Here is a 115,067-nt window from a genome sequence, read left to right on the forward strand (position 1 = left end):
GTCACCACCGACGCGCCGGGCACCCTGGCGATCGATGGCGGCCTGGTCGACACCACCGGCATCCAGTCGTACGGCGAACGCGCCGTGCTGGGCGCGGACACGCAGCTCACGGGAGCCACCGTCACGCTGTCAGGCGGCGCGGACTCCATCGCCGGCGCCAACCGCACCCTGCTGATCACCGGCAACGCCGTGCTGGGCAGCGCCGTCGGCGCCAACCGCGCGCTGGGCGCGCTGTCGGTCACCGGCGCCACGCGCCTGGCCGGCAACGTCACCACGACCGGCGCGCAGTCCTATACCGGCAACGCCACGCTGGGCAACAGCGTGACGCTGACGACCCTCGACAGCGACGTCACGTTCTCGGGCGCCGTGGGCGCCGACCGCCTGGCCCGCGACCTGACGGTCAATGCGGGCCTGGGCGACGTGTCCTTCGCCCAGGACATCGGCGCCAGCACGCATGGCGACGACCTGGGCACCGTGCAGGTCAACAGCGGCGGCGCCACCACGTTCGGCGGCAGCGTCTACGCGGCCTCGGTCGCCACCGATGCGCCGGGCAGGCTGGCCATCGACGGCGCCACCATCGTCACCTCGGGCAACCAGTCGTACGGCGAACGCGCCGTGCTGGGCCGCGATGTGACGCTCAAGGGCGCCACCGTCACGCTGTCCGACGGCGTCGACTCGGGCGCGGCCACGCCGGCCGCGCTGCTGATCGCCGGCAACGCCGTCATCGACGGCGACGTCGGCGCCGTGCACGAGCTCGCTACGCTGTACATCACCGGCACCGCCGCGCTGAACGGCGAACGCATCGTCACGGCCGGCGACCAGACCTACCAGGGCGCCGTCACGCTGGGCAACGCCGTCGCGATTAACACGACGGACGGCGCGGTCACCTTCCTCGACACCGTCGCCAGCAAGTCCGGCCTGCAGGCCGGCCTGGCGATCGACGCGGGCGAAGGCAACGTGCACTTCTGGAAGGACGCGGGCGACGCCACCACGGGCCGCCTGGGCGCGGTCACGGTGAACAGCGCCGGCGACACCATCCTGCAGGGCAAGGTGTACGCGGCCTCGGTCACCACCGATGCGCCGGGCACGCTGGCCATCGACGGCGGCCTGGTCGACACCACCGGCGCGCAGTCGTACGGCGAACGCGCCGTGATCGGCAACAACGCCAATCTGAAGGGCACCCTGGTCACGCTGGGCGGCGGCGCGGATGCGCGCGTGCCGGGCTCGACCACCCTGCTGATCACCGGCGCGGCCGACATCCGGGGCGCCATCGGCGCGACCGGCGCGCTGGGTTCGCTCACCATCACCGGCGATGCCGCGCTGCGCGGCGGTTCGGTCAGGACGTCGGGCGCGCAGGCCTACCAGGGCCTCGTCACGCTGGATGGCGCGCACGTGTTCAGCACCACGGCCAACGGCAACGTCACGTTCTCGGGCAAGGTGCTCGGTGCGTCCGCCGGCGCGCCGAACCTGACGGTCAATGCCGGCAGCGGCAACGTCCGCTTCGCGCAGGACATCGGCGACGACGGCCTGCAGAACGTGGGCGCGGTGGCCGTCAACAGCGGCGGCGCCACCAAGTTCGCGGGCAAGGTGTACGCGGCCTCGGTCACCACCGACGCCCCGGGCACGCTGGCCATCGACGGCGGCCTGGTCAAGACCAGCGGCGCGCAATCGTACGGCGAACGCGCCGTGCTGGGCGCCGATACGGCGCTGAGCGGCTCGGCCATCACCCTGGCCCAGGGCGTGGACGGCGCCACCGCGGGCGGCCAGGCGCTGGCCGTCACCGCAACCGCCACGCAGATCAACGGCGCGGTGGGCGCCAACCGCGCCCTCGCGTCGCTGACCATCACCGGCAACGCCCAACTGGGCGCCGGCACGATCGCCACCACGGGCGCGCAGTCGTACGACGGCATCGTCACGCTGACCAAGGCGCTGACCGTCAACTCGGGCAACGGCGCCGTGACCTTCGGCGGCGCGCTGCTCAGCAAGCTCGACGCCGGCCATGGCCTGACGGTCAACGCGGGCAGCGGCAACGTGCGCTTCGCGGACGCGGTCGGCTTCGACGACGAAGACGGCACGGCGTCCCGCCTGGGCGCGCTGGCCGTCAACAGCAGCGGCGCCACCACTTTCGGCAAGGCCGTCTACGCGGCGTCGGTCATGACCAACGCCGGCGGCACGCTGGCCATCGACGGCGGCCTGGTGGACACCACCGGCACGCAGTCGTATGGCGAACGCGCCGTGCTGGGCGGGGACACCCAGCTCAAGGGCACCACGGTGACCCTGGCCGGCGCGGACGGCAACCACGCGCTGACGATCGCCGGCAACGGCGTGATCAACGGCGCGGTGGGCGCCAACACCGCCCTGGCCTCGCTGTCGGTCACCGGCACCACGCGCCTGGCCGGCAACGTCACCACGGTCGGCACGCAGCAATACGCCGGCAACGTCACGCTGGGCAACACGGTGGCGCTGACGACCACCAATGCGGCGATCACGTTCTCCACCCCGGTCCTCAGCGTGGCCAACGGCGGCCACGGCCTGTCGGTCACCACGGGCAGCGGCGACGTCGGCTTCGCCGGCGCGCTGGGCAACTCGACCACCGGTCGCCTGGGCGCCGTGACGGTCAACAGCAGCGGCGCCACCACCTTCGGCGGCGGCGTCTACGCGGCGTCGGTCACCACCGACGCGCCGGGCACGCTGGCCATCAACGGCCTGCGCGTCGACACGACGGGCGCCCAGTCCTACGGTGAACGCGCCGTGCTGGGCGGCAACACCACGCTGGTGGGCACGCTCGTGTCCCTGGCCCAGGGCGCCGACGCCGCCGCGCCGGGCGCCGCTGCGCCGGGCGCGGCGGCGCTGACCATCACGGGCAACGCCGACATCGGCGGCGCCGTGGGCGCGACCAACGCCCTGGCCTTCCTGACGGTCAGCGGCACGACCCGCCTGGCGGACGACGTCACCACCGTCGGCCAGCAGCGCTACAACGGCAACGTCACCCTGGGTGACTCGGTCACGCTGCAGACCTCGGACGCGGCCGTCGGTTTCGGCGGCACGGTCGCCAGCGCCGCCGACGGCGGCCACGCCCTGACCGTCACGGCGGGCGGCGGCGACGTCATGTTCGAGCAAGCGGTGGGCAACGCCACCACCGGCCGCCTGGGCGCGCTGGTCATCAACAGCGGCGGCGCCACCTCGCTGGGCGGCGCGGTGTACGCCGCCTCGGTCAGCACGGACGCCCCGGGCTCGCTGAGCATCTCGGGCGGCCGGGTCGACACGACCGGCACGCAGTCGTACGGCGAGCTGGCCTACCTGGGCGCCAACACCACGCTGAAGGGCTCGTCCGTCACGCTGGCCGCCGGCGCGACCGGCATGACGGCCGGCGGGCAATCGCTGACCGTCGACGGCGACGCCATCCTCGGCGGCCGTATCGGCGCGCCCTTCCAGCTGGCCTCGTTGAATGTCACCGGCACTACCGCCCTGGACACCGACACCATCGCCACCACCGGCGGCCAGACCTACAACGGCGCGCTCACGCTGGGCCAGGACGTGGTTCTGACCACGGACGGCGGCGACGTGCGCTTCGGCGGCAAGGTCGAAGGCGCGCACACGCTGGACATCCGCGCCAAGACCGGCGACGTCGCGTTCGATGAGACCATCGGCGCCTCCGCGGCGATCGGCGAGCTGTACGTCGACACCACCGGCGCCACGACCTTTTCGAAGGCGGTGCGCGCCGGGTCGCTGACGAAGACCGGCGCGGGCAGCGTGGCCATCGACGGCGGCCGCATCGAGGCCGCCACGCAATCGTACGCAGGCCACGTCACGCTGGGCCAGGACACCGTGCTGAACGGCAGCGAGGTCTCGCTGATGGCGGGCGCGGACGGCGGGCATGCGCTGGACATTCAGGGCAGCGCATACCTGGGCGGCGCATTCGGCGCGGCGCAGAAGCTGGCCAGCCTGAACGTGTCCGGCGCCACCACGCTGTACGAAGGCAGCATCGCCACCACGGGCAACCAGTCGTATGGCGGCTCGGTCCACCTGGAGGGCGCGCAGGCGCTCACCACGCAGGGCGGCGACGTCCTGATCGACGGCGCGCTCAGCGGCCACCACGACCTGAGCATCGCCACGCAGGACGGCGACGTCACCCTCGCCTTCGGCGCGGGCGACACGCTGACGGGCCTGGGCGACCTGGTGATCGACAGCGCCGGCGCCACCGGCATCCACGGTCCGGTCTACGCGGACTCGGTCCGCACGCAAGGCCAGGGCACCGTCCTGCTGGGCGGCCCGGTCACCACCGTGGGCACGCAGCACTACGACAGCCTGGTGCAGGTGGACGGCCAGACCACCCTGCAGGGCACGCAGGTCGCCCTGCTGGGCGGAGCCGACGGCGCAGGCGCCATCGACGTCGTGGGCGATGCCGTCTTTGCCGGCGCGTTCGGCGCCAACCAGGCGCTGGCCGGCCTGTCCGTCACGGGCGCCGCCACCTTCAACGGCGGCAGCATCGCCACCACGGGTGATCAGTCGTACGGCGGCGCCGTCACGCTGGCGGCCGCGCAGGCACTGTCCAGCCAGACCGGCAACATCGGCTTCGACAGCACGGTCGACGGCACGGCGGACTTCTCGGTGCAGGCGGGCGGCGACATCGCCTTCGCCGGCGCCGTGGGCGCCGCGAACCGCCTGGGCGCGCTGGTCATCGATGCCAACGGCGCCACCCGCTTCGACGGCGCGGTGCGCGCGGCCTCGGTCATCACCAGCGAGGCCGGCAGCCTGGCCATCAACGGCGGCTTGGTCGACACTACCGGCACCCAGGTCTGGGGCGAGCGCGCCGTGCTGGGCGCCGACACGGTGCTGAGCGGCGCCACGGTGACCCTGCTGTCCGGCGTGGACGCCACCGAGGCAGGCCAGCAAGGCCTGCGCATCGCCGGCAACGCCGACATCCACGGCAACGTGGGCGCGGTGGCCGCGCTGCGCGAGCTGATCGTCGATGGCGCGACCGCCATGGACGCGGGCTCGGTCAGCACGACCGGCAACCAGGCCTACGCCGGCGCGGTCAGCCTGTCCGGCGCGCGCGACCTGGCCAGCGGCAACGGCTCCGTCGTGCTGGGCAGCACGCTGGACGGCGCGGGCAACAGCCTGTCGGTCAGCGCGGGCGGCGACATCCTGGTCAACGGCGATGCCGCCAACCTGGGCGTGCTCACCCTGCGCGCCGTGAACACCATCGTGTTCAACGGCGACGTCAGCGCCTACCGCGTGCAGCAGCTGGAAGCCCGCTCGGCCACCTACCGCGGCGCGCTGACGGCGGACGACGGCATCGACCTGGCGGGCGGCAGCATCGCCTTCGGCGGCGACGTGCAGGCCCGCAACGGGGCGATCGATATCGCCAGCAACGACCCCGCCGGCACGGTCGGCTTCAGCCAGAACGCCACGGTGCGCGCCGCCACCGGCTTCACGCAGACGGGCGGCGCCACGCTGCTGCTGCCGGCCCAGCTGCTGGTGTCGCAGGGCCCCGTCAGGCTGGGCGCCGTCGCCTACATCCAGGGCGCCAGCGCCACCATCGAAACCCGCGGCGACATCACCGCCACGGGCATCCACGGCCCGCTGGCCACGCTGAACCTGAACCCGGGCCTCACCGGCAACCTGAGCATCGGCCTGAACGACGCGGACCCGAGCCACAAGCTCGACGTCGCCGTGCTGTCGGTGCCCGTCGCCGGCTCGGCCCAGATCTACGGCACCCTGGCCACCAAGACCGGCGCCTTCGCCGCCTCGCTGGTCACCAGCCCCCTGGTCGGCTCCCCGTTCTTCCTGAACGGCGCCGTCTGGGGCCCGACCGATACGGTCAACCGCGTGGCGGCCATCACCGCGCCGCGCTGGATCGCGCCGTCCAAGCCGTCGGCCGATTCGCTGTTCCGTGGTACGGTGACGCCTGATGCCTACGGTCCGGACGTGCTGAACGCATATGCCGACCCGAAGGTCCTCACGGTGACCTTCGCCGACACCACTACGTGGCAACTGCCTTCCGGCGACGCCAACGTGCTGACCATCCCCTCGGGCGACGGTTCGGCGCGGCAGGCCCCGGCAGGCGCTTCGCAACAACCGGCCATCGACGGCACGCAATCGTCCGACGACGAAAGCAAGCAGAACGATGCCCAACGCACCCTCTGACACCCAGAAATGACTTCGACTTCGCTCCCCCTGTTCTACGTCCAACCCCGTCCGCTGGCCGCCGGCGTGCACGCCAACCTGTCGCTGGCCGGCAATACGGGCTTCGCCTACGCCGCCAAGACCAACGCGGTGCCGCTGGTGGCCACCGAGCTGCCGACGGCGTGCCGCCACTTCCCCATCGTCTTCACCGACGGCGACCAACCCACCCCGGTGGCGGTGCTGGGCGTGCGCGGCCAGGAGAACCTGTTCGTCGACGGCGACGGCCAGTGGCGCGCGGGCACGTACATCCCCGCCTACATCCGCCGCTATCCCTTCATCTTCATGGAGAACGAGGATCGCAGCCAGTTCACGCTGTGCGTGGACGAGAAGGCCGCCTCGGTGGTCGAAGGCCGCGACAACCCGTTCTTCGACGAAGCCGGCGAGCCCACGGCCCTGTCGCGCAGCGCCCTGGACTTCTGCCGCGACTACCAGAACCAGCACGCCTACACGATGGAGTTCGCCCGCGCCCTGGCCGAGGCAGACCTGCTGGTCGAGAACCGCGCCGACATCACCCTGCCCGACGGCCAGCGCCTGGCGATGTCCGGCTTCAAGGTGATCGACGAAGCCAAGTTCAACAAGCTGTCGGACGAAGAGTTCCTGCGCTGGCGCGCCAACGGCTGGCTGCCGCTGGTCTACTGCCACCTGCTGTCGATCAACACCTGGCCCGCCCTGATCAACCAGGTGCAGCCGTCGGCCCCGGCCGCCGACGGCGCCGCCGAGGCGTGATCCTTGCGGCCAGCGGGACCGGCCGCCGCGCCAGCCGGCGCGCTGGCCGCCGCACATCGCCACCCATGCCGGCCGGGCCACCGCACAGGCCCCGGCCCGGCACTGCGGCATCGCCGCAACAGCCGCCCTCGCCGCGCTCCGCCCGGAGCTGGGCTTGAGAGTAAAATCTGCGGCGCAATTTTCCAGCACCGACACCTAGAATCCGATGCGGGCGTTGCCTGGGGGAAGCCATCCGGCCGCGCGGACGCCTGTCCGCGGCCTACCCTCGATTCTGGATCGTTATGTCACGGCAGTTGCTTGCCCTGGTGCTCGGGCCCTTGCTCGGGCTGTTCATCGTTTGCATCGGCAACGGGTTCATCTCCTCGCTGACCACGCTGCGGCTGGACGCCGCCGGCGTGTCGGCCACCGTCATCGGCATGGTGTCGGCCTCGTACTTCATCGGCCTGTCGCTGGGCGCGGTCTTCAATGACCGCCTCATCGTGCGCATCGGCCACATCCGCGCCTACAGCAGCTTCGCCTCGCTGATCGCCGTCACCGTGCTGCTGCAGGGCCTGTACCTGGACGCCACGGCATGGTTCATCCTGCGCCTGGTGTGCGGCTGGGCCATCGTGGGCGTGTACCTGGTCGTGGAAAGCTGGCTGCTGCTGGCGGGCGACCAGAAGCTGCGCGGCCGCCTGCTGGCGGTCTACATGATCGTGCTGTACGGCTCGGGCATGCTGGGCCAGCTGAAACTGGGCACCATCGACGGCTGGGGCGACACCGCCCCCTTCATGGTCGCCGGCATGCTGGCCTCGCTATCGGTCATGCCCATGGTCATCATCCCGCGCGTGTCGCCGCTGGTCGAACGCGTCGAGCCCCTGTCGCCGCGCCACCTGCTGCGCACCTCGCCCACCGGCGTGGTCGGCTGCTTCGGCTCGGGCATCGCCATCGCGGCCGTGTACACGCTGCTGCCGCTGTACCTGCAGCGCATCGGCATGAGCGTCGAGCAGGTCGGCCAGATGATGGCCAGCACCATCCTGGGCGCGATGGTGCTGCAATATCCCGTGGGCCGCTGGTCCGACCACCGCGACCGCCGCACCGTGCTGATCGCGCTGGGCGCGTTCTGCCTGGCGCTGTCGGTGGCCATCCTGGCGCTGCCGCCTTCGCCCACGCTGCTGCTGGTGCTACTGTTCCTGCTGGGCGGCGGCATCTTCGCGGTCTATCCGGTGGCGGTCAGCCACGCGGCCGACCGCGCGCCGGCCGAGGAACTGGTGCGCATGATCCAGGGCCTGCTGCTGATCAACTCCATCGGTTCGGCGCTCAGCCCGCTGGCCATCTCGTGGATCATGGAGCAGGTGGGCGCAAGCGGCCTGTTCCTGTCCTTCGCCGTGCTCAACCTGGCGCTGGTGGCGTCCTTCATGCGCCAGCGCAACAAGTACGCGCCGCCCGCGCCAGTGGCGCCATTCGCCTCGGCCGCGCAGATGACGCCGGTGGGCGTCGAGCTGCGCGTCACCGAGGACATGGTGCAGAACTCGCTGGAGCAGGAGCGCGCGCAGGCGTCGGCGTAGCGGCCACGGCGGGCGCCTGCCAGGGGGGCATTTGCATCGATCAGGGCGCCACCGCCGCCAGCGGCACCGGCGGCCCGATCACCGGCGTGTTCAGCGGCGCGGCCGCGCCGATCGCGATCGTGATCGAGTTGGCGCCCGGATTGAGGTCCGGATTCGGATTCTGCTTCCAGTTATTCATCAGCCACAGGTTGCCCGAGCGGTCGATCTGGCCGCCGGTGATGCGCTCCAGGGCATCGCTGGTGTAGCCGGTGGGCGGCGAGATCGGGTCGCCCACCTTCAGGCCCGCCGGGCATTTGCTCGCGTCGGCGCCGCAGAAGCGGCTGACGCCAGTCAGCGCCGTGGTCGGCGTGGCACTCACGCCGTCCGGGCCGAAATTGAACGCCCACACCGTGTCGTTGCCATCCACCGAGATGCCCCACGGCACGGTCAGCCCGCCGCCCGTGAAGGGCGAACCGGGCCAGGGTTCGCGCGTCGCGCCGTTGAACAGCGAAACCGAAGGATTGTCCGCCGGTCCGACCGCGGAGCGGTCCGGGCACGGCGAGTCCAGCCAGTCCGAGTTGGCGACCCAGATGTTGCCCTTGCTGTCCGCCGCGTTGCCGATGGGCTTGCTGATCAGCGGGCGCAGCGGGTCGCCGTCGGCATTGCTCAGCCGCTTGACGATGGTGCCGTCCGGGGCGATCACCACCAGGCCATTGCCCTTGTTGGTCGTCACCCAGACGTTGCCGTCCAGGCCCACCACCGCACCGAAGGGCTTCAGCTTGGGCAGTTCGCCCGGCGCCAGCGGCCCCAGCGGAATGTTGACGGCCCGCGACGGATCGCCGTCGGGATACTTGGTGACGGAGTCGTTGCCGCAGTTGGCCAACCAGATGTTGCCCGAGCGGTCGGCCACCGTGCCCTGCGGCCACGACAGATTGCCGGCGGTGAACCCGATGTCCGGCGAGATCGGCGTGCCGTTCGGACGGAACGCCGACACGCTGTTGTGCCGCGCCTCCTGCGGCGTGCCGATGCACGGCGGGTCCTCGAAGCCGAAGTTGCCGGTCCAGACGTTGCCCAGCAGGTCCAGCGTGATGCCGAAGCCGGCGCCGCTCAGGCCGCCGCCGAAATAGGGCGAGCCGTCGACCACCTTGCCCGCCGGCGAGAACTTCAGCAGGCGCAGGCCCGCGCACGTCGACTGGCCCGGATACTGCGGCTCGTAGTTGTCGTTGGCCCAGGCATAGCCCTGCGCGTCGAACGCGATGTTGCCCACGCCGTTGACGAAGTCGGTGGGGCTCTGGTCGCTGAATTCGCCGCCCGTCACCTTCAGGAACAGCAGCCAGTTGGTGGGCCGCGCCGGCAGGCCGATGCCGCGTGTGGGCGATTTCTGCGACAGCTGGAACAAGGGGTCCGCCGCCGCGGACGGATAGTCGGGATACGCCGGGTTCTTCACGATGTTGGACAGCGCCTGCAGCACGTTGGCCGCGGGCGCGCCGCCCGGCGGGGTCGCCGCCGCGAACAGCGCCGCGCAGTTGGGCTGCGCGGCCGCGCACGAGGCCACCACGTTGGCCAGCGTATTGAAGGTCGCCAGCGTCGACGTGGCCGACCCATTGGGCGCCATGGCAAGCGCGCGGCCCACCTCGCCCGACACCGGGTCCGCCAGGTTGGCGGCCATCTGCGCGGCATTGCGCATGCCGACCGCATCGCCCGCGATGCCTGACGCGCCAATGAACTGCGCATACGCGTTACCCGTGGCGACGGTGGTGCGCTCGTTCACCATCACGCTGCCGTCGACCTTGCCCTCGTCGCTGCCGACGACGCTGGCCAGCATGGCCTGTCCCGAGGTCGCCTGCACGAACAGCAGCGGCTGCTGGCTGCGCTGGGCATCGGTCATCTTGTACGAGATGGAGAAATCGCCGTCGCCGCGGCTGGTGCCCGAGCCCAGCGGCACCCACGCGCCGGCGTCGCCCGAGAAGCTGCCGTACAGGCTGACGCGGTAATCCGCCTGGCCCACCGACCCGGCCTGCACGCGGCCCGACAGCTTCATGCTCGACCCGTCGTCGTCCGAACACGCCCCCAGCGCCAATGCCAGGCCTGTCGACATGGCGACGGCCCCCAGAATCCGTTCCCGACGCCCAAGCCGGCCGTGCAATTGCCTCTTCATGCTCCCGCCCCTTTTTGATCGGAAAGCCGTACCGGCTTTCTTCGAACCGATTGATCTGACGAACCTAGGCGCCCCGCTGGTCGAACGCGAACGCGAACGCGCACCGCGCGCGGCCCGGCAGCTCCTCAGCCCAGGTCCGCGCAGAACCCGGCAAAAATAGGCGAAACCCGCTAGGCGCTCCAGGTTTTTTCGACGAAAGGGCCGGAATCGTCGACGAAACTCGATGACGGGAATGCTGCTGGCCCAAGGGGCACACTCGGCCTTTTTGATTGAATTGGTGGATCGTCCTCCAGCCACGACTCACGTAGCTTGATCGGAACATGGTCAAATAATCGGTTTCGCCCCGCGCCGCGTATTCATGCGCGTGTACGCCGAACGCTCACGCGGGGTCGCACATGGACTCGAACTCCACCGACTGAATGCCCAAGACCGATACCTCCGGCCACACTCCCATGATGCAGCAGTACCTCGCCCTGAAAGCCGAGGCGGGACCCATGCTGCTGTTCTACCGCATGGGCGACTTCTACGAGATGTTCTATGAAGACGCCGAGCGCGCCGCGCGCCTGATCAACGTCACGCTGACCAAGCGCGGCGCGTCCAACGGCTCGCCCATTCCCATGGCCGGCGTGCCCGTGCACGCCATGGAGTCGTACCTGGCGAAACTGGTGGCCCTGGGCGAGTCGGTGGCGATCTGCGAACAGATCGGCGATCCGGGCGCCGCCAAGGGGCCGATGGAACGGCGCATCGTGCGCATCGTCACGCCCGGCACGCTGACCGACGATGCGCTGCTGCCCGCCAAGGCCGACCGCGCGCTGGCCGCGCTGTGGGCCAGCGGCAAGGCGCGCGACCCGCGCGTGGGCCTGGCCTGGCTGAACCTGGCCAGCGGCGAATTCCGCGTCACCGAATGCGCGCCCGCGCAGCTCGAATCCGAACTGGCGCGCATCGCGCCGGCAGAACTGATCTGTCCCGACGGCGCCGACCCCGCCGTGGCCTTCGACGGCGCGCTGTCGCGTGTACCCGACTGGCATTTCGAGCGCGACGGCGCACGCGCGCACCTGCTGGCGCACTTCAAGACCGATTCGCTGGGCGGCTTCGACATCGAGGACATGCCCGCCGCCATCTGCGCCGCCGGCGCCCTGCTGCGCTATGCCGCGCGCACGCAGTCGCAGGCGCTGGCCCACGTGCAGCAGATCACCGCCGAGCGCCCCGGCCAGTACGTGGTGCTGGACCCCGTCACGCGCCGCAACCTGGAACTGACGCAGACGCTGGCCGGCGAGGACTCTCCCACGCTGTTCTCGCTGCTGGACGGCTGCCGCACGCCCATGGGCAGCCGCCTGCTGCGCCGCTGGCTGCACCATCCGCTGCGCGACAACGCGCCAGCGCTGGCCCGCCAGCAGGCCATCACCGCGCTGCTGGGCGCGCGCCTGCACCCCGAGCAGGCGTTCGGCGCCGACGAGTTGCTGGACAGCCTGCGCCAGGCGCTGCACCCGTTTCCCGACATGGAGCGCATCGCCTCGCGCGTGGCGCTGCGCTCGGTGCGTTCGCGCGAACTGGCCAGCCTGCGCGACGCGCTGGCGGCCCTGCCCGCGCTGCACGCCCTGCTGGGTCAGTTGCAGCCGGGCACCCCGCGCCTGCAGGAACTGACCGGCCTGCTGGCCCCCGATCCGCGACTGGCCGAGCTGCTGCAGCGGGCCATCGCCGCCGAGCCGGCGGTGCAGATCCGCGATGGCGGCGTCATCGCGCCGGGCTACGACGCGGAACTGGACGAGCTGCGCGGCCTGGCCACCGACGGCGGCGATTTCCTGATGCAGCTGGAAGCGCGCGAACGCGAGCGCACCGGCATCGGCAACCTGCGCGTCGAGTTCAACCGCGTGCACGGCTTCTACATCGAGGTCACGCGCGGCCAGGCCGACAAGGTGCCCGACGACTACCGCCGCCGCCAGACCCTGAAGAATGCCGAGCGCTACATCACGCCCGAACTGAAGACCTGGGAAGACCGCGTGCTGTCCGCCCAGGACCGTTCGCTGGCGCGCGAGAAATGGCTGTTCGAGCAGTTGCTGGACGCCCTGGCGGCGCACGTGATGCCGCTGTCCTGGTGCGCGGTGGCGCTGGCCGAACTGGACACGCTGGCCGCCCTCGCCGAGCACGCCCGCCGCCACGGCTGGGTGGCGCCCGAACTGAGCGACGACGCCGAGATCGAGATCGAGGCCGGCCGCCATCCCGTGGTCGAGCGCGCCATCGAGCGCTTCACGCCCAACGGCTGCCGTCTCGACGCCATGCGCCGCATGCTGCTGATCACCGGCCCCAACATGGGCGGTAAGTCGACCTACATGCGGCAGACCGCGCTGATCGCGCTGCTGGCGCGCACCGGCAGCTTCGTGCCCGCGGCGCGCGCGCGCATCGGCGCCATCGACCGCATCTTCACCCGCATCGGCGCGGCCGACGACCTGGCCGGCGGACGCTCCACCTTCATGATGGAGATGACCGAGGCCGCGGCCATCCTGTCGGCCAGCACGCCGCACAGCCTGGTGCTGATGGACGAGATCGGCCGCGGCACGTCCACCTACGACGGCCTGGCGCTGGCCTGGGCCATCGCCTGCCGGCTGCTGTCGCACAATCGCGCGCTGACCCTGTTCGCCACGCACTATTTCGAGCTGACGCGCCTGCCGGCCGAGCAGCCCACCGCCGCCAACGTGCACCTGGCCGCCGCCGAATCGGCGGGCGGCATCGTGTTCCTGCACGAAGTGCGCGACGGCCCCGCCAGCCGCAGCTACGGCATCCAGGTCGCGCAGCGCGCCGGGGTGCCGGCCGCCGTCATCCGCCAGGCCTCCCGCGAACTGGAACGCCTGGAGGCCCAGGGCGCGCCCACGCCTCAGCTGGGCCTGTTCGCCGCGGCCATCGACGCCGACGCGCAAGCCCAGGCCCGTTCCGACCAGCAGCACGCCGACGACGCGCTGGACGCCCTGCGCGACGCGCTGGCCGGCATCGACCCCGACACCCTGACCCCGCGCGAAGCGCTGGACGCCCTGTACCGATTGAAGACCCACCTGTCATGAAACGAACGCCCTCTCCCAAGACCGCGCGGCCGCTGCCGGACGGCGGCCCGGCGCCGCTGCCCCCCGCCCCCGACCGGCCCAGCACGCTGCTGGGAGGCCTCACGCCCGAGGCCTTCATGCGCCGCCACTGGCAGCGCAAACCCTTGCTGATCCGCCAGGCCATACCCGGTTTCAAGCCGCCCGTGTCCGCGGCCGATCTCAAGCGCATGGCGCGCCGCGACGACGTCGAATCGCGCCTGATCTGGCGCGAGGAAGGCCAGTGGCAGATGGAGAACGGCCCGTTCGCCCGCCTGCCCAGGCCCGCCGAGCCCGACTGGACCCTGCTGGTGCAGAGCGTGGACCTGCACGACGATGCCGCCAGCGCGCTGCTGCAGCGGTTCCGCTTCGTGCCCGACGCGCGGCTGGACGACATCATGATCAGCCTGGCCTCCACCGGCGGCGGCGTGGGTCCGCACTACGACAGCTACGACGTGTTCCTGCTGCAGGCCAGCGGCCGGCGCCGCTGGCGCTACGGCCGCCAGCGCGACCTGTCGCTGGAACCCGGCCTGCCGCTGAAGATCCTCAGCCAGTTCGAGCCCGAGGAGGAATACGTACTCGAGCCCGGCGACATGCTCTATCTGCCGCCCCAGGCCGCGCACGACGGCGTGGCGCTGGACGACGACTGCATGACGATCTCGATCGGCTTTCGCGCGCCCACCCTGGCCACGCTGGTGCGCGGCCTGCTGGAAGCCGCCGGCGACCAGGCCCTGGCGCGCCTGGGCCAGCCCAGCGGCCCCTATGGCGAGCCGCCGCTGCCGGGCCCGGCGCCCGCCGGCCTGTACCGCGATCCCGGCCAGCCCGCCACCGCCACGCCGGCCGCGCTGCCCGACGCCCTGCTGCAGGCCACGCTGGACACCCTGGACAAGCTGCGCTTCGACGAAGCCCTGGCCGCGCGCTTCCTGGGCTGCTGGCTGACCGAGCCAAACAGCGTCAGCGTGTTCGACGGCCCCGGCGAGGACGCTCCCGACCTGGCGCAGGACTGGCCCCGGGACGGCCGCCTGGCGCTCGACCGCCGCACCCGCATGCTGTATCGCGGCCGGCAGCTGTTCATCAACGGCGAGACGGCCCCCGTGGCCCCGTCGCCCGCGCTGCGCGCGCTGGCCGATGCGCGGGAACTGCGCTGCGACGATCCGCTGTGCCGCAAGCTGGACGAGGCCTCGCGCGAGCTGCTGACCCAATGGCTGGACGACGGCTGGCTGCACTACCGTCCGGCCTAGGGCCCGCCCCGCCTTGGCGGGGATACAACAGGGGACGGCCTTGCGGGGCCGCTCTCGTATCATCCGGACACGTACTCGTGTCCGCATTCCACAGAACGCTAGCGACTCTGAAAGCCTGGTGACATTTCCACATCCAATACACGGACACGCAAGATTTGTTGCGATTGGGATGCCACCGCTTTAATTTCCACACGGCCGCGTCTGACGGATTCCTGTAGCCTGGGTCATGGTTTCCCCTAGGGGTCCATATATCTCAATCAAAGAGGAGTTCGACATGATGATGCGCAAATCGCTGATTCTCGCCGCCATGGTTGCTGCCGTTTCGCTGAGCGCTTGCAAGAAGAGCGAAGAAGCTCCGCCGGCCGGTGGCACCACCACCCCGTCCACCAGCAGCCCGGCTCCGTCGACCCCGGCGCCCGCCACGCCCGCACCCGCGACGCCCGCTCCCAGCGGCGGCACCGGCGGTACCGGTGGCTCGGGCGGCTCGACGACGCCTTCGTCGTAATCGTCCTCCCGTCCTGCTGGCCAAGCGCACGCAGGACAGGTTCCAGGCAGTCCGGATCGACAACGCGCAATAGAGTCACCGCGACCCCCACCGCCGATCCTGCCTGGATCCCTCCCCGCCCATCTCGCGATCAGCCCGCGTGTCCTGCGACACGCGGGCTGATCATTTGTGGGGGCGGCATGGCGTGGAACGGTAGCGTCGCGCCGGGACTTCGTCCCAGAAACGTGAGACAGAACACTGAACGGACTTGCAATTTCGTATCTTAAGCGCGCGCGCGCCCAGGCGGCAAAGCCAGGCAAGATAAGCATCACGATCCGGCTGGATGCCGACGTCGTCGATGCGGCCAAGGCGCAGGCGGAACAGCAGGGAATGGGCTATCAGACCGTCATCAATGACGTCTTGCGCAGAGCCCTCGCGGGCGGTGCTGCGCCGCTCACGGAAGATGCTTTACGGCGCATCCTGCGGGAAGAATCGCATCACGCCTGATCAGGCGCCACCACGCTTGTCCTGATCACACGACAAACGTGCCCCCAAGCAAAAAGCCGGTGTACACGAACGTGTACACCGGCTTTCCAGTGCCCGTCGAGGCGTGGCCCCGACACGCCGCGCCAGCCCCGCCAAGGCGAGTACCGGCACGGCAGTGCGTTTACATCATCTTGTCGCGCAGCACGCTCAGCATGCGCTGGGCGGTGGTGCCGGTGTCGCGCGCGCCGTTGGCGTCCAGCACCGTGATCTGCGTCTGCGATCCGGTGGTGCTCAGGTGGATGCGGTACTGAGGCGCGGTGGCGGGCTTGCCGCCGAACATGCGGCTGAAGAAGTTGGGATCCTCGCGCTTGGCGCCCGTATCCGTGTCCAGGTAGCGCACGTAGTAGTCGCCCGCGCTGCGATCGCGGTCGTCCACCGTGAAGCCGCCCGAATCCAGCGCCACGCCGACACGGCGCCACGAACGCTCGAACGGCTCGTCCACGACCAGCAAGGCGCCTTGCGCGCGCACTTCCTGCTGCACCGCGACCTGCTGCGGACGGGCTTCGGCCTGCTGCAGCAACTGGCGGGCACGATCGGTGTCGGTGCCCAGGTAGACCATCAGGCGCGCCAGCATGGCGGCGTTCAGGCCCGGGTCTTCCTTGCCGTGCTGCCATTCGACCTGGCCCTGGTCGGAGCCATAGCGCTTCTCCAGCATCTGCTGGTGGCTGATGTAGATCTCGGTATGGCCGTTGACGCGTTCGACGCGTGTGCGGAATTTCTCGCGCTCGCCGCTATCGAAAGCCATGTCGATGACCGAACCCAAGGCCTGGCGCAGCCAGCTCTCGGGGATCTTGGCGCGGTTCTCGGCCCAGTTGGTCTCGATCAGGCCGGCTTGCGGGCTGTTCTGGTTGACCGAGAAACCAGTGTCCGTCCAGAAGTCGACCACCTTGGGAAACACTTCCTCGGGCGGACGGTCGACCACCAGCCAGCGCACGTTGCCGTCCCGCTCGACGCGCATGTCGGTGCGCGCGGGCAGGACGTTCGAGTTCTGCTGGGTGGCGGCGGCCTGCTGCTGGGCCTGGCCCTGCTGCTGGTATTGCGAATACGTGGCGGGCGCGCCGGCCGGCGCGCGATAGCGCGGATCGGACGCGGCCTGGGTCAGGTCGGGCGGGATGCTCAGGGGCTGCCCGCGCTGCGTGCTCTTGTAGTCGATCGCTTCATCGGTGCCCAGCACCTGATTGACCTCGCTGCAGCCCGACAGCAGGGTCAAGACCATCAATGCCAACAAGCCGGCATGACGTTTGTTCATACAAGTCCTCACGTATTAAAGCAGGCCGACTTCCTGGAGAGCCTGGCGCACGGTGGCATGGTGCGCGTCTCCCAGTTCGACCAGCGGCAGGCGATAGCCCAGTTCGGTACGGCCCATCTGGGCAAGCGCCCATTTGACCGGGATGGGATTGGCTTCGACGAACAAAGCTCTGTTCAGACGGGCCAGGCGCGCATTAAGTTCACGCGTGCGCGGCACGTCGCCGGCAAGCGCGGCGGCACAGAGCTGCGCCATGAGACGGGGCGCCACGTTGGCGGTGACCGAGATGTTGCCGCGGCCGCCCAGCAGGATCAGGGCGGCGGCCGTGGGATCGTCGCCGCTGAAGACCTGGAAGGTGTCCGGCACTTCGCGCAGCAGCAGCGCGCCGCGGGCGATGTCGCCGGTGGCGTCCTTGATGCCGACGATGCCCGGAACCTGCGCCAGGCGCAGCACGGTATCGAGGCTCATGTCGGCCACGGTGCGGCCCGGCACGTTGTACAGCACCGTGGGCAGCTCGACCGCTTCGGCGATGGCGCGGAAGTGGCGGTAGATGCCCTCCTGCGTGGGCTTGTTGTAGTACGGGACCACGGACAGGCCGGCATGCGCGCCCACCGCCAGCGCGTGGCGCGCCAGGTGGATGGCCTCGTCGGTGGAGTTGGCGCCGACGCCGGCGATGACCGGGATGCGGTTCGCCGCATGTTCGACGGCCACGCGGATGAGTTCGGCGTGCTCGTCCATGGAAACGGTGGGCGATTCGCCGGTGGTGCCGACCACGACCAGCGCGTCGGTGCCTTCGGCGACGTGCCAATCGATCAGCGCGCGGTAGGCGTCGTAATCGAGACTGCCGTCGGGCCGCATGGGGGTGACCAGTGCGACCATGCTGCCCTGGAAGACGGGATCCGCAGCGCGAGCAGTAGAGACCATTCGGGGTAACTCCGCATCCGGGAACGCGTCGTTCCCGGCGTAATCACCAGGGATACGTCCCCCCCGGCTTGACCATGACCATTGGCGTACGGCGCGGCGGGCGCATGCCGCGCCCCGCTGCCCGTTCCACCGCGTGGTCGAACCACCCTGCACGCACTTACGGCGCCCAGGCTGACCGATTAAACGGAAGAGTTTACCGGATATTGTCCGGGGCGGATATCCGCCCTCTTCCCATGGGAAACAGGCAGTTAGAGGAACCAGGTGACGACCGTGCGGCCCAGCGCCAGCAGCGGTCCCAGCACCACCCACAGCGAGCCGGTGGCCAGCAGCACCAGCACGATGACCAGGCCGTAGGGCTCGAGCCGGCCGTACTGGTACGCGGCCCGGTGCGGCAGCAGGCTGTAGACGATGCGACCGCCGTCCAGCGGCGGCACGGGCAGCAGGTTCAGCGCCATCAGCGCCAGGTTGACGTTGACGCCGGCCATGGCCATCTCGAACCAGAAGCCCTCCTGCGTGCCGCTTTCCAGGTAGCCGCGCAGCGCGAAGGTCCACAGCAGCGCCATGACCATGTTGGCCGCCGGGCCGGCCAGCGCCACCCACAGCATGTCTTTCTTGGGCCGGCGCAGGCGCCCGAAATCGACCGGTACGGGCTTGGCCCAGCCGAACAGCAGCCCGGCCCCGCCCATCAGCTTGGAGGTCAGCAGGATCAGCGCCGGCACCAGCAGCGTGCCGATGGGATCGATGTGGCGAGCGGGGTTCAGGCTGACGCGCCCGGCCTGGTAGGCCGTGGGATCGCCGAACATGCGCGCCACGTAGCCGTGGGCGGCTTCGTGCAGGGTGATGGCGAAGATCACCGGGATGGCATAGACCGCGATGGTCTGGATGATGTCGTTCATGGCGAGCGCGATTGTAGTGCGCGGCAAAGGCAGGCCCGTGACGGCAGCGCCCCGTCGTCGGCGGATGAAGGAAGCGGGCCGGGCGCGGCGCGGCCCGTCAAGCGGCCAGCCCCAGCGTGGTTGGATCGCCCAGCCCGCGCCGCACGATCTCGGGCGCGTCGCCGGTCAGGTCGACCACGGTGGTGGGCGCCTGCGCGCAGGCGCCGGCATCGACCACCGCGGCCAGCTCGTGCGCGTAGCGGGCGGCGATGTCCTCGGGGTCGTTCAGCGCGTCTTCCTCGCCGCGCGGGATCAGGGTGGTGGACAGCAGCGGCTCGCCGGCTTCGGCCAGCAGCGCATGCACCACCTTGTGATCGGGCACGCGGATGCCGATGGTCTTGCGCGACGGATGCGACACCCGTCGCGGCACTTCGCGCGTGGCCTCGAGAATGAAGGTCCAGGGGCCCGGCGTGGCGGCCTTCAGCAGCCGGTACTGGCGATTGTCGACGCGCGCCACCTGGCCGATCTCGGCCAGGTCGCCGCACAGCAGCGTCAGGTGATGCCGCTCGTCCAGGCCGCGCAGGCGCCGCAGCGCGTCGGCGGCCGCCTTGTCGTCCAGGCGGGCGACCAGCGCATAGCTGGAATCGGTGGGCACGGCCAGCAGGCCGCCGTCGCGCAACCACTGCACCGCCTGCTTGATCAGGCGAGGCTGCGGGTTGTCGGGATGGATGGAAAGAAGCAGGGCCATGCGATTATCCTAACATCGCCAGGGGGCGATTCCGCCCGGAGATACATCATGCGCATGGACGATTCGCGGGAAAGCAGCAATATCGAGGACCGCCGTGGCGGCGGGGGCGGAGGCTTCCGGCCGGGACGCGGCAGCATCGGCATCGGCACCATCGTGCTGGCGCTGGTGGCGGCCTATTTCGGGGTCGATCCCGCCGTGGTGCTGGAAATGGCCGAGGGGCCGTCCGTGCAGCAGCCGCGCCAGGCGCCGGCCAACGACCCGCAGACCAAATTCGTGGCGCGCGTGCTGGGCGAGACGGAAGACACCTGGAGCGCCATCTTCCAGCAGCAGGCCGGCCGGCAATACCGGCCGCCCACGCTGGTGCTGTTCCGCGGCGCCACGCCGACCGCCTGCGGCACGGGCCAGGCCGCCATGGGACCGTTCTACTGTCCCGCCGACAGCAAGGTCTACCTGGACACCGGGTTCTTCGAAGAGATGTCGCGCAAGCTGGGCGCGCCCGGCGATTTCGCGCAGGCCTACGTCATCGCGCACGAGGTCGGCCACCACGTGCAGCACCTGCTGGGCACGGCCGACCAGGTGGCGCAACTGCGCCAGCGCAATCCGGCGCAGGCCAATGCCCTGTCGGTGCGGATGGAGCTGCAGGCGGACTGCTATGCCGGCCTGTGGGCGCGCAACGCGGACCAGGCCAGGAACATCCTGGAAGACGGCGACATCGAGGAAGGCCTGAATGCCGCCAGCGCCATCGGCGATGACACGCTGCAGCGCCGCAGCCAGGGCTACGTGGTGCCGGATGCGTTCACGCACGGCAGCTCGGCGCAGCGGGTGCGCTGGTTCAAGCGGGGTTACGACAGCGGGGAACTGCGGCAGTGCGACACGTTCGGGGCGTCGCGCCTGTAGAAGGGCCGGAGCCGGCGGGTGCAGCCGGCCCAATGTGGCCGGCAGGGTTATCGGGCGGGCGGCGCAGCCGCTAGGACTGCACGCCCATCAGCCCGTCGACGATGTGCTGCCCGTGGCATACGGCCGCATGCACCGCCTCGCGCGGGCTATAGACGAAACCGCCGCTGTCGAAGCAAGGCACGGGATATTCGTGCCCGGGATCCTGCACCGCGCTGGCCGGAACCACCATGACCGTCGCGGTGAAAATCGGACCGCTGGGCACGTCGGCCTGTGCGGCAAGGGGACCTCTGACGACCTTGGCCGTCAGGCGATAACCCTTGTAAATCAAATTGTTCTGGTTCACTCGGACGTCCTCTCTGATGCCGAGCATACCGCGCAATGACCGTCATGGATGTGCGAATGTCGCGGTGCCGCTACAGGGACGGAGCAGTATTTTCCCTGTAGGGCCGCCGAAACAAATCAGTGTTTTCCGCCGCCGGACTTGTCCAGGTCCTGGGCCTGGCGACGGGTGTCCTCGCCCTTGAACCCGCCGTAGCTGCTCTGCCCCGGATCGGCGCTGCGGCTGCGTATCTGCTCGTCCTGGCCCTTCTGGTGGGCGCCGCTGCCGGGCTGCGGACGATGCGTCGAATCGGCTTGCTTGCTGGGATCGTTCTTCATTGAAAGTCCTCCGGATTGAGAGCGTTCGTAGCCAGCAATGCGCATGCCTGAGAAAAAAGAAACCGTGCTGCAGGCCCTCTTCTGTTGCGAAGCGGCAACAAAATAGTTGAACGATAATGGTTCGCAATACAATCCAGCCGGCTCGCAGCCCTGCGTCGCCTCGCCGCCAGGGCGTTCCATGCACCCTTTTCCCTCGCACCTGCCGTATTCGTCCACCATGTCCCTGCCCCTATTGCGCGGCGCGCTCGCCGGCGTCGTCCTGCTTCCCCCTGCCCTGGCCATCGCCCAATCGACGGCGCCCATCGCCGAATTGCCCGCGGTGCAGATCACCGGCGCCGGGGAATCCGACACCTACAACCCGGTCACGCCGCCGCGCGTCGGCAAGTCCTCCGTGCCGTTGTCGGAAACTCCGCAGTCCATCACCGTCGTGCCGCGCGCGGTGCTCGACAGCCAGCAGGCGCAGACCCTGGCCGACGCCCTGCACAACGTGCCTGGCGTGGTCAGCAACCAGTTCGGCCGGCGCGGCTGGGACGACCTGATCATCCGCGGCCAGGTCGCCTCGGACTCGCTGTACCTGGACGGCCTGCGCACCGCGGCGTCGAACCGCGTGGCCGAGCAACTGTACGGACTGGAACAGGTGGAGGTGCTGAAAGGCCCCGCCTCGATGCTGTACGGCCTGGTGCTGCCGGGCGGCCTGGTCAACATGGTCAGCAAGCGGCCGACGGCCGAGACGTTCGGCAATGCGGACGTCACCGTCGGCAGCCATGACTTGTACCAGGCCACGGTGGACATGGGCACGCCGCTGTCGGACAGCGGCCGGGCCGCGTTCCGCCTGAACGCGCTGACGATGAACTCGCACGACGCCACCGATCACGTGTGGTTCAAGAACCGTTGGATCGCGCCTTCGCTGTCGCTGGACCTGGGCTCGCGCACCGACTTCACCCTCCTGGCCAGCTACCAGGAGCGGCGCTACATCCGCCAGCAGGGCCTGCCGCTGGCGGGTTCGGTGCAGCCCAATCCGCTGGGCGAGATCCCGCGCCACCGCTTCATCGGCGAGCCCGACCAGGATCCCTATCGCGGCTTCCAGACGCGCGTGGGCTATGCGCTGACCCACCGCTTCGACAACGGCTGGACGCTGAACCAGAACCTGCGCTGGCAGCAGTTCTCGCTGACGGGCCAACTGGTGGCAAACGGGGCGCTGACCGGCAACCGGACCCTGCGCCGCACCGTCACCGACCAGGTCTGGGACGGCGACACCTTCACCGTCGACACGAACGCGCAGCGGACCTTCGACACCGGCCTGGGCCGCCACACCGTCACGGTGGGCACGGACTATCTGCGCACGCGCGAGAACGCGCTGTCCTACAACTGCACCGTGGGCACGCTGGACGTCTACCAACCCGTCTACGGCTCGACGATCCGTTGCCCCGCCAATCCGCGCACCGACAGCGCCACCACGGTGCGCGCGGTCGGCGTCTACGTGCGCGACCAGATCCGCCTCGGCGACCGCTGGCAGGTGGTGGGCGGCCTGCGCCGCGACGACACGGCCACGTACTCGACGAACCGCCTGAACGATGCGCGCGGCGACAACCCCGCCAGCGCCACCACCGGGTCGGCCGCGGTGATGTATGAGCTGTTCGACGGCGTGCGCCCGTACGTCAGCTATGCCTCGTCTTTCTATCCCAACAGCGGCGTCGACGTGAACGGCAGCGTCTTCGATCCCGAGAAGGGGTCGCAGTGGGAAGCCGGCGTCAAGATCGACCTGGACGGCGGCGCCACCGCGCTGACCATCGCGGCCTTCGACCTGCGCCGCCGCAACGTGCTGCAGTCCGACCCCTTCAACGACGGCTTCAGCATCGCCGTGGGCGAGCAACGCACGCGCGGCGGCGAGATCGGCCTGGTCTCCGACCTGGGCAACGGCCTGAGCCTGATGGGCGGCTACGCCTACACGGCGGCGGTGATCACCGACGATGGCGGACAGGCGGCGTCGACCGAAGGCGACTGGCTGAACAACGTGCCGCGCCACAGCTTCAACGTTACCGCGCGCTTCCGGCCGCGCGGGCAGGCGCTGGGCTGGGAGTTCACGGGCGGCCTGCGCGGCGAAAGCACCCGTCACGCCTACGGCTACCTGATCCCCGGCTACGTCGTGGCCGATGCCGGCGTGGCCTACAACGCCGAGCACTGGCGCGCCGCGCTGACGGTGCGCAACCTGTTCGACAAGGACTACTACGCGGGCGGCCTGGCCCAGGCGGTCGCCCTGGGCGATGGCCGCACCGCCATGATGACGCTGGGATACCGGTACTGAACGCAGCGGCGGGGGGCCGGGCGGCTCCGGCGGCTTCTTCGCGCGGCTGGCCTGTTCCGTCGAGCCTATTCCGTGTAGCGCAGCCAGAGATGCGTACGGCCGGCGATGCCCTCTATTACCGCCGCGGCCAGTGCCTGGCGTTCGCGGCCCCGCGCGTTGTACAGGGCGCAGACGTCGTCGGCGACGGCCTCGGCCCGCGCGGCATCCGGCGGCGCGTCGCGCAACAGGCCCAGGTAGGAAGCGCCGATGCCGATCAGCTCGTAGCCGTGTTCGCGGCAAAAATGGCGGGCCACCGCATAGGTCTGGTCCGGGCCCAGGTCGCAGGTGAAATAGCCATTGGGAAACGCCGCCAGCGTGTCATAGCTGCAGTCCGCCGGCACCACAAGCGCCGACACAGGCTGGTCCAGCAGTGCGATGGGATCGTCCTGGAAGCGGGTCCATTCCTCCAGCGCCTGCGCGTCCAGGGTCAGGCCATGCCCGCAGGCGTGCGCGAACGACGCCTGGGCGGTGAAGCGCGCGAAACCATGCGCGCAGACCAGGAATTCGGCCTTCGTGTCCATGTCGCCCACGTAGGCACCCTCCTGCAGGCATTCCGGCGGAATGCCCGCGGGGTCCAGTCCGGTGATGTCGACCAGCTCGAAGCGCGCGCGCGCATGGCCGGACGTATAGCAGGCCTGCCGGAAGTCATCCAGCGAGAACAGCGGCTTGCAGGCGGGGTGGTCCGCGGCGATGCGCCGGTAGGCGGCCATCAGTTCGTCCAGGCTGCCGATGCCGCCGATCCGGTACTCGTCGCACAGGCCGCCCGACGGGTTGCCGGGGGTCTTGTTGCCGCGAAATCGCATGTCCATCTGGGATGTCCTGGAATGGAGCGGATCGGCCAAGCATAACGTACCGTCGCGGCGCGCACGAGCGTCCGGCCCGCCGCGCGGGCACGGGAATTGCTGGCTGAATGTCCCCCATTAAACCTGCCGCCTCGAGCCGGCAGCTTCGATCCTGGAGGTCATATGGCCACACGCACCATCTGGAAAGGCGCGATCTCGTTCGGCCTGGTTCACATCCCGGTCGGCCTGCATACGGCCGCCACCGAATCGGGCGTGGATTTCGACTGGCTGGACAAGCGGTCCATGGATCCGGTGGGCTACAAGCGGATCAACAAGCGCACCGGCAAGGAGATCGACCGCGAGAACATCGTCAAGGGCGTGCAGTACGAGAAAGGCGAGTACGTGATCATCTCGCCGGACGAGATCGAACAGGCCTATCCACGCACCACGCAGACCATCGAGATCCAGATGTTCGTGGACGCGGCGCAAGTGTCGTTCGTGTACCTGGAGCGCCCCTATTACATCGAGCCGATCAACAAGGGCCACAAGGTCTATGCGCTGCTGCGCGACACGCTGGCCAAGAGCGGCAAGATCGGCATCGCCAAGGTGGTCATCCAGACCAAGCAGCACCTGGCCGCGCTGGTGCCTTCCGGCGACGCGCTGATATTGAACCTGATGCGCTGGGGCGACGAGGTCAAGCCGCTGTCCGACCTCGATCTGCCCAAGGCCGGCAACAAGGCCATGGCGTCCAGCCCCAGCGAGCTGAAGATGGCGCGCATGCTGATCGACGACATGTCCGGCGACTGGAATCCGGACGAATTCAAGGACGAGTTCCGCGAGGCCATCATGGGCCTGGTGGACAAGAAGGTGAAGGCCGGCAAGACCAAGACCGTGATCGAGCCGCAGGAGGAATCGCCGCGCTATGAAGGCGACAACGTCATCGACCTGACCGAGCTGCTGCAGCGCAGCCTGAAGGGCAAGCGCGGCGCGGCCCCGAGCAAGGCGCCCGCGAAGAAGGCCGCGAAGAAGACGGCTGCGAAGAAGACGTCGTCCAAGACCACCGCGAAGAAGGCTGCGGCCAAGACGGCACGCGCCCGCAAGGCGGCCTGACCATGCCGGCCTCGCTGAAGACCTATCGCGAGAAGCGCGACTTCAAGATCACGGCGGAGCCCAAGGGCGGCGGCCGCGCCAATGCGCGCCAGCCGGCCTTCGTGATCCAGAAGCATTGGGCCACCCGGCTGCACTACGACCTGCGGCTGGAGCTGGACGGCGCGATGAAGAGCTGGGCCGTGCCCAAGGGGCCGTGCTATGACCCGTCGGTCAAGCGCATGGCCGTGCAGGTCGAGGACCACCCCATCGCGTACAACCAGTTCGAAGGCGAGATCCCCAAGGGGCAGTACGGCGCGGGCAAGGTCATCATCTGGGACGAAGGCACCTGGGAGCCCCTGGTCGATCCGCGCAAGGGCTATCGCGAGGGACACCTGAAGTTCACGATGCACGGCACGAAGATGCAGGGCACCTGGGCGCTGGTGCGGCTGCGCGGACGCGACGAGAAAAAACCCACCTGGCTGCTGATCAAGGACCGCGACGACTACGCGCGCACCGAAGTCGAGTTCAGCGTGGTGGACCAGATGCCGGACAGCGTGGTGCCGCTGCGCGGGAAGAAGGCGAATGGTACGGGCGGGAAGGCATCTTCGACGGCGGCGTCCAGGCCGTCCTCGAAGACTTCTTCCACTGCCACGTCGAAGGCATCGGAAGAAGACGGGTCCGGGGACGCGGCGAACTCGCACGCGAAGCCGGCCAGGAAATCGCCGGCCAAGCGCACAGCGAAGGCCCCGGCCAGGGCATCCGCGAAGTCGGCCACGCAGGCCGTCCTCGCGGCCGCCGCGGCCGTGGAGGACGAAACCGACGCGGCCAGGCCGGCTCGCGGCAGCAAACGCGCCTCCGCCACCGACGACGACGCGGACCTGCCGGGCGTGGCCGCTGCCTTGCCCAAGACCCTGTCGCCGCAACTGGCCACGCTGGTCGACCGCGCGCCGGCCACGCCGGACGACTGGCTGTACGAGATCAAGTTCGACGGCTACCGCATCCTGGCCCGCATCGAGGACGGTCAGGCCCGTCTGTACACCCGCAACGGCCACGACTGGACCGCCAAGCTGCCGCAGATCGCGCAGGCGCTGGGCCAGGCGAAGGCGGATGGCTGGGTGGACGGCGAGATCGTCGTCATGGCCGAACACGGCGTGCCCAGCTTCCAGGCGCTGCAGAATGCGTTCGACACCGAGCGTCCCGCGCAGATCCAGTACTTCGCCTTCGACCTGCCCTACGTGGCCGGCCGCGACCTGCGAGGCGAGCCACTGCGCCTGCGGCGCGCCCTGCTGGAACAGATGATCGCGCCGATCCGCGGCAAGTCGGTGCAGTTCAGCGCCGCGCTGGACGCGGCGCCGCAGGAACTGGTGGCGTCGGCCTGCCACATGGGACTGGAGGGCATCATCGCCAAGCGGCGCGACTCGACCTACGTGTCGCGCCGCTCGGACAACTGGCTCAAGCTGAAGTGCGGGCAGCGGCAGGAGTTCGTGGTGGTGGGCTATACCGCGCCCAAGGGCCGCCGCGTCGGCTTCGGCTCGCTGGCGCTGGCCGTCCACGACGCCGACGGCCGCCTGCGCTACGCGGGCAACGTCGGTTCGGGCTTCGACGACGAGCTGCTGGCGCGGATGAAGACGCAACTGGAAGATCTGCGCACCGACGAATGCCCGCTGGTCGACCGCAAGGGCGTGGAAGGCCGGCCGCAATGGGTGCGGCCGGAGCTGGTGGCCGAAGTGTCGTTCAGCGAGTGGACGCAGTCGGGCCACGCACGGCATCCCGTGTTCCGCGGGCTGCGCACCGACAAGCCCGCGAAGAAGATCACGCGCGAGCGGCCCCAGGATCCGGATGATGCGAACGGCGATGCGTCGCCCGGCGATGCGTCGCGCCGCGGCGCGGCGGCCAGGCTGGCGGGCAAGGCCGCCACGGGCCGGCCGGGCGGGAAAACCGGGGCGCGCACGGCGGCGAGCGACGCCGACGTGCCGGTATCGGAAACGCGGTCGCTCAAGAGCCGTTCCGGCGCGGGCCGTCTCTCGCATCCCGAACGCGTCATCGACCCGTCCACCGGGCTGACCAAACTCGACCTGGCCCGCTATTACGGCCTGGTCGCCCCCTTGATGCTGCCGCACCTGAAGGCCCGACCGGTGGCCTTCATGCGCGCGCCGCAAGGCGTGGACCACCCGTTGTTCTTCCAGAAGCACCTGGACAGCGCGATCGAGGACGTGAAGTCCCTGCCCAAGAAGCTGAGCCCGGACCATCCGCCCATGATGGAAGTGGCCACAGACATGGGCATCCTGTCGGCCGCGCAGATGAACGTGGTCGAATTCCACACCTGGAACGCCGTCAAGACCGCCATCGCCAAGCCCGACCGCATGCTGTTCGACCTGGACCCCGGCGAAGGCGTGCAATGGAAAACGGTGGTGGAAGGCGCCCAGCTGGTGCAGGCGCTGCTGCGCGAGCTGGACCTGGCCTGCTGGCTGAAGACCAGCGGCGGCAAGGGCCTGCACGTGGTCGTCCCGCTGCGCAGGCAATACAGCTGGGACACGGTCCGCCAGTTCTCGGAAGCCATCGTCCGCCACCTGGCCAGCGCCTTGCCGCAGCGCTTCGTCGCCAAGAGCGGCCCGAAGAACCGCGTGGGCAAGATCTTCGTCGACTACCTGCGCAACGGCTTCGGCGCCACCACCGTCGCCGCCTGGTCCGCGCGCGCGCGCCCCGGCATGGGCATCTCGGTGCCCATCACCTGGAGCGAACTGCCCAGCCTGTCGAGCGCCGCGCACTGGACCATCGCCGACATCCACCATCGGCTGGACGTGGGCAATGCGCCGTGGGACGACTATGCGGGGCAATCGCTGGGCGAGGCGATGAGGGCGCTGGACTTCAAGTAGGCGGTAGGCGGCCTGCGCGGCCCCGCGCGTCGCGCACGGACGAGGTCCACGATGGCGATCCGCGCCCCGATGCGCGGATCGCGCCCTGGGCCTCTGGGCGGCCCCCCGCGCGTCAGCGGATGCTGAGGTCTTCCTTGCGCACGCGCTTGAGGATGCGAAAGCGGGTCGGCGGCGAGAAGTGATGACGTCCGCTGGCCTCGAACGGCGAGCCGCCGAAGTGCGCGGCGATCCGTTGCAGCATCACGTCGGCCATCTGCTGCGCGGCGCCGTCCACCGACGCGTCTTCCAGGGACCAGCCGTCCAGGCCCCCGATCCCGTACAGGACGTGCTGCTCGCCGACTTTCACGCTGCAGTCGAACACGGCGTACTCGTATTCGGACGACACCCGCACGCCCACGCGGAACGACACGGCGCCGGACGCGTCGGGCAATACGAAATCCGTCACGCTGCAGATGATGCCGCTGTCGGGCCGGGGCTCGGCCAGCGAGAAGAACTCGACGCCGCGCTCGGACAAGGCGCTTTCGGCCTCGGACTGCACGGCCGGCAGCAGTTGCGTCTGCAGCGCCTGCTCCACCGCGTTGATCGCAATGTGGACTTGCCGAAGATACCGATCCATCTCGGCGCGCTGCTGGTCGAGACAACGAAAGATTCCCGCGTACATGACGATCTCCTCGACAGGGTTGCGCCGATGACGGCGGCCAGCGGCAGGTCTATCCGCGCTTGAGGAGCCCATGGCCGCCATGCGCGCCTATCTAGTAAACACCCGGCGACGTAGGGGGACAGCAACCTATTGTGTCTATGTAGCCAGGCGGCTACGCTCCTGAATAGGATGAGCAAACTGTTGTACCTCGAACGCAGCAGCGCTGTGACATGCCAGGTTCGCCCAGTCGCTGACTCCAGCCCATAAGGATCCGATGATGAGCAAGACACTCACACGGGAATACGACATCGCAGAACGCCTACGGACACCCGAAGAAATGGCCCTGTACCTCGATGCATGCATCGAAGAAAGCGATGGCGACGCCGCCTTCATTGCCAAGGCGCTTGGCGACATCGCCCGCGCGCAAGGCATGACGAAGGTGCCAAAGCGGCAGGGCTATCGCGCGAAAGCTTGTATAAAGCGCTGTCAGGCGATCGCGCGCCCGACTTCTCGACGATATTGAAAGTATCGCGCGCGCTGGGACTGCGCCTGCATGCGGTACCTGCCTGAAACCGCCCCCCTGCCAGGCCGTTGGTCGCGTACATCGGAACGCGGCACGGCAGGGAAATCAAAACCCGTCGTACGCCGCCACCGCATCCACCAGCGCGCGGATGTACGTCGGCAGCGCCTGCAGGTCCCGCACCAGCATGTCGCGCTGCCGCACCGCCCACGGATCCCGTAGTGGCACCAGGTGCAGCGCCATCGAGCGCTGGTAGCGGCGGGCCGTCGATTCCGGCACCACGCTGATTCCTGCCCCACCCTCGATCAAGCGGCACACCGACTCGAAGCCCGGCACCTGGATGCGCAGCGCGAAGGCGCGGCCGCCGGCCTCGACCTGGTCGCGCAGGAAGGTCAGCAGCGTGCTGTTGTCGTGCAGGCTGATGTGCGGATAGTCCAGCGTATCCATGATGGACACGGCGGCGCGCCCGGCCAGTTCGTGGCCCACGGGCACGCCCAGCACCAGCCGGTCGGTGTAGAAGGGGATGCGCTGCAGGCCCTGCTCGGCCAGAGGCCCGGCGGTGATGCCCAGGTCGACCGAGCCGTCGATCACCGCGCGCACGGTGTCGCGCGTATTGCGTTCCTGCATGTCGACGATGATGGCGGGCCGCTCGGCCAGGAACGGCGCCAGGATCTCGGGCATGAAGCCGTTGACGGCCGTGGTGTTGGCGAAGATGCGGATGCGGCCGGTGGCGTCGATGCCGCTGGCGCTGAAGTCGCCCTTCAATGCATCCACGTTGCGCATGATGGCCCGCGCGTGGTCGTACAGGCGATGCCCGGACGGCGTCAGCTCCACGCCGCTGCGGGTGCGGTAGAGCAGCACGCTGCCCAGCTGGCCTTCCAGCGACTTGATGCGCGAACTGACGGACGGCAGCGACAGGTGCGCCCGGCGCGAGGCCTTGGTGAGGCTGGCGGATTCGGCGACGTGGATGAAAAGCTGGAGGTCTGCGAGGTCGAAATGCATGTGGGCGGGCGGATTCCTGCCGGCGCGAGGGCCGGACCTGGCAGAAGCATACCCGCTTGCCAGGCCCGTGCCGGGGACGGCGCGTCCCCCGTCCTCGTCAGAACCTGAACCGTACGTCCAGGCTGCCGCCACTCTGCTTCGCGCCCGAGCCGTACTGGCCCGCGTAGGTGACGCCCACGGTCGTGCGCTTGCTCACGGCCATGTCCACGCCCAGCTCCACCACCGCCGCGTCGCGGGCGATGGGCGAGCCCGTCACCGTGAACGACTGGCTGTTCTGGAAGGCCAGCGTGGCCTGCGGATCCACGTCCCCGTAGGCATGGCGCCAGCCCACCGTGGCGCGCAGGCGGCCCGGCGCGCCGGCGCTGTCGAACGCGGCCTCGCCGTGCAGGCCCAGCGTGGTGGTGGCCGTGCGGTTGCTGTTCGACTTGCCGCTCAGCGCGGCGTCGCCGCCCGACTCGGAGAAGGCGCGCGTGCGCACGTCGCTGTAGCCGGCGCCCACGAACGGTTCCAGCGTGTAGCGCTCGTCCAGCTTGATGGCGTAGCCCACTTCGCCGAACACCTGCGCGGTGCTGGCGTTGTAGTCGGCCTTGAGCTCCTGCGGGACGCCCGCGGCATTGACGTTGCGCTTGGTCTTCACGTCGTGCCAGGTATAGCCCGCGCCCAGGCTGACGTTGACCTGCCCGCGCGCCGCCGGGAACGCCTTGCCCCCGTAGATCGCGGCGCTGTAGCTGTTCAGGTCGCTGCTGGACGACAGGCTGCGCAGGTTGGCGTTGCCGTCGGCATAGCCGAACGCGCCGCCCAGGCGCCATCCGCCGCCGACGTCGCCGTCGCCGCCCAGGAAGACGCCGCCGCTGGACTCGCTGACGCGCGCGGTGTCGCCGCCGCCCGACTGCCGGCTCCAGCCGCCGAAGACCTGCGCCCAGGCGGGCTTGACGGCCGATTGCGGCATGGCCGAGGCATCGCCGCGGCCCAGCTGGGCCGTGGGCGCGCCCGGCTGCACGCCGGCGTTCAGGTTGGCGCGCAGATGCGAGATCGACGTATCCATCACGCGATCGCTGACATTCTGCAGGCTCTGCTGCACGCTGGCGTGCGCCTCGCCGGACAGCGAGGCGAACACCCCGGCAGGCGCGCCTTCCGGCAGGTTCAGAACGCGCGAGTACAGGTTCGACGAGGACGGCAGCGACTGCAGCGCATTGGCCACCGCGCGCTGGTTGCCGTTCTCGGCCAGGTCGGCGAAGCGGATGGGGCGGCTGGGCGTCGATCCGCCGCCGTCCACGTCCTTCAGCGACATCTCCAGGCCGATGCCCGTGGCGGTGTACTGCAGGTCCGGCGTCAGGAAGGCCAGGTTGCTGCGCACCGTATCGAACCGGCCCAGGAGACCGCCGTCGGCCGTCAGGATGTTGTAGTTCGTGGACAGGGCGTAATTGCCCTGTTCGCCCAGGATCAGCACGCCGCCCGCCAGGCTGGCCGTGCCGGTGGCGTGCACCATGCTTTGCGCCCCCGTCGGATCGGTGCGCACCTGGTATGTCGCGCCCGGCGAGAACACCAGGTTGCCGGCCACCGTCAGCGTGCCCTTGGGCGCGGCCGCGTTGCCCGGCGCCAGCGTGCCGCCCGACGCGATGGTCGTGGCGCCCACCGTGCCCGTGCCGCCGAGCGTCCCGCCCGACTGCACCGCCATCGTGCCGCCCAGCTTGCCATCCACCTGCAGCGTCCCGGCGCGCACCGCCGTGCTGCCCGCATAGGCGCCGCTGTCGGCCGACAGGATCAGGGTGCCCGCGCCGTCCTTGGCCAGTGCGCCCGCGCCGGTCAGCGTGCCGGCGTAGGTGCCGTCGGCCTGCTGCTGGAACACGAGATTCGCGTTGTTCTCGATGTCGCCGCGCAGCGAGGACGCGTCGCCTTGCAGCGTGCCCTGGTCGATGCGCGTACCGCCGGTGTAGGTGTTGGCGCCGGCCAGCGTCAGCACGCCCGCGCCATCCTTGACCAGCGTGCCGGCGCCGGACACCTCGCCGCCGTAGGTGCCGTCGACGGACTGGTCGAAGACCAGCGTGGCGGCGTTGTCGATGTCGCCCTGCAGGCTGGTGCTGTCGCCCACCAGCGTGCCCGCGACCACTTGCGTGCCGCCGGTGTACGTGTTGGCGCCGGTCAGCGTCTGCGTGCCGCTGCCCTGCTTGACGATGCCACCCGTGCCGCTGATCACGCCCGCGTACTGCTGGTCGGACGCATCGCCGAAGATCAGCCGGTTCGGTCCCAGCACCACCTGCGTGCCCGAGGCGCCGCTGAATCCACCGATGGTCTGGTCCGCGCCCGAGGCGCTGATGTCGAAGACGCTGGTGCCGTTCAGGCCGAGACGGCCCGTCGATGCCAGGGATCCGCCCGCGCCCAGCGCCAGCGTGCCCACGTTGACCGTCGTGCCGCCCGTGTAGGTGTTGGCGCCCGTCAGCGTGGCCCTGCCGCTGCCCTGCTTGGTGATGCCGCCGGTGCCGGAGATGCTGCCGCCGAACGCGTCGTCCGCGGCGCCGCCTAGGCTCAGCGAATTCGCGCCGAGGGCGACCGACGTGCCGGTCACGCCGCGCAATCCGCCGACGACGCGGTCTCCCGCCGCGCCGCCGATGTCGAACGTGGCACCGGTGCCGGCCAGGTCGACCGTGCCGGTCGAGGACAGGACGCCGCCCGCCGCCAGGGCCACCGACCCCGCGCGGATGGTCGTGCCGCCGGTGTACGTGTTGACGCCCGTCAAGGTCAGTCCGCCGGTACCCTGCTTGACCAGCCCGCCCGTGCCGGTGATGACGCCGCCATAGGACTGGTTGCCGCCGGTGCCCAGCGTCAGCGTGCGCCCGCCCAGCGCCACCGTGGTGGAAACGCCGCCGCTCAACGCGCCGATGGTCTGGTCGGCGCCCGCGCCGCTGATGTCGAACGCGGTATTGGCATTGGCCAGCGCCACGCTGCCCGTGGCTGCCAGCGCACCACCCGCGCCCAGCGCCAGCGTGCCCGCATTGATCGTGGTGCCGCCCGTGTAGGTGTTTGCGCCGGCCAGCGTCAGCGTGCCGGTGCCCTGCTTGACCAGCCCGCCCGTGCCGCTGATCGTGCCGGCGTAGGCCTGCGCGGCGGCATTGCCCACCGTCAGCGTATGCGCCCCCAGCGCGACCGTCGTGCCGGCCACGCCGTTCAGCGATCCCAGCGTCTGGTTCGCGCCGGAGTTGGCGATGTCGAAGGCCGCGCCCGTGCCCGACAGGTTCACGCCGCCCCCCGAGGCCAGCGAGCCGCCCGCGCCCAGCGCCAGCGTGCCCGCCTTGATCTCCGTCGTGCCGGTGTAGGTGTTGGCGCCGGTCAGCGTCATCGTGCCGGTGCCCTGCTTGACCAGCCCGCCCGTGCCGCCGATGACCCCGCCGAACGCCTGGTTGCCGGCGTTGCCCAGCGTCAGGGTGTGCGTGCCCAGGGCCACCGTCGTGCCGGCCGCGCCGGCCAGGCCGCCGATGGTCTGGTTGGCGCCGGACGCGCTGATGTCGAAGGCCGCGCCGGCATTGGCCAGCGTGACCAGGCCCGTGGCCGCCAGCGAGCCGCCGGCGCCCAGCGCCACGGTGCCCGCGTTGACGGTGGTGCCGCCGGTGTAGGTGTTGGCGCCGGCCAGGGTGATCGATCCGCTGCCCTGCTTGACGAGGCCGCCCGTGCCGGTGATCGTGCCGGCGTAAGACCGCGCGGCCGTGTCGCCGAACGTCAGCGTATTGCCGCCCAGCGCCAGCGTCGTGCCCGCCACCCCGCTCAAGCCCGCGATGGTCTGCGGCGTGGTCGCGCCGCTGAGGTCGAAGCCCGCGCCCGCAGCGCCCAGCGTCACGTTGCCCGTCGCGGCCAGCGAGCCGCCCGCGCCGATGGCCAGGGTGCCGCCGTTGATCGTGGTGCCGCCCGTGTAGGTATTGGCGCCCGTCAGGGTCGTCGTGCCCGTGCCCTGCTTGGTGATGCCCGCGGTGCCCGTGATGCTGCCGCCGAAGGTGCGGTTCGCCTCGTCGCCGAAGGCGAGCGCATTGCCGCCCAGGCTGACGGTGGTGCCCGCCACGCCGCTCAGCCCGCCGATGGTCTGCGCGGCGCCGGAACCGGAGATGTCGAAGGCTGCGCCTGTGCCGCCCAGGTTCACGTCGCTGGCCGCGCCCAGCGAGCCGCCCGCGCCCAGCACCAGCGTGCCCGCGTTGATCGTGGTCGCGCCGGTGTACGTGTTCGCGCCCGTCAGGGTCTGCGTGCCGCTGCCCTCCTTCGTGATTCCGCCCGTGCCGCCGATGCTGCCGCGGAACGTGTGGTTGCCCGCATCGCCGAAGGTGAGCGTGTTCGATCCCAGCAACACGGAGGAACCCGCCGCGCCGGCAAGCCCGCCGATGGCCTGGTTGGACGTCGCGCCACTGATGTCGAAGGCCGTGCCCGCATTGGCCAGATTCACCGTACCCTGCGCGCTGAGCGAGCCGCTGCCGCTGATGGCCAACGTGCCGCCGTCGATGGTCGTGCCGCCCGTGTAGGTGTTGGCGCCGGTCAGCGTCTGCGTGCCGCTGCCTTGCTTGACGACGGCACCCGTGCCGACGATCACGCCGCCGTAGGCCTGGTTGCTCGCATCGCCGAAGGTCAGCGTATTCGCGCCCAACGCGATGGTCGTGCCGCCTACGCCTGCCAGCGCGCCGATGGTCTGGTTCGCGCCCGAATTGCCGATGTCGAAGCCCGCGCCCGCGGCGCCCAGCGTGACGCTGCCCGTGGCGGCCAGCGAGCCGCCCGCCCCCAGCGCCAGCGTGCCGACATTGATGGTCGTGCCGCCGGTGTAGGTATTCGCGCCGGTCAGGGTGGTGACGCCCGTGCCCTGCTTGGTGATGCCCGCGGTGCCGGTGATGCTGCCGCCGAACGTGCGATTCGCCTCGTCGCCGAAGGTGAGTGCATTGCCGCCCAGGCTGACCGTGGTGCCCGCCACGCCGCTCAGGCCGCCGATGGTCTGCGCGGCGCCGGAGCCGGAGATGTCGAAGGTCGCGCCCGCGCCGCCCAGGTTCACGTCGCTGGCCGCGGCCAGCGAGCCGCCCGCGCCCAGCACGAGCGTGCCGGCGTTGATCGTAGTGGCGCCGGTGTACGTGTTGGCGCCCGCCAGCGTCTGCGTACCGGTGCCCTCCTTGGTGATGCCGCCCGTGCCGCCGATTACGCCCCCGAACGTGTGGTTGCCGGCATCGCCGAAGGTCAGCGTGTTCCCACCCAACGCGACGGAAGACCCCGCCGCGCCGGCCAGCCCGCCGATGGTCTGCGACGTGGTCGCGCCGCTGATGTCGAAGGCCGTGCCCGCATTGGCCAGGGTCACCGTGCCTTGCGCGCCGAGCGAGCCGCCCGTGCCGATGGCCAGGGTGCCCGCATTGATCGTCGTGCCGCCCGTGTAGGTGTTGGCGCCAGTCAGCGTCTGCGTGCCGCTGCCCTGCTTGACGATGCCGCCCGTGCCGCCGATCGTGCCGCCGAAGGTCTGGTTGGTCGCGTCGCCGAAGGCCAGGTCCTGCGCGCCCAGCGCGACCGCCGTGCCGGCCACGCCGGACAGCGCGCCGATGGTCTGGTCCGCGCCCGAGCCGCTGATGTCGAACGTCGCGCCCGCGGCGCCCAGCGTAACGCTGCCCGTGGCGGCCAGCGAGCCGCCCCCGCCCAGCGCCAGCGTGCCCGCGTTGATCGTCGTGCCGCCGCTGTAGGTCTGGTCGCCCGTCAGGGTCAGGGTGCCGGCGCCCTGCTTGGTGATGCCGCCCGTGCCCTCGATCACGCCGCCATAGGCATGGTTGCCCGCGTCGCCCAGCGCCAGCGTGTTGGCGCCCAGCTGCACGGTGCTGCCGGCCGCGCCGTCGAGCCCGCCGATGGTCTGAGGCGTGGTCGCGCCGCTGATGTCGAAGACCGTGCCCGCGTTGGCCAGGGTAAGCGCGGTCTGTCCGCTGAGCGAGCCACCCGCGCCGATGGCCAGCGTGCCGGCATTGATCGTGGTGCCGCCCGTGTAGGTATTGATGCCCGTCAGCGTCTGCGTACCGGCGCCCTGCTTGACGATGCCGCCCGTGCCGCCGATGACGCCGGCATAGCCCTGGTCGGTCGCATCGCCGAAGGTCAGCGTGTTCGCGCCCAACGCGATGGTCGTGCCGCCTACGCCGGCCAGCGCGCCGATGGTCTGGTTCGCGCCCGAATTGCCGATGTCGAAGCCCGCGCCCGCGGCGCCCAGCGTGACACTGCCGCCCGCGGCCAGCGAGCCGCCCGCGCCCAGCGCCAGTGTGCCGCCGTTGATGGTGGTGCCGCCGGTGTAGGTATTGGCGCCCGTCAGGGTCGTCGTGCCCGCGCCCTGCTTGGTGATGCCCGCGGTGCCCGTGATGGCGCCGCCGAAATCGCGATTTGCCTCGTCGCCGAAGGTGAGCGCATTGCCGCCCAGGCTGACGATGGTGCCGGCCACGCCGCTCAGCCCGCCGATGGTCTGCGCGGCCCCGGATTGGGAGATGTCGAACGTCGCGCCCGCGCCGCCCAGGTTCACGTCGCTGGTCGCGGCCAGCGAGCCGCCCGCGCCCAGCACCAGCGTGCCCGCGTTGATCGTGGTCGCGCCGGTGTAGGCGTTGGCGCCCGTCAGCGTCTGCGTACCGGCGCCCTCCTTGATGATGCCGCCCGTGCCGCCGATGGTGCCGCCGAACGTGTGGTTGCCGGCATCACCGAAGGTGAGCGTGTTCGACCCCAGCAACACGGAGGAACCCGCCGCGCCGGCAAGCCCGCCGATGGCCTGGTTGGACGTCGCGCCGCCGATGTCGAAGGCCGTGCCCGCGTTGGCCAGATTCACCGTGCCCTGCGTGCTGAGCGATCCGCCGCCGCTGATGGCCAGCGTGCCCGCGCTGATGGTCGTGCCGCCGGTGTAGGTGTTGGCGCCGGTCAGCGTCTGCGTGCCGCTGCCTTGCTTGACGATGCCGCCCGTGCCGCCGATGGCCCCGCCGAACGTCTTGTCGTCGGCGGTGCCGAAGCTCAGCGTGTTGCCTCCCAACGCGACGGTCGTGCCGGCCACGCCGGCCAGGCCGCCGATGGTCTGGTTCGCGCCGGCCCCGCTGATGTCGAAGCCCGCGCCGGCCGTGCCCAGCGTCACGTCGCCCGTGGCCGCGAGCGAGCCGCCCGCGCCCAGCGCCAGCGTGCCGCCGTTGATGGTCGTGCCACCGGTATACGTGTTCGCGCCCGTCAGCGTCTGCGTGCCGCTGCCTTGCTTGACCACGCCGCCCGTGCCGCCGATCGTGCCGCCGAAGGTCTGGTTGCCCGAATCGCCGAAGGTCAGCGCATTGGCGCCCAGGGCCACCGACGTGCCCGCCGCGCCGGCCAAGCCGCCGACGGTCTGGTTGGCTCCCGACCCGCTGATGTCGAACGTCGCGCCCGCGCCTGCCAGGTTCACCGTGCCGGTCGGGGCCAGCGAGCCGCCCGCGCCCAGCGCCAGCGTGCCCGCGTTGATGGTCGTGCCGCCGGTATAGGTATTCGCGCCGGTCAGCGTGACGGTGGCCGCGCCGTTCTTCACCAGGCCGCCGTCGCCGGTGATGTCGCCGCTGATGCCCATCGCATTGCTGCCGCCCAGGGCCAGCGACGCGCCGCTGTTCACCGCCACGTCGTTGCCCAGCGTGACGGCCTGCGAGCTGTCCAGCGTGGCATTGCCGCCGACGGTCAGCGTGCCGGTGCCCATCGCCTGGTTGTTGCCGACGACCAGGGTGCCGGCGTTCAATGCGGTGCCCCCGGTGTAGACGTTTGCGCCGCTCAGCGTCAGCGTGCCGGTGCCGCTCTGGGTCACGGTGCCCCCGCCCGAGATCGTACCGGCCAGCGTCATCGAGGAGCTGCCCGTCACACCCAGGCCATTGCCCGTCGCCGTGATGTCGTTGCCCAGCGTCAGTCCGGGCGTCGCGCTCTGGATGGCGCCGCCATTGGCGGTGATCGTGCCCGTGCCCAGCGACGCCGTGTTGTTCACGATCGCGGTGGCGCCGTTGCCCAACGTCGCATCGAGGGCCGACGACGCGCCGTCGAGGTTCCACGTGCCGCTCTGGACGTCGAGGTGGTTGAAGTTGACGTAGTTGCCGTTGTTGATCGTGCCGGTGGCCGCGGCGCCCTGCTGCAGGCTCAGCGTATTGTTGCCGCCCGCCCCGCCGTCCACGGTGCCCGTGGCGGCGAAGTTGATGGTGACGGCGCCGATGCCCAGGTTCGTGGCCAACCCGGTGCCGCCGGCGCTGTTCACCGCACTGTCGGTCGTCGCGATGAACTGGTTGGTGCTGTTCGCGCCCATCGACACGCTGCCGTTCACCGTGCCGGAGTTGGTGAACGTATTGCCGCCCGCGGACGAACCCAGCGCGACGCGGCCGGTGATCGTGCCCGAATTGTTGACGTTGACCTGCCCGCCGCCGTAGGCCGCCATGACGCCGGCATCCGGCCCCAACAGGGTCGCGCCAACGATGCCCGTGGTCGTCATCGTGCCCGTGTTGGTGATGTTGGTGGTGCCGCCCGCCCCGTTCTGTACGGCCAGGGCCATGCCGGTCAGGCCGATCGACAACCCGGTGGTGCCGCCCAGGATGCCGTTGTTGGTGACTGTCTGCGTGCTGGCGCTGGCATTGCCCATCACCACGCCCGACGACAGCACGCCCAGACCCGTGCCCAGCAGGACCGGATCGATCCGGCCGTTGTTCGTCAGCGTGTCGTTGCTGCCGGTCAGCGTCATCGCATTGCCGCCCACGCCCAGCAGTACGCCGACGCTACCGCCCGGATTGACCGTGACGTTGAGGTTGTTGGCGCCGTTGGCATAACTGGGCGCCAACGGGTTGGCCGCACCGCTGCACGTGACGTTCGAGCCGGCCGTCGTGCACGCGGCGTACGCGTCGGGACTGCCCACGCCCGCCAGCGCGGCGAGGATGCTCAGGGGCAGCAGTTTCAGCTTCAGGAAATCGTTGGTTCTGGACGCGCGCACGGAAAAGGACATTCCGTTTTCTCCGGATAAGGAAAGCGGTCACGCTGATCGCGTGGGAAACCTGCAGAAACGGGGAAAGCCAGGACAAGGGACGGGCGCCATGGCGTCGGCGGTCATGCGGCCGGCGTTGGAATTGATTTTCAACCTTGGAATTGATTTTCAATGGCGTGCCGAATTGGGGGAAATTCAACCACGATTTTCCTCGGTCGGCGAGTATGGAGCGAAAGCAATGTGGGCGAGTTGCCACAGCGGGATTTCAGTGCGAGGGCGCGCCGGATTAAACACTGCGATGCACAAAAGATAATAATCCGGGGGGGTTCAGCTATTTTTAATGAGGTAATTCAGCTGCTGTCACCGGACCGGCAAAAGAAAAAGGCACTTGCGCTTTCGCGTAAGTGCCTGATTTCAATATATTCGGTGGGGTGGCTGATGGGACTCGAACCCACGACAACCGGAATCACAATCCGGGACTCTACCAACTGAGCTACAGCCACCGCTGCAAAGAAGCGAAACTATAGCACGTTTCTTGCTGTGCGCGCCAGCGCACGCCGAAGACGCATGTCGGCTTCCCTTTGCTATCCTTATCCGTCCCCGTGCCGACTTCAGGACCGGCACGCCCGCCCACGCCCAGGACACCGCCGATGCCCATGGACGCCCTCGAGGATTTCGTCAACCGCTACTGGCCCCATGTGGCGCTGGGCCTGAGCATCGTCGCCGGAACGGGCGCGGCGGTGCACGCGGCCATGACCAAGCACGACGTGCGCGCGGCCATCGGCTGGGTGGGCCTGCTGCTGTTCTCGCCGCTGTTCGGCGCGTTGTTCTACTTCGCCGCCGGCATCAACCGCATCCGCCAGACGCGCATGTCGCAGCAGCGCGACCAGGCGCTGCTGGCCTACGCCGGCCACCTGGAATCGCGCGACGTGATCGACGTGGTGCCCTACAGCGCGGCCCAGTTCGCCTCGCTGCGCCTGCTGGGCGACCAGGTCAGCCGCTTCCCGCTGGTGGGCGGCAACGCCATCCAGCCGCTGACGGGTGGCGACGAGACCTATCCCGCCATGCTGGACGCCATCCGCGGCGCGCGGCGCAGCATCGCCGTGCAGAGCTACATCTTCGACAACGACCCCGTGGGACGCGAACTGGCGCTGGCCCTCATCGAGGCGCACGAGCGCGGCGTGCAGGTGCGCGTGCTGATCGACGCCATCGGCAGCCGCTATTCGCGGCCGCCCATCGTGGGCATGCTGGCGCGCAAGGGCGTGCGCACCGCGCGCTTCATGACCAACCCGCTGGGCCTGTTGCGCATGCCCTACGCCAACCTGCGCAGCCACCGCAAGATCCTGGTGGTCGACGGCCTGCGCGGCTTCACCGGCGGCATGAACGTGCGCGCGGCCTTCGTGCACGCGCTGTCCGGCGACCGCACCAACGGCGACACGCACTTCAGCCTGCAGGGACCCGTGGTGGGCCAGCTGAGCGCGGTGTTCGCGCACGACTGGAACTTCACCACCGGCGAGACCCTGCAGGGCGAGGACTGGTTTCCGCAGGCGCTGGCACGCGGCGCGGGCACGGTGCCCATGCGCTGCGTGCCTTCCGGCCCCGACCGCGCGATGGGCGCCACGCACGCCATGCTGCAGGGCGCGCTGGCGGTGGCGCAGCGCCGCGTGCGCATCCAGTCGCCCTATTTTCTGCCCGACCAGACGCTGATCGGCGCGCTGGCCACTGCCGCGCGGCGCGGCATCGAGGTGGACATCGTGATCCCCGGCTCGAACAACCTGCGGCTGGTGAACTACGCCATGATGGCGCAGCTGGACCAGGTGGTGCGCACCGGCTGCCGCGTGTGGCGCACGCATGGCCCCTTCGACCACTCCAAGCTGATGACGGTGGACGACGCCTGGTCGTACATCGGCTCGTCCAACCTGGACCCGCGCAGCCTGCGGCTGAATTTCGAGCTGGACACCGAGGTCTACGACTATGACCTGGCGCTGTGGATCGGCGCCCGCCTCGACGCGCTGATCGGCGGCGCGCACCGCGTCACGCTGGAGGAACTGCGCGGCGCACCCTTCGCCCAGCGCCTGCGCAACCGGGTGATCTGGCTGGCCACGCCCTACCTCTGATCCGTCCCCTCCGCATTTGATACGCTAGAGACCGGTCCGGCGCGGCTCGCCCGCGTCGATGCCCGGCGCCGACCCGGAACTATTCGCGTCGGGAACGCCCCAAGCAGAGCCCCCGCGGGGGACATGAATCGAGGACGCCGGACGGGTGAGTCTTCCCGCGTCCGGCGCCGCATGCCTTCGAGGCCCTGTCGCCCTTCCATGGGCGGCCGCCGCCCACCCGACCTCAGGAACCGCACGATGGCTTACAGAGTCCGGCAACATCTTGATCCCCTCTACGCGCTGTTCGGCGTGTTCTGGCAACGCGTCAGCCACTGCCGCCCCGAGCGCGAGACCGGCGTGGCGACGCCGGGCGCCGCCGCGCGCTGGCTGAGCGAGCAATGGAGTTTCTATCGCGCCTGGCGCGCCAATCCCAAGGGCATCGGCGCGGTGCTGCCGTCCAGCCCCGCGCTGGCCGCCGCCATCACGCGCGAGATCCGGCCCGAGGACGGTCCCGTGCTGGAGCTGGGCAGCGGCACGGGCGCCTTCACGCGCGCGCTGCTGGCCCGCGGCGTGGCGCAGGAAGACCTGGCGCTGATCGAGATGGACGAGACCTTCGCGCGGCAGCTGGCCGAACGCTATCCGCGCGCGCAGGTCTGCCAGGCCGACGCGGGCAAGCTGATGGACGTGCCGCTGTTCGACGGCCGGCAGGCGGCCGCGGCGGTATGCGGCCTGCCGCTGCTGAACTTCCCGGTGCGCCAGCAGGCGCACATCATGCGCAGCACGTTCTCGCACCTGCAGCCCGGCGGCGCCTGCTATCTGTTCACGTATGGCTGGCGTTGCCCCATCTCGCCGCGCGTGCTCGCGCGGCTGGGCCTGCGCGCGCGCCGCACTCGCATCGTGTACCTCAACGTGCCGCCCGCGCAGGTGTGGAAGATCACGCGCCGCAGGCGCTGGATCGACTGACGCCGCGGCCGTTCATCGCGTGCGTTGCCGCCGGTCTGCCGCCGCCGCGGGATGGTAATGTCTGACCATCCCGCAAGGAGGAGACCACAATGCACACGGAAAGCTCGAAGAAAGTCGCCATCGTCTCGACGGGGGTCATCGGCGCCAACTGGGCCACGCTGTTCCTGGCCCGTGGCTACGACGTCGTGGCCACCGATCCCTCGCCACAGGCCGAATCCGCGCTGCACGCGCGCGTGGCCGCGCAATGGCCCACCATGCAGGCGCTGGGCCTGTCACCCGGCGCCGATCCCGCGCGCCTGCGCTTCACGGCCTCGCTGGAAGACGCCGTCGCCGACGCCTGCTTCGTGCAGGAAAGCGCGCCCGAACGGATCGACGTCAAAGTGGACCTGTTCCGCCGCATGGACGCCGCCGCGCCGCCCGACACCCTGCTGGCGTCGAGTTCGTCGGGCCTGTCCGTCACGGCCATGCAGCAGGCCTGCGCCCATCCCGAACGCGTGGTGCTGGGCCATCCCTTCAACCCGCCGCACCTCATCCCCCTGGTCGAAGTCTGCGGCGGCGAGAAGACCGCGCCGGAAGCTGTCCGGCGCGCCATGGATTTCTACGCCGGGCTGGGCAAGCGCCCCGTGCACGTGCGGCGCGAGATCAGCGGCCACATCGCCAACCGCCTGCAGGCCGCGCTGTGGCGCGAGGCCTTCCACCTGGTGGACCAGGGCGTGGCCAGCGTGGCCGACATCGACACCGTCATCGCGCACGGGCCCGGCCTGCGCTGGGCCCTGCTGGGCCCGTTCCTTAACATGCACCTGTCCGGCGGCAACGGCGGCATCGACCACATGCTGGCGCACCTGGGCCAGCCCATCGAAGACTGGTGGAACGACCTGGGCGCGCCGGCGATGACCGACGCGTTGAAGGGCAAGGTCGTCGAAGGCGTGGACCAGGCCGCCGGCAACCTCACGCCGTTCTGGCTGGAGACGCGGCGCGACAAGGCGCTGATCGAACTGCTGCGCATGAAGGCGGCGTGCAACCTGCCGCCGCATGCGTCGCCGTCCGACCCCGCGGGTTGAACGCTCAGATGCTGGCCAGCAGCCCGCCGTCCACGCGCACCACCGAACCCGTCACGTAGGACGCCCGCGCGCTGGCCAGGAAGGCCACCACGTCGCCGTATTCCCGCGGGTCGCCATAGCGGCCCAGCGGTATCGTGGCGGCGCTCTCGGCGGACACCTGCTCCACCGGACGCGCTTCGCGCCTGGCCTTCTGCGAGTCCAGGAATTGTGTGCGCGCCGTGGCCACCCGGCCGGGCAGCACGACGTTGCACGTAATGCCGGCGGCGCCGACCTCGCGCGCCAGCGTCTTGGACCAGCCCAGCAGACTGACGCGCAAGGCGTTCGACAGGCCCAGGTTGGGGATGGGCGCGACCACGCCTGACGAGGCGCTGGTCACGATGCGGCCGAAGCCGCGCTCGCGCATGCCGGGCAGCACGCGGTCGGTGATGGCGATCACCGACAGCACCATGCTCTGGAAGTGCTTCGTCCACAGCTCGGCGGACTGGCCCGCCACCGGCGTGGGCGGCGGGCCGCCCGTGTTGTTGACCAGGATGTCGACCGGCCCCAGTTCGCGCTCGACGCGCGCGACGTGGCCGTCGATGACGGACAGGTCGCCCAGGTCCCACGCCAGCGACACCGCCTTGGCGCCCTGCTCGCGCAATTCCCGGGCCAGCGCCTCGGCGGCGTCGCCGTCGATGTCCGCCAGCGCCACGTGCGCGCCCTCGGCGGCCAGGCTGCGCGCAATGGCGCCGCCCAGTCCGCCGCCCGCGCCGAATACCAATGCCGTCCTGCCGGCGATTCCTAGATCCATGGGTCTACATCCTTTCTGTCAGGGGTTCAAAGCAGCTTGCCGGGATTCATGATCTGGTTCGGGTCCATCGACTGCTTCAGCAGCATCATCAGGTCGAACTCCACGGCCGATTTGTAGTGGCGCAGCTCGTCGCGCCGCAGCTGGCCCACGCCGTGCTCGGCACTGATGCTGCCGCCGGCCTCGTCCACCATGTCGTGCACCACGCGGTTCAGGCGCTGCACGGCCGCCGCCAGGTCCGCGGCCGGCGTATCCGGTGGCATCAGCACGTTGAAGTGCAGGTTGCCGTCGCCCATGTGGCCGAAGTTGATGATCCGCGCGTCGCGCAGCACGCCGCGCACCGCGGCCTCGGCCGCTTCCACGAAGGCGGGCAGCCGCGAGATGGGCAGCGCGATGTCGTGCTTGATGGCCTTGCCCGCGCGCACCTGCGCCTGCGAGATGCCTTCGCGCACTTTCCAGAAGGCCTGCCGCTGCGCCAGGCTGACGCCGATGGCGGCGTCCTCCACCAGGCCCGCGGCGATGGCGGCCTCCAGGCTGTCTTCGAGCATCCCGTCCAGCCCCGCCTCGCGTGTGTCGGCCAGCTCGATCAAGGCGTGGAAGCGGTGCGGGCTTTCCAGCGGCCGCCGCACGTCGGTCACGTGCGCCATCACCAGGCGCAGCGATTCCTCGGTCATCATCTCGAACGCCACCAGCCGGTCGCCGCAGGCCTCGCGCATCCGCGCCAGCACGTCCAGCAGCCGCTGCATGTCGGCGCAGCCGATCCATGCGGCCGCGCGCGCCACGGGCCGCGGATACAGCTTGAGCACGGCCGCGGTGATCACGCCCAGCGTGCCTTCCGAGCCGATGAACAGGTCGCGCAGCGCATAGCCCGTGTTGTCCTTGCGCAGCGCGCGCAGGCCGTTCCAGATGCGGCCGTCCGGCAGCACCACTTCCAGGCCCAGCGCCAGGTCGCGCGTATTGCCATAGCGCAGCACGGCGATGCCGCCCGCGTTGGTGGCCAGGTTCCCGCCGATGGTGCAGCTGCCTTCCGAGCCCAGGCTCAGCGGGAAATAGCGGTCGACCTGCCGGGCGGCGTCCTGCACGTGCGCCAGCAGCACGCCCGCCTCGGCGGTCAGCGTATTGTTCAGCGGGTCGACCTCGCGGATCGTGCGCAGCCGGGCGGTGCTCAGGATCAGCTGCGCGCCGCTGTCGTCCGGCGTGGCGCCGCCGCTCATGCCCGTGTTGCCGCCCTGCGTGACCACCGGGGTACGGGTGTCGTGGCACAGCCGCATCACCTGCGAGACCTCGTGCGTGCTGGCGGGCCGCACCACGGCGCTGCTGCGGCCATGCCATTTCTTCAGCCAGTCGACGTCATGGCCGCTTTTCCGATCGTCGTCCTCGACCAGGCCGTCGTCGCCAACGATGGCGTGCAGCCGCTGCAGGAACTGCGAGTGATGGTGGGGTACGGTACGCATGGCCGTCACCATCCCAGCCGCAGCCGGCCCAGCGCCATGGCCACGGTGGCCTGGCTGGGTTCGACCACCGGCAGGCCCACGGCGTCCTGCAGGGTGTCGCGAAAGCGCGCCATGCCGGCGCATCCCATCACCAGCACGTCGGCGCGATGGGTGTCGCGCAGGGTCTTGCCGGCCGCGATCATGCCCGCCAGCGTGGCCTGGCCGTCGGCCAGTTCCGCCACGGTGCGATCGATGGAGACCTCGCCCGCCAGGCGGGACGACACGCCCATCGCCGCCCACGCGCGCAGGTGCCGCGGGATCGAGGCCTCCAGGATGGCGATGACGCCGAAGCGCTGGCCCAGCGTCATCGCGGTCAGCACCGCGCCCTCGCTGATGCCCATGCAGACCGCGCCCGGGATCTCGCGCAGCGCATGCAGCCCGGGATCGCTGAAGCAGGCGGTGACGAAGCCCGCCGCATCGGCACGGCGCGCGTCGGCGAACTGCCGCACCAGCACCGCCGCGCGGTCGACGTCGGCCTGCGTCTGCACGCCTGGCGGCCCCTCGGCCAGCGTGACGCACTCGATCGCCGGCCCGCCATCCTGGCGCAGCACCTGCAAGGCGGCGTCGATGCCGGCGGTGACGGCCGTGTTGCTGTTGGGGTTGATGACATACAGCGTGCCTGCCATGACGTCTCCTGGGCTGTTCTTCTGGGGTCGTGCCGGGGACTACTTCGCCTCGAACCGCGCCAGCGCGGCCTCCTGCCGCGTCGTCAGGCGGGTCAGCTCGTCCAGGTCGGTCCTGTCCAGCACCGGACCCGGCCGGCGCACGTAGGCCGAACGGATCGCGCCGCGGCGGCGCAGGGTCTCCTTGCGCAGCGCCAGGCCGATGCCGTACTGGAACTCGTGGCGCAACAGCGGCAGATAGACGTTGAACAGGTCTTCGGCCTGCTCGGGCTTGCCCTGGTCGAACAGCGCGCACACCCGCACCAGCATTTCGGGATAGGCGAAGCCGGTCATCGCGCCATCGGCGCCGCGCAGCATCTCCTGCGGCAGGAACAGGCCGCCGTTGCCCACCAGGATGCTGATGCGGCGGTGCCTGCCTTCGTCGCTGGCCTGGCGGATCTGGCTCAGCTTGCGCATGCCGGGAAAATCCTCGTGCTTGAGCATCACCACCTGCTCGAACTCGTCGACCAGGCGGTGGATCACCGGCACCGAGGTATGCACGCCCGTGGCCTGCGGGAAGTCCTGCAGGCACACCGGAATCCCGCGGCCCAGCCCCTTGATCGCGCCTGCGTAATAGCCGTGGACCTGCTCGTCCGTCTTCAGGTTGGACACGGGCGCGATCATCACGCCGGCCGCGCCCAGGTCCATCGCTTCCTTGGACAGGCGCTCGACGTGCCGGTTGGAGGAATGACTGACGCCCACCACCACGGGCGCCCTGCCCGCCACGCGCTTCAGGATGCGCTGCATCACCTGCGTGGTCTCGGCCTCGCTCAGCTTGGGCGCCTCGCCCATCATGCCCAGGATCGTGAAGCCGGTGACGCCTTGTTCCAGGTAGAAATCGGTCAGGCTGTCGATGCTGTGGAAGTCGACCTCGCCGTCGTCGGAGAACGGCGTGGCCGCGATGATGTAGACGCCGGTTGCCTGTTCGGTCAGGCGGTTATTGTCAGTTGCCATGTCGGGTATCGCTCCAGAAAATTCCAGCCGGCCCGCGAGGGCGCGACCTCCCATGAGGGGCGCGCCAGGCACCCCGGATAGTGCACGAACCGTGTTGGATCAGTGCGCCCGCTTGTGTTCCAGGCGGCCCAGCCAGCGCGTCAGCGGCCACAGCAGCACGAGGTACATCAGCGCGGCCAGCACGATGGGCGAGGGGTTGTAGACCAGCGACTGCGCATCGCGCGCCGCACGCAGCAGTTCGGGCAGCGCGACCACGCTGGCGATGGTCGTGAGCTTCAGCACCTCGATACTGTTGCCGACCAGGTCGGGCAGCACGTTGCGCGTGGCCTGCGGAATCACCACGAAGGACAGCGCCTGCCAGCGCGCCAGGCCCGTCGAGCGCGCGGCTTCCATCTGCCCCTTCGGCACGCCCTCGATGCCCGCGCGGAACACCTCGGCGTAGTAGCTGGCGTTGTTCAGGCCGAAGGCGATCACCACCGCCGTCAGCTTGTCCAGTTCCAGCCCCAGGAAGGGCCAGCCGAAGTACACGAGGATCAGCAGCACCAGGGGCGGAAAGGCACGGAAGAAATCGATGTATGCAATCACCAGCCAGCGCAGCGGGCGGCGCTCCGACTGCGTCAGCGCCACCGCCAGCAGCAGCCCGGCGAGCCCGCCCAGCGGGATGACGATGGCCGACAGCCAGACCGTGGTCCAGAGGCCCTGCAGCAGGTACGGGAACACGTCCCGGTAGGTCTGCAGGTTGAAGAAACTGTGGATCAGGTTTTCCATGTCGATTCCCCGGCCTCAGCCGCGTACCCAGTTCTTCTCGAGCCAGCGCGAGAACACCACGAGCGGCAGGAAGATCACCACGTACGCCAGGGCTGCCATCATCAGCGGCGTGGGGTTGCCCGACAGGCTGCTGGCCCCCTGCGCCGCGTTGAGCAGCTCGCCCAGCGACACCACCGAGCCCAGCGCGGTGTTCTTGGTGATGGAGATGATGCGGTTGGTCAGCGTGGGCACCGCGCGCCGCACGGCCTGGGGCAGCACGACCCAGCGCATGGCCAGCCCCCACGTCAGGCCGGTGGAACGCGCCGCTTCCATCTGTCCCGCGGGCATCGAGGAGATGCCCGCCCACACGCTCTCCTCGGCATAGGCCGCCAGCACCAGCGACAGCGTGAACCAGGTCACGAACAGCGCCGACAGCGGCAGCCCCGCTTCGGGCAGGCCGAAGTACAGGACGATCAGGATCACCAGCGGCGGCAGCGAACGCAGCACGTCGGCGAAGGCCACGATGGCCCACGTCAGCGGCCGCCACTGCAGCGCGCGCAGCACCGCCAGCGCGATGCCCAGCGCCGTGCCGGTAAGCACCACGGCGGCGCCGGTGGCGACCGTCAACAGGGCGCCCGTGGCCAGCGCGGGCGCGTACTGCGCCGCGACGCCCAGGTTGAAGAACGTGAAGAAGAAACCGTTCAGGCTTTCCATCAGTGCGCCAGCCTGCTTGCGTAGCGCGACAGGAAGCTCTGCGTGCGCGGCTGCGTGGGCCGCTCGAACAGGTCCTGCGCGGTGCCCTCTTCCACCACCACGCCACCGTCCATGAACACGACCTTGTCGGCCGCGGCATGCGCGAAGGCCATTTCGTGCGTCACCACCAGCATGGTCATGCCGCTGTCGCGCAGCTCGCGCATGACGCTCAGCACGTCCTCCACCAGTTCCGGATCCAGCGCGCTGGTAGGTTCGTCGAACAGGATGATCTGCGGCTGCAGGGCGATGGCGCGGGCGATGCCCACGCGCTGCTGCTGGCCGCCCGACAGCTGCGACGGCATGGCGTCGGCCTTGTGGCCCAGGCCCACGCGCTCCAGTGCCGCGCGGGCCAGCCTGTCGGCCTCGTCGCGCCCGCGCTTCTGCACCTTGCACAGCGCCAGCGTCACGTTGCCCAGCGCCGTCAGGTGCGGGTACAGGTTGAACTGCTGGAACACCATGCCCACGTCCTGACGCATGCGGTTCACGTCGGTCCTGGCGTCCATCACGTCATGGCCGTTGGCCACGATGCGGCCCGACGTGGGCACTTCGAGCAGGTTGCAGCAGCGCAGCATCGTGCTCTTGCCGGAGCCGGACGGGCCGATGACGCACACCAGCTCGCCCTTGTTCACGTGCAGGCTGACGCCCCGCAGCACTTCGTTGTCGCCGTATCGCTTGCACAGATCGGATATCTCGAGAATCGCTTGGCTGCCCATGGCGCCTCCTGTCCTTGAGGCCGCGCTCACGCGCACCTGGCCGCGGCCGGCGTGGCGTCGTAGCCTTCCATGTCGGGCACGCCCGTGCCCGGCGCCACGCGCACCGCCCAGTTGCCTTCCTCCGGCGTGAAGCCGAACCACTTCTCGGCCAGCTTCCTGACCGTGCCGTCCTGCTTCATGCACTTCAGCACGTTGGACACCTGCTGGCGGCCTTCCTCGTCGTCCTTGCGGAACGCGAACGCCCACACCAGGCCGGTCTTGATGGTGTAGCTGGTGGCCAGGCGGGGGTTCTGCCTGGCGGCCCAGGCCACCACCGTGGTGCCGGCGAGGTTGTAGTCGGCGCGCGAGGCCAGCACTGCCTGCACGGCATCGGCGTTGCCGCCGTACACGTCATAGCGGAAGCCGTACTTCCCTGCGTTCTCGCTGGCCCAGGCCTCGTAGTTCGATCCCTTGTTCACCGCGATGACCTTGCCCTTGAGTTCGTCCAGCGACTTCAGGGGCGGCGCGTCCTTGCGGCCCACGAAGGTGTAGTCGGTGTCCAGATAGCCCTCGGTGAACAGCAGCGACTTCGCGCGCTCGGGCGTCACCGTCACGGGCGCGATCAGGAAGTCGTAGCGGCGGCTGTTCAGCCCCGGCACCAGGCCCGAGAACTCGGCGGGCTCGATGTTCATCTCGCGGCCCAGGCGCCTGGCCACCTCGCGCCCCAGATCGACGTTGAAGCCCTGCACGCCGCCGCCCAGGTTGGCCATGGCGTGCGGCGCGAACGTCGCGTCCACGGCCGTCCTGATCGGCGTGCCCTGCGCGAAGGACGAGGCCGCCGCGCAGGCCAGGAGGGCGCCGGCCACGAGGCAGCGGCGAAATGGCGTAAGAATTTGCATGGACATTCCCCTTGAATGATGTGCAAGAAACTCGCTGGAAATCGAAGTGCCGCTGCCTGTCTAGGTCTTGTCGGCAGCCGGCTTCAGGCCGACGTACTGGCTGAACAGCCCGCGCGACGGATCGGCGCGGCGCTCGATGACGGGCTCGGGCCGCCTGCGGGCGACGAACCGGCCGCTGCCGCGCTCGACGTGCAGGGCGCCGTCCTTCACCACGCAACGGCCGCGGCTGTAGACCTGCACCGGCCAGCCGCGCAGTTCGCGGCCTTCGTACGGCGTATAGCCCACCTGGTCGTGCAGCATGCCGGCGGTCACCGTGGTGCGCCGCTCGGTATCCCACAGCACCAGGTCGGCATCGGCGCCCACGGCGATCGTGCCTTTCTTCGGCGCCAGTCCGTACATGCGGGCATGGTTGGTGGCGGTCAGCGCCACGAATTCCTCCACGCCGAGCCGGCCCGCCATCACGCCCTCGGAGAACAGCAGCGGCAGGCGCAGCTCGATGCCCGGCACGCCGTTGGCCATTTCCTTGAAGGTGGTGGCGTCGCCCTTGGGCAGCTTGCCGGACGCGTCGAAGCGGTACGGCGCATGGTCCGACGAATACACGTTCAGCGTGCCGTCCTTGAAGCCTTGCCACACGGCTTCCTGCGAGGCCTTGTCGCCCGGCGGCGGACTGCAGCAGAACTTGGCGCCTTCGACGCCTGGCAGGTCCGAATCGCCGGCCTCCAGGAACAGATACTGCGGGCAGCTTTCCGAATACACCTGCGCGCCTAGGTTCTGCGCCTTGCGGATGATGTCGATGGTCTCGCCGCCCGACACGTGCACGATCAGCACCGGCACGTCCACCAGCCGCGACAGTGCGATGGCGCGATGCGTGGCCTCGGACTCGGCCAGCGGATCGTGCGCCACCGCATGGAACTTCGGCGCCTTGTGGCCGCGCTCGATCAGGCGGCGCGCCACCCAGCGGATCATGTCGTGGTTCTCGGCATGCAGCATCACCATGGCGCCGTGCTCGCCCGCCACCGCCAGCACGTCCAGCAGCTGGTAGTCGTCCAGCTTCAGCTTGTCGTAGGTCATGTAGACCTTGAACGACGTGATGCCGCCCTGGATCACCGCGGGCAGGTCGCGGGTCAGCGCCTGCTCGTCGGGATTGGTCAGGATCAGGTGGAAACCGTAGTCGATCACCGCCTTCTCGCGTGCCCGGCGCGCGTAGTCCTCCAGCACGTCGGGGATGCGGTCGTCGCGGTGCTGCGCGCAGAACGACAGGATGGTGGTGGTGCCGCCGAAGGCCGCGGACACCGTGCCGGAATAGAAGTCGTCGGCGCACATCACGCCCATGCCCGACAGTTGCTCGATGTGCGTGTGGCTGTCGATGCCGCCGGGCAGCACCCACAGGCCCCGCGCGTCGACATCCTCCCGGCCGGCGGGCAGGTTCTGGCCGATCTCGGCGATGACGCCGCCGCGCACGCCGACGTCGGCGTGGAACGTGCGGTCGGCATTGGAAATGCGGCCGTTGCGGATGACCAGGTCAAAGGGCGGCGTGGCGTCTTTCGGGTGCGGCATGTAAGGGGCTCGCGATGTCCGTGATGCAGGAAATTCTGTGCCCGCGCCCTCCTCGTGCCTATTGCTTCTTTGAGGTCTACCCTTAACATCGTGTTAAGGGTTTCGAGGGCACCGGCGAGGCCGCGTACGGGACAACCCCTATTTTTCCCGGGCATGGCGCGTATCCGCCCGATCGTGCCGGCCATGAAACCGGCATAGGTGTTAACCCTTGGACCTAACACCCGCGCCATGCGCTGCGGCAGAATCGGCTGCCATGAAGCTCAACATCCGTCAGATCGAGGTGTTCCGCGCGGTGATGATCACGGGCACCATCCGGGGCGCGTCCGAACTGCTGTTCGTCTCGCAGCCCGCGGTCAGCCGCCTGCTGTCGCACACCGAACAGCGCATCGGCTTTCCGCTGTTCAAGCGGATCCGCGGCCGCCTGCATCCCACGCTCGAGGCGAAGAAGCTGTTCCACGAGGTCGAGATCGTCTACGACGGCGTGCAACGCGTGAACGACATGGCGCGCGAACTGTTCGAGCACCAGGAAGGCATCCTGAACATCGTGGCCAGCCCCAGCATCGGGCAGATGCTCATTCCCGCCGCCATCGCCAGCTATCGCCACACGCATCCCAACGTGAAGCTCACGTTCCACTACCTGACCCACCTGCCGCTGACCGACCGCCTGGTCAAGCGACAGGCCGACCTGGCCGTCACCATCCTGCCCATCAACCACCCCAACCTGGAGCAGGAGGAACTGGCCGACGCCAGCCTGGTGTGCATCTGCCCCTACAACCATCCGCTGTCGCGCCGCGCCATCCTCGAGATCGGGGACCTGCTGCCCTACCCGTTCATCTCGTACGAGCGCGCCACGCCCTTCGGACAGATGGTTCAGGCCATGTGCGACGATGCCGGAATCTCGCTGCGGCCGGTGGTGGAGGTGGGGTCGCCACAGAACGCCTGCTCGCTGGTGCAGGCCGGCGCGGGCGTGGCGCTGGTCGACCAGTTCTCGGCGCGCAGCTGGTCGGCCAGCCGCTTCGTCACGCGGCCCATCGCGGGCGGGCCTGCCCTGAAGGCCTATCTGGTGCGGCTGCGCGACGAACCGCTGTCGCAGATCTCGCAGTCGTTCATCGACACGCTGAAGGACGTGATCCGCAAGGACGGCCACGCGGACATGACGCCGGCCGCGGCGTCGCACGCGGACGTAGCGCGGGGCAGCACCCCACGCGCCTGAACGGCGCGCACGTATGGCTGCCCGCAACGCTTTTCCGTATGCTTGCGCGATGAATCAGGCCCTGACATTCCGCCATCCCGTCCCCGCCGACGCCGACCGCTGCCACGAGATCGAGATCTCGGCCTACGAAGGCGACGAGGCCGCCACGCATGCGAAGATCGCCACGCGCATCGCGCAGTATCCGCAGGGATTCCTGATCCTGGAACGGGCGGGCCGCGTCATCGGCTTCATCAACTCGGGATGCGCGCACGACGTGGTGATGTCCGACGAGGCCTTCAAGGAGCTGGTGGGCCACGATGCGCAGGCGCCCAACGTGGTCATCATGTCGGTGGTGCTGGATCCCGTGGAACAGGGCAAGGGCTACGCCACGCTGCTGATGCAGGCCTTCGTGGGCCGCATGCGCGCGCTGGGCAAGCAGAGCATCCACCTGATGTGCAAGGACCGCCACGTGGCGTTGTACGAGAAGCTCGGCTATCGCTACGTGCGGCCGTCCGCGTCGGACCACGGCGGCATGGCGTGGCACGAGATGGTGATGCCGCTGGACGGGTGAAGGCGGCCGGCGGGGCGCGATCGCGGCGCATCGCCAGCCGACTGCCGGCGCCCCCTCCGCTGCCCGCGATGGATCCCATCCGGCGGCGCCGCACGCAAAAAGGCCCGCATCGCTGCGGGCCCTTTCGATGCTCGGCCAGCCTTGCGGGCTGGCCGTGCGGACGGCCGATGCCGGACTTAGACGCCCACCACCGACACGGCCTTGGTGACGAGGTAGGGTTCCAGCGCCTCGAAACCGCCTTCGGTGCCGTAACCCGAATCCTTCACGCCGCCGAACGGCAGTTCGGCCGACGGGGTGGCGGGCTGGTTGATCCAGACCATGCCCACTTCCAGGCGGCGCGACAGCTCGGTGACATTCTTGAACGAACGCGTGAAGGCATACGCGGCCAGGCCGAACGGCAGGCGGTTGGCTTCGCGGATGGCATCTTCCAGGTTCTCGAAGCTGCGGATCGCGGCGATGGGGCCGAAGGGCTCTTCGTTGAACACGTCGGCGTCCAGCGGCACGTCGGTCAGGATGGTGGGCGCGAAGAAGTTGCCGGCGTTGCCGACGCGCTGGCCGCCGGTGGCGACGCGCGCGCCCTTCTCGGCGGCGTTCTTCACGACCTTGTCCATCGCCGACAGGCGGCGGTCGTTGGCCAGGGGGCCCAGGGTGGTGCCCTCGGTCAGGCCGTCGCCCAGCTTGAGCTTCTCGGCATGCGCCACCATGGCCTGCTCGAACTGGCTCTTCAGGTCCTTGTGCACCAGGAAGCGGGTGGGCGAGATGCACACCTGGCCGGCGTTGCGGAACTTGGCGCCGCCCGAGGCCTTGACGGCCAGTTCGACGTCGGCATCCTGCGCCACGATGACCGGGGCGTGGCCGCCCAGTTCCATGGTGACGCGCTTCATGTGCTGGCCGGCCAGCGCGGCCAGCTGCTTGCCCACCGGCGTGGAGCCGGTGAACGTGACCTTGCGGATGATCGGGTGCGGGATCAGGTAGCTGGAGATTTCAGCCGGCGAGCCGAACACCAGGCCGACCACGCCCTTGGGGATGCCGGCGTCGACGAAGCAGTTCAGCAGCGCGGCGGGCGACGCGGGGGTTTCTTCCGGGGCCTTGACCAGGAACGAGCAGCCCGAGGCCAGCGCGGCGCCGATCTTGCGCACGATCTGGTTGACGGGGAAGTTCCACGGCGTGAAGGCGGCCACGGGGCCGACGGGCTCCTTCAGCACCATCTGCTGGGCGTTGACGTTGCGGGCGGGGATGATGCGGCCATAGACGCGCAGGGCCTCGTTGGCGAACCAGTCGATGATGTCGGCGCCAGCCATGACTTCGCCCTTGGCCTCGACCAGCGGCTTGCCCTGTTCCTGCGTCAGCAGGCGGGCGATGGCTTCGGCGCGCTCGCGCACCAGCACGGCGGTCTTGCGCATGATGGCGCAGCGCTCGTGGGCCGACATCTCGCGCCAGGTCTCGAAACCGCGCTGGGCGGCTTCCAGGGCCTGGTCCAGGTCTTCACGCGACGCGCTGGCCACCTGCCCGATCTTGCTTCCGGTGGCGGGGTTGACGACGTCGATGCGCTTGTTGCCGCGGGCTTCGCGCCACTCGTTGTCGATCAACAGCAGGGTGTCGGGGTAGTTGCTCATGCCATCTCCATAGGATTGTGTCGGGGTGCCACAGGGCAAAACAGACATTTATTATCCGCCACCGCCGTGCCGAAACCAAACCGGCCGTTCACCCCGGCGACCGGGTGCCCAGCACGGCCACGATCAGCACCGCCAGCGCCCCGGCGCACAGGGCCCAGGCCGTCTGGCGGCGCAGCCGCCGCAGCGCCCGCGCATCGCCCGCCAGGCGCGGCACCAGCACGTAGCGGTTGACCAGGGCCAGTCCCACCATCGCCGCCACGGCCACGATCTTCGCCGCCAGCCATTGCTGGTAGGCCGACCCAGCATCCAGCCCCACCTGCCGCAGGATCAGCCAGGCGTTCACCGCGCCTGTCAGCAGGGTCCCGGCCACGGCGAGGTGGCCGAGCGTGGAAAAGCGCATCAGCATCGGTATGGCCAGGCCGCGATGCGTGCGCCACAGGCCAAGCAGCGGCGGCACCACCGACAGGGCGCCGATCCAGAAGGCCGCGCAAAGCACGTGCAGCACGTTGTTCAGCAGGTGCGCCGCACCCAGGGCGCCGTCGTCCATGCGGGCATGGCCGCTGGCGGCCGTGGCGGCCAGCGCGCAGCCGGACAGCACTGCCAGCAGCCGGGGCGGACGTACGCCGGGCAGCGCCAGCGCCAGGCACAGGGCCAGGGCGGCGCAGGCCTTGGCCAGCCACGCCTGGCCGTAAGTCGTGAGGCTGGCTACCTGCCAAAGCATGCCGGCGTCGGACCAGGAGGCAGGATCGTCCGTGACCAGGGCGGCCTGGATCGGCAGCAGCAGCGCCGTGGCGACCAGGCCCACGGCGGCCAGCGCCCGCCACATCGGCAGCAGGCGCCGGCCCAGCTGATCGGCCGCGGGCGACGCGCCGCCGGCCGCCAGCATGCAGTACGCGCCGAACACCAGCATGGGCGCCAGCGCGGCCAGGTAGCGGCAGACGACGTTGGCCGCCTCCAGCATGCCCACCGGTTCAGGGCCGCACGGTGAAGGCCCACTGGCCGTTGGTCTTGTGGCCGTCCTTGGACAGCACTTTCCAGGTCACCACGTAGCGGCTGGGCGGCAGCGGCTGGCCCACCGCCAGCACCAGGGTCTTGCCGTCGCCCTCGGCCAGCGCGGCGCGGCCCAGGTCGAGCGCCTTGCCGTCCGGGCCGGCCACGGACAGGCTGGAGAACGCGGGCTCCAGGCGCTCGGTGAAGGTGGCGCGGATGGCCGCGGGCGAGGCCACGGCGCTGCCGGCGGCGGGCGTGGCGTGGTCCAGGTGGGCGTGCGCCCAGGCCGGCCGGGGCGCCAGCACGGCGGCGGCGCAGGCCAGCGCGGCGGCCAGCGCGGCGGCCAGGGCAGCGGTTTGCTGGATGGCGTTCTTCATCATCGATGACTCCCTTCGCGCGGCCGACGCCGCGCCTGCCGCCAAGCTTAGACCGTCGCGCTGACGGCCGCCCAAAACCGTCGGGCCATGGGCCACGGGATTCGGACCGGCGGACGCGGGATCGCGCCGCGTGCCGGCTCAAAACGGACGGAACACCGTCACCGAGACGTAGTCCTTGCGCGGCCCCTTCACGTCATGGCGGATCATGAAGGACCCGTCGGGCCGGAACTCGTAGACCGTGTCGTACTGGTCGGCGCCGCAGGGATGCGTGGCCGCGCCGCGCAGCACGTCGCCGTCGGCCGCCAGCCGCACCTCGTGGAACAGGCGTGGCTCAGCCTCGTCGAACCAGACGCTGAAGCCGTGCTCCAGCGCGAAATACAGGTAGGACCGGTGCGCCTGGATGGCCTGCCCCGTGGGCAGCACCAGCGTGCCGGATTCCTCGTAGCGCAGGTGGTCGCCCTGGCCGGGCAGGAAACGGGCCTGTCCGGTCATGCTGGCCTGGTTGGAGATGCCACGCTCGAAGGTCCACGCGCCGGCCAGGCGGCCGAACACCTCGTGGACCGGCCAGCGCGGCTCGTCCGGGCTGGAAGAAGCAGAGGAATCAACGGAGGAACGGGGCATGGCGCGGCACGCCGGCGGGCGCGAAGGAAAACGGGGACATGGCTTGGACACGTGGACGAAGCCCATAGCGTAACGCCTTGCCGCCGCATGGCCGGCCACCATGACACCTTGTCGTCCAGTTTCCGGACAGTGGTCTGGGCCAGCTTGTCATGATTTATCATGGCCGACTCGCTGCCCTCTTCCCCGTAGGATTATCCGTCGTGAAAGTCATAGACAAGTCGACCAAACTCAACGCCGTTGCATACGACATCCGCGGTCCCGTCCTGGACCGGGCCCGGGAAATGGAAGAGGCAGGCCAGCGCGTCATCAAGCTGAACATCGGCAACGTCGCCGCCTTCGGCATCCAGCCCCCCGACGAGATCGTGCAGGACATCATCCGCAACGTGGCCGACGCGGCGGGCTATACCGACAGCAAGGGCCTGTTCGCGCCGCGCAAGGCCGTGGTGCACTACATGCAGAGCAAGGGCGTCCAGGGCGTCGACGTCAACGACGTCTACCTGGGCAACGGCGCGTCCGAACTGATCTCGATGAGCATCAACGCGCTGCTCAACGACGGCGACGAACTGCTCATCCCCTCGCCCGACTTCCCGCTGTACACGGCCGTCACCGGCCTGTCCGGCGGCCGCCCGGTGCACTACCTGTGCGACGAGGAATCGGGCTGGCTGCCCGACATCGCGGACATCCGCGCCAAGATCACGCCGCGCACCCGCGGCATCGTGGTCATCAACCCGAACAACCCCACGGGCGCCCTGTACCCGCGCGAAACGCTGCTGGAAATCCTGCAGGTGGCGCGCGAGTTCAGCCTGGTGGTGCTGGCCGACGAGATCTACGACAAGACCCTGTACGACGGCAACACGCACATCAGCATGGCATCGCTGTGCGACGACGTGCTGATCCTGACCTTCAACGGCCTGTCCAAGAACTACCGGTCGTGCGGCTATCGCGCGGGCTGGATGGTCGTCTCGGGCGAGAAGCGCCACGCGCAGGGCTACATCGAAGGCCTGAACATGCTGGCCTCGCTGCGCCTGTGCTCGAACACGCCGGGCCAGCTGGCGATCCAGACCGCGCTGGGCGGCTACCAGAGCATCGACGACCTGGTCGGCCCCAACGGCCGCCTGCGCCGCCAGCGCGACCTGGCCTACGAGCTGCTGACGCAGATCCCGGGCGTGCACGTCATGAAGCCCAAGGGCGCGCTGTACCTGTTCCCCAGGCTCGACCCCAAGGTCTATCCGATCCAGAACGACCAGCAGTTCGCCTACGACCTGCTGGACCAGGAACGCGTGCTGATCGTGCAGGGCACCGGCTTCAACTGGGTCAACCACGACCACTTCCGCATGGTGTTCCTGCCCAACATCGAAGACCTGACCGAAGCCATCGGCCGCATCGACCGCTTCCTGGCGCGCATGCGCAAGGAAGCGGTTTGAACGATACCGCCTGACGACCCCGCGCGATCACGGCCAGGCCAGCGCGCGGACGCTTTCCTTCAGCGGGGCTCAGCCGCGCACGGCGAAGATCGCATTGGCCTTGAGCGCATTGCGGTCGCCCACCTTCAGGTGGCAGGTGGCGTAGATCAGCCTGCGGCCGCGCTTGTCGATCGTGACGTGCGCCTCGACCCAGTCGTCCATCTTCACGCTGCTCAGGTAGTCCAGCGCCATCTGCGCCGTGACCACCGCCGTGCCGGTCTCCTCGACCAGCACCGTGCCCAGCGCGCAATCCACCAGCGTGGCCAGGAAGCCGCCGTGCGCGATGCCGTGCACATTGGCGTGCGACGGCGCGATGCGCACCGCCAGCACGTTCCTCGATGGATCCCAATACAGCGGGCCGAGATCGGCCATGTGGGTCATGAAGGCGCTAGTGGAGTCCCAGGGGACGTAGTTGTCGGGAATGTTCAAACGGGATCCTACGGTCAGGCCTGGACGGACGCGCCAGGCATCGGAGGCAAGATAGCAGACCCGCCCGGCGAGGGCGGAAGCCGTAGCCGGGCGCGGCCGCCCCGCCCCGCCCTCAGCGGCTAGGCACCGAACTCCCGCCGGATCGCATCCGTGTGCTCGCCCAGGCCCGGCAGCCCGCGCAGCGCCCTGGGCGACTCGCGAAAGACCGCAGGCGGCGCGACCACGTGCACGTCGCCGTTGGCCGTGGGCAGCGCCGCCCGGCGCAGGTGCGGATGCGACGACAGTTCCTGCACCCCGTTGATCTCGGCGTAAGCCACCTGCGCCTGGCGCAGCCGGTCCTTCACCTCGTCCATGGACAGGCGCGCCAGGATGGCCTTGATCTCCCCGTCGAGCCGGTCGCGATTCTTCACCCGCGACATGTTCGTCGCGTATTCCTCGACCTGCAGCAACTCGGGCCTGGCCAGCACGCGGGCGGCGAAGCGGCTCCATTCGCCGTCGTTCTGCACGCCGATCAGGATGGCCCTGGGTTCTCCCCCCTCGCTGCCCACCGGGTACGCGCCATACGGCGCGATGGTGGGATGCGCCAGCCCGACGCGCGGCCAGACCGTTCCGGCGTAGTCGTAGTGCAGCAGCGGAACGGTCATCCAGTCGCACATCGCATCGAACAGCGAGACGTGGATGGCGCTGCCCTGGCCGGTGCGCTCCCGCTCCAGCAAGGCCTCGAGGATGGCCGCGTGGGCATACATGCCGGTGCCGACGTCGCAGGCCGAGATGCCGATGCGGCCCGGCGCCTCGGGCGTGCCCGTCACCGACGCGATGCCGCTTTCGGCCTGCACCAGCAGGTCGTAGGCGCGCATCCCCGCGTTCGGGCCCGTTTCGCCGTATCCGGTGATGTCGCACGTGATCAGCCGCGGATGACGTTCGCGCATGGCCTCCCATCCGAACCCGGCCCGCGCCGCCGCGCCCGGCCCCAGGTTCTGGATCAGCACGTCGGCCTTTGCGATCAGCCGCTGCAGCAACGCCGCATCCTCGGGCTGCGTATAGTCCAGCACCACCGACTCCTTGCCCCGGTTCAGCCAGACGAAGTAGGTGCTGTCGCCGTTGACCGCGTTGTCGTAGCCGCGCGCGAAATCGCCTTGCGCGCGCTCGATCTTGATCACTCGCGCGCCCGCGTCCGCCAGGCGGCTGGATGCATACGGCGCCGCGGCGGCCTGTTCCACGGCAACGACGGTGATGCCTTCAAGTGGGTAACCCATGTACGTCTCCGACCTTCAAGAATGTTGTCATGCGCGTCTACACGAACGCGTGGGCGATGCGCGCCGTGCCCTCGGCCACCGCGAGACTGCTGCGGTCCAGGACGCGGCATTGGAATTGCACTTCCTCCGTATCCGGCCAGATGTCCATCTCCAGCGTCTCGCCGGGATAGACGATGCCAGCGTAACTTGCCGACAGGGCCCGCAGGCGCACGGGCCGGCCCGCGCAGACAGTGTCGATCAGTCCCAGGCCGCAGATGGCCAGCGAGCACAGCCCGTGCAGGATGGGCCGTTCGAATCCCGCCTGGCGGGCGACGTCGGGATCGGAATGCAGCGGATTCATGTCGCCGGACAGCCGGTAGACCAGGCCCTGAATGGGCAGGGTCCGCCAGCGGAAACGAAACGCGGGCGCGGCCGCCGGCGGCTGGCCGCGCGGGCGCGCCGGTGCGGGCGCGCCGCCGAAGCCGCTGTTGTCGCGCGCCAGCGCGGTGGCCTTCAGCACGGCCAGCAGGTCGCCCGACACCGCATCCACCAGGTCGCGCTCCCAGTGGATGCGGGCGCCCTTGGACCCGCAGTCGTATACGGCGGACACGCGCGTCTGCGACCGGACCACCCCGCGCGCCGGCAAGGCGCGATGGAACTCCATCCGGTGCGACAACGCCACCAGCCGCTGCCACACGATGCCCAGCGCGGGATCGCGCATCCATTCGGTGGGACTGGCCAGCACCGCGGACATCATCGGCAGCGTCGCGACCGGATCGCCCTGCACGTGGCGCAGCTGTTCCGGCGCGCAGGGATCCTGCCCGAGGCCCAGGCCCAGCGCATACAGCATGCAGTCGCGCTCGTCGTAGGCCTGCGTCACGGCAGGAAAGGCGTGACCGGCCAATCGCGACAGGTCGGCGCGGGTACCGTCCGTCATGCGTGCTCCCCGCCGGGCAAGCCCGCCAGCACTTCGGCCGTGTGCTCGCCCAGCCGGGGCGGGCCCAGGCGGATGCCGCCGGGCGACGCGCCCAGCCGCACGGGCACGTCCGGCATCACCAGCGGCCCTTCGGTGGGATGCTGCCAGGTATGGAAGAAGCCGCGCTGCGCCAGGTGCGGATCCGCGCGCAGCGCGTCCATGCCATGAATGGGGCCCGCCGGCACGTCGGCCGCCGCGAGCATCGACAGCCATTGCGCGGTCGTATACCGCGCCAGGCCCTGCTCCACGATCTCGTACAGTTCCCCGATGTTGCGGATGCGGTTGCCGATGGTGCCGAATCGCGGGTCGCCGGCCAGCTCCGGGCGCTCGATCAGGTCGAACAGCCTGCGCCACTGCGCGTCGGTGTTGGCCACCAGGCTGATGTGCCCGTCCCGCGTGGCCAGCGGGCGATGATGCGAGCTCTGCACGCGCAAGTAGCCCCGCCACGGCTCGGCCTGCCCCGGCGCTGACGCCAGCACGCCGTCCGCCAGGTGCTCCAGCAGATTGAACGCGGCCATCGTCTCGAACATCGGCACCTCGACCTTCTGGGCCTGCCCAGTGCGCTCCCGATGCAGCAACGCAGTGGTGATGGCATGCGCCAGATAGACGCCGCACAGCTTGTCCGAGATGAGCGCGGGCCAGTACGACGGCTGGCCGTCCGCGGCCCCGTTGACGCCCGCGATGCCGCTCAGGCCCTGGATCACGTCGTCGTAGGCGGGGCGGTCGAAATACTCGCCGCCGGCCCCGAACCCCTGCGCCGACGCATGGACCAGGCGCGGAAACGCCGCGGCTAGGTCCTCGTGCGCCAAGCCCAGGCGGGCCAGCGCCGCGCTGCGCATGTTGTGCACGAAGACGTCCGCGCCGGCCAGCAACCGCCGCAGGTCCCGCATGCCGTCCGGCGCCTTCAGGTCCAGCACGACGCTGCGCTTGTTGCGGTTGAGGTTGAGGAAGAACGACCCCATGCCCGGGTTGCGGCTTGCGCCGATGCCGCGGGTCGGGTCGCCTTCGGGCGGTTCGATCTTGATCACGTCGGCGCCCATGTCCCCCAGCATCTGGGTCGCGACGGGTCCGAACACGAAATTCGAGGCATCGATCACGACGATGCCCGACAACGCTCCCTTGCCTGCCATTCAGGTTCTCCTATGCGCTGGCCGCGGCCGCGCGTTTGGCGGCCCGGTCTGCGGCGGCTTTCAGGACATCGTTGCCGATGATGAGCTGCTGCACCTCGGTGGCGCCCTCATAGATGCGCAGCGCCCGCACGTCGCGGTACAGCCGCTCCACGACCGAGCCCACCTGCACGCCTGCGCCGCCATGCATCTGGACGGACGAATCGACGATGAACTGCGCCGCCTCGGTGGCCTCGAGCTTGGCCATCGCCGCCTCTCGCGTGACGCGCAGTCCCTGATCGCTCATCCAGGCCGCGCGGTAGACCAGCAATGCGGCGGCATCGGCGCGAGTGGCCATCTGCGCGATACGGGCCTGCGTGAGCTGCAGGGCGCCCAGCGTCGTGCCGAACAGGCTGCGCGAATTGGCGCGCGCCACGGCCGCGTCCAGGGCGCAGCGCGAGAATCCCACCGCGGCTGCGGCCACCGACGTGCGGAACACGTCCAGCGTCCGCATGGCCAGCTTGAAGCCCTCGCCCTCCTGGCCCAGCAGCCCGTTCGCGGGCACCCGGCATTGCGCGAAGCGCAGCCGGGCCAGGGGATGCGGCGAGGTCACGTCCAGGCGCTGCGCGATCTCGAGGCCCGGCGCGTCGGCATCCACGATGAACGCCGAGATACCCTTGGAGCGCTGCGAGCCTGGCGTCCGGGCGAAGACCACGTAGAAGTCGGCGATGCCGCCGTTCGAGATCCAAGTCTTCTGGCCATCCAGCACGTAGCCGTCGCCGTCGCGCCGCGCCGAACACGTCATCGCCCCCACGTCGGATCCCGCCTCGGGCTCCGACAGGGCGAACGCGGCGATGCGCAGGCCTGCCATCACGGCCGGCAGGTAGCGCTCGCGCTGCGCCTGCGTGCCCGCCAGCGTGATCGCACCGGAACCGAGCCCCTGCATCGCGAAGGCGAAATCAAGCAGGGCATGGCGCCGCGCCAGGGTTTCGCGCGCCAGGCAGATCGAGCGGGAATCCAGCCTGCCGCCCGTGGCATCCGTGCCGACGCACAGGCGCAGCCATCCGGCCTCGCCCAGCGCCTGCACGATCTGCCGGCAGGCGGCGTCGACGGCCGCCCGCCCGGGCTGGGGATCGGACAGCGCGGGCAGCTGGACCGCATCGGCCCAGGCCCCCAGTTCACGCGCCAGTTCGGCGTGGCGGGCGTCGAAGAACGGCCATCGGAAAGGGTCCGGGTCAGGCGCATTGCCATGCATGCAGGTCTCCTCGAAACGCTGGACAAATAATTATGCTACGTCGTAGTATTAATTTAACGCAGTTGCCCACCGCAGCGCCAGCCCCGATCCGGGCATGGCCCGGCAACCGGGAAGATCAGGAGAAGAACTTGGGTAGAAAACGCGAAATCGGCACGCCCGCCGGGGATGAAAAGCAGCTGGCCATCCTCGATGCCGCGGCCGCCGTGTTCATGAAGCAAGGCTTCGCGGCCACGTCGCTGGACGACATCAGCGACAACTACGGCGCCTCCAAGGGGATCATCTACTACCACTTCCGCAGCAAGACGAACCTGTTCTTCGCCGTCCAGCGGCGCGCCATGGAACTCACCCGCGAAGGCATCCACGGCATCGCCACCGGGCCGGGCACGCCGCGCGAGCGCCTGAAGGCGATGGCGGTCGCCCACACGCTGGTGATGATGGAGCACCTGGACTATCTGCGCGTGGCGGCCCAGGGCCTGGAGATGCACCTCAGCGGCCGCACCACGGAAGAGGAACGCCAGGAGATCTCCAGCATCACCGAGCTGCGCGACGGCAACGAGAAACTGTACCTGGACGTCATCCGGCAAGGCGTGAGCAGCGGCGAGTTCCGTCCCGTCAATGTCCGTGTCGCGGTCAAGCCGCTGCTGGGCGCGCTGAACTGGACCTCGCGCTGGTACCACCCGCGCGACGGCGAAACCCGCGCCGACCGCCAGCAGCTGGCCGAGGAGATCGCCAATTTCGCGGTCCACGCCCTGCTGCCGGAACGCGCCCTGAAGGCCGTCAAATGACAGACAAGCTGCTCGTCCAGAAGACCGGCCCGGTCACGACTCTCATCATCAACCGTCCCGAAGTCCGCAATGCCCTGGACCTGGAGACGACCGCGGCCCTGGGCGCGGCGCTGCGCGCGTTCGAGGCGGACGAGAACGCCCGCGTCGCGGTGCTGTGCGGCGCGGGCGGCAGCTTCTGCGCGGGCGCCGACCTGAAGGAACTGGCCAGCGGCGTCGTCTACGACGCATGGGCCGGCGAAGATGGCCCCCTGTCCCGGCCCTGCGCCAAGCCCGTCATCGCCGCCGTCGCCGGGCATGCCTGCGCGGGCGGGCTGGGCCTGGCGCTGTGGTGCGACCTGCGGGTGGCCGAGCGCTCCGCCTCTTTCGCCGTGCTGTCGCGGCGCTGGGGCGTGCCCATGAGCGACGGCACCACGGTGCGCCTGCCTCGCCTGATCGGCATGAGCCGCGCGCTGGACATGCTGCTGACCGCCCGCATGGTTCCCGCGGACGAGGCGCTGGCCATGGGCCTGGCCAATCGCCTGGTCGAGGACGGCACGGCACGCGCGCAGGCCGAGGCGCTGGCCCACACGATGTGCGGCTTTCCTCCCATCGCCATGGCGTCGGATCGCGCGTCGGCCTATCGCCAGGAGCAACTGCCGCTGGCGCAGGCCCTGGCGGCCGAGAACGAGTTCGCCACGCAGGCCAAGGCCCGCGAGGCGCAGGACGGCGCGGCCCGCTTCGCCGCCGGCGACGGCCGCCACGGGAAGATCGCATGAAGGCGGTGATCGTACAGGCAGGCTACGGACTGCAGAACACCGAGCTTCAGGACGCTCGTGCGCCGGCATTGGGCGAATGCGGCATCCGCATTCAGGTGCGCTCGGCCGGCGTCAGCTTCGCCAATCTGCTGGCCATCGACGGCAAGCACCAGAACCGCGCGGAACCGCCCTTCATCCCTGGCACCGAAGTGGCCGGCGTGGTGCTGGAGTGCGGCCCGGGCGCCTCGCTGTTCAAGCCGGGCGACCGGGTGGTGGCCGGCGTCAGGAAAGGCGGGTTCGCGCAAGAGGTCGTGGCGCCGGAGCACAACGTGTTCGCGTTGCCCGACGCCGTCTCGTACGACGCCGCCGTCCACTTCCCCACCATCTACGCCACGGCATATGCCGCCTTCAAATGGCGTGCCCATCTGGCCGAGGGAGAGACCCTGCTGGTGCACGGCGCGGCCGGAGGCAGCGGCCTGGCGGCAATCGAACTGGGCAAGGCCATGGGCGCGCGCGTCATCGCCAGCGCCAGCAGCGCCGAGAAACTGCGCGTGGCCGCAGAACACGGCGCCGACGTCTGCGTCGACTACAGCATAGACGGCTTCCGGGACGTCGTGCTGGCGGACACCGGCGGGCGCGGCGCCGATGTCATCTTCGACCCGGTGGGCGGCAAGACCTTCGACGAATCGCTGCGCTGCATCGCGCCGGAAGGACGCATCGTGCCCATGGGATTCGCCAGCGGCGTCATACCCTCCGTGCCCGCGAACATCGCCTTGGTCAAGAACATCACGGTAATCGGGCTGTACTGGGGGTACTACATGGGCTGGGGCAGACAATTGCCGCCGGACACCATGCAGGCCAAGGTGCGAAGCGCGTTCGAAGAAATGCTGGCATGGACCTCCGCGGGGCGGCTCAAGCCCAGGACGCAGAGGGCTTACCCGCTCGCCGACTTCCGCGAGGCGTTGCAGGCGCTGTCCGATCGCAGCGTCATAGGAAGAAGCGTGCTGAACCCATAACAAGGCACGCAATCCTGATTACAAGAACCACTGGAGACATATGAACAAGCTACTGACCGTGCTGGCAGCCCTCGTGCTGGCGGCCACCCCTCTCGCCGGCACCGCACAAGCCGCCTATCCGGACAAGCCCGTCAAGCTGATCGTGCCCTATCCGCCCGGCTCGGGCACCGACACCGTCGCCCGGTACACTGCCCGTCGCCTGGAGGGCACGCTGGGACAGCCTGTCGTCGTGGAGAACCGCACTGGCGGCAACGCCATCATCGCCGCGCAGACCGTCATCAACGCCCCCGCCGACGGCTATACGTTGTTGTGGGCCGCGAACGGACCTGTGACCACCAACGTGGCGCTGTACGAGAAACTGCCCTACGATCCCTTGGTCGACTTCGTTCCGGTGGCCCGCGTCGCGTATTCGCCCATGGGCCTGTTCGTGCCCGCCGACTCGCCCTACAAGACCGCGACCGAACTGCTGGACAAAACCAAGAGCGATCCGCTGAAGCTGAACTACGGCAGCGGCAGCGCCACCTACAACATCGCGACCGAGTGGCTGCTGTCCATCGCGGGCGGCCGCGCCACCGCCATCAACTACAAGGGATCGGCCCCCACGATCGCCGATCTGGCGGGCGGCCAGGTCAACTTCGCCATTGCCGAACTGAGCGCCGCATTGCCGCTGGTCAAGGCGGGTAAGCTCAAGCTGCTGGCCGTGACGTCCGAGAAGCGGATGCCGAACACGCCGGACGTGCCAACCCTGCAGGAACTGGGCTACGGCGATTTCTTCCAGGTCGCCTGGTGGGGCGTCTTCGCTCCCAAGGCCACGCCCGCGGACGTGGTGCGCAAAATGGAGAAGTCGCTGCTGGACATCTATGCCGACGCGCAGAGCAAGGCCTATCTGGACGAGAACAATTTCAGCGCCTTCATGGCCAATGGCCAGGAACTGCACCGCTTCCAGAAATCCGAGATCGAGCGCGAAGTGGGCCTGGTGAAGAAATTCAACATTCCCAGGCTCTGAACGCGCTGCCATCGAGCGCGGCGTATGAGCAATGGAAAATGGCGCGGTGCCCCGCGCCATTTTCGTTTTTTGGAACCACGACGCGGCCTCAGTTCGCCGTGATCTTGCGTTCCTTGATCAGCGCGCTCCAGCGCTTGCGCTCGCCCGCCTCGAAATCGGCGAGCTCCTTGCCGCTGATCGTGCCCGGCGTGGCCCCCAGCGCGGCCAGCTGGTCCTTCACGCCCTGCGAGGCCAGCGCCTTGGTGGCGGCGTCGATCAGCTTCTTCTGCGCCTCGTCCGGCGTGCCGGCGGGCGCGTACAGCGCGAACCACGCGGTCACGTCGAAGCCCTTCAGGCCCGACTCGGCCACCGTGGGCACGTCCGGCAGCGCGGCCGAGCGCTGCGCCGAGGTGACGGCCAGCGCGCGCACGCGGCTGCCGTCCTTCAGCTGGGCCAGGGTGCTGGGCAGATTGTCCATCAGGATGTCGATCTGGCCGCCGATCAGTGCGGGCATCGAAGCCGAGACGCCCTTGAAAGGCACGTGCAGCATCTGCACGCCGGCCACTTGCTCGAGGTACGCACCCGTCACGTGCACCGACGAGCCGACGCCCGGCGAGCCGTACGTCATCGGCCGGTCCTTGCTGGCCTTCGCCTTGGCCAGCAGGTCCTGCATGGTCTTCATCGGCGAGTCCTTCTGCACGGCGATGACGTTGGGCGTGGTGAAGACCATCGACAGCGGAGCGAAGTCCTTGACCGCGTCGAACGGCATGTCCGGATAGATGTACTGGTTGATCGTCTGAGTGCCGATGGTGCCCATGGCGATGGTGTAGCCGTCGGCGGGCGAGCGCTTCAGGATGCCCATGCCGATGTTGCCGCCGGCGCCGGCGCGGTTGTCCACCACGATGGACTGGTCCAGGTGCGGGCCCATGGCCTGCGCGATGATGCGCGCGGCGATGTCGGTCGTGCCGCCCGCCGGATACGGCACGATCAGCGTGATGGGCCGTGCGGGATACGTCTGCGCGTGGGCGGCGAAGGCGGTGGCGGCCAGCGCCATCGCGGCCAGCCCCTTCATGATCGACGTGGTTTTCATGGGTCTTGTCTCCGTATTCTACCGAGGCGGTATGTCGCCCGTGCCTCGTTCCGGGCTGCCGCGTCGTCCGGCCCCGGCCGCATGGCGATCCGCCGCACGGCCGATGCAAGGCCGGCCGCGCGGCCGTCAAACCATCAGTTCGATCAGGAACGGCCCCTGCCTGCCGAAGCTGTCCTTCATCAGGTCGGCGCACTGCTCCAGCGTGGTCGCGCGCGCGGCCTCCACGCCCATCGCATTGGCCAGGCCCACCCAGCTGATGCCGGGATTGCCCAGGTCGAGCATGCTCATGGCGGTGGCGCCGGGCGTGGCGCCCACGTTCTTGTACTCGCCGATCAGGATGTTGTACTTGCTGTTGTTCAGGATGATGGTGGTGCACGGCAGCTGCTCGCGCGCCTGGGTCCACAGTGATTGCAGCGAATACATGGCCGAGCCGTCGGCCTGCAGGCTGATCACGCGGCGCTGCTTGCCGGCGCCGAGAGCCGCGCCCGTGGCCACGGGCAGGCCGTCGCCAATGGCGCCGCCGGCCAGGTGCAGCCAGTCGTGGGCCGGCGCGGCATGCGAGAACTTGTAGAAGCCGCGGCCATACGAGACGCTTTCGTCCGACACGATGGCATTGTCCGGCATGACGGCGGCCAGCGTCTGCGACAGGCCTTCCGGCGTGGGCGCGCCGGTGACGATGTCCGGCCGCGGGCCGGGATCGGGAATCTGCGCCTCGGGCGCGCCCAGCGCCCGCGCCAGGCCCGCCAGCGCCTGCACCGCGTCCTGGTCGGGGCGCGACAGCACGTGCAGCTGCGCGTCGCGCGCGTATTGTTCCGATGGCATGCCGGGATAGCCGAAGAAGCCCACCGGCGGCTTCGCGTTGACCAGCACGATGTGCTTGAAGCGCTCCAGCGCCTTGATGGCCATCTCCATCACGTAGGGCACGCGCTCGAGCTGCAGGCGGCCGCGGCCGCGCGACACGTGCGAGGTGACGAAGTCGCCCATCACGGTGGCGCCGGTGGCCTGCGCCACGCGCCACGCCAGCGGCTGCGCCTCGGCCAGCACGGCATGGCCGGCCAGCAGGATCAGCGTGTCCCTGCCGTGCTGGCGCAGCGTGCGCGCCACGTTCTCGATGGCATTGCCGTCGATGGCGGGCGGCGCCGGCACGCTGACCGCCGCGCCCACCGCGCCACCTTCGTTCCAGGACACGTCGGCGGGCAGGATCAGCGTGGCGATCTGGCCCGGGTACACCTGGGCCGCCGCGACCGCCTCGGCCGCGTCGCGGCCCAGCTCTTCGCTGCGCATGCTGGTGCGCACCCATTGCGACACGGTCTGCGCCATGCCGGTGGTGTCGGCGGTGAGCGGCGCGTCGTACGGACGATGGTAGGTGGCCTGGTCGCCCACGATGTTCACGATGCCGCTGCGCGCGCGGCGCGCGTTGTGCAGGTTGCCCATGCCGTTGGCCAGGCCCGGGCCGCAATGCAGCAGCGTGCAGGCGGGCTTGCGCGCGATGCGGAAGTAGCCGTCGGCCATGCCGGTGACCACGTTCTCCTGCAGGCCCAGCACGCATTTCATTCCGGGGATCTGGTCCAGCGCGGCCACGAAGTGCATCTCGCTGGTGCCGGGATTGGCAAAACACGTGTCGATGCCGGCAGCAAGCAACGTCTGCACCAGGCTTTTCGCGCCATTCATCAGGGGATCTCCGGAAAATTTGACCAAAACCCGTCCATTCTTGGCGGGAAGCGGGCGGGCGTAAAGCGATAAAAAATTGTGATCTCGTGAGTATTACTCAACAACTCGCATACACCCGCCCGCGCACGTCAGGGTTAACGATGATCGCTGCGCGGTCCATGCAGCGTGATGCAAACCGCATAACAGCTATGCCGGCGCCGGCCCTGCCTGCCGGCGCGCCGACTTCCTAGACTGGCGTCATCGTCAGAAACCTTTGGGAGCAGGCCTTGCAGCCGCTGTTATCGAACATCAAGGTGCTGGACCTGAGCCGCGTGCTGGCCGGCCCGTGGGCCAGCCAGATCCTCGCGGACCTGGGCGCCGACGTCATCAAGGTCGAGCGTCCCGGGCGCGGCGACGACACGCGCGCCTGGGGCCCGCCCTTCCTGAAGGACGAGCAGGGCGAGGACACCACGGACGGCGCGTACTTCGTGGCCACCAACCGCGGCAAGCGCTCCATCACGCTGGACCTGCAGACGCCCGAAGGGCAGGAACTGGTGCGTACTCTGTGCCGCGACGCGGACGTGGTGCTGGAGAACTACAAGGTGGGCACGCTGGCCCGCATGGGGCTGGACTACGAGGCCCTGAGCAAGATCAATCCGCGCCTGGTGTATTGCTCGGTCACAGGCTTCGGGCAGACCGGTCCGCGCGCGGCCGAACCCGCCTACGACTTCCTCATCCAGGCCATGGGCGGCCTGATGAGCGTGACCGGCGAGCGCGACGACAAGCCCGGCGGCGGCCCGCAGAAGGTGGGCGTGCCCATCGTGGACCTGAGCACCGGCGTGTACGCGGCGCTGGGCATCGTGGCGGCGCTGTTGCGGCGCACGCAAACGGGCCGCGGCGAATACGTGGACGTGGCCATGCTGGACGTGCAGGTCGGCCTGCTGGCCAACCAGGCCATGAACTTCCTGCTGGGCAACCGCGTGCCCAAGCGCACCGGCACCGCGCATCCCAACATACAGCCGCAGCGCACCTTCGCGTGCGCGGACGGCGACATCGTCATCGTGGTCGGCAACGACGCGCAGTTCGTCACGCTGTGCGACGTGCTGGGTCGTCCCGACCTGCCGCAGGACGAGCGCTACACCACCAACGGCCGGCGCGTGAAGAACCAGGCCAGCCTCGACCCGATCCTGGACGGCATCCTGGCCACCCAGCCGCGCGCCCACTGGCTGGCCCGGCTGAAGGAAGCCGGCGTGCCGGCGGGCTCGATCAATTCCGTGCCCGAGGTGTTCGACGACGAACAGGTCGCGCACCGCGCGATGCTGCGCCAGCTGCCGCATCCCGTGGCGGGCCAGGTCCCGCAGGTCATGACGCCGCTGCGCTTCGGCGGCGCCGAGCTGCGCGTGGACCGCGCGCCGCCGCTGCTGGGCGAACACACACAAGAGGTGCTGGCCGAACTGGGGTTGAGCGAGACCCAGATCGACGACTACCGCGCCCGCAAGATCATCTGACAACCCCAAGGGGAGACGACCATGACCATGCCCGAGGCCCTGACCGGCCCGTACACCGCGCTGGACGTGCGCCTGGAGGACGGCGTCGCCGTCATCCTGCTGGCCAATCCGCCCGTCAACGCGCTGTCCACCGAGATGATGAACGAGCTGTCCTGGGTGCTGGACCGCATCTCGGAAACGCCGGAGGTGCGCGCGGTGCTGCTGTCCGGCCAGGGCAAGGTGTTCTGCGCCGGCGCCGACCTGAAGAACCGCGCGGCCACCATCAAGGGCCCCGGCGACCTGCCGCAGCACTCGCGCCGCACCCGCGAATGCTTCCACGCGATCCGCGAATGCAGCAAGCCCGTGGTGGGCGCCATCAACGGCGCGGCGCTGGGCGCGGGGCTGGCCATCGTGGCCTCGTGCGACATCCTGCTGGCGGCTTCGACCGCCACGGTGGGCCTGCCCGAGATCAACGTGGGCCTGCTGGGCGGCGGACGGCACGGCATGCGGCTGTTCAGCCATTCGCGGCTGCGCCGCATGATGCTGACCGGCTACCGCGTGGATGGCGACGAGCTGTACCGCCTGGGCATCGTCGAAGCCTCGGTGCCCGCCGACGAGCTGATGGGCCAGGCCATGGCGCTGGCGCGCGAGCTGGCCTCGAAGAGCCCGCTGGCGTCGGTGCTGGCCAAGCAGACGCTGAACGCCATCGAAGAGATGAGCCTGCGCGACGGCTACCGCTACGAGCAGGACATGACCGCGGCCATCGCCAAGACCGAGGACGCGCAGGAAGCGCGCCGCGCCTTCCTGGAGAAGCGCGAGCCGGTGTTCCAGGGCCGCTAGCCGGTCCTTGCGCGGTATGGCGCCGCGCCCGCGGCAAGCCACCGTCAGCGTGGCGCGGGCCCGGCGCGGCAACGACAAAGGAGACTATCGTCATGGCAGGAGCGCTGCAAGGCGTGAAGGTGCTGGATCTCAGCCGCGTGTTCTCGGGGCCCTGGGCCGCGCAGATGCTGGCGGACTTCGGCGCCGACGTGATCAAGGTGGAACGGCCGGGACGCGGCGACGACGTGCGCCACCAGGGCTATCCCATGCCCGGCCCCGACGGCGCGCCCGGCGGCGAGACCTCGTCCTTCGTGGCGATGAACCGCGGCAAGCGCTCGTTGACCATCGACATGTCGCGGCCCGCGGGGCAGGCGCTGATCCGCCAGCTGGCGCAGAAGGCCGACATCCTCATCGAGAACTTCAAGGCGGGCGACCTGCGCCGCTACGGGCTGGACTACGAGGCGCTGTCGGCGCTGAATCCGCGCCTGGTGTATTGCTCGATCACCGGCTTCGGCCAGGACGGTCCGTACAGCCACCTGCCCGGCTACGATCCGATCTTCCAGTCCATGAGCGGACTGATGAGCGTGACGGGCGTGCCCGATGGCGAGCCCGGCGCCGGCCCGGTCAAGGCGGGCTATTCGGTGTCCGACCTGACGGCAGGCTTCTACGCCGTCTGCGCGATCCTGGCGGCGCTGCGCCATCGCGACCAGGTCTCCGGGCAGGGCCAGTTCATTGACCTGGCGCTCCTGGACGCGCAGATCGCGGCCATGTCGCACATCGGCATGAACTACCTGGCCAGCGGCCAGCAGCCGGCCCGAACCGGATCGGCCTCGCAGATCACCGCGCCGTTCCGCGCCTTCGCCTGCGCGGATGGCCACCTGATGGTGGCGGTGGGCAACGACGTGCAATTCCGCAGTTACTGCCAGGTGATCGGCCTGCCCGAACTGGCCGACGACGCGCGCTTCGCCACCAATCCCAGGCGCGCCGCCGCGCAGGCCGAGCTGTCGGCCCTGCTGGAACCCGCGATGAAGCGGCGCAAGGTGGCGGACTGGAACGAGGCCCTGGAACGCGCCAAGGTGCCCTGCGGCCCCATCTACACGATGGAGCAGGTGTTCCAGGACCCGCAGGTGCGCCACCGCCAGATGCTGGGCCGCATGCCGCATCCGCGCCTGGGCGAGATGCCCTACATCCGCAACCCCATCCACTTCTCGAACACGCCCATCGGCACGGGTTCGCCGCCGCCCGCCCTGGGCGAGCACACCGACGCGGTGCTGGCCGGCGAACTGGGCCTGAGCGCCGAGGACATCGCGCGGCTGCGCGCGCAGGGGATCGTATGAACGGGGCAGCCAGCGGTCCGCGACACGGAGCAACGCCATGAACGCGCAGCTTGAAGAGACGATCGACGAATCGCTGATCGACGAGATCCGCGACAGCGCCCGCGATTTCCTGCGCCGCCGCGACCACAGGGCCCGCAAGCGCCTGGCCGCGCCGGCCGACCGCGCGCAATGGCGCGAGATCGCGGAGATGGGCTGGCTGGGCATGCACGTGCCCGAGGCCCGGGGCGGACTGGGCCTGGGCCTGGCGGCCATGGCGGCTGTCATGGAGGAAGCCGGCCGCGCGCAGTTGCCCGAGCCGCTGCTGGCGGCCGGCGTGCTGCCCGCCGCCGTGCTGGCGCGCCTGGCGGGCAACGCCGGCGCCGATGCCCGCGCGGACCTGCTGGAACGCATCATCGCCGCGGACCTGCTGGTGGGGCTGGCCTGGCAGGAAGCGGACGGCCAGCTCGAGGCCTCGGAATCGGCCGGCGCGTTCGGCGTGACGGCCACGCCGCACGACGGCGCGTGCGTGCTGAACGGCGAGAAGCGCCACGTGCTGCCGGGCGCGGGCGTGGACGGCTGGCTGGTGTCGGCCGACAGCGAAACCGGTCCCGCCCTGTTCTACGTGCCCGCCGACGCGGCGGGCGTCACCGTCACGCCGCATGCGCGTGCCGACGGCTCGCCGGCCTGCCATCTCGCGCTGGAGTCCGTGCGGCCGCAGGCCCTGCTGGGCGGCGTCCAGGTGCTGGAGGCCATCGACGCCGCGCTGGACGCGGCGCGCCTGATGCAGTCGGCCGAGATGATCGGCGCCGCGCGCCAGGTGCTGGCCGACACGGTGGCCTACCTGAACACGCGCCAGCAGTTCGGCAGGACGCTGGCCAGCTTCCAGGCCCTGCAGCATCGCGTCGTGGACGCGGCCATGCAGGTGGAACTGGCCGCCAACAGCCTGCGCGCCGCGCTGGCCGATGTCGATGCCCGAGCCGACGCCGATGCCGACGCCGATGCCGGCGGCAGTGCCGCGGTGCGCGCCGCCGCCAGCCGCGTGAAGGCCCGCGCCGCGCAGGCCTGCCTGCAGGCCGCGCGCCTGGCCGTGCAGTTGCATGGCGCCATCGGCTATACCGAGGAATGCGACGTCAGCCTGTATTTCGCAAGCGCCTTGCACCATGCGGCCTGGCTGGGCAACGCCACGGCGCATCGCCAGCGTTACGGCGCGCTGGCGCCCGAGCCCGCTCCGCCGGACAGCCACGATGGGCACGGCAGCGACGGCACGCCCGACGGCAAAGGCCGCCAGGACGCCTCCGCCGCCGCGCTGGCGCCCGCCCAGGAAGAGTTCCCGCGCGACGCCGACTGGAACGCCATGCCCGAAGAAGACTTCCGCGCGATGCTGCGGCGCTTCTTCCACGCGCACTACCCCGAGCACCTGCGGCACGTGCCCTGGCGGCTGCACTGGGACCAGATCAAGGACTGGTACTACACGCTGTCGCGCCAGGGCTGGATCGCGCCGTCGTGGCCCAAGGAGCACGGCGGCATGGCGCTGTCGCCGGCCCGCCTGATCGCCTACATCGAAGAGGCCGAGCGCCACGGCGTGGCCCGCGCGCCCGACCAGGGCCTGGTCATGCTCGGCCCCATCCTGTTCCGCTACGGCACGGCGCAGCAGCGCGAGCGCTTCCTGCCCGGCATCCTGTCGGGCCAGGACGTGTGGGCGCAGGGGTATTCCGAACCCAATGCGGGCTCCGACCTGGCCGCGCTGCGCTGCGAGGCGCTGGTCGACGGCGACGAACTGGTGGTGACCGGCCAGAAGACCTGGTCCACCCTGGCCCAGGACGCCACCCACATGTTCATGCTGGTGCGCACCGACAAGACGGTGAAGAAGCAGGCCGGCATCAGCTTCCTGCTGGTGGAGCTGGCCAGCCCGGGCGTCAGCCGCAGGCCCATCCGCACGCTGTCGGGCCACGAGGAATTCTGCGAGGTCTTCTTCGACCAGGTGCGGGTGCCGCGCGCCAACCTGGTGGGCGAACTCAACGAGGGCTGGACTATCGCCAAGGCCCTGCTGGGCTTCGAGCGCCTGTTCAGCGGCAGCCCGAAGCACGCCAACCATGCGCTGCAGCAGATCTACGCGGTCGCGCGCCAGCGCGGCCTGCTGGCCGACGCGGCCTTTTGCGACCGGCTGAACGAACTGCGCCTGGACGCGGCCGACCTGACCGCCACCTACGAGGTCTTCGCGGAAATGACGCGCGCGGGCAAGCCGCTGCCGCCCGAGCTGTCGCTGCTGAAGATCTGGGCCACCGAAACGCACGAGCGCCTGGGCGGCCTGCTGATCCAGGCCTGCGAGGAGCACGGCGGCGCGGCCATGGACCAGCGCCACGGCCGGGTGCAGCCCCTGGCGCCGTACGTGAACGCGATGGCGGCCACGATCTTCAGCGGCACCAACGAAATCCAGCGCAACCTCTACGCCAAGCAGGTGCTGGGGCTGCAGGGCGCATGACAGGGCGCGCCGGACGCGCCGCAAAACAAGGAGACATCACGATGAAAAAGAGCCTTACCGCCCTCGCGGGCGCCACGCTGGCGCTGTGCGCGTTGAGCGCGTCCGCCGCCTGGCCGGACCAGCCCATCCGCATGATCGTGCCCTACCCGCCCGGCGGCTCGGTGGACGGCCTGGCGCGCCTGTTGGCGCCCACGCTGGGCCAGAAGCTGGGCACCACCGTCGTGGTGGAGAACAAGGCCGGCGCCTCGGGCACTATCGGCGTGGACGCCACGGTGCGCGCCACGCCCGACGGCAGCACCTTCGGCTTCGGCGTGCCCGGCGCCATCTCGGGCCTGCCGCACGTGATGAAGACACCGTACGACGTGTCGAAGATTCAGTACGTCTCGCTGGTGGCGCGCATTCCCATGGTGTTCATGGTGAACCCCTCGATGTCCGAGACCACGCTGAAGGGCTTCATCGAGGCCGCGAAGAAGCAGCCGGGCAAGTTCAACTACGGCTCGGCCGGCAACGTGACCACGCCCCAGCTGGCGGCCGAGCTGCTCAAGCAGGAGACCGGCATCGACATCATGCACGTGCCCTACAAGGGCGCGTCGCCCGCCATCACGGCGCTGCTGGCCAACGAAGTGCAGATGTTCCCCGGCGACGCCTCGGCGGTGATGGGCTTCCTGAAGGCGGGCAAGCTGCGCGCCCTGGCCGTGGGCAGCGCCACGCGCTTCGAGGGCCTGCCCGACGTGCCCACCACCAAGGAACTGGGCTTTCCCAGCGTGATGGTCGAATCCAACTACGGCGTGATCGCGCCCACCGGCACGCCGCCCGAGATCGTCGACCGCATGGCGCGCGCCATCGCCGACTCGCTGAAGGACCCCGAGCTGCGCCGCAAGATGATCGAGCAGGGCGCGGTGCCCGCGGCCAGCTCGCCCGACGAGTACCGCACGCTGATGGAAGCGGAATCCAGGAAATGGGGCGAGGTGATCCGCAAGGGCAAGCTGGGATTGCAGTGACGCGCGCATGGCGCCCGCGGCGGCCTGCCGTATAGTGTGTCCGCATCCCCTTCCGCCACCGCCACCATGCCATCCGTCAAAGCCGTGGGTCCCAGCCTGGACCTGACCGCAGACCTGCACAAATGGCGCGCCTTCGTCGCCATCGCCGAACTGGGCAGCATCACGCGCGCCGCCCTGCACCTGGACCAGGACCAGTCGGTCCTGAGCCGCCGCATCAACGCGCTGGAGCGCGAGTGCAACGCGCGCCTGTTCAACCGCACCGGCCGCGGCGTGCACCTGTCGGAAGTGGGCGAGCGCCTGTTTCCGCTGGTCCGCACCCTGCTGGAAAACGCCGAGCGCCTGGAGCTCGAAGTGAACGGCCAGGCGCGCGAGCCGGCGGGCGAGGTGACGCTGGGACTGTTGCCGTCGACCTCGCATCCGCTGATACGCCGGTTGTTCTCGCGGCTGCGCCAGCAGTTTCCCAAGGTGCACCTGAAGATCCTCGAAGGCTCCAGCGGACAGATCGAGGAGTGGCTGACGGACAACCGCGTCGACATCGCCATCCTGTACCGCTATGGCGAGAAATCGCCGCCGGGCGAGACCGCGCTGGCCTACGTGGACTCGTACCTGGTGGGCGCGGCCGGCGACGCGCGCACGGCGGCCGGGACCATCGATTTCGAGGCGCTGGACGGGCTGCCCTTCATCCTGCCGGGCGCGCCCAACGGCCTGCGCAATGCGCTCGATGGCCTGGCGCGGGCACGCAAGATCGCCATCGCGCCGCTGATCGAGGCCGATTCCCTGCCCCTGATGAAATCCATCGTCGAGCACGAGAAGATGTACACCGTGCTGCCGCTGCACGCGGTGTGGCAGGAGGTGCAGGAAGGCCGGCTGAGCATCGCCATGCTGCGCAATCCGACGATGGGGCGCGTGATCTCGATGGCATTCGCGCGCGCCAAGGGCCCGGGCCGCACGGTGACGGAAGTGGCCGGGCAGATCGAGGCCCTGGCCCGCGAGATCGGCGCGGAAGGCGTCTGGCACGTCGGCCCCTGACGGGCCGCGCGCCGTATCCGTCGCCGATCAGAAGCCGTACAGGCGCGCCGGGTTGTCCACCCACACCTTCTGGCGCAGGCCGTCATCGCCAAGCCACTGCCAGGCCAGGTCGACCAGCGCGTCGGCCGCCGGCGCCTTATCGCCCATGCGCACGAAGGGCCAGTCCGAGCCCCACAGCACCTGGTCCGGGTTGGCCTGGGTGAACGCGTCGTGCAGATAGCGGGCGTCCGCGTAGTCCGGCGCCCTGCCCACGCGGCATACCGTCAGCTTCATCCAGATCTCGCCGTCGGCCAGCAGGCCGCGCAGCAGCTGGAACACCGCGTCCTGCGGCCCGCGCGAGGCCACCAGGCTGCCCAGGTGATCGATGACCAGCGGAATGCCCAGCCGCGCCAGCGCCGGCAGGTGCTTCGGGTAGACATCGCACGGCGCCCACAGCTGCGCGTGCAGGCCGTGCGCTTTCAGGCGCGGCGCCAGCAGGGGCAGCTGGTCGAAGCCCACGCTGCCCGGGAAGAGATTGCCCGCGGGATCGCGCGCTTCGACGAAGCGCAGCGCGCGCACGCCGCCTTCGTACAAGGCAGCGAGCCGCGCATCGCTGACGCCGGGATCGGCGGCCGCCACGCCGCGCAGCCGGCCCTGCCCGTGCGCCAGCGCGTCCAGCAGCGCCGACGGATCGGTGCCGTAGGGCGCGGGCTGGATCAGCACGCCGCGTTGCGCGCCCAGCGTGTCCAGCATGGCCAGGTGCCGCGCGGCGGGCGCGTCCGGGGCCGCATACGTCGAGGGATGCTGCAGCGGGAAGCGGTCGTACGGGCCGAACACGTGGCAGTGTCCATCGCAGGCCTGCTCGGGCAGCGCGTGGCGTGGCCGCCCCGGCATGCGGGGCGTCTCGACGTGCTCGGGCACGTAGGGAGCGGGCTGCGTCATGCCTGCTCCCTGGGCGGCAGCGGCGCCAGGCGGCTCAGCGCGGGATGCCCGTCCTCGTTGGGCACGTCCAGCGGCTCGGGCGCCTCGTCGGGCATGGGAATCTCGTGCGCGTTCAGCGTCATGGACACCAGCGTGTAGTAGCCGATGACGGCGGTCAGCTCGACCACGCCCACCGCGCCCCACAGCGCCACCGCGCGCTGGTACAGCGCCGGCGCCACCTGGCCGGTCTCCTGCATCTGGCGCGCGTACTCGTAGACCACCTCGTCGGCCTCGGTGTCGAAGGACGGCACGCGGCGCGCCTGGAGGTCCCGCAGCACGGCGGCCGAGATGCCGGCATCGGCGGCGGCCAGGGCGTGGATGTGCCATTCGATCTGGCTGTTCCAGCGGCGCGCCGTGACCATGATGGCCAGCTCGCTGACGCGCGGCGACAGGCTCGTGCCGTAGCGCAGCAGCGCGCCGAAGGCCTGCCAGCGCTCGGCCAGCTCGGGATTGTGCAGGGCGGCGCGCAGCGGGCCGACGAGACGGCCGCGCGGCCCCGAGACGATGCGCTCATACACCTGGCGCTGCGCCTCGTTCATCTCCTGCGGATCGGGCAATGGAATGCGGCTCATGGACGGGTCCTCGTGTAGGGTTCAGGCGGAGGTGTCGTCGGGCTGGCTGCGTGCCACCGAGGGACGCTCGCAGAAGCTGCGGTGCCAGGCGGTCAGCGCCGGGCGGCCTTCGCGCCACGGCTGGTCCGCGAAACGGTAATCCAGGTACGACAGCGCGCAGCCGATGGCGATCAGGCCCAGGTCGAAGGGCGTGGCCTGCAGGGCCGGCGCCTCCGCCTCCAGCGCCTCCAGCGCCGAGCGCGTCTTCAACGCGAAGGACTCGAGCCACGCCGGCGTCTGGCGTTCCGCGGGCTTGTTGCGCTCCTGGCGATACAGCAGCAAGGCATCCATCAGGCCGTCGCCCAGGGCCTGGCGCCGGTCGGCGGTGAGGCGGGCGCGCGGTTCGGCGGGCATCAGGCCCGCGCCGGACAGTTCATTCAGGTAGGCGCAGATCACCGCCGAATCGTAGACCGGCGTGCCGTCGTCCAGCACCAGCGTGGGCAGCTTGATCAGCGGGTTGTCCGGAATCAGGTCGTGATTGGGCTTGTCCATCGCGACCGGCGTGCGCACCAGCGTCACGCGGTCATCGATGCCGGCCTCGTACAGCACGATCATCACTTTGCGCACGAAAGGCGAGCGCGGGGACCAATGCAATTTCATGGACGTCTCCAAGGTTTCGGTGTGGCGTGCGGGCGGTCAATGCCCCTGCGCGGGACGCACCGCAGGGTCGTTGGCCGCCTCGGGCGCGCGCATCTGGAACAGGTCGGTGGTGCGGGCGTACCAGCCCGCGCCCTGCATGCGGCCCAGCAGATGCAGGCTGGGCGTGTCCACGTGGAATCTGCCGGTGGGCGCCAGCGCTTCGTCGCGCAGGTACATCGCCACCACGCGCGCCAGCACGATCACGCGCTGCGGCGCCGCCTCGATCACCTGCCACGTGCGGCATTCGAGCGCGGCGGGGCTCTGCGCGATGCGCGGCGGCGCCACCTTCAGCGACGGCGCCGTGCACAGGCCCGCGCGGACCAGTTCGTCCACGCCGGCCACGTAGTCCAGGCTGGTGTGGTTCATGGCTTCGGCCAGTTCGGCGGACACGGCGTTGACGACGAATTCGCCGGTGTCCAGGATGTTGCGCGAGGTGTCCTTCAACTGGCCGCCGCGCGGTCCGACGCCCAGCGCGATGATGGGCGGATCGCTGCTGACCACGTTGAAGAACGAGAACGGCGCGGCATTCAGTTCGCCCTGCGCCGACTGGCTCACCACCCACGCGATGGGCCGCGGCACCACCACGCTGGCCAGCAGCTTGAAGGCGTCCGCCGACGACAGTTCGCTGAAATCGAAGTTCATGGATGTGTCCTACTTCGCCAGCAGGCCCAGGCGGCCCAGCAATGCCTGCATGTCGCCGCGATCCTTCTCGACGTAGGCCTGCGCCTGTTGCGGCGTCAGCCCCATCAGCTCGATGGCCTGGTCCTGCATGGTACGGCGGTACTGCGGGTCTTCGTTGACCTGCCGCACGGCGTCGCTGAGCCTCTGCACGACGGCCTCGGGCGTGCCGGCCGGCGCGGCCAGGCTGTACCAGGTGGCCGACTGCGCGCCGGCCACGCCCGCCTCGTCGAGCGTGGGCACGTCGGGCATCAGCGGCGAGCGCTTCGCCGCGGCATAGCCCAGCGCCACCAGGCGCCCCTGGCGGATGAACGGCAGGCTGGCCGACAGGTTCAGCATGACCATGTCGATCTGGCCGCCCACCACGTCGTTGATGGCCTGCGAGGCGCCCGGGTAGGGAATATGGTTGAGCTTGACCCCGGCGGCCTGCTGGAACAGCTCGGCGCCCAGGTGGGTCGCGCCGCCCACGCCGGCCGATCCGTAGCTGAGCCTGCCGGGTTCAGCGCGGGCGCGCTTGACCAGTTCGCCCACGGTCTTCACGCCCAGCGCGGGATTGACCGCCAGCATGATGGGCTGCACCGCCACGACCGAGCAGAAGGCGAAGCCGTCCACGCCGTCGTAGGGCGTCTTCTGCATCAGCGGCGTGACCACGTGGCCGGCCGAGGTGCCCAGCAGCAGGGTATAGCCGTCGGGCTTGGCGCGGGCCACGTAGCCCGTGCCGATGGACGCGCCGCCGCCCGCCTTGTTCTCGACGATGACGGGCTGGCCCAGACGCTGTTCCAGGCCGCGCGCCAGGCTGCGCGCCAGCAGGTCCGCGGGGCCGCCCGCCGCATAGGGGTTGACCAGTGTGATCGGCTTGTTGGGATAGGCGACGTCGGCCGCCCAGGCCGCGGGCTGCGCGAAGGCGGCCGCCGCCAGCGCCAGCAGCAGGGACGCCACCCTGGCGGCCCGCCGGCGGGATGGCCGCCGTCCGTTCATTGCCATGCCTGTTGCCGTGCCCGCCGCGCTCACCATGCTCATGCTGTCTCCGATCTCGGAATGGTTTTTATCAGCAGCATGGTAGGTGGCCGCCGCGCCGCACGCCATGCCCGGGGCGGCATAGCAGCTATGCATGGCGATCCGTCGGGCGGCGATCCGTCGGGCGGCGATCCGAGGGGCCGACCTTTATGGCCTGCGCGCGCCCGCGACGCAAGAGATCAGTCCGCCTTCGCCCCCGATTCGCGGATAACCTTGGCCCATTTCTGGCCATCCACGCGGATGCGTTCCGCGAATTCCTGCGGCGAGCTGTGCGTGGTCTGGATGCCGTAGGACGCCATGCGCTGCACCATCTCGGGCGCGGTCATCACGGCCTGCAATTCCTTGTTCAGGCGCTCGACGACGGGCTGCGGCGTATGCGCCGGCGCCAGCACGCCCGACCACAGGCTGACCTCGTACTGCTCGAAGCCGGGGGTCTCCGAAATCGACGGCACCTGCGGCAGCACGGGCAGGCGCTCGCGCCGCGTCACGCCCAGCGCCTTGATCTTGCCGTCCTTGACCTGCTCGATGAAGTTGGACGAGGTGTCGATCATCATCGAGATGCGGCCGGCAAGGAAGTCATTGATGGCCCCCGAGGTGCCCTTGTACGGAATGTGCCGGATATCGGCCTGCGCAATGGACTTGAACATCTCGCCGGCCAGGTGGCTGGTGGTGCCGTTGCCGGACGAGCTGAAGGTAAGTTCGCCCGGATGCTGCTTGGCGTAGGCGGCCAGCTCGGCCACCGAGTTCACCGGCAGCGACTTGTCGACCACCAGCAGGTTCGAGGTCAGGTTGGTCATCGCGATGGGCGCGAAACTGGACTGCGGGTCGTAGCGCAGCTTGGGATACAGCGACGGATTGATCGTCAGCACGCCCATGGTGGAGTACAGCAGGGTATAGCCGTCGGGCGCGGCGTTGGCCACGGCCTCCGCGCCGATCGAGCCGCCGGCGCCGCCGCGGTTCTCCACCACGACGGACTGGCCCAGCCTGTCGCCCAGGCCCTGCGCCAGGGCCCGCGCCATCAGGTCGGTCGCGCCGCCCGCGGGAAACGGCACAACCAGGCGGATGGGATGGTCGGGATAGCCGGCCGCCGACGCGGCGCCGGATGCGCCGATGCAAAGGCCCAGAATGGCGAATGCGCGCACGAGTTTCATGCTGTCTCCTGTCTTCTATGGGTTTTCTACAGACGGCATGGTAGTGGCCGGCGGCACGCGGCGGCAGGCGCGGGACGGCAAAGCAGTTATGCAACGCGGCGCGGCTGTGGCAAGGCGGTGCGGCAGTGCTGCATGGTCGCCGGCCGGCAAGGCAACCGGCCCTACCCCGCCCGGGCGTTAGACTGGCATGGCCCAGCCACGCGCCAGCCTGCCCTGGCCTTTCCCCCACTGACCGAGGCACGATCTTGACCCAGGACATCTCCGCCAGCGAACTCGCCAGGCAGTTCGCCTTCCTCATCGAACTGGACAAGCTCAAGTCCGTCCTGCGGCAATCGCCGCTGATCGACCGCAGCCGCAAGGAGAACTCGGCCGAGCATTCCTGGCACCTGGCCATGTTCGCGCTGGTGCTGTCCCGGCACGCCCAGGACGTCGACGCCCTGCACGTGGTCAAGCTGCTGCTGGTGCACGACGTGGTCGAGATCGACGCGGGCGATCATCCCTTTCACGCACCGGGCGAGGCGGCCGCCGCGATCGAGACCGCCGAACAGGACGCCGCGCGCCGCATCTTCGGCCTGCTGCCCGCCGGGCAGGCCGAGGAACTGGCCGCGCTGTGGCACGAATTCGAGGCCGCGCAGACGCCGGAGGCGATCTTCGCCAAATCGCTGGACCGGTTGCAGCCCTTGCTGATCAACACGCTGACGGGCGGCGGCACCTGGACCGAGAACGGCGTCACGCGGCAGCAGGTCGAGGAACGCTACGGGCCCGTCATCGCGCGCGGTTCCGCGCCGCTGTGGGAAGCCGCCCGCGAACTGGTGCGCGCGCATTTCGCGAAGACCGGGTCCGAAAATTGAACGCTCGGAACACGGCGTAGACGCTGCCGAAAAAGGCACTCCCTGGTCGATACCGTTTGATCCACCGCGCCGAATGGCCGCTGTCGGCGCGCGCGGCGTGGGTGGTGGCGCAGCTGCGGCGGCATTTCCCGGGCCGCGGCAAGCGGTAGCCGCTCGCCATGCGCGCCCGCCGCAGGCTGGTCTAGTTCTGCGCGGCAGCCACCGGCGCCCGCTGCTCCATGAACAGCTCGGCGATCACGCCGCGCAGCCAGCGCGTGCCTTCGTCCTGGTGGCTGCGTTCGTGCCAGAACTGCTTGACCTCGAAGCCAGGCGGCGTCTGCAGCGGCAAGGGCAATATCTTGATGCGGCGCTGCGGGGCCATGATGCGCGCCACCGTGCTGGGAATCACGGCCAGCAGGTCGCTGGTCTCGATGATCTCGGGCACCACCGTGAAATGCGGCACGCGCAATGCGATGTGGCGCCGCAGGCCCTGCTTTTCCAGGTACTGCTCGATCAGGGTGGTGGTGGACGATTGCGGCGAGACGCGGCTGTAGCGCGAGCCCGCGGGCTCGATCATCACGTGCGATTCCGCGGCGAACTGCTCGATGCCCAGCCGCTGGCCGATGCGCGGATGGCCGGCGCGCATCAGGCACACGTAGTGGTCGCCGAACAGCCGCTGCTGGTAGAAGCCCGCCGACAAGGCCGGCAAAAAGCCGATGGCCAGGTCCGCCTCTTCGGCCTCCAGTGCGTCGCGATAGCCTTCGCGCGGCCGCTGCAGCACGCGCAGGCCGATGCCCGGGGCCACCGCCGTCAGGTGCTTCATCAGGCGCGGCAGGAAGACCACCTCGCCCAGGTCGCTCAGCAGCACCTCGAAGATGCGCCCCGATTGCGCGGGATCGAAGGGCACGGCGTTCTGCAGCCCGGCCTGCAGCACCGACAGGCCGGCCCGCACGCTGGGCGCGATGCGCAGCGCGAACGGCGTGGGTTCCATGCCGGTCTTGATCCTGACGAACAACGGATCGCCGCACAGCTGCCGCAGCCGCACCAGCGCATGGCTCATCGACGGTTGCGACAGGCCCACGCGCAGGCCCGCCCGCGTCACGTTGCGCTCCTGCATCATTGCGTCGAATGCCACCAGCAGATTCAGATCGATGTTCTCGATGTTCATCGTTGTGTCCGTAGCGCGATCCCGTTCGCGGCGGCGGCGCGGCGCATCAGGTGTCGAAGCGGTTCACCCCCTGCCGGCCGGACAGCACGCCCGTGGAAATGATCATCCGCTGCATCTCGGAGGATCCTTCGGTGATGGTGCGGCTGCGCGCGTCGCGGAACATCAGTTCCAGAGGCAGCTCGCGCGACAGCCCCATGCCGCCGTGGATCTGGATCGCCCGGTCCACGACCCTGACCAGCATCTCGTCCGCGTACAGCTTCACCGCGGACGCCTCCAGATGATAGTCCAGCCCCTGCTCGGCCTTCCAGGCGGCATGGTAGACCATGGCGCGCGCCGCATGCAGTTCCACTGTGGAATCCGCGATCATCCACTGGATGGCCTGGCGCTGGGCCAGCGGCAGGCCGAAGGTCTGGCGCGCGTTGGCATAGGCGATGGCCAGCTCCAGCGCGCGCTGCGCCCGCCCGATCGCCTTGGGCCCATGGATCAGGCGGCCCATGTCCAGGAACTCGCGCGCCAGCTCCCACCCCTTGCCGACGCCGCCCACGATCTGCGCGGCAGACACCCTGACGTCGTCGAACAGCAGTTCCCAGGGCCGGTCCGGCGACATCAGTTCGAAGCTCTGCCCCAGCCGCAGCCCCGGCGTGCCGCGGTCGACCAGGAAGCACGACACGCCCACGTCCTTGCCGTCCACCAGCGTGCGCGCGAACAGCTGCACGAAATCGGCCTTGTCCGCGCCGGTGATGAATATCTTGGCGCCGTTGATGACGAAGTCGCCGCCGTCGGCCACGGCGGTGGTCTTCATGCCGGCCGGGTCCGAGCCCGCGCCGGCCTCCGTCAGCGCGAAGCAGGTGCGCCTGCTGCCCTGCACCACCGGTATCAGGTACTGCGCCCGCTGGCGCTCGTCGCCATGGAACAGCACCGGGCCCAGATACGGAGTGAAGACCGTCGGGGCGCGGAACGACGGCACGTTGCAGCGTGCCAGTTCCTCGAAGACGACGCACATGCCGATCACGCCGACGCCGCCTCCACCCACGGCTTCCGGCAGGTCGAAGGCCCAGAAACCCAGTTGCCTGGCCTTGTCCTGCAATGCCTGCCTGACGTCGTCGGGGATGTCCGGCTCGTCGGCGTAGCGGGCCTCCAGCGGCATCAGTTCCTCGGCCACGAAGCGGCGGGCGGAGTCGCGCAGCTGGCGCAACTCGGGCGGCAATTCGAAATCCATGCGGGGCTCCGTCGTTCAGTCCAGCCTGACGTTCAAGCTGCGGATGATGTGCTCGTACTCGTGGCGGTCCTGCTCCAGGAAGCGCGCGAAGGCCTCTGGTCCCTGGCCCAGCGGCTCCAGGCCCACGCTGGTGATGGATTTCTGCTGGAACGCGGGTTCCGCCACCACCTGCCGCACGTCCTCGGCGATCTTGCCGACCACGGCGGGCGGCGTGCCGGCCGGCGCCAGCAGGCCGAACCAGGACTGCGCGACCATCGCGGGAAAGCCCAGCTCGGCGAACGTGGGCGTATCCGGGAACGCCGCGACGCGCTGCGGCGCGGCCACCGCCAACAGGCGCACCTTGCCCGAGCGAACCATGGGGATGGAAGGCGGCACGCCCACCATCGCCATGTTGATCTGCCCGCCCACCAGGGCCGTCATGACGTCGGCGACGCCCTTGTACGGCACGTGGTTCAGCTCGATGCCGGCCTGCTCGGAGAAGGCCGCGGCATCGAGATGCGCCTTGCTGCCCTGCCCGTAGGATCCGTAGGTGACATGGCCGGGCCGGGCGCGGGCCTGCGCCACCAGTTCCTGCAGCGTGCGCGCGGGAAAGTCGTTGCTGACCAGCAGGATCTCGCGCGTCTGTGCCACGCTGGCCACCGGCGTGAAATCCTTGACCGGGTCGTACGACAGCTTGCGGTACAGGTACTGGTTGGCCGATACGGTGGGGTCGTTGGCCATCAGCAGCGTGTAGCCGTCCGGCTGGGAACGCGCCACGTACTCGGCCGCGATGATCGTGTTCGCCCCCGGCCGGTTCTCGACCACGACCGGTTGCGACCAGCGCGCGCCCAGCTCCTGCGCCAGCCCGCGGGCCAGCACGTCGGCCAGCCCGCCCGCCGTGAAGGGCACCACGATGCGCACCATCTTCGTGGGGAAGCCCTCGTCCGGCGCGGCCTGCGCCGCCCCCACGACCAACGCGGCGACGCCCGCCGCCAGCATCCTGACCATCTTCATGCCTGTCTCCTCCTGTCGTTGCGATGGCGTCAGGCGACCTGCCGGCCGCTCTGCCAGTACGGGGCCCGCAAGGCCTTCTTGTCTATCTTGTTGGTGCTGGGCAGGCGCGGCAGCGCCTGCATGAACTCGATGCTGCGCGGCTTCTTGTAGCTGGCGATGAGGGCACGGCAGTGCTCGACCAGCGCCGCCTCGTCCGCCCGCGCGCCCGGTTGCAGCGCGACGAAGGCCTTGACCGATTCGCCCCATTTCTCGTCCGGCACGCCGATGACGGCGGCCTCCCTGACCGCCGGGTGCAGCAGCAGGGCCTCCTCGACCTCGCGCGAATAGATGTTCTCGCCGCCGGAGATGATCATGTCCTTCTTGCGATCGACGATGAACAGGTAGCCGCCGTCGTCGAAGTGGCCCAGGTCGCCGGTCTTCATCCAGCCGTCCGCCAGCGCCTCGGCGGTCTCCCGCGGCTTGCGCCAGTAGCCCTGCATCAGCGCGGCGGAACGCATCTGGATCTCGCCCACCTGCCCGTCGGGCAGCGCGGCGCCGTCCTCGCCGACGATGCGGATGTCCACGCCGAGGATGGGCTGGCCGGCGGACGCCATGCGCGCCGCCTCCGCCGCCGAGCCATCCGGCAGGTGCTGGTGCTTGAGCAGCACCGTGCCCGGCCCGTGCTCGGTCATGCCGTAGGCCTGCATGAATATCGGCCCGAACGTGGCGCGGGCCCGCCGCGACAGGGCCACCGACATGGGGGCCGAGGCATAGCAGACCATCTCCAGGCTGGACACGTCGTAGGGCGTGGCCGCCTGCACGTCGACCATGGCCTGGATCATGATGGGCGCGAAGTGCGCCGCGGTGACGCGATGCGCCGCGATGCTGGCCAGGATCTCGTGCGGATCGAACCTGCGGTGCAGCACGATGGTCGCGCCGCATACCAGGTAGCTCAGCAGCTCGGTAGTGCCGCCGATGTGATACATCGGCATCACCACCAGCATGCGGTCGTCCTGTCCGGCCGAGTGGGTCAGCGCCAGCATGCGCGCCTGCTCCACCTGCGCGGCATTGCCCAGCATGACGCCCTTGGGCACGCCCGTGGTGCCGCTGGTGTAGATGAGGAACAGCGTGTCGTCGTCGCGGGCGCGCCAGGGCGGCGGCGCGTCGCTGGCCTGCGCCAGGACGTCCTCGTAGCCGTCGGCATGCGGCCCGCGGCCCAGGCACAGCACCCGGGCCCGCGCGGGCAGATCGGGCCGCAGCGCCGCCACGCGCTCGGCATACTCGGGGTCGTGCACCAGCAGGCCGGGCTCGCAATCGCGCAGGATCGCGGCCTGGTCGGCCTGCGCCAGCCGGTAGTTCACGCCCACGGCGATGAACCCGCAGGCGCCCGCCGCGGCGTACAGCTCCAGGTACTCCGGACAGTTCTGGGCCAGGATGGCGATGCGGTCGCCGCGCCGCAGCCCCATGCCGGCCAGCGCGTGGCACAGCCGCCGGACCCGCCCGGCGAACTCGCCGTGGGTGATGCGGCGCCCTTCGAAGATGAAGGCGGGGTGGTCCCGATAGCAGCGCGCGTTGCGCTCGATGACGTCGCCGAGAATCATGCTTTCCGTTCCTCCGTGGCCAGCAGCAGCATGGTGCTGGCATAGCCTTCCTGGACGATGCGCGACTGAGTGTCCAGCAGCTCGAAATGCCGTTCGACGATGGCGCGCGCGCCGCCCGAGGCCATCCGCTTCGCGCTGATGGACGTGCGCACGTGCACCGTGTCGCCCGCGACCAGCGGACGCCGGTACTGCCATTCCTTCAGGCCCAGCGCGCCGATCACGGGCTCGGCGAACTCGGGCAGCCGGGTCGACATGCCCATCGCCAGCAGGATGCCGTAGGGCCCGTGGAACATGGGGCCCGGCACGCCGTGCTCGCGGCAATAAGCCTCGTCGGCGTGGATGGGATGCCAGTCGCCGCTGAGCATGCACGACAGCGACAGGTCGGCCTGCGTCAAGGTCCGGCCCGTGCTGCGCCAGCTCGCGCCGACGATGAGGTCGTGATAGGAGACGGGATTCATGCGGCCACCTTGAAGTCGTCCATCGCCGCCCAGTCCACGCGTTCGCACACGGAGGCCCAGTCGGGCAGGGCGACCTCGCCATCCACGACGCGCGGCGCGTCCGCGATGAACTGCTCGCGCATCGCCAGGAACCAGGTCAGTTCGGCCGGCAGCAGCGGCCTCGGCATGGTCGAGGCGAATTGCAGCCCGGCCCAGGTGCCCAGCGCGCTCTCGCCCATCAGCCCGGCCACCGCATCCGCGCCGACGGCATGGGCCAGGTGCTGCATCTGCCACGCCTGGCTCAGCCCGAAGCGGCCCGGCTTGATGCTCAATGCCCGGGCGCCGCGCTCCAGGAACAGGCGCGCGTCGCGCGCATCCGTCATGCCGAAGTCCACCAGCAGCGGCGCGTCCACGGCCTGTTGCAGCAGCGAGAACTCGCGGTCCGGCGAGAAGGCGCAGGGATCCTCGACCACCAGTGCGCCCGCGTCGATCATGGCGCGCGCATAGGTCTCGGCCTGCCCGACCGGATAGGCGCCGTTGGCGTCCACGTACAGCGCGACGCCGTCGCCCGTGGCCCGCCGGACCGCGGCCATGCACGCCTGGTCCACCGCCAGGCCCTGCCCACCCTTGATCTTCAGCGTACGGAATCCGTGGCGCGCCACCATGTCGCCCGCCTCGCGCGCCATCGCCTCGGGCGGCTGGCGCGTCACGGCCCACGACACCGGCACCTTGGCGCGCCCCATGCGCTGCCGCCACAGCGGCATGCCCGCACGCGCGGCCAGCCAGTCCCAGCACGCGTTGTCGATCAGGGCCTTGGCCGGCGCATTGCCGGGAATGGCGTCGAGCGACGCCCGCAGCTGGCGCGGATCGGACAGGCCCTGCCCGCGCACCAGCGGCTCGAAGATCTCGGCCAGCACGCTGCACAGGCTGGCCGCCGTGGCGCCGACCCAGGTCGGCTTGACGGCCAGCTCGGCGGCGCCCGCGCAGCCGGATTCGGTCTCGATGCGCAGCACCACGAACGTGGCGCCCGTCTCGGTCACGTCGCTCCATTGCACCGCGCGGGCATAGGCCAGCTGCCGCACGTACACCGTCCAGCCCGTGACGGGCTCGGCATCGGGGATCATGGCGTCCATCAGTCCGTCTCCGTGCCGAAGGTGTCGATCAGCGCCTTCCACTTGGGCGACTCCACCGCCACGAAGGCCTCCAGCTGCGCGGCGTCCAGGTAATGCGGCTCGGTGCCCAGCTGGGTCAGCCGGGCCTGCATGTCGGGCTGCTGCACGATGCGCGCGATCTCCGCGCTCAGGCGCGCCGACGCCTCGGGCGGCGTCCCCTTGGGCGCGAACACGCCATACCAAGCCAGCGCCTCGAAATCGGGATAGCCTTCCTCGGCCACGCTGGGCACCGACGGCGCCAGCGCGGTGCGGTCGCGCGAGGTCACCGCCAGCGCCCGCAGCTTGCCCGCCTGCACCTGTGGCAGCACGCCCGGCAGCGTGAAGAAGGTCATCGAGACGTTGCCCGCCATCACCGCCGTGACCGCCTCGGGCCCGGTGTTGTAGGGCACGTGCTTGATCTGGATCCGCGCCATGTTCTGCAGCATGGCGCCCGCCAGGTGGCCGGACGTGCCCCGTCCCGCGGACGAATAGGTCAGCTCGCCTGGCCGCTGCCTGGCCAGCGCCACCAGCTCGGCCACGGACTTGACCGGCAGGTCGGCGTTCACCACCAGCATGTTCGGCGCCACCGCCACCATGGCCACCGGCGGCACGTCGCGCATGGGGTCGTAGGTCAGGTTCTTGTACAGGTGCGGTCCCACCGAATGCGTGGGACTGCCGCTGACCAGGAACACATGGCCGTCGGGCCGCGCGCGGGCCACCTGGGACGCGCCCAGATGGCCGCCCGCGCCGGGCTTGTTCTCCACCACGAAGGGCTGGCCCAGCGCCGCGCCCAGCTTCTCGGCCAGCGCGCGCGCCAGGATGTCGGCGGTTCCGCCGGCCCCCGACGACACCACCAGGCGCACCGGCTTGTCCGGCCAGGCGGCGTGCGCCATGGGACACGCCAGCGCCACCACCAGCGCGGCGGCGGCGCGCACGCGTTGCATGCATGTGTTCATGTGAGGCTCCTCTCGATGCACCTCAGACCACGCCGGCCTGGTGCAGGCTGTGCAGCTCTTGTTCCGTCAGGCCTGCCTCTTGCAGGATCCGGTCGGTGTGTTCACCCAGGTCGGGCGGGGGCATGAAATCGCTGCGGTTGTCGCCGTCGTAGCGGATCGGCCGGTGCGCGGCGCGCAGGGCGCCGTGGCGCGGATGCACCTGGTCGTAGAACACGCCCTGGTGCAGCACCTGCGGGTCGTCCTGCAGCTCGTCCAGGCGGCGTTCGGGCGTGAACGGCACGTCGTGCTGCGCCAGCCGGGGCGTCCAATGGTCGCGGTCCTGCTGCGCGAAGGTCTCCGCCAGCGTCCGGGCCAGCTCGGGATACCGCTCGACGCGGTCCAGGCGCGTGGGATACGCGGCAAGCAGGTCGGGGCGCTCGAGGGCCGCCACCAGCCCGCGCCAGAACTTCTCCGGCGAGGACAGGTGCAGGCCGATGCGGCGCTGGTCGCGGCAGGTCACGATGTACGACTGCGACATGGCCGCGCGGCCGTACAGCGTGGGCGCCTGCCCGGTCGCCAGCATCGCGCCCAGCGGCTCGCAGGCCAGGGCGATCATGGACTCCAGCATGCTGACCTCGACGTGGCGTCCCTTGCCGGTGCGCGCGCGCTCGACCAGCGCGCCCAGGATGCCCAGCGCGGCATACAGGCCAGCCACCGCGTCGGAGACGGCCGGCCCGGCCACCTTGGGATCCGCCCCGGCATGGAACATCGACAGCCAGCCCGAGGCCGCCTGGCCCACGTTGTCGTAGGCGGGCCGGGACGCATACGGCCCGCTGGAGCCGAAGCCGGTGATCGAGCAGTACACCAGGCGCGGATTGAGCGCCTGCAGCCGCCGCGCGCCCACGCCCAGCTTCTCTTCCACGCCGGGGCGCATGTTGAGGATGATGGCATCGGCCTGCGCGACCAGCCGGTCCAGCACGGCCAGCCCTTCGGGCCGCGCATAGTCCAGCGTCAGGCTGCGCTTGTTGCGGTTGTGCGCCTGGAACTGCGGGCTGTAGAGCCCCCCCTTGAACGAGCGGAACGGATCGCCCGCGCCGGGCCGCTCGATCTTGATCACGTCGGCGCCCAGTTCGCCCAGCAGCATGCCGGCCAGCGGCGCGGTGATGAAGTTGCCCAGGTCCAGGACCCGCATGCCATTCAGCACTGTCATCGCGCGGCTCCCAGCTCGGCCTGCAGGAACTGCCGCGTGCGGTCGTGCGCCGCGTCGGCGTCCTCGGCCGCGCCGCGCGTGTAGAAGCCATGGTCGGCCTGCGGATAGCGGTGCAGCACGGCGCGCGGCGCGGGCGGCAGCGCCGCCTCGATCCGGTCCACGGCCTCGGGCGGCGCGTAGCGGTCGCGGCCGCCGTAGTGCAGCATCAGCGGGCAGCGCAGCGCGGCGGCCTCGTCCAGGTGCTTCTCGATGCCCACGCCGTAGAAGGCCACGGCGGCGTCGATGTCCAGGCTGGCCGCGGCCCGGTACGCCAGCTTGCCGCCCAGGCACAGCCCCAGCACCGCCACGCGGCCCGAGACGCCCGGCATGGCCCGCGCGTGCGCCACCGTCCGGCCGATGTCCTCGATTCCAGCCGCCTCGTCGAAGCGTTCCAGGTACTCGAAGGCGCGCGCCACGCCGGCCTTGTCGTGGGCCAGCTCGACGCCGGGCTCCAGGCGCCAGAACAGGTCCGGCGCCAGCGCGAGATAGCCTTCCGCCGCATAGCGGTCCGCCACGGCGCGGATCGTGTCCGTCACGCCGAAGATCTCCTGCAGCACGATCACCGCGTGGCCATTTGGCACATCGGGAACGCTTTTGTAGGCCTGGAAAGCGCGGCCGTCCGCCGCCCGGATGGGCTCGATGGGGGAATGCATGGAATCCTCGTTGGCATCAGGCCAGGTAATTGCCTTTCAGAATCTCGCGCGCGATGGAGTTGCGATGGATCTCGGTGGTCCCGTAGCCGATGGACATGCCGCGCGCATCGCGGAAATAGCGCTCGAAGGGATACTCCTCGGCCAGGCCATAGGCGCCGGCCAGCTGCATCGCCTGGTTCGTGACCCGCACCGCCATCTCGTTGGCGTAGGTCTTGGCGATGGACACCTGCGCCACGGAATGCACGCCGCGGTCCAGGCTCACGGCGGCCTCGTACACCAGCGCGCGCGCCGCCTCGATGTCGATGGCCATGTCGGCCAGCTTCCATTGCAGGCCCTGGTTGTCGGCCAGCGGCCGGCCGAACTGCACGCGGTCGTTCAGGTGCTGCACCGCATGCGCCAGCGCGGCCTGCGCCAGGCCCAGGCAGATGGGCGGATTGCCGATGATGCGGTCGGCGTCGAGCACCTGCAGCAGGTCGCGCATGCGGCCCGCGGGCAGCAGCAGGTTCTGGGCCGGCACGCGACAATCCTGGAACACCAGCTCGGCCATGCCCGTGCCGCGCAGGCCCAGCAGGTCCAGGTGGCGGCCCACCGAGAACCCCGGCGTGGCGCGTTCAACCAGCACGGCTCCCACGCCCTTCATGCCCGGCTCGTCGGTCAGCCGCACCAGTACCAGGAACACGTCGGCCACCTGCGCGCCGCTGCACCACAGCTTGGCGCCGTTGAGCACGTAGTGGTCGCCCTGCAGCACCGCCCGCGTCTGCACGTTGCCGACGTCCGAACCGGCATTGGCTTCGGACATGCTCCAGGCCGCGTACCGCTCGGCCTTGGCGAACGCGGGCAGGTAGCGCCGCCTGGTGTCCTCCGATCCGATGTGCAGGATGGCGCGCGGCGTGGCGCCGTCGGTGCACGAGAACAGCATCGCGGTGTTGGCGCAGGCACGCGCCAGCTGCTCCACCACCAGCACCGTCTCCAGCAGGCCCAGCCCCGCGCCGCCGTATTCCTCGGGCAGGAAGATGCCCGTGTAGCCATGCTCGGCCAGCACCTTCAGGTTCTCGGCCGGCGGCCGGTACTCCTTGTCGGCGCCGGCCGCAGCCGGCGCGAACTGCTTCTGCGCCAGTGCGCGCACCGTATCGCGGATAAGCCGCTGCTCTTCAGTCAATTCCACTATTCGCCCTTTGCGCCCGTCAGTTTGATGATGCGGCCGTACTTCACCGATTCCTCCTCCATGAAGCGCGCGAACGCCTCGGGGCTGGACGGCGCCGCCTCGACGCCCAGCTGGTCCAGCTGCTCCTTCAACTCGGGACTCTGCAGCGCGCGCCGCATCTCGGCGCTCAGCCGCGCCACGCGCTCGGGCGGCGTCGACGCTGGCGCCACCACGCCGTACCAGGTCATGAATGCGAAATCGGCCAGGTCGGCCTCGGCCACCGTCGGGATGTCGGGCGCGATGGACGAGCGCTTCGGCCCCGACACCGCCAGGCCCTTCAGGCGGCCGTTGCGCACCTGCGGCACCCCCGTGGACATGCCGGTGAACATCACGTCGACCTGCCCGCCCATCACGTCGGCCAGCGCCGGCGCCACGCCCTTGTAGGGCACGTGCACCAGGTCGATGCCCGCCAGCGCGCGGGCCCACTCCATGGCCAGGTAATGCGGCGTGCCGTTGCCGATCGACGCGTAAGTGATCTTGCCGGGCCGTGCGCGGGCGGCCTCGATCAGTTCCTTCACCGAGGACGGCCCCGTCCTGGGATTGGCCACCAGGATGAAGGGCACGGAGACCAGCTGCCCGACCGGCGCGAAGTCCTTGCGCGAGTCGTAGGACAGCTTTTCACCGAAGAAATACGGATTGAGCACATGCGAGTCGGTGACCAGCCCGATGGTGTAGCCATCGCCCGGCGCGCGGGCCACGGCGTCGGTGCCGATGATGGTGCTGGCGCCCGGCCGGTTCTCGATGATGACAGGCTGGCCCAGGCTGTCGGACATGCGCTTGCCGACGGCTCGCGCCACGATGTCCGTACCCCCGCCCGCGGGATACGGCACGATGAAGCGGATCGGCTTGTCGGGCCACTCCGCGTGCGCGGCATGCGCGCCCAGCAGCAGTCCCAGGGCGGCCGCGGCGCGGGCCCATTTGCGTGCGATCGACATGGTGTCTCCTAGCGTCCGGCGTCGCCGGGGGCCGCGTCCTGGCGGCTGGCTTCTTCTTCGGTGCGCAGCCAGATCTCGCGCGCGATGGGATTGCCCTGCTCTTCCACCAGGTGCCCCACCAGCCCCACCGCCCGCCCGATCACGGCGATGCCGCGCGCGGCCTTCCACGAAATGCCCAGCTCGCAGCACAGGGCGCCGATGGCGCCCGTGGCGTTCACCGGCAGTTCCTTGTCGTAGGCGGCTTGCGCGTGGCGTCCGATGGCCTGCATCAGCTCGACGTAGCGGCCCGCGTGGCCCTCCTGCGCCGCCACGTCGAACAGCCGCGCCGTGCGCGGGTCCAGCGGCTTGTGCAGGTTGTGTCCCAGCCCCGGTATGGAGCGGCCCTTCGCGCGGAAGTCGGCCACGACGTCGCGGGCCAGCGTGTCGGCGTCCTTGCCGTCGTGCCTGTCCCAGGCCTCGTGCAGCATGCGGGCGGCGCCCTCGGCGGTGCCGGCGAACGTGGTGCCCATGCCGCACAGCCCGGCCGCGACGGCGGCCTGCAGGGATTCCGGCGCGCCCAGGTAGACCAGCCGCGTGGCGATGGCCATGGGCGTCATGCCATGTTCGACCAACGTGACCAGGATGGCGTTGAAGACGCGCGACTGGTGCGCGTCGGGCAGCCGCCCCGTCATCTCCAGGTAAGCCATGTCGCCCAGGTTGAGCGTGCCGATCACGTCCTGGACCAGATCATGGCCCTGGACGAAGATGCGGTCGGGCGTGCTGCGGCCCATGCCGCTGCGGATGGGCTTATTGTGCTGATCCATGCTGTCTCCTGCCCCTTTCTCGGTGGGGCGCGTGGCGGGCGACATCGGTCACCTCTTGGAGACGAAAGATAGGCCGTGCCGTCAGACCCTGTCCAATAGACGGCCGTGATTCCCTGTATGCATGAAACGCATAGTCCTCGACGCGGCTCAGGCCGCGCCCGGCAGTGCCATCTCGAACCCCGCCTTCGCCAGCTCGAACTGGCACTGCGCGAAGCCGGTGGCCGGCACGACTTCGCCGGCCCGGTCGCGGACCTCGTCCAGGCGTGCGGCGATGCGCGTTGCCGCGCCGGCGTCGATGTCCAGGCGTATGCCCCGGGTCATGGTGATGTGCGCCGCCTCGACGCTGCCGCCGCCGGCCAGCAGGATGCAGCGGGTGGGCGCATCCTCGGCCGCCAGCGCGACCAGCGCCGGGCTGACGGCCGCCGGCGAAAGGCGCGCCAGGGCCTCGGGCGTCAGCACGCCCTCGGTCATGCCGGTGGCCGCGGTGGGCGCCAGGCAGTTCACGCGGATGCCGTATTTCTCGCCTTCCAGGGCCAGGGTCTGCATCAGGCCGACCAGCGCCATCTTGGCCGCGCCGTAGTTGGCCTGGCCGAAGTTGCCGTACAGGCCGGAGGACGAGGTGGTCATCACGATGCGGCCGTAGCGCTGCGCCCGCATGGTTTCCCACACCGCCTTGGTGCAATGCACCGAGCCCATCAGGTGCACGTCCATCACCTGGCGGAAGTCTTCCATCGACATCTTGGAAAAGCTCTTGTCGCGCAGGATGCCGGCGTTGTTGACCAGGATGTCGATCCTGCCCCATTGCTCGATGACGCCGGCGATCATGTCCTGCACGCCGGCGTAGTCGGTCACGTCGCCGTCCGCCAGCATCGCCCGGCCGCCATGGCGCACGATCTCTTCCACCACGGCGCCGGCCGGCGATCCCGGGCGCGACGCTCCGACGTCGTTGACCACCACGCGCGCGCCGTGCCGCGCCAGCTCCAGCGCGTGCGCGCGGCCCAGGCCGCTGCCGGCCCCGGTGACGACGGCGACGCGGTCCTGCAATGACTGCTTCATGATCTCTTCCTGATGAAAACGGGCGGACTCAGAATCCCACGGCCTGCCGGCCCTTCAGGCCCAGCATGGCGCGGGCTTCGTCGGGCGTGGCGATCTCCAGCGACAGCGCCTCGAGAATGCCGCGGATGCGGGACACCTGCTCGGCGCACGACCTGGCCAATTGTCCCTTCGCCAGGTACAGGCTGTCCTCCAGCCCCACGCGCACGTTGCCGCCCAGGATGGCGCCCATTGTCACCAGCGGCATCTGGTGGCGGCCAGCGCCCAGCACCGAGAAGCGGTAGCCGTCGCGCCCGAACAGGCGATCGGCGGTGGTCTTCATCGTCGCCAGGTTCTCGGGGTCCGGCCCCATGCCGCCCAGGATGCCGAAGATGCTCTGGATGAACAGCGGGCCCTGCACCAGGCCCTCGTCCACGAAGTGCGCCAGGTTGTACAGGTGGCCCAGGTCGTAGCACTCGAACTCGAAGCGCGTGCCGCATTCCTCGCCCAGCACCTTCAGGATGTGGCGGATGTCGCGGAAGGTGTTGCGGAAGATCAGGTCCTCCATCCCTTCCACGTAGGGCTGCTCCCAGTCGTGTTGCCATTGCGCGATGCGCCGCGCGGCGGGATGGATGGAGAAATTCATCGAGCCCATGTTCAGCGAGCACATCTCGGGTTTGGCGCGCAGCGGATAGGCCAGCCGCTCTTCCAGCGTCATGCGCGTGCTGCCGCCCGTCGTGATGTTGATGACCGCGTCGGTGGCGTCGCGGATGCGCGGGATGAACTGGTCGAAGACCGCCGGGTCGGCCGTGGGCCGGCCGTCGCGCGGATCGCGCGCGTGCAGGTGCAGGATGGCGGCGCCGGCCTGCGCGGCCTCGATGGCCTGCTCCGCGATCTGCTCGGGCGTCAGCGGCAGGTACGGCGACATGGTCGGCGTATGGACCGACCCGGTGACCGCGCAAGAGATGATGACTTTGTCCTGTTTGCTTTTCATGTCGATATCGGTGTCAGGGATCAGGGTGGAGGCCGGCTCGCGCCGGCTACACGGCCAGCCATTGGGAGACCAGCGACTCGTTCTCGCCCAGCTCCTTCGGACTGCCTTCGAAGACGATGCGGCCGTGGCCCATCACGCAGACGCGCGTGGCGACCTTCAACGCGATGGTCAGCTTCTGCTCGACCAGCAGCACGGACACGCCCTTGCGGTGCATGTCCTGGATGCATTCGCCGACCTGCGCCACGATCATCGGTGCCAGGCCTTCGGTGGGCTCGTCGATCAGCATCACCAGCGGGTTGCCCAGCAGCGAGCGGCAGATCGTCAGCATCTGCTGCTCGCCGCCCGACATGCTGCCGGCCTTGGTGTTGCGCCGCTCCTTCAGCCGCGGGAAATAGTCGAACATCTGCTCGACGGTCCAGCGGTGCGCGCCGGGCACGGGCGGCTGCTGGCCCATGTGCAGGTTCTCGTCCACCGTCAGGTTGGCGAAGACTTCGCGCTCCTCCGGCACGTAGGCCACGCCGGCGCGGCATATCGTGAACGGACGCGCGCCCGCCAGGTCGCGGCCGCGCAGACGCACGCTGCCGGCCGTGGGCGCCACCAGGCCCATGATGGCCTTCATGGCCGTGGACCGCCCCGAGCCGTTGCGGCCGAGCAGGCTGACCACTTCGTCGCGCGCCACGTGCAGGTCCACGCCGTGCAGCACGTGGCTCTTGCCGTAGTGCGCATGCAGGCCCCGCACGCTGAGCAGCGTGGAATCGTCATGGATCATTGATTCACCTCCCCGCCCAGGTACGCCTCGCGCACGGCGGCATTGGCGCGGATCTCGTCGGGCGTGCCCGTGGCCACCACCTGGCCATACACCAGCACGCTGATGCGGTCGCTCAACGCGAACACCACGTCCATGTCGTGTTCGACGATCATCAGCGTGCGGCCGGCCGCGGCCTTGCGGATCAGGTCGGACGTGTATGCCGTCTCTTCGTGGGACATGCCCGCCATGGGCTCGTCCAGCAGGATCAGCCGCGGATTGGACGCCAGTGTCATGGCGATCTCCAGCGAGCGCTGCTCGGAGTACGCCATCTCGCCGGCGATGGTGGACGCCTTGGCCGCCAGGCGCACGTCGTCCAGCAACCGCAGCGATTCCTCGCGCACGCGGACGTCGCGGTCGGCGAACTTCCAGAACGTGTACTGCAGGCCATGCGCGCGCATCACCGCCAGCCGCACGTTCTCGAACGTGGTCAGGCGCGGGAAGATGTTGGTGATCTGGAACGAGCGCGCCACGCCGCCCCGGTTGATCGCGCGCGGCGAGCGGCCCGCGATCTCGCGGCCCTCGAAGCGGATCGATCCGGACGTGGGCGCCAACTGGCCGGACATCAGGTGGAACAAGGTGGACTTGCCCGCGCCGTTGGGCCCGATCAGCGCGTGGCGTTCGCCCTCGCGCACTTCCAGGTCCACCCCGCGGATGATCTCGGTGGGACCGAAGGACTTGCGCAGGCCCTGCAGGTCGAGGATGGTCGGCATCATGCGATCTCCTTCACGGCCGGCCCGCCGCGCGATGTCGATGCCGCCGGCGTCTCGCAGGCCGCCAGCCGCCTGCGGCAGCCCCAGGCCAGCAGCGCTCCCGCGGCCAGCAGCAGCACGGGCACGCCCCAGGTGGCCACGGAATCGACCTGCCAGGCATGGCCCAGCAGCTCCACGGGCGGCCACGGTCGGGTCGGCTCGAGCCGCAGCATCGACCGGTATTCCTGCGAGAACAGGCGCTGCAGCATTTCGACGACGAACACCGCGCCCGCGCCCAGCGCGGCCACAGAGGCCGCCGCCATCGCGTACACCGGCGCCATCCTGGCCGGGCCATGGCGTTCGACAAGCCTGCCCGCCAGGCCCGCGAGCCCGCTCAGTCCGGTGGGCATGAACATCATCACCAGCACGAACAGGATGCCCTGGTACAGCAGCCACGAGCGCGTCAGGTCGGACACCGCATAGCCGAAGAACGTCATCAACGCCGCGCCCAGCGCGGGCCCCAGGAAGACCTGCACGCCGCCGATGTAGGTGTTGAGCACCGCCGCGGCGGACAGCGCCGGGTCGAACACCACGTAGTTGGCCGACTCGTTGGAAATCACCTGCAGGCTGCCGGCGATGCCGCTGAACATGGCCGACAGCGCGAACACCAGCGTGGCCACGCCATGCACGTGATAGCCCAGGAAGCGCAGCCGGTGGCTGTTCTCGCGCAGGCCCAGCGTCAGCCGGCCCAGCGGGGTGCGCGTGTACAGGTACAGCAGCGCCAGCGACAGCAGCACCCAGGCCAGCGTCAGGTAGTACACCTGCGTGACCGAGCCGAAGTCGAAGCCCCAGGCGGGCATGCGCATGGTGGACATGCCCGCCTCGCCGCCGAACACCCCCTTCAGGTGGGGCGCCAGCGAATGCACCAGCTCGGCGATGGCCAGCGTGATCATGGCGAAATACGTGCCGCTGCGCTGCGTGGCGAACCAGCCCGCGATGCCGCCGAAGACCAGGCCCGCCACCGCGCCGGCCAGCGGCATCAGCGGCGTGGGCAGCAGCCCCGCGCCGCCGATGGCGTTCATGGCATGCACCGTGGCGAACGCGCCGACGCCGAAGTAGGCGGCATGCCCGAAGGACAGCATGCCCGCCTGCCCGCACAGCAGGTTGTAGGCGCTGGCGAACAGCGCGGCGATCAGCATCTGGATGGCCGCGTTGAGCAGGCCCGCGGACAACAGGAACGGCAGCGCCGCCAGCAGCGCGATGCCCGCCAGGCAAAGGATCAATGTGTGCTTCATCGCGTCAGGCCTTCTCGCCCATCAGGCCGCCGGGCCGCACCAGCAGGACCAGCAGCATCAGCGCGAAGGGCAGCGTGGCCGCCAGGCTGGACAGCTTCAGCGTCATCAGCCCGCCCATGCCCTGCGCCCAGTCCCCCGCCCCCACCAGCGCCAGCGCGTCGGCCAGGCTGGTGTCCACCGTCACCGCCAGCGAGGTGATGACGCCGATCAGCAGCGAGGCCAGCATCGCGCCCGCCAGCGAGCCCAGGCCGCCCACCACCACCACCACGAACACCATCACGCCCAGCTCCAGCGCCATGTTCGGATTGGTGGTGTAGAAGGCGCCGGCCACCGCGCCCGCCAGGCCCGCCAGCGCGGCGCCCGCGCCGAACACGCCCATGAACACCAGGGGAACGTTGTGCCCCAGGGCCTCGGCCATGTGCGGCTTGTAGATGGCCGAGCGCACCACGATGCCGACCCGCGTGCGCGTCAGCAGCAGGTAGATGGCCACGAACATGGCGATGGCGATGCCGCCCATCAGCAGCCGGTAGGCCGGATACTGCGTGGCGCCGATGCTGAACGCGGAGAAGTCCAGGAACGGCGGAACACGGTAGTCGACCGGATAATTGCCGAAGAACAGCTTGATCAGCTCGGCGATGATGAACGACAGGCCGAACGTCACCAGCAGTTCGTGCGCATGGCCATGGCGGTGCACGCGGCGCAGGAAGTACCGCTCGACCGCCACGCCGATCAGGCCCACCAGCAGCGGCGCGGCCAGCAGCGCCAGCCAGAAGCCCAGCACACCTTGCAGCGTGTAGGCGAAGTAGGCGCCCAGCATGTAGAACGAGGCATGCGCGAAGTTCAGCACCCCCATCATGCCGAAAATCAGCGTCAGGCCGGCGGACACCATGAACAGCACCAGCCCGTAGATGGCGCCGTTCATCAGCGAGAACAAAATCTGGTCCATGGCGCGGTCAGCCCGGGCGCTTCATCTGGCAGCTGGCCTGCGGCGGCGTGGAGGCCTCCTGCGCGGACAGGCGCAGCGTCGGCTTGAAGCCCATGTCGGTGCCGTCCACCTTCAGCTTGGCATCGCGGGACACGACCGACACCACCATGGGCATCTGCGCCTGGTGGTCCTCGCCGCGCATGCTCATCTCGCCCATGGGCGTCTGGATGCGGGCCGCTTCCAGCGCGCGGGCGAAGTCGTTCACCACCAGCTTGCCGTCCTTGGGCGCGGTGCGCTTGAGCGCATCGGCCACCATCATCATGCCGTAGACCGTCTGCGGCTCGATGAACACCGGCGCCGCGCCGGTCTTGGCGCGGTAGTCGGCGACGAACTTCGCGGCATCCTCGCCGCCGGCTTCGGCGTTGAAGGTGTGCACCACGAAGTTGCCGATGGCCAGCTCGCCCGCGTTGGCCAGGTTGCCCGGCTGGTCCAGGTAGACGGTGCCGTAGCGCGCCTTCAGGCCGGCTGCCTTGGACGCCTTCATCAGCAACAGCAGGTCGTTGGACCAGTTGCCGGTGATGACGGTGTCCGCGCCCGAGCCCGCGATGCGCGACACGTACGGCGCGAAGTCCTGGATCTTGTTGACGTCGTGCAGCGTCTTGGCCACCACCGTGTAGCCGCCCGCCTGCGCGTTGGCGACGATGGCGCGCTCCATGTCCTGACCCCAGGAGTAGTTCTGGTTGATGGCATAGACCTTGCCGCCCAGCGCGCCGGCCTTCTTCATGCCCTCGACCAGCGCCTTGGTGCGCACGTCGGCATTGCTGGCGAAACGGAAATGGTGGAAGTTGCACTTCTCGCCCGTCAGCTCCAGCGCCTCCGCGCCCATGTTGATGTAGACCATTTCCTTGCCGGGATTGCGCAGGTTGTGCTTGCGCACGTCTTCGGTGATCTGGCCGCCGATGGCCGACGAGGCGCCCTGCACGATCAGGTGCACGCCGTCGGCGGCGGCCGCGCGCAGCTTGTCCGCGGCGCCCGACGGGCCGCCCTGGTTGTCGTACTCCAGCAGTTGCACGGGCTCGCCGTTCCAGCCGCCGGCCGCGTTGATCTGGTTGACGACGTAGCGCACCGCCGTACGGTAGGCCTGGCCGGACGAGGCCTGCGGACCCGACAGGGTCTCCACCAAGCCGATCTTGACGGGGTCCGCCGCGGCGGGGAACGTGTACAGGGCGGCCAGGGCGCAGGCGCCGGCCAGGGTGGAAAGCTCGAGCTTCTTCATGGTCTGTCTCCGTGTTTTTTCGAATGGAATGGGCGGCGCCAGGCCCGCCCGGGCCTGTCGTGGCTTACAGGTACTCCATGTTCCCGTCCACGCTGATCGCCTGGCCCGTGATGTTGCGGGCAGCGGGCGAACACAGGAACAAGGCCGTGGCCGCGACGTCCTCGGTCGTGACCATGCGGCGCAACGAGATCTTTTTCAAGTATTCCTGGCGCATGGCCTCGGCGGGCATGCCGGCGGCCGCGGCGCGCGCGCCGATCACGCCGTTCATGCGCTCGCCTTCCACCGTGCCCGGCAGGATCGCATTGACGCGCACGCCGTGCGGACCCAGCTCGATGGCCAGCGATTTCATGAAGCCGACGATGGCCCATTTGGTGGACGCATACGGCGTGCGCAGCGGATAGCCCAGCCGCCCCGCCACCGAGCTCATCGCGATCAGGCAGGGATTGCGCGAGGAGGCCTTCAGCAACGGCACCGCGCGGCTGGCGAAATGGAAATGGCTGTTCAGGTTCACGTCGACGGTGCGCTCCCAGTCGCCGTGCTGCAACTGCTCGACCGGCCCCGTGGGCCCCGCGATGCCGACGTTGTTGACCAGCACGTCCAGGCCGCCCAGCGCATTGCGCACGTCGTCGAACACCGCCTGCACGTCGCGCGATACCGAGGCGTCGGCCACGCTGGTCGTCAGGTTGGGCACCTCGGCCGCCAGGCGCTCCAGCGCGGCGCGATCGATGTCGCACACGTGCACCCGGGCGCCGGTCTCGACGAAGGCGCGCGCCACGGCGGCGCCGATGCCCGAGGCGCCCGCCGAAACCAATACCCGCAGGCCGGGCGGCGGCCGCAGCGAGTCGATGAAGCTGGTGTGCACCTGGGTGTCTCCTCTTGTCGATGGAAGACAGTCTCCGGCAGATGCAAGCCGCAGACCATGTGCAAACCTGACATAGGGCGCCCCTTGTTGATATCATCGACCGACATCGAACGGTTCATTGCCCCTGGCTACACTGCACCCATGCCCCCGCCAGCGCCTCAGAAAACGCCCGACTCCGACAGCGGGTCCATCGCCGCCGGCCTGATGAGCCTGCTGCACGAGAACGCGCCGGCCGACGCCTTCGCGGCCCGCCTGGCCGACATCGAGGCCCTGCCCGACGGGCTGGCGCACAAGACCGGCCTGGTCGAGCTGGCGCGCATGGCCATGGGCCTGCGCAACCGGCTCGAGCAGCACGAGGAACGCGAGCGCGGCATGCTGGCGGTGATCGAGTCGGCGCAGGACCTGGCGGGCCGGCTCGACCTGCCCGAACTGCTGCGCGCCATCGTGGTGCGCGCGCGCCGGCTGCTGCGCGCCCACCTGTGCTGGCTGACGGTCTACGACGAGCCGGCCGGCGAGTTCAAGGTGGTGGTGGCGGACGGCGCGATCTCCGAACCCATCGGCCGCATGACCGCGCAGCGCGACCGCGGCGTGGCGGGCGTGGTGATGACCACGCGCCTGCCCTTCTCCACGCCGCATTACCTGCAGGACACGCGCTTCGAGCACGACCCCTTCCTGGACGACATCTTTCGCGCCGAGGGCGTGACGGCGATGGTCGGCGTGCCGCTGATCCATGACGAACAGGTGATCGGCCTGCTGTTCGTGGCCGACCGCTACCACCGTACGCATACGGCGCTGAACGTCTCCATCCTGAGCACGCTGGCCACCCACGCCGCGGTCGCTATTACCAACGCCCGCGCCTTCGCGCACACGCAGTCCGCGCTGCAGAAGACCGACCAGGCGCGCGCCGAACTGGAGCGCCACGCGCACGACGTGCAGGGCGCGATCGAGGCGCACGAACGGCTGACCTCGCTGCTGGCGCGCGGCGCCACGCTGGGCGAACTGTGCCAGTCCATCGCCGAACTGCTGCAGGGCAGTGTGCTGGTGCTGGACGAGACCCAGCACGTGATCGCGCGGGCCGACGCCGCGGACCGCGCCAGCCCGGCCGCCGCGGCCTACGTGCCCCATGGCGAGCACAGCGCGGCCATCGCGCAGGCCTTGCGGGACAGCCGGCGCGCGGGCCGCTCCGTGCTCGCCTACGAAGACGGCGGGGAACTTTGCCGCGCCATCGCGGTGATCGGCGGCGCGGGCGTGCTGGGCTCGGTGCTGCTGTTCCGCGGCCAGGACCTCGGCGACACGTCCATCCGCACCTTCGAGCGCAGCGGCAGCGTCATCGGCATCGTGCTGCTGTCGCAGGAGCGCATGGAAGCCAGCCGCCATCGCGACGTGGCCGAGCTGCTGCGCAGCCTGATCTCGCCGCGCCAGGGCGAGCCCGCGCTGGCGCGCGAACGCGCCGAGCGCCACGGGCTGGACATCGCGCAGCCCATGGCGCTGGTCCTGCTGGAAACGGGCCCGTCCGACCATGGCTTCCTGGCGCGCCGCGCGCGCGCGGCGCTGGCCCTGCCGGGCGTGGTGCTGGACGAGGTGGACGGCGTGCTGGCCGCCGTGGGCGGCGCCGCGCGAAGCGGGCCGCTGCGCGACGCGCTGGCGGACTTCGCGCGCCGCGAGCTGGGCGCCGCCTACCTGGGCGTGCTGTCCCGCCCCATCCACAGCGCGGCCGAGATGCCCGCCGTGTATGCGTCGCTGCGCCGCGCCCTGGCCGTGGTGGGCCGCCTCGGGCTGCGCGGGCGGGTGGTGGCGCAGGACGAGATGGCGCTGTATTCGGTGCTGTTCGAAACGCAGGACCAGGCGGGCCTGAACCGCTTCCTGGAGGCCTGCATCGGCCCTCTCATCGCGCACGATGCGCAGCGCGGCTCGGAATTGGCGGCCACCCTGCTGGCCTACTTCGACAATCGCCAGAACGCCACCCTGACGGCCTCGACGCTGGGCATACACGTCAACACCGTCAGGCAGCGGCTGGCCAGCGTGGAAGGTCTGATCGGCCCTTGGGAGGACGCCGCGCGCGCCCTGGAGACGCACGTGGCGCTGCGGCTATGGGACGCGGGGGTCTGAAGTATCCCCCGGCGCGGCTTCAGATGCCGGCGTACCATTCGTAGCCGCGATCTTCCCAGTATCCGCCTCGCCCGCCCCACAGGGAGTCGAAGGCGCTGACGACCTCGATGCGCATCAGGTACTTCGCCTGCTTGTATCCCAACTGCCTCTCGACCCGCAGGCGCAGCGGCGCGCCGTGCGCCACCGGCAGGTCCTTGCCGTTCATCGCATAGGCCAGCAGGGTCTGCGGATGATAGGCGTCCAGCAGGTCGATGCTTTCGTAGTAGCGGCCGCTGCCGTCGAAGCTCGCCTCCAGCTCGTCCGCGCAATGGAATACGACGTAGCGCGCGCCGGGCTTGAGTTTCGCCAGCTCCAGCACGCGTCCCAGGTGCACGCCCTGCCATTGGCCGATCGCGCTCCATCCTTCCACGCAGTCGTGCCGCGTGATCTGCGTGCGCGAGGGCAGCCGCTTCAGGTCGGCCAGCGACAGGCTGAGCGGCTGCTGCACCAGCCCGTCCACCCGCAGGCGCCACTCGGTGAAGCCGTTCTCCAGCAGGCGGGCGTATTCCTCGGAATCCGGCATCTGCGTGCCGTTGGCGCGGAACACCGGCGAGAGATCGGCCAGGCTGTACTCGCGCGCCAGCGTCTGGCGTCCGACCAGCAGCCGCTGTGCGTCCTTCGTCAGCGTCTCGGTATTGCGCAGCACCGCGCCGGGCCCCGCGCTCTGCGTCACCCGGTCGCAGCCCGCGAGCAAGGCGGCGCCGGCGCCGGCCAGGCCGGCCAGGAGCCTGCGGCGCGTACGGTCCAGTTTCATTGCGCGTCTCCCGTGCGATCGATGGCATAGCGCCCGTCGATCATCGATCGGATGTTGTTCCAGAATCCGGACAGCACGACCATCGCCACGTGGACGACCACGAACAGCACCAGCGACGAGGCCGTGAGGAAGTGCAGCGAACGTGCCGACGCGCGCCCGCCGAACAGGTCCAGCAGGAAGGGGAATCCCGCGTTCAGGCCGGGCGACATGGTCAACCCGGTCAGCACCATCATCGGCAACAGCACCAGCGCCACCAGCGCATACGTGATCTTCTGCAGGGCGTTGTAGCGCCGCGCGTGCTCGCCCTTGGCGAAGCGCAGCCGCGCATGGTCCAGCACCTCGCGCCACAAGTGCCTGGGCCGCAACTGGTCGCGGTCCGGCAGCAGGTCGCGCTGGATGTGGCCGCGCGCCAGGCCATGCGCCAGGTACAGCAGCCCGTTGGCGACCAGCAGCCACGCGAACAGGAAATGCCAGTTCCTGCCCGCGCCCAGGTCGTGGTACGACGGGATGGTCAGCCACGCGGGAAACGCCCGTTCCTTCATGGCATCGCCTTCGCGGGACACCCCCAGCACCCCGGTCGTCTCGATGCTCAACGCGCCGATCCGCAGATAGCCGTGCAGGCCGTCCGGCTGGTGGCGCGACTCGACGGCAAGAAAGGCGTGATCCGCGTTTGCGCCGTACTGCCCCCAGTACAGCCGGGGATGCGCGTTGAGGATCTGCAGGCCGCTCAGCAACAGGATGGACAGGCACAGCACGTTCACCCAGTGCGTGATCCGCACCGTCAGCGAGTGCCGCCGGATCAGGACCCGGGAGGGCCGTACGTGCCCGATGTCAGGGGAAGTCATGGAGGTCTCTCGCGTCGGCGGGCGCCATTACATCGGGGGAACGACGCCGTCCTTGCCCACGACCAGCTGGCCCGTGGACAGCGCGCCGCCGGCATCCTTCTCGGCCGAGATGAAGACCGCCGTGCCGGGCTTCACGTCATCCGCGGTGGCGGGCGCCAGCGTGACCACCGGCGTGCCGTTGGGAATGGAGATCTTCTTCTGCTGACCGTGATAGCTGACGGTGACCACGCTGCCGTCGACCGACTGCACCGCGTCGCCCACGGTCGCGTTGGTCATCGAGCTGTTGGGCTTCAGGTCCCAGCCGTAGCTGCCTTCCCCGGTGCCCTTCAACGCGGGCGGAAAGATCAGCACTTCCAGGGCGCCGTCGCCGCCTTCGGCCTTGGGCAGCGATGCGATGCCGACGAAATCGCCGGGCTTGATGTCGCTGATGGCCGCCTTCTTCACGGCCGCGACCTTCCAGCCGTCCTTGAGCTGGACGGTCTGGGCCTGGCCTTCGCGGGTCTTCACTTCGAGCTGGCTGCCCGACAGCGAGACCACGGTGCCGCGCACGCGGCTGCTCTGTTGCGCCGCGTTGGCGGCCGATACGGCGGCGAACACGCCGGCAGTGAGCGCCACGCCGGCCAGGCCGCTGGCCAGGAATTTACGAAGTTGCGAATGCTTCATGCTGAATCTCCAGGAACGATGCGTACATCGCGATGAGGGCTGGCTACGTGGCGGCGGTCGCCATCCACGATATCGAACAATCAACTAGTTGGTTGACGACAAGCTTAAAAAAATGGATGCCCGCAATGGCTTTTCGCAAGCATCCCGTCGCCAGCTGCCAATCTACTAGTTGGTCGATTGCCTGTCAAGGCATTCGTCGGTCCCGCCGGCATCGCTCGGGAGGCCGACCGCGCGCCGTCACTCCGGCACGATTCCCGCAGCCTTCACCACGCGGCCCCACTTCTCGATCTCGGCCTTCTGGAACGCGCCCAGTTCCTCGGCGCCAGGCGTCCATGCCTGCGTCGCCGAGTTCTTGAAGAATGCCTGCGCGCCTTCGCTGGCGACCGCCGCCACCAGCCATTGCCTGAGTTTCGCGGCCACGGGCGCGGGCGTGCCGGCGGGCACGTAGGCCGCGAACCAATAACCCATGTCGTAGCCCTTGATGCCGGCTTCGTCCAGGGTCGGAACCTGCGGCAGCTGCGGCAGGCGCTCCGTGGTGGACGCTCCCAGCGGACGCAGCTTGCCCGCCTCGATGTGCGCCAGGCCGGTGACCGTGTCGATCACCATCATGTCGATGTGGCCGCCCAGCAGGTCGTTCAGTGCATTGGGGTTGCTGTTGTAGCCCACCCAGACGATGTCCGTGCCGGTCAGCTGCTTGAGCATCTCGCCCGCCATGCGGCTGGAAGAATTGCCGCTGCCGAAGCTCAACTTCCCCGGCGTCTTCTTCGCGGCGTCGACCAGCTCGCCCACCGTCCGGAACGGCGCGCTGGCGCGCACCACCAGGACCTGGCCGCCGCGTCCCAGGCCGGACACGGGGACGAAGTCGGCCACCGGGTCGTACGGCAGTTTCTTGTACAGGTGGGGGTTGGCGGCCTGCGTGGTGTTGGTGGTGACCAGCACGGTGTAGCCGTCGGCGCTGGCCCGCGCGGCATGCTGCGCGGCGATCATGCCGCTCGCGCCTGCGCGGTTCTCCACGATGACGGGTTGGCCGGCCTGCTGCGCCACCGAGGAAGACAGGGCGCGCGCCAGCAGGTCGGTCGCGCTGCCGGCGCCGAACGGCACCACGAAGGTGATGGGCTTGGCGGGATAGTCGGCCGCATTGGCCGAGATGGCGATGGCGGCGTTGGCGGCCACGCCGATGAGCGCCGCGGCCAGGCCGCGGGCGATGCGGGGAATGATGGGGATCATGGTGTCGTCTCCTGTTATGGCGCCGCGCGGATGCGCGGTGCTTATGCGTGAATCGGTGCGCAATGGACGCGCGGGCCTTGCGTGCGGGCGCGTGGGCCGGTGCATCGGCGGCGCCTGGGCGGCGCCTGCCTGTGCCCTGCGCCTTGCGCGGGCCGCGCGTGCGGCGTCCCTCAGGCAGCCTGCCCCGCGTGCTCCCGCCGCGCGCGCTTCTCCAGGAACGCGCGCACGGCCGTCTTGTGCTCGTCGCCGCACAGCAGGATCGCCTGCATGGCGGCGGCCGTCTCCAATGCGATCGGCAGCGTGGACTCGGCCGCGTCCAGCACCAGCCGCTTGGCCATGCGCAGGGCCTGCGGCGGATTGGCGGCGATCCTGCGGGCCAGGGCCGCGCTGGTCTCGTCCAGCGCTTCCGGCGCCACGACATGCGAGACGATGCCCAGCCGCAGCGCGGTCGGCGCGTCGATGAACTCGCTGGTCAGCGTCAGCTCCAGCGCCTTGGCCTTGCCCACGATGCGGGTCAGGAACCATGCGCCGCCGATGCCGGAGACCAGGCCCAGCCGCAGGAAACTCTCGGCGAACGTCGCGCGTCCGCTGGCCACGCGCAGGTCGCACATCAGCGCCAGGTCGCAGCCCGCGCCGACGGCCGCGCCATTGACCGCGGCGATGGACGGCACCTGCAAGGCCTGCAGCGCGTGGGTCACCCGGTGCAGCGTGCGCTTCAGCCGGTCCCGCACCTCGGTGATGGAACCCTGCATCAGGTCGGAGCCCTGCTCCATGTCCTTCACGTTGCCGCCCGTGCAGAAATACGTGCCGGTGGAGCGCAGCAGCACGCAATGCACGTCCGGCATCGCGTTGGCGCCTTCCAGCGCCTGCGCCAGGGCTTGCGCCATGGCCACCGACATGGCGTTGCCGGTGGCGGGTTCGTCCAGGCTAAGGGTAAGCACGCCATCGGCGAGGTCCTGTCGAACCAGGGCACCGGGCGTCGTCATTGCGGTCTCATCGGCTTTCATCGGAAGCGTCCTTGTTGGGATACGAAAGGGTCGCGGACATGGCCAGCACGCCGCGCGCGAGCATGGCCTCGATCTCGGCGGCGCCGTAGCCGCATTCGGCCAGCACCTCGCGGTTGTGCTGGCCCAGCGTGGGCGCGGCCCGGTCCTGGCCTTGCGCCGCGGGCACATGGGCGGGCCCGGGCACGAAGCCGGGCATGCGCACCCTGCCGGCAATGGGGTGGTCGACCCAGTTGTCGATGCCGCTGGCCTCGTAGGCCTGCGAGCCGACCACGTCCTCGTAGCTCGCCACGGGTGCGCACAGGATGTCCTGCTCGGAAAGCCGGCTCACCCAGTCGTCGGTGGTGCGCTGGCGGAACAGCGGCGTCAGCGCCAGGCGCAGCGCGTCGCGGTTCGCGACCCGGTCGGCGTTGGTCGCGTAGCGCGCGTCGGTCTCCAGCTGCGGCGCGCCCAGCGCCTGGCACAGCGCGCGCCAGCGCTTGGGATGGTAGGCCGCGACCATGATCCAGCCGTCGCGCGTCTCGTAGGCCTCGTTGGGCGCGGCATACGGCGCCGCGCTGCCGGTGCGGGGGGGCACCGTGTTCGTCGCGAAATACGAGGCATAGCCGATCTGCTGCAGCATCAGCGTCGCGTTGTACAGGCTGATGTCCAGGTGCTCGCCCTGCCCCGTGCGCTGGGCCGCGCCATGCGCCGCCAGGATGGCGATGGTAGCCAGGTAGCCGGTGACCATGTCGGCCACCGGCGTGGCAACCTTCATGGGTTCGCCGTCCGCGGCGCCCAGGGTGCTCATCAGGCCGCTGGCCGCCTGCACGATGCCGTCCACGCCGGGACGCTCGCGCAAGGGACCCGACTGGCCGTATGCGGAGATCGAGCAATAGACCAGGGCAGGCTGGTCGCGGGCCAGCGTGCCGTGGTCCAGGCCCAGCGACTGCATGACGCCCGGCCGGAAGTTCTCGACGACCACGTCCGCGCGCTGGATCAGGCAGCGCGCGGCGGCGCGGCCCGCTTCCGATTTCAGGTCCAGCGCCACGCCGCGCTTGTTGCGGTTGACGCTCAGGTACACCGCGCTTTCGCCCGCCACCCAGGGCGGTCCGATCTGCCGCCCCAGCTCGCCCGCGGGCGGTTCGATCTTGATCACGTCCGCGCCCATGTCGGCCAGCATCATGGTGCAGACGGGGCCCGCGAGCACGTGCGAAAAATCCACCACCCGCAAGCCCTGCAAGCTGCGCTTGAACATATCCCTGTCTCCTGTCGCCACGGCTTCATCGATGGCCGCGAGCGCTTGTCATGCGGGCAGAATAGGCAGCGGCCGGCGGGCCGGCAAACGACTTTATCGGCGGCAGGCTTTGACTTTTTGTATAAAGGCTGCGGCGTCGGTCCGCGAGCCGGAGCGCGCGCCGCCGTCACGGCGTATCGCGCGACAACGCTGCGGCGGCGGACGGCCTATGCGATGGCCAGCGTGGCCAGCCAGTCGCGGAACGCGCGCAGCGCGCTGGTGGCCGGCTTGCCCGTGGGCCAGGCGAAGTAGTAGGTGTATTCCTCGAGATCCAGCGCCAGGCCCAGCGGCGCCACCAGGGTCTGCGCGGCCAGTTCCTTCTCGATCAGCGCCTTCTGCGCGATGGCCACGCCATGCCCCTCGATGGCAGCCTGGTAGGCCAGCAGCGAAGTCTCGTACTTCATCCCCTGCGCGGGATTGACGTTGCGCACCCCCGCGGCGCGCAGCCAGAGGCCCCAGTCGTCGGGGCGCGCCATCGAATGCAGCAGCGTCTTGCCCGCCAGTTGCTTCTTCTGCGTCAGCCGCATCGACGGCGCCGCCACGGGAATCAGCTCGTTGCGCACCAGTTGCAGCTTGCGCATGCCGGGCCAGTGGCCGTCGCCCAGCTGGATGCCCGCATCGATGTCCTCGCGCTGGAAGTCCAGCGGCTGGAACGACGTCATCACCTGCACGTCGATGTCCTTGTGCAGCTGGTGGAAGCCCGCCAGGCGCGGAATGAGCCAGCGGACCGCGAAGGTGGCGGGCGAGCGGATGCGCAGCGTCTTGCGGCCCTCGCTGCTGGCGGTGACCGCCAGCGTGGCTTCGCGCAAGGTGGCGAACAGCGGGATCAGGTCGGCCAGGTAGCGCGCCCCCGTCGGGGTCAATTCCAGGCCGCCGCGCACGCGCAACAGCAGCTGCGTGCCCAGGTAGCTTTCCAGCGCGCGCACCTGGCGGCTGATGGCGGCCGGCGTGACGCACAACTCGTCGGCCGCCTTCGACATGCTGAGCAAGCGCCCCGTGGCCTCGAATGCCCGGGCGGGATTGAGCGGAGGAAGCGGGTCGCGGCGAGCCATGGCAAGGGGAAGTCGGGCACTGACGGGAAGGTACTACACGGCGGGACGTGCGGCCAGCCGCTATGCGGTGGCACGGCGGCCCGCGCCCAGTTCGCCGAGGTCCAGCAGCAGCGCGGGCTCGAATGCCCGCTGTTCGCCCTTGGACGCGTAACCCAGCGGATTGGCCACGATGCGGCAGCCCTGCCGCACGTAGTCGAAGGCGTGGTGCAGATGGCCATGCAGCCACAGGTCGGCACGCGGAAGCAGCGGGTCCAGGCTGTTGCAGAAACCCGCCGTGCCAGGCGTCAGGCCATACCGCGGATCCGCGCTGGACAGGGTCGGCGCGAAGTGCGTCACCGCCACGGTCGGCCCGTCGAAACCCGCATCCAGCGCCGCCCGCAGCCAGTCCTGGCATGCCAGCGCGTGCTCTCGCACCTGCTCCGCCAGGAAGGGCTGGCCGCCGCGCGTGGTGCCGGCCTTCTCCAGGTAGAAGTCGGCGGCGCGGAAGGCCTTGCCGCGCTTGCGCAGAGCCTCGGCCAGCGTGTCGTCCGGCTGGACCATCGCGTCGAAATCGGCCCACAGCGTGGTCCCCACGAAACGCACGCCGTCGATGACCAGGCTCTCGCGCTCCAGCCAGCGTATGCCCAGCGTGTCGCACAGCTCGCGCAGCGTGTCGTGCGCGGCATCGAAATCCTGGTGGTCGTACTCGTGGTTGCCCGGCAGGTAAGCCACCGGCACCGGCCAACGGTCGCGCGGCGAGAACTGCCGCAGGCCGAAATCGTTCGACGGCAACTGACAGGTGCCGATGTCCCCGGCCAGGATCAACATATCGGCCCCGGGCGCGGCGACAGGCGTGAAATCGGCGTTGGTCTCGAGGTGCAGGTCGGAAAGCAGCTGGATCTTCATGCCGCTAGGGTACCGCTATGTGGCCCTCAGCCGCGCGCGCGGCGCCCCGGCGCCATGGTCTCGAACACGCCGTCGCGGCGCACCCAGGCGTGGAACAGCGCGGCCGCCAGGTGCAGCAGGAACAGCGCGAAGAAACAGTACGCCAGCGCGCGATGGGCGCCGTTCAGCACGCTGTACAGGTGCGCGTCGGCGGACACGATCGCGGGCAGCCGCACGCCCGCCACCACGACCGGATAATCCGCGGCCGACAGCATGGACCAGCCCAGCAGCGGCATCGCGATCATCAGCACGTAGAACGCCACGTGCGACAGCCGGGCCGCCAGCTTCATGGGCTCGGACATGCCGGCCGGCAGCGGCGGCGCGCCGTTGCGCATGCGCACGACCAGCCGCAGCAGCGCCAGTGCCAGGATCGCGATGCCCAGCGGCTTGTGGATGCCGATCAGGACCGTATGGACGCGGTCGACAGTGGACACCATGCCCACGCCGATGAACAGCATGGCCAGGATGGCCAGCGCCATCACCCAATGAAGCAAGCGCTGCAGCAAGGTGAATTGCACGGGGGAGTGGCTCATTGCTGTCCTTCGGAGTGGGTGCGCGGATAACGGTCCGCCTCGGCGGTCCGGCGGTCATAGGACACGGCGTAGGCGGCGGAACGGGCCGCGGGGAACGGATCGTCCGACAGACGCATGCCGGCCGGCAGCACCGTGGGATCGAAGTTGATGTCGCGGCATGCACCGTCGGCCTCGGGGTCGAT

The 115,067-nt window shown here is 69.8% G+C and carries 96 protein-coding genes, 1 tRNA gene and 1 pseudogene (1 of these 98 running past the window's edge); 30 read left to right on the forward strand and 68 right to left on the reverse strand.

The window, feature by feature from the left end:
* The 3 genes from FS845_RS26555 to FS845_RS16895 form a co-directional block, all read left to right on the forward strand.
* Positions 1-6,150 (forward strand): beta strand repeat-containing protein (locus FS845_RS26555; protein WP_186332316.1); only part of this gene is annotated, 6,150 nt, incomplete at its 5' end.
* A 9-nt stretch (positions 6,151-6,159) separates the two neighbouring features.
* The gene (locus tag FS845_RS16890; RefSeq protein WP_144637409.1) at positions 6,160-6,915 is read left to right on the forward strand and encodes a SapC family protein; all 756 of its coding nucleotides are present in this window, start codon (positions 6,160-6,162) and stop codon (positions 6,913-6,915) included.
* A gap of 281 nt (positions 6,916-7,196) precedes the next feature.
* Positions 7,197-8,462 carry an MFS transporter gene (locus FS845_RS16895; protein ID WP_144637411.1) on the forward strand — a complete coding sequence of 422 codons (1,266 nt, stop codon included), beginning with the start codon at positions 7,197-7,199 and terminating at the stop codon, positions 8,460-8,462.
* Positions 8,463-8,502: 40 nt separating this feature from the next.
* Here FS845_RS16895 and FS845_RS16900 read toward each other — a convergent pair whose 3' ends face one another.
* Positions 8,503-10,539 (reverse strand): hypothetical protein, encoded by a 2,037-nt coding sequence (locus tag FS845_RS16900; protein ID WP_144637414.1) that lies wholly within the window; start codon positions 10,537-10,539, stop codon positions 8,503-8,505.
* 479 nt (positions 10,540-11,018) lie between these two features.
* On the opposite strand from FS845_RS16900, the gene mutS reads away from it, so the two are divergent.
* The 4 genes from mutS to FS845_RS16920 all read left to right on the forward strand — a co-directional run bounded on the left by mutS (position 11,019) and on the right by FS845_RS16920 (position 15,902).
* Positions 11,019-13,655 (forward strand): DNA mismatch repair protein MutS, encoded by a 2,637-nt coding sequence (mutS, locus tag FS845_RS16905; protein WP_409929307.1) that lies wholly within the window; start codon positions 11,019-11,021, stop codon positions 13,653-13,655.
* A 116-nt stretch (positions 13,656-13,771) separates the two neighbouring features.
* On the forward strand, positions 13,772-14,911 hold the full coding sequence (locus FS845_RS16910; protein ID WP_260986343.1) for a cupin domain-containing protein: 1,140 nt from the start codon (positions 13,772-13,774) through the stop codon (positions 14,909-14,911).
* A gap of 274 nt (positions 14,912-15,185) precedes the next feature.
* A complete protein-coding gene (locus FS845_RS16915; RefSeq protein WP_260986319.1) occupies positions 15,186-15,416 on the forward strand; it encodes a hypothetical protein in 231 nt (76 codons plus the stop codon).
* A gap of 252 nt (positions 15,417-15,668) precedes the next feature.
* Positions 15,669-15,902, forward strand: coding sequence for a BrnA antitoxin family protein (locus FS845_RS16920; protein WP_260986344.1), 234 nt, complete (start codon positions 15,669-15,671; stop codon positions 15,900-15,902).
* Positions 15,903-16,062: 160 nt separating this feature from the next.
* Here FS845_RS16920 and bamC read toward each other — a convergent pair whose 3' ends face one another.
* The 4 genes from bamC to FS845_RS16940 form a co-directional block, all read right to left on the reverse strand.
* Positions 16,063-17,190 carry an outer membrane protein assembly factor BamC gene (bamC, locus tag FS845_RS16925; protein ID WP_144637418.1) on the reverse strand — a complete coding sequence of 376 codons (1,128 nt, stop codon included), beginning with the start codon at positions 17,188-17,190 and terminating at the stop codon, positions 16,063-16,065.
* 15 nt (positions 17,191-17,205) lie between these two features.
* Complete coding sequence (gene dapA, locus FS845_RS16930; protein WP_144637420.1) at positions 17,206-18,111, reverse strand: 4-hydroxy-tetrahydrodipicolinate synthase; 906 nt, start codon at positions 18,109-18,111, stop codon at positions 17,206-17,208.
* Between the two features lie 248 nt (positions 18,112-18,359).
* Positions 18,360-19,007: a site-2 protease family protein gene (locus tag FS845_RS16935; RefSeq protein WP_144637422.1), complete on the reverse strand. Its 648-nt coding sequence runs from the start codon at positions 19,005-19,007 to the stop codon at positions 18,360-18,362.
* A 97-nt stretch (positions 19,008-19,104) separates the two neighbouring features.
* Positions 19,105-19,734, reverse strand: a complete 630-nt coding sequence (locus tag FS845_RS16940; RefSeq protein ID WP_144637424.1) for an L-threonylcarbamoyladenylate synthase — start codon at positions 19,732-19,734, stop codon at positions 19,105-19,107.
* 48 nt (positions 19,735-19,782) lie between these two features.
* Here FS845_RS16940 and FS845_RS16945 point away from each other — a divergent pair, with 48 nt between their 5' ends.
* Positions 19,783-20,631, forward strand: coding sequence for a neutral zinc metallopeptidase (locus FS845_RS16945; RefSeq protein ID WP_186332317.1), 849 nt, complete (start codon positions 19,783-19,785; stop codon positions 20,629-20,631).
* A gap of 70 nt (positions 20,632-20,701) precedes the next feature.
* On the opposite strand, the gene FS845_RS16950 is transcribed toward FS845_RS16945, so the two are convergent.
* Positions 20,702-20,974, reverse strand: coding sequence for a hypothetical protein (locus FS845_RS16950; protein ID WP_144637426.1), 273 nt, complete (start codon positions 20,972-20,974; stop codon positions 20,702-20,704).
* A 116-nt stretch (positions 20,975-21,090) separates the two neighbouring features.
* A complete protein-coding gene (locus FS845_RS16955) occupies positions 21,091-21,288 on the reverse strand; it encodes a hypothetical protein (RefSeq protein WP_144637428.1) in 198 nt (65 codons plus the stop codon).
* A gap of 217 nt (positions 21,289-21,505) precedes the next feature.
* Here FS845_RS16955 and FS845_RS16960 point away from each other — a divergent pair, with 217 nt between their 5' ends.
* Positions 21,506-23,593: a TonB-dependent siderophore receptor gene (locus tag FS845_RS16960; protein ID WP_144638015.1), complete on the forward strand. Its 2,088-nt coding sequence runs from the start codon at positions 21,506-21,508 to the stop codon at positions 23,591-23,593.
* A gap of 65 nt (positions 23,594-23,658) precedes the next feature.
* Here FS845_RS16960 and FS845_RS16965 read toward each other — a convergent pair whose 3' ends face one another.
* The gene (locus FS845_RS16965) at positions 23,659-24,441 is read right to left on the reverse strand and encodes a DUF4253 domain-containing protein (protein ID WP_144637430.1); all 783 of its coding nucleotides are present in this window, start codon (positions 24,439-24,441) and stop codon (positions 23,659-23,661) included.
* 156 nt (positions 24,442-24,597) lie between these two features.
* Here FS845_RS16965 and FS845_RS16970 point away from each other — a divergent pair, with 156 nt between their 5' ends.
* Positions 24,598-25,524, forward strand: a complete 927-nt coding sequence (locus tag FS845_RS16970) for a Ku protein (RefSeq protein WP_144637432.1) — start codon at positions 24,598-24,600, stop codon at positions 25,522-25,524.
* A gap of 2 nt (positions 25,525-25,526) precedes the next feature.
* Positions 25,527-28,379, forward strand: coding sequence for a DNA ligase D (ligD, locus tag FS845_RS16975; RefSeq protein ID WP_144637434.1), 2,853 nt, complete (start codon positions 25,527-25,529; stop codon positions 28,377-28,379).
* A 112-nt stretch (positions 28,380-28,491) separates the two neighbouring features.
* Here the strand turns inward: ligD and FS845_RS16980 are convergent, their stop codons facing one another.
* The gene (locus FS845_RS16980) at positions 28,492-29,040 is read right to left on the reverse strand and encodes a hypothetical protein (protein ID WP_144637436.1); all 549 of its coding nucleotides are present in this window, start codon (positions 29,038-29,040) and stop codon (positions 28,492-28,494) included.
* 256 nt (positions 29,041-29,296) lie between these two features.
* On the opposite strand from FS845_RS16980, the pseudogene FS845_RS16985 reads away from it, so the two are divergent.
* Positions 29,297-29,589, forward strand: a pseudogene (locus tag FS845_RS16985) (addiction module antidote protein).
* A 58-nt stretch (positions 29,590-29,647) separates the two neighbouring features.
* Here the strand turns inward: FS845_RS16985 and FS845_RS16990 are convergent.
* The 3 genes from FS845_RS16990 to FS845_RS17000 form a co-directional block, all read right to left on the reverse strand.
* Positions 29,648-30,541, reverse strand: coding sequence for a LysR family transcriptional regulator (locus tag FS845_RS16990; RefSeq protein WP_144637438.1), 894 nt, complete (start codon positions 30,539-30,541; stop codon positions 29,648-29,650).
* 97 nt (positions 30,542-30,638) lie between these two features.
* Positions 30,639-39,497 (reverse strand): autotransporter-associated beta strand repeat-containing protein, encoded by an 8,859-nt coding sequence (locus FS845_RS16995; protein WP_144637440.1) that lies wholly within the window; start codon positions 39,495-39,497, stop codon positions 30,639-30,641.
* A 406-nt stretch (positions 39,498-39,903) separates the two neighbouring features.
* A tRNA-His gene (locus FS845_RS17000) sits at positions 39,904-39,979 on the reverse strand.
* Between the two features lie 153 nt (positions 39,980-40,132).
* Here FS845_RS17000 and FS845_RS17005 point away from each other — a divergent pair.
* The 3 genes from FS845_RS17005 to FS845_RS17015 all read left to right on the forward strand — a co-directional run bounded on the left by FS845_RS17005 (position 40,133) and on the right by FS845_RS17015 (position 43,596).
* Positions 40,133-41,593 carry a phospholipase D-like domain-containing protein gene (locus FS845_RS17005; RefSeq protein ID WP_144638017.1) on the forward strand — a complete coding sequence of 487 codons (1,461 nt, stop codon included), beginning with the start codon at positions 40,133-40,135 and terminating at the stop codon, positions 41,591-41,593.
* 237 nt (positions 41,594-41,830) lie between these two features.
* Complete coding sequence (locus tag FS845_RS17010; protein WP_144637442.1) at positions 41,831-42,535, forward strand: class I SAM-dependent methyltransferase; 705 nt, start codon at positions 41,831-41,833, stop codon at positions 42,533-42,535.
* Positions 42,536-42,624: 89 nt separating this feature from the next.
* Positions 42,625-43,596, forward strand: a complete 972-nt coding sequence (locus tag FS845_RS17015; RefSeq protein WP_144637444.1) for a 3-hydroxyacyl-CoA dehydrogenase NAD-binding domain-containing protein — start codon at positions 42,625-42,627, stop codon at positions 43,594-43,596.
* 4 nt (positions 43,597-43,600) lie between these two features.
* On the opposite strand, the gene FS845_RS17020 is transcribed toward FS845_RS17015, so the two are convergent.
* From FS845_RS17020 to hydA, 9 genes are all read right to left on the reverse strand, one after another.
* Entirely contained in the window at positions 43,601-44,386 is a 786-nt protein-coding gene (locus FS845_RS17020; RefSeq protein WP_144637446.1) for an SDR family oxidoreductase, read from the reverse strand.
* 26 nt (positions 44,387-44,412) lie between these two features.
* The gene (locus FS845_RS17025; protein WP_144637449.1) at positions 44,413-45,837 is read right to left on the reverse strand and encodes an FAD-binding oxidoreductase; all 1,425 of its coding nucleotides are present in this window, start codon (positions 45,835-45,837) and stop codon (positions 44,413-44,415) included.
* Positions 45,838-45,842: 5 nt separating this feature from the next.
* On the reverse strand, positions 45,843-46,502 hold the full coding sequence (locus tag FS845_RS17030) for an aspartate/glutamate racemase family protein (protein WP_144637451.1): 660 nt from the start codon (positions 46,500-46,502) through the stop codon (positions 45,843-45,845).
* A 39-nt stretch (positions 46,503-46,541) separates the two neighbouring features.
* Positions 46,542-47,492, reverse strand: a complete 951-nt coding sequence (locus FS845_RS17035; protein ID WP_144637453.1) for a dihydrodipicolinate synthase family protein — start codon at positions 47,490-47,492, stop codon at positions 46,542-46,544.
* 99 nt (positions 47,493-47,591) lie between these two features.
* Entirely contained in the window at positions 47,592-48,260 is a 669-nt protein-coding gene (locus FS845_RS17040; RefSeq protein WP_144637455.1) for an amino acid ABC transporter permease, read from the reverse strand.
* A 15-nt stretch (positions 48,261-48,275) separates the two neighbouring features.
* Entirely contained in the window at positions 48,276-48,953 is a 678-nt protein-coding gene (locus FS845_RS17045) for an amino acid ABC transporter permease (protein ID WP_186332318.1), read from the reverse strand.
* A complete protein-coding gene (locus FS845_RS17050) occupies positions 48,953-49,705 on the reverse strand; it encodes an amino acid ABC transporter ATP-binding protein (RefSeq protein ID WP_144637457.1) in 753 nt (250 codons plus the stop codon). The genes FS845_RS17045 and FS845_RS17050 overlap by 1 nt, the downstream gene beginning before the upstream one ends.
* Before the next feature lie 26 nt (positions 49,706-49,731).
* Entirely contained in the window at positions 49,732-50,583 is an 852-nt protein-coding gene (locus tag FS845_RS17055; RefSeq protein WP_144637459.1) for a transporter substrate-binding domain-containing protein, read from the reverse strand.
* 60 nt (positions 50,584-50,643) lie between these two features.
* Positions 50,644-52,140: a dihydropyrimidinase gene (gene hydA, locus FS845_RS17060; protein WP_144637461.1), complete on the reverse strand. Its 1,497-nt coding sequence runs from the start codon at positions 52,138-52,140 to the stop codon at positions 50,644-50,646.
* 253 nt (positions 52,141-52,393) lie between these two features.
* Between hydA and FS845_RS17065 the strand changes: the two genes are divergently transcribed.
* Together FS845_RS17065 and FS845_RS17070 are read left to right on the forward strand one after the other, a co-directional pair.
* On the forward strand, positions 52,394-53,353 hold the full coding sequence (locus tag FS845_RS17065; protein ID WP_144637463.1) for a LysR family transcriptional regulator: 960 nt from the start codon (positions 52,394-52,396) through the stop codon (positions 53,351-53,353).
* Between the two features lie 49 nt (positions 53,354-53,402).
* On the forward strand, positions 53,403-53,903 hold the full coding sequence (locus FS845_RS17070) for a GNAT family N-acetyltransferase (RefSeq protein ID WP_144637465.1): 501 nt from the start codon (positions 53,403-53,405) through the stop codon (positions 53,901-53,903).
* A 176-nt stretch (positions 53,904-54,079) separates the two neighbouring features.
* On the opposite strand, the gene FS845_RS17075 is transcribed toward FS845_RS17070, so the two are convergent.
* The 4 genes from FS845_RS17075 to FS845_RS17090 all read right to left on the reverse strand — a co-directional run bounded on the left by FS845_RS17075 (position 54,080) and on the right by FS845_RS17090 (position 57,507).
* A complete protein-coding gene (locus FS845_RS17075) occupies positions 54,080-55,519 on the reverse strand; it encodes an NAD-dependent succinate-semialdehyde dehydrogenase (protein WP_144637467.1) in 1,440 nt (479 codons plus the stop codon).
* 88 nt (positions 55,520-55,607) lie between these two features.
* Complete coding sequence (gene copD, locus FS845_RS17080) at positions 55,608-56,480, reverse strand: copper homeostasis membrane protein CopD (RefSeq protein WP_144637469.1); 873 nt, start codon at positions 56,478-56,480, stop codon at positions 55,608-55,610.
* Between the two features lie 10 nt (positions 56,481-56,490).
* On the reverse strand, positions 56,491-56,889 hold the full coding sequence (copC, locus tag FS845_RS17085; RefSeq protein WP_260986320.1) for a copper homeostasis periplasmic binding protein CopC: 399 nt from the start codon (positions 56,887-56,889) through the stop codon (positions 56,491-56,493).
* A 135-nt stretch (positions 56,890-57,024) separates the two neighbouring features.
* Positions 57,025-57,507, reverse strand: coding sequence for a DUF6314 family protein (locus FS845_RS17090; protein ID WP_222130004.1), 483 nt, complete (start codon positions 57,505-57,507; stop codon positions 57,025-57,027).
* Positions 57,508-57,707: 200 nt separating this feature from the next.
* On the opposite strand from FS845_RS17090, the gene FS845_RS17095 reads away from it, so the two are divergent.
* On the forward strand, positions 57,708-58,931 hold the full coding sequence (locus tag FS845_RS17095; protein ID WP_144637471.1) for a pyridoxal phosphate-dependent aminotransferase: 1,224 nt from the start codon (positions 57,708-57,710) through the stop codon (positions 58,929-58,931).
* Between the two features lie 69 nt (positions 58,932-59,000).
* Here FS845_RS17095 and FS845_RS17100 read toward each other — a convergent pair whose 3' ends face one another.
* The 5 genes from FS845_RS17100 to FS845_RS17120 all read right to left on the reverse strand — a co-directional run bounded on the left by FS845_RS17100 (position 59,001) and on the right by FS845_RS17120 (position 63,971).
* On the reverse strand, positions 59,001-59,351 hold the full coding sequence (locus tag FS845_RS17100; protein WP_144638025.1) for a PaaI family thioesterase: 351 nt from the start codon (positions 59,349-59,351) through the stop codon (positions 59,001-59,003).
* Positions 59,352-59,518: 167 nt separating this feature from the next.
* A complete protein-coding gene (locus FS845_RS17105; protein WP_144637473.1) occupies positions 59,519-60,655 on the reverse strand; it encodes a CaiB/BaiF CoA transferase family protein in 1,137 nt (378 codons plus the stop codon).
* 37 nt (positions 60,656-60,692) lie between these two features.
* On the reverse strand, positions 60,693-61,571 hold the full coding sequence (locus tag FS845_RS17110; RefSeq protein WP_144637475.1) for a MaoC/PaaZ C-terminal domain-containing protein: 879 nt from the start codon (positions 61,569-61,571) through the stop codon (positions 60,693-60,695).
* The gene (locus FS845_RS17115) at positions 61,568-62,740 is read right to left on the reverse strand and encodes a CaiB/BaiF CoA transferase family protein (protein WP_144637478.1); all 1,173 of its coding nucleotides are present in this window, start codon (positions 62,738-62,740) and stop codon (positions 61,568-61,570) included. Before FS845_RS17115 ends, FS845_RS17110 begins: the two co-directional genes overlap by 4 nt.
* A 10-nt stretch (positions 62,741-62,750) precedes the next feature.
* Complete coding sequence (locus FS845_RS17120; RefSeq protein ID WP_144637480.1) at positions 62,751-63,971, reverse strand: acyl-CoA dehydrogenase family protein; 1,221 nt, start codon at positions 63,969-63,971, stop codon at positions 62,751-62,753.
* Positions 63,972-64,099: 128 nt separating this feature from the next.
* Here FS845_RS17120 and FS845_RS17125 point away from each other — a divergent pair, with 128 nt between their 5' ends.
* The 4 genes from FS845_RS17125 to FS845_RS17140 are packed head-to-tail and all read left to right on the forward strand — an operon-like array spanning position 64,100 to position 67,512.
* Positions 64,100-64,756: a TetR/AcrR family transcriptional regulator gene (locus tag FS845_RS17125; protein WP_260986321.1), complete on the forward strand. Its 657-nt coding sequence runs from the start codon at positions 64,100-64,102 to the stop codon at positions 64,754-64,756.
* Entirely contained in the window at positions 64,753-65,511 is a 759-nt protein-coding gene (locus tag FS845_RS17130) for a crotonase/enoyl-CoA hydratase family protein (RefSeq protein ID WP_144637484.1), read from the forward strand. The genes FS845_RS17125 and FS845_RS17130 overlap by 4 nt, the downstream gene beginning before the upstream one ends.
* The gene (locus FS845_RS17135) at positions 65,508-66,506 is read left to right on the forward strand and encodes an NADPH:quinone oxidoreductase family protein (RefSeq protein WP_144637486.1); all 999 of its coding nucleotides are present in this window, start codon (positions 65,508-65,510) and stop codon (positions 66,504-66,506) included. Before FS845_RS17130 ends, FS845_RS17135 begins: the two co-directional genes overlap by 4 nt.
* A gap of 40 nt (positions 66,507-66,546) precedes the next feature.
* Positions 66,547-67,512, forward strand: a complete 966-nt coding sequence (locus FS845_RS17140) for a Bug family tripartite tricarboxylate transporter substrate binding protein (RefSeq protein WP_144637488.1) — start codon at positions 66,547-66,549, stop codon at positions 67,510-67,512.
* An 88-nt stretch (positions 67,513-67,600) separates the two neighbouring features.
* Here the strand turns inward: FS845_RS17140 and FS845_RS17145 are convergent, their stop codons facing one another.
* Both FS845_RS17145 and FS845_RS17150 read right to left on the reverse strand, forming a co-directional pair.
* Positions 67,601-68,581 (reverse strand): Bug family tripartite tricarboxylate transporter substrate binding protein, encoded by a 981-nt coding sequence (locus FS845_RS17145; protein WP_144637490.1) that lies wholly within the window; start codon positions 68,579-68,581, stop codon positions 67,601-67,603.
* Between the two features lie 126 nt (positions 68,582-68,707).
* Positions 68,708-70,252, reverse strand: a complete 1,545-nt coding sequence (locus tag FS845_RS17150; protein ID WP_144637492.1) for an acetolactate synthase large subunit — start codon at positions 70,250-70,252, stop codon at positions 68,708-68,710.
* 266 nt (positions 70,253-70,518) lie between these two features.
* On the opposite strand from FS845_RS17150, the gene FS845_RS17155 reads away from it, so the two are divergent.
* From FS845_RS17155 to FS845_RS17180, 6 genes are all read left to right on the forward strand, one after another.
* Complete coding sequence (locus tag FS845_RS17155; protein ID WP_144637494.1) at positions 70,519-71,739, forward strand: CaiB/BaiF CoA transferase family protein; 1,221 nt, start codon at positions 70,519-70,521, stop codon at positions 71,737-71,739.
* Between the two features lie 21 nt (positions 71,740-71,760).
* Positions 71,761-72,558, forward strand: a complete 798-nt coding sequence (locus FS845_RS17160) for an enoyl-CoA hydratase/isomerase family protein (protein ID WP_144637496.1) — start codon at positions 71,761-71,763, stop codon at positions 72,556-72,558.
* A gap of 92 nt (positions 72,559-72,650) precedes the next feature.
* Complete coding sequence (locus FS845_RS17165; protein WP_144637499.1) at positions 72,651-73,874, forward strand: CaiB/BaiF CoA transferase family protein; 1,224 nt, start codon at positions 72,651-72,653, stop codon at positions 73,872-73,874.
* Positions 73,875-73,911: 37 nt separating this feature from the next.
* The gene (locus FS845_RS17170) at positions 73,912-76,335 is read left to right on the forward strand and encodes an acyl-CoA dehydrogenase (RefSeq protein WP_144637501.1); all 2,424 of its coding nucleotides are present in this window, start codon (positions 73,912-73,914) and stop codon (positions 76,333-76,335) included.
* A gap of 41 nt (positions 76,336-76,376) precedes the next feature.
* Positions 76,377-77,336 carry a Bug family tripartite tricarboxylate transporter substrate binding protein gene (locus tag FS845_RS17175; protein WP_144637503.1) on the forward strand — a complete coding sequence of 320 codons (960 nt, stop codon included), beginning with the start codon at positions 76,377-76,379 and terminating at the stop codon, positions 77,334-77,336.
* Positions 77,337-77,402: 66 nt separating this feature from the next.
* Positions 77,403-78,365 carry a LysR family transcriptional regulator gene (locus FS845_RS17180; protein WP_144637505.1) on the forward strand — a complete coding sequence of 321 codons (963 nt, stop codon included), beginning with the start codon at positions 77,403-77,405 and terminating at the stop codon, positions 78,363-78,365.
* A 27-nt stretch (positions 78,366-78,392) separates the two neighbouring features.
* On the opposite strand, the gene FS845_RS17185 is transcribed toward FS845_RS17180, so the two are convergent.
* From FS845_RS17185 to FS845_RS17210, 6 genes are all read right to left on the reverse strand, one after another.
* Positions 78,393-79,286 (reverse strand): amidohydrolase family protein, encoded by an 894-nt coding sequence (locus tag FS845_RS17185; protein WP_144637507.1) that lies wholly within the window; start codon positions 79,284-79,286, stop codon positions 78,393-78,395.
* On the reverse strand, positions 79,283-79,897 hold the full coding sequence (locus tag FS845_RS17190; RefSeq protein WP_144637508.1) for a carboxymuconolactone decarboxylase family protein: 615 nt from the start codon (positions 79,895-79,897) through the stop codon (positions 79,283-79,285). Before FS845_RS17190 ends, FS845_RS17185 begins: the two co-directional genes overlap by 4 nt.
* Positions 79,898-79,918: 21 nt before the next feature.
* Positions 79,919-80,536, reverse strand: coding sequence for a glutathione S-transferase N-terminal domain-containing protein (locus FS845_RS17195; protein ID WP_144637510.1), 618 nt, complete (start codon positions 80,534-80,536; stop codon positions 79,919-79,921).
* Between the two features lie 36 nt (positions 80,537-80,572).
* A complete protein-coding gene (locus FS845_RS17200) occupies positions 80,573-81,217 on the reverse strand; it encodes a flavin reductase family protein (protein WP_144637512.1) in 645 nt (214 codons plus the stop codon).
* A gap of 9 nt (positions 81,218-81,226) precedes the next feature.
* Complete coding sequence (locus FS845_RS17205; protein ID WP_144638027.1) at positions 81,227-82,231, reverse strand: tripartite tricarboxylate transporter substrate binding protein; 1,005 nt, start codon at positions 82,229-82,231, stop codon at positions 81,227-81,229.
* Positions 82,232-82,449: 218 nt separating this feature from the next.
* Positions 82,450-83,421 (reverse strand): Bug family tripartite tricarboxylate transporter substrate binding protein, encoded by a 972-nt coding sequence (locus FS845_RS17210; RefSeq protein ID WP_144637514.1) that lies wholly within the window; start codon positions 83,419-83,421, stop codon positions 82,450-82,452.
* Positions 83,422-83,666: 245 nt separating this feature from the next.
* Here FS845_RS17210 and FS845_RS17215 point away from each other — a divergent pair, with 245 nt between their 5' ends.
* On the forward strand, positions 83,667-84,272 hold the full coding sequence (locus FS845_RS17215) for an HD domain-containing protein (protein WP_260986323.1): 606 nt from the start codon (positions 83,667-83,669) through the stop codon (positions 84,270-84,272).
* A 181-nt stretch (positions 84,273-84,453) separates the two neighbouring features.
* Here FS845_RS17215 and FS845_RS17220 read toward each other — a convergent pair whose 3' ends face one another.
* The 20 genes from FS845_RS17220 to FS845_RS17315 all read right to left on the reverse strand — a co-directional run bounded on the left by FS845_RS17220 (position 84,454) and on the right by FS845_RS17315 (position 104,459).
* Positions 84,454-85,419, reverse strand: a complete 966-nt coding sequence (locus FS845_RS17220) for a LysR family transcriptional regulator (RefSeq protein ID WP_144637517.1) — start codon at positions 85,417-85,419, stop codon at positions 84,454-84,456.
* Positions 85,420-85,465: 46 nt separating this feature from the next.
* Complete coding sequence (locus FS845_RS17225; RefSeq protein ID WP_144637519.1) at positions 85,466-86,638, reverse strand: acyl-CoA dehydrogenase family protein; 1,173 nt, start codon at positions 86,636-86,638, stop codon at positions 85,466-85,468.
* A 15-nt stretch (positions 86,639-86,653) separates the two neighbouring features.
* Positions 86,654-87,631: a Bug family tripartite tricarboxylate transporter substrate binding protein gene (locus FS845_RS17230; RefSeq protein ID WP_144637520.1), complete on the reverse strand. Its 978-nt coding sequence runs from the start codon at positions 87,629-87,631 to the stop codon at positions 86,654-86,656.
* Positions 87,632-87,660: 29 nt separating this feature from the next.
* Positions 87,661-89,211: a long-chain-fatty-acid--CoA ligase gene (locus FS845_RS17235; protein WP_144637521.1), complete on the reverse strand. Its 1,551-nt coding sequence runs from the start codon at positions 89,209-89,211 to the stop codon at positions 87,661-87,663.
* Positions 89,208-89,669: a MaoC/PaaZ C-terminal domain-containing protein gene (locus tag FS845_RS17240; protein ID WP_144637522.1), complete on the reverse strand. Its 462-nt coding sequence runs from the start codon at positions 89,667-89,669 to the stop codon at positions 89,208-89,210. Before FS845_RS17240 ends, FS845_RS17235 begins: the two co-directional genes overlap by 4 nt.
* Positions 89,666-90,781, reverse strand: a complete 1,116-nt coding sequence (locus tag FS845_RS17245) for a mandelate racemase/muconate lactonizing enzyme family protein (protein ID WP_144637523.1) — start codon at positions 90,779-90,781, stop codon at positions 89,666-89,668. Before FS845_RS17245 ends, FS845_RS17240 begins: the two co-directional genes overlap by 4 nt.
* Entirely contained in the window at positions 90,781-91,755 is a 975-nt protein-coding gene (locus FS845_RS17250) for a Bug family tripartite tricarboxylate transporter substrate binding protein (protein WP_144637524.1), read from the reverse strand. Before FS845_RS17250 ends, FS845_RS17245 begins: the two co-directional genes overlap by 1 nt.
* Positions 91,756-91,777: 22 nt before the next feature.
* The gene (locus FS845_RS17255) at positions 91,778-92,944 is read right to left on the reverse strand and encodes a CaiB/BaiF CoA transferase family protein (RefSeq protein ID WP_144637525.1); all 1,167 of its coding nucleotides are present in this window, start codon (positions 92,942-92,944) and stop codon (positions 91,778-91,780) included.
* Positions 92,941-93,636, reverse strand: a complete 696-nt coding sequence (locus FS845_RS17260; RefSeq protein WP_144637526.1) for a dienelactone hydrolase family protein — start codon at positions 93,634-93,636, stop codon at positions 92,941-92,943. Before FS845_RS17260 ends, FS845_RS17255 begins: the two co-directional genes overlap by 4 nt.
* Before the next feature lie 16 nt (positions 93,637-93,652).
* Positions 93,653-94,801: an acyl-CoA dehydrogenase family protein gene (locus FS845_RS17265; protein ID WP_186332319.1), complete on the reverse strand. Its 1,149-nt coding sequence runs from the start codon at positions 94,799-94,801 to the stop codon at positions 93,653-93,655.
* The gene (locus FS845_RS17270) at positions 94,801-95,775 is read right to left on the reverse strand and encodes a tripartite tricarboxylate transporter substrate binding protein (RefSeq protein WP_144637528.1); all 975 of its coding nucleotides are present in this window, start codon (positions 95,773-95,775) and stop codon (positions 94,801-94,803) included. Before FS845_RS17270 ends, FS845_RS17265 begins: the two co-directional genes overlap by 1 nt.
* 8 nt (positions 95,776-95,783) lie before the next feature.
* Positions 95,784-96,578: a citryl-CoA lyase gene (locus tag FS845_RS17275; RefSeq protein ID WP_144637529.1), complete on the reverse strand. Its 795-nt coding sequence runs from the start codon at positions 96,576-96,578 to the stop codon at positions 95,784-95,786.
* Between the two features lie 147 nt (positions 96,579-96,725).
* Positions 96,726-97,634 carry an SDR family NAD(P)-dependent oxidoreductase gene (locus tag FS845_RS17280; protein ID WP_144637530.1) on the reverse strand — a complete coding sequence of 303 codons (909 nt, stop codon included), beginning with the start codon at positions 97,632-97,634 and terminating at the stop codon, positions 96,726-96,728.
* Between the two features lie 28 nt (positions 97,635-97,662).
* Entirely contained in the window at positions 97,663-98,604 is a 942-nt protein-coding gene (locus tag FS845_RS17285; RefSeq protein ID WP_144637531.1) for a 3-keto-5-aminohexanoate cleavage protein, read from the reverse strand.
* Positions 98,605-98,650: 46 nt separating this feature from the next.
* The gene (locus FS845_RS17290) at positions 98,651-99,370 is read right to left on the reverse strand and encodes an ABC transporter ATP-binding protein (RefSeq protein ID WP_409929311.1); all 720 of its coding nucleotides are present in this window, start codon (positions 99,368-99,370) and stop codon (positions 98,651-98,653) included.
* Positions 99,370-100,125, reverse strand: coding sequence for an ABC transporter ATP-binding protein (locus tag FS845_RS17295; protein ID WP_144637534.1), 756 nt, complete (start codon positions 100,123-100,125; stop codon positions 99,370-99,372). Before FS845_RS17295 ends, FS845_RS17290 begins: the two co-directional genes overlap by 1 nt.
* Positions 100,122-101,396, reverse strand: a complete 1,275-nt coding sequence (locus tag FS845_RS17300; RefSeq protein WP_144637537.1) for a branched-chain amino acid ABC transporter permease — start codon at positions 101,394-101,396, stop codon at positions 100,122-100,124. Before FS845_RS17300 ends, FS845_RS17295 begins: the two co-directional genes overlap by 4 nt.
* Before the next feature lie 4 nt (positions 101,397-101,400).
* Positions 101,401-102,342 (reverse strand): branched-chain amino acid ABC transporter permease, encoded by a 942-nt coding sequence (locus FS845_RS17305; RefSeq protein ID WP_144637539.1) that lies wholly within the window; start codon positions 102,340-102,342, stop codon positions 101,401-101,403.
* A gap of 7 nt (positions 102,343-102,349) precedes the next feature.
* Complete coding sequence (locus tag FS845_RS17310) at positions 102,350-103,597, reverse strand: branched-chain amino acid ABC transporter substrate-binding protein (protein WP_144637542.1); 1,248 nt, start codon at positions 103,595-103,597, stop codon at positions 102,350-102,352.
* A 64-nt stretch (positions 103,598-103,661) separates the two neighbouring features.
* Positions 103,662-104,459: an SDR family oxidoreductase gene (locus tag FS845_RS17315; RefSeq protein WP_144637545.1), complete on the reverse strand. Its 798-nt coding sequence runs from the start codon at positions 104,457-104,459 to the stop codon at positions 103,662-103,664.
* A 141-nt stretch (positions 104,460-104,600) separates the two neighbouring features.
* Here FS845_RS17315 and FS845_RS17320 point away from each other — a divergent pair, with 141 nt between their 5' ends.
* Positions 104,601-106,568: a helix-turn-helix domain-containing protein gene (locus FS845_RS17320; RefSeq protein ID WP_144637547.1), complete on the forward strand. Its 1,968-nt coding sequence runs from the start codon at positions 104,601-104,603 to the stop codon at positions 106,566-106,568.
* A 19-nt stretch (positions 106,569-106,587) separates the two neighbouring features.
* Here the strand turns inward: FS845_RS17320 and FS845_RS17325 are convergent, their stop codons facing one another.
* From FS845_RS17325 to FS845_RS17370, 10 genes are all read right to left on the reverse strand, one after another.
* On the reverse strand, positions 106,588-107,361 hold the full coding sequence (locus FS845_RS17325) for a molybdopterin-binding protein (protein ID WP_144637550.1): 774 nt from the start codon (positions 107,359-107,361) through the stop codon (positions 106,588-106,590).
* A complete protein-coding gene (locus tag FS845_RS17330; protein ID WP_144637553.1) occupies positions 107,358-108,206 on the reverse strand; it encodes a cytochrome b/b6 domain-containing protein in 849 nt (282 codons plus the stop codon). Before FS845_RS17330 ends, FS845_RS17325 begins: the two co-directional genes overlap by 4 nt.
* A 27-nt stretch (positions 108,207-108,233) precedes the next feature.
* Complete coding sequence (locus tag FS845_RS17335) at positions 108,234-108,869, reverse strand: hypothetical protein (RefSeq protein WP_144637555.1); 636 nt, start codon at positions 108,867-108,869, stop codon at positions 108,234-108,236.
* A 237-nt stretch (positions 108,870-109,106) separates the two neighbouring features.
* On the reverse strand, positions 109,107-110,096 hold the full coding sequence (locus FS845_RS17340) for a Bug family tripartite tricarboxylate transporter substrate binding protein (RefSeq protein ID WP_144637558.1): 990 nt from the start codon (positions 110,094-110,096) through the stop codon (positions 109,107-109,109).
* Positions 110,097-110,266: 170 nt separating this feature from the next.
* Entirely contained in the window at positions 110,267-111,082 is an 816-nt protein-coding gene (locus FS845_RS17345; protein WP_144637560.1) for an enoyl-CoA hydratase-related protein, read from the reverse strand.
* A gap of 7 nt (positions 111,083-111,089) precedes the next feature.
* Positions 111,090-112,337, reverse strand: a complete 1,248-nt coding sequence (locus FS845_RS17350) for a CaiB/BaiF CoA transferase family protein (protein WP_144637565.1) — start codon at positions 112,335-112,337, stop codon at positions 111,090-111,092.
* Positions 112,338-112,543: 206 nt separating this feature from the next.
* Positions 112,544-113,428 (reverse strand): LysR substrate-binding domain-containing protein, encoded by an 885-nt coding sequence (locus FS845_RS17355; protein ID WP_144637569.1) that lies wholly within the window; start codon positions 113,426-113,428, stop codon positions 112,544-112,546.
* Positions 113,429-113,488: 60 nt separating this feature from the next.
* Positions 113,489-114,313, reverse strand: a complete 825-nt coding sequence (locus tag FS845_RS17360; RefSeq protein WP_144637573.1) for a metallophosphoesterase — start codon at positions 114,311-114,313, stop codon at positions 113,489-113,491.
* 26 nt (positions 114,314-114,339) lie between these two features.
* A complete protein-coding gene (locus FS845_RS17365) occupies positions 114,340-114,885 on the reverse strand; it encodes a cytochrome b (protein ID WP_144637577.1) in 546 nt (181 codons plus the stop codon).
* Positions 114,882-115,067, reverse strand: partial view of a catalase family peroxidase gene (locus FS845_RS17370; protein WP_222130009.1) — the 3' end only. Its footprint extends 882 nt past the window's final position; 186 of the gene's 1,068 nt are visible here — the last part of the coding sequence; the start codon falls outside the window, past its right edge; it ends in the stop codon at positions 114,882-114,884. Before FS845_RS17370 ends, FS845_RS17365 begins: the two co-directional genes overlap by 4 nt.

This window comes from Bordetella genomosp. 13, assembly GCF_007679965.1.
Classification (GTDB): domain Bacteria; phylum Pseudomonadota; class Gammaproteobacteria; order Burkholderiales; family Burkholderiaceae_B; genus Bordetella.

Excerpts from the sequence above, each read along its gene's own strand:
- FS845_RS16900 (WP_144637414.1), bottom strand. The coding sequence starts at position 10,539 with ATGTCGACAGGCCTGGCATTGGCGCTGGGGGCGTGTTCGGACGACGAC.
- FS845_RS17045 (WP_186332318.1), bottom strand. The coding sequence starts at position 48,953 with ATGGAAAGCCTGAACGGTTTCTTCTTCACGTTCTTCAACCTGGGCGTC.
- FS845_RS17170 (WP_144637501.1), top strand. The coding sequence starts at position 73,912 with ATGAACGCGCAGCTTGAAGAGACGATCGACGAATCGCTGATCGACGAG.
- FS845_RS17235 (WP_144637521.1), bottom strand. The coding sequence starts at position 89,211 with ATGATTCTCGGCGACGTCATCGAGCGCAACGCGCGCTGCTATCGGGAC.
- FS845_RS17365 (WP_144637577.1), bottom strand. The coding sequence starts at position 114,885 with ATGAGCCACTCCCCCGTGCAATTCACCTTGCTGCAGCGCTTGCTTCAT.
- FS845_RS17210 (WP_144637514.1), bottom strand. The coding sequence starts at position 83,421 with ATGAAACTCGTGCGCGCATTCGCCATTCTGGGCCTTTGCATCGGCGCA.
- FS845_RS16940 (WP_144637424.1), bottom strand. The coding sequence starts at position 19,734 with ATGGCCCTGCTTCTTTCCATCCATCCCGACAACCCGCAGCCTCGCCTG.
- FS845_RS17195 (WP_144637510.1), bottom strand. The coding sequence starts at position 80,536 with ATGAAATTGCATTGGTCCCCGCGCTCGCCTTTCGTGCGCAAAGTGATG.
- copC (WP_260986320.1), bottom strand. The coding sequence starts at position 56,889 with ATGATGAAGAACGCCATCCAGCAAACCGCTGCCCTGGCCGCCGCGCTG.
- FS845_RS17100 (WP_144638025.1), bottom strand. The coding sequence starts at position 59,351 with ATGACCCACATGGCCGATCTCGGCCCGCTGTATTGGGATCCATCGAGG.
- FS845_RS17360 (WP_144637573.1), bottom strand. The coding sequence starts at position 114,313 with ATGAAGATCCAGCTGCTTTCCGACCTGCACCTCGAGACCAACGCCGAT.
- FS845_RS17160 (WP_144637496.1), top strand. The coding sequence starts at position 71,761 with ATGACCATGCCCGAGGCCCTGACCGGCCCGTACACCGCGCTGGACGTG.
- copD (WP_144637469.1), bottom strand. The coding sequence starts at position 56,480 with ATGCTGGAGGCGGCCAACGTCGTCTGCCGCTACCTGGCCGCGCTGGCG.
- FS845_RS17280 (WP_144637530.1), bottom strand. The coding sequence starts at position 97,634 with ATGAAGCAGTCATTGCAGGACCGCGTCGCCGTCGTCACCGGGGCCGGC.
- FS845_RS17275 (WP_144637529.1), bottom strand. The coding sequence starts at position 96,578 with ATGGATCAGCACAATAAGCCCATCCGCAGCGGCATGGGCCGCAGCACG.
- FS845_RS16960 (WP_144638015.1), top strand. The coding sequence starts at position 21,506 with ATGTCCCTGCCCCTATTGCGCGGCGCGCTCGCCGGCGTCGTCCTGCTT.
- FS845_RS17270 (WP_144637528.1), bottom strand. The coding sequence starts at position 95,775 with ATGTCGATCGCACGCAAATGGGCCCGCGCCGCGGCCGCCCTGGGACTG.
- FS845_RS17285 (WP_144637531.1), bottom strand. The coding sequence starts at position 98,604 with ATGAAAAGCAAACAGGACAAAGTCATCATCTCTTGCGCGGTCACCGGG.
- FS845_RS17350 (WP_144637565.1), bottom strand. The coding sequence starts at position 112,337 with ATGTTCAAGCGCAGCTTGCAGGGCTTGCGGGTGGTGGATTTTTCGCAC.
- FS845_RS17205 (WP_144638027.1), bottom strand. The coding sequence starts at position 82,231 with ATGAACGGACGGCGGCCATCCCGCCGGCGGGCCGCCAGGGTGGCGTCC.
- FS845_RS17130 (WP_144637484.1), top strand. The coding sequence starts at position 64,753 with ATGACAGACAAGCTGCTCGTCCAGAAGACCGGCCCGGTCACGACTCTC.
- ligD (WP_144637434.1), top strand. The coding sequence starts at position 25,527 with ATGCCGGCCTCGCTGAAGACCTATCGCGAGAAGCGCGACTTCAAGATC.
- FS845_RS17120 (WP_144637480.1), bottom strand. The coding sequence starts at position 63,971 with ATGCATGGCAATGCGCCTGACCCGGACCCTTTCCGATGGCCGTTCTTC.
- FS845_RS17325 (WP_144637550.1), bottom strand. The coding sequence starts at position 107,361 with ATGAAACTGGACCGTACGCGCCGCAGGCTCCTGGCCGGCCTGGCCGGC.
- dapA (WP_144637420.1), bottom strand. The coding sequence starts at position 18,111 with ATGGTCTCTACTGCTCGCGCTGCGGATCCCGTCTTCCAGGGCAGCATG.
- FS845_RS17175 (WP_144637503.1), top strand. The coding sequence starts at position 76,377 with ATGAAAAAGAGCCTTACCGCCCTCGCGGGCGCCACGCTGGCGCTGTGC.
- FS845_RS17040 (WP_144637455.1), bottom strand. The coding sequence starts at position 48,260 with ATGGAAAACCTGATCCACAGTTTCTTCAACCTGCAGACCTACCGGGAC.
- FS845_RS17070 (WP_144637465.1), top strand. The coding sequence starts at position 53,403 with ATGAATCAGGCCCTGACATTCCGCCATCCCGTCCCCGCCGACGCCGAC.
- FS845_RS17145 (WP_144637490.1), bottom strand. The coding sequence starts at position 68,581 with ATGAAAACCACGTCGATCATGAAGGGGCTGGCCGCGATGGCGCTGGCC.
- FS845_RS17260 (WP_144637526.1), bottom strand. The coding sequence starts at position 93,636 with ATGCATTCCCCCATCGAGCCCATCCGGGCGGCGGACGGCCGCGCTTTC.
- FS845_RS17015 (WP_144637444.1), top strand. The coding sequence starts at position 42,625 with ATGCACACGGAAAGCTCGAAGAAAGTCGCCATCGTCTCGACGGGGGTC.
- FS845_RS17355 (WP_144637569.1), bottom strand. The coding sequence starts at position 113,428 with ATGGCTCGCCGCGACCCGCTTCCTCCGCTCAATCCCGCCCGGGCATTC.
- FS845_RS16910 (WP_260986343.1), top strand. The coding sequence starts at position 13,772 with ATGCGCCGCCACTGGCAGCGCAAACCCTTGCTGATCCGCCAGGCCATA.
- FS845_RS17345 (WP_144637560.1), bottom strand. The coding sequence starts at position 111,082 with ATGACGACGCCCGGTGCCCTGGTTCGACAGGACCTCGCCGATGGCGTG.
- FS845_RS17115 (WP_144637478.1), bottom strand. The coding sequence starts at position 62,740 with ATGGCAGGCAAGGGAGCGTTGTCGGGCATCGTCGTGATCGATGCCTCG.
- FS845_RS17180 (WP_144637505.1), top strand. The coding sequence starts at position 77,403 with ATGCCATCCGTCAAAGCCGTGGGTCCCAGCCTGGACCTGACCGCAGAC.
- FS845_RS17105 (WP_144637473.1), bottom strand. The coding sequence starts at position 60,655 with ATGGGTTACCCACTTGAAGGCATCACCGTCGTTGCCGTGGAACAGGCC.
- FS845_RS17305 (WP_144637539.1), bottom strand. The coding sequence starts at position 102,342 with ATGGACCAGATTTTGTTCTCGCTGATGAACGGCGCCATCTACGGGCTG.
- FS845_RS16945 (WP_186332317.1), top strand. The coding sequence starts at position 19,783 with ATGCGCATGGACGATTCGCGGGAAAGCAGCAATATCGAGGACCGCCGT.
- FS845_RS17165 (WP_144637499.1), top strand. The coding sequence starts at position 72,651 with ATGGCAGGAGCGCTGCAAGGCGTGAAGGTGCTGGATCTCAGCCGCGTG.
- FS845_RS17005 (WP_144638017.1), top strand. The coding sequence starts at position 40,133 with ATGGACGCCCTCGAGGATTTCGTCAACCGCTACTGGCCCCATGTGGCG.
- FS845_RS17185 (WP_144637507.1), bottom strand. The coding sequence starts at position 79,286 with ATGACGCAGCCCGCTCCCTACGTGCCCGAGCACGTCGAGACGCCCCGC.
- FS845_RS17320 (WP_144637547.1), top strand. The coding sequence starts at position 104,601 with ATGCCCCCGCCAGCGCCTCAGAAAACGCCCGACTCCGACAGCGGGTCC.
- FS845_RS17335 (WP_144637555.1), bottom strand. The coding sequence starts at position 108,869 with ATGAAGCATTCGCAACTTCGTAAATTCCTGGCCAGCGGCCTGGCCGGC.
- FS845_RS16970 (WP_144637432.1), top strand. The coding sequence starts at position 24,598 with ATGGCCACACGCACCATCTGGAAAGGCGCGATCTCGTTCGGCCTGGTT.
- FS845_RS17310 (WP_144637542.1), bottom strand. The coding sequence starts at position 103,597 with ATGAAGAAGCTCGAGCTTTCCACCCTGGCCGGCGCCTGCGCCCTGGCC.
- FS845_RS17230 (WP_144637520.1), bottom strand. The coding sequence starts at position 87,631 with ATGAAGATGGTCAGGATGCTGGCGGCGGGCGTCGCCGCGTTGGTCGTG.
- mutS (WP_409929307.1), top strand. The coding sequence starts at position 11,019 with ATGCCCAAGACCGATACCTCCGGCCACACTCCCATGATGCAGCAGTAC.
- FS845_RS17220 (WP_144637517.1), bottom strand. The coding sequence starts at position 85,419 with ATGAACATCGAGAACATCGATCTGAATCTGCTGGTGGCATTCGACGCA.
- FS845_RS16935 (WP_144637422.1), bottom strand. The coding sequence starts at position 19,007 with ATGAACGACATCATCCAGACCATCGCGGTCTATGCCATCCCGGTGATC.
- FS845_RS17110 (WP_144637475.1), bottom strand. The coding sequence starts at position 61,571 with ATGACGGACGGTACCCGCGCCGACCTGTCGCGATTGGCCGGTCACGCC.
- FS845_RS17010 (WP_144637442.1), top strand. The coding sequence starts at position 41,831 with ATGGCTTACAGAGTCCGGCAACATCTTGATCCCCTCTACGCGCTGTTC.
- FS845_RS17050 (WP_144637457.1), bottom strand. The coding sequence starts at position 49,705 with ATGGGCAGCCAAGCGATTCTCGAGATATCCGATCTGTGCAAGCGATAC.
- FS845_RS16980 (WP_144637436.1), bottom strand. The coding sequence starts at position 29,040 with ATGTACGCGGGAATCTTTCGTTGTCTCGACCAGCAGCGCGCCGAGATG.
- FS845_RS17240 (WP_144637522.1), bottom strand. The coding sequence starts at position 89,669 with ATGAATCCCGTCTCCTATCACGACCTCATCGTCGGCGCGAGCTGGCGC.
- FS845_RS17255 (WP_144637525.1), bottom strand. The coding sequence starts at position 92,944 with ATGACAGTGCTGAATGGCATGCGGGTCCTGGACCTGGGCAACTTCATC.
- FS845_RS16995 (WP_144637440.1), bottom strand. The coding sequence starts at position 39,497 with ATGTCCTTTTCCGTGCGCGCGTCCAGAACCAACGATTTCCTGAAGCTG.
- FS845_RS17035 (WP_144637453.1), bottom strand. The coding sequence starts at position 47,492 with ATGGCAACTGACAATAACCGCCTGACCGAACAGGCAACCGGCGTCTAC.
- FS845_RS16965 (WP_144637430.1), bottom strand. The coding sequence starts at position 24,441 with ATGGACATGCGATTTCGCGGCAACAAGACCCCCGGCAACCCGTCGGGC.
- FS845_RS16990 (WP_144637438.1), bottom strand. The coding sequence starts at position 30,541 with ATGCATTTCGACCTCGCAGACCTCCAGCTTTTCATCCACGTCGCCGAA.
- FS845_RS17090 (WP_222130004.1), bottom strand. The coding sequence starts at position 57,507 with ATGCCCCGTTCCTCCGTTGATTCCTCTGCTTCTTCCAGCCCGGACGAG.
- FS845_RS16895 (WP_144637411.1), top strand. The coding sequence starts at position 7,197 with ATGTCACGGCAGTTGCTTGCCCTGGTGCTCGGGCCCTTGCTCGGGCTG.
- FS845_RS17020 (WP_144637446.1), bottom strand. The coding sequence starts at position 44,386 with ATGGATCTAGGAATCGCCGGCAGGACGGCATTGGTATTCGGCGCGGGC.
- FS845_RS17150 (WP_144637492.1), bottom strand. The coding sequence starts at position 70,252 with ATGAATGGCGCGAAAAGCCTGGTGCAGACGTTGCTTGCTGCCGGCATC.
- FS845_RS17225 (WP_144637519.1), bottom strand. The coding sequence starts at position 86,638 with ATGGATTTCGAATTGCCGCCCGAGTTGCGCCAGCTGCGCGACTCCGCC.
- FS845_RS16955 (WP_144637428.1), bottom strand. The coding sequence starts at position 21,288 with ATGAAGAACGATCCCAGCAAGCAAGCCGATTCGACGCATCGTCCGCAG.
- FS845_RS17300 (WP_144637537.1), bottom strand. The coding sequence starts at position 101,396 with ATGAAGCACACATTGATCCTTTGCCTGGCGGGCATCGCGCTGCTGGCG.
- FS845_RS17075 (WP_144637467.1), bottom strand. The coding sequence starts at position 55,519 with ATGAGCAACTACCCCGACACCCTGCTGTTGATCGACAACGAGTGGCGC.
- bamC (WP_144637418.1), bottom strand. The coding sequence starts at position 17,190 with ATGAACAAACGTCATGCCGGCTTGTTGGCATTGATGGTCTTGACCCTG.
- FS845_RS17245 (WP_144637523.1), bottom strand. The coding sequence starts at position 90,781 with ATGGACGCCATGATCCCCGATGCCGAGCCCGTCACGGGCTGGACGGTG.
- FS845_RS17250 (WP_144637524.1), bottom strand. The coding sequence starts at position 91,755 with ATGAACACATGCATGCAACGCGTGCGCGCCGCCGCCGCGCTGGTGGTG.
- FS845_RS17025 (WP_144637449.1), bottom strand. The coding sequence starts at position 45,837 with ATGCGTACCGTACCCCACCATCACTCGCAGTTCCTGCAGCGGCTGCAC.
- FS845_RS17330 (WP_144637553.1), bottom strand. The coding sequence starts at position 108,206 with ATGACTTCCCCTGACATCGGGCACGTACGGCCCTCCCGGGTCCTGATC.
- FS845_RS17065 (WP_144637463.1), top strand. The coding sequence starts at position 52,394 with ATGAAGCTCAACATCCGTCAGATCGAGGTGTTCCGCGCGGTGATGATC.
- hydA (WP_144637461.1), bottom strand. The coding sequence starts at position 52,140 with ATGCCGCACCCGAAAGACGCCACGCCGCCCTTTGACCTGGTCATCCGC.
- FS845_RS17340 (WP_144637558.1), bottom strand. The coding sequence starts at position 110,096 with ATGATCCCCATCATTCCCCGCATCGCCCGCGGCCTGGCCGCGGCGCTC.
- FS845_RS17055 (WP_144637459.1), bottom strand. The coding sequence starts at position 50,583 with ATGCAAATTCTTACGCCATTTCGCCGCTGCCTCGTGGCCGGCGCCCTC.
- FS845_RS16890 (WP_144637409.1), top strand. The coding sequence starts at position 6,160 with ATGACTTCGACTTCGCTCCCCCTGTTCTACGTCCAACCCCGTCCGCTG.
- FS845_RS17190 (WP_144637508.1), bottom strand. The coding sequence starts at position 79,897 with ATGAGCCGCATTCCATTGCCCGATCCGCAGGAGATGAACGAGGCGCAG.
- FS845_RS17295 (WP_144637534.1), bottom strand. The coding sequence starts at position 100,125 with ATGATGCCGACCATCCTCGACCTGCAGGGCCTGCGCAAGTCCTTCGGT.
- FS845_RS17200 (WP_144637512.1), bottom strand. The coding sequence starts at position 81,217 with ATGAACTTCGATTTCAGCGAACTGTCGTCGGCGGACGCCTTCAAGCTG.
- FS845_RS17030 (WP_144637451.1), bottom strand. The coding sequence starts at position 46,502 with ATGGCAGGCACGCTGTATGTCATCAACCCCAACAGCAACACGGCCGTC.
- FS845_RS16915 (WP_260986319.1), top strand. The coding sequence starts at position 15,186 with ATGATGATGCGCAAATCGCTGATTCTCGCCGCCATGGTTGCTGCCGTT.
- FS845_RS17135 (WP_144637486.1), top strand. The coding sequence starts at position 65,508 with ATGAAGGCGGTGATCGTACAGGCAGGCTACGGACTGCAGAACACCGAG.
- FS845_RS17140 (WP_144637488.1), top strand. The coding sequence starts at position 66,547 with ATGAACAAGCTACTGACCGTGCTGGCAGCCCTCGTGCTGGCGGCCACC.